Below are 114,658 nucleotides of genomic sequence, written 5' to 3'. Positions count from 1 at the left end.
GCACCGCTGGCAGGGTATTTGATTGAGAGAGCCCATGCTGGCCTGCTGGGCGCAATTGGCCTGATTGTGATGGCCTGTGGTCTGTTCGGTCTCGCTTTACTGCCCTCTTCCCCTTCGGACCTGGATATCATCTGGCGAATGGCGCTCTGTGGCGCAGGTTTTGGTCTGTTCCAGTCACCAAACAACCATACGATTGTGTCGTCAGCCCCTGCCCATCGCAGCGGTGGCGCGAGTGGGATGTTAGGTACTGCACGCCTGCTGGGGCAGAGCACCGGCGCGGCGCTGGTCGCATTGCTGTTTAACCTGCTGGGGAATAGCGGAACCCACACCGCACTTCTGCTGGCCGGCACGCTTGCCGTTGTTGCTGCCGCCGTCAGCGGCCTTCGCGTCACGCAGCCCCGCGCCAGACTGTAAGCCGCAACCAAAACCAGGCATAAAAAAATCCGCAGCCCGAAGGTTGCGGATTTTTTATTTTTATTACCGAAAGCAGATAATTACTTCAGATATTCCCCACTACGCAGGGCTTCAATACGTTTATCCAGCGGCGGGTGCGTCATAAACAGCTCGCTCATGGATTTTGCTTTGCCGTTGATACAGAAAGCCATCATGCTGCTGGCTTCCTGCGGCTCATAGCTGGTTTTCAAACGTTGCAGGGCAGCAATCATTTTCTCACGCCCAACCAGTTTTGCCGAACCGGCATCCGCATGGAACTCACGATAACGGGAGAACCACATGGTAATGATGCTGGCCAGAATACCAAATACCAGCTCCAGTACGGTTGCGACGGCAAAGTAGATCAATGGGTTGCCGTTGCTGTTATCTCCCTCATCGCGGTTGCCGCCGAGGAAACCGGCTGCAATTTGTGCGATAACACGAGAGATGAAAATGACGAAGGTGTTCACAACCCCCTGAATCAGCGTCATGGTGACCATATCACCGTTGGCGATGTGGCTGATCTCGTGGGCAATAACCGCTTCTGCTTCATCACGGCTCATGTTTTGCAGTAGCCCGGTGCTGACAGCAACCAGCGAAGCATCACGACGAGCCCCCGTTGCAAAAGCGTTAATATCCGGCGCATGGTAGATTGCCACCTGCGGCATTCCAATACCGGCCTGGCGCGCCTGCTGTGCGACGGTGTTGACTAGCCAGCGTTCCGTCTCATTACGCGGTTGCTCAATGACTTCCCCACCCACTGATTTCAGCGCCATCCATTTCGACATCAACAGCGAAATGATAGAACCACCAAAACCAAACAACAGCGCCATGATCAGCAGCCCGGTCATACTGCTTGACTGAATTCCCGTCAGGCTTAGCACGAGCCCGAATACCACCATCACTGCCAGGTTGGTCAGCAGGAAAAGCGCGATTCGCATCATAATTTTCTTTTAACCTCGACTTAACAAAACGCACTATGCGATTACCCACATGGTGTGGGTAGAACGCCAATTTTCAACCATCATGCCCCGCTAAGTCACGAAAAAAACACAACTTTACATTTTGTAGCACCTTGCTGACGCCCAGTAAAAACGTTGACATTTTGTTGGATTCAGGCAAAAAAAGCTGGCGGGCGGCAGAAATGAAAACGGGCACAATAACTTGTGCCCGTTGGGTGCTTATTTGCTAGCTGGCGGTTCTACCGCTGGCCTGTCTTTTTCCAGATGGGCCAGGTCGAGCGCGATATGAACCGTTTCATCAAGATACGGGTCCGGCTCCTGGTAATCCTTCGGCAGATCTTCCAGTTTCTTCAGCAGCGGTTTGCCTTCGCGTTTCAGGCGATCGTTCACACGAGACAGGCGAATCGCATCATCTTCCTCGTTCTCTTTCTCACGCTGTGCGTAGTTCAGGGAAACGATGTTGCGTTTGTCTTTCATCGCGTTGTAACGGGCAATATCCTTCATGATGTACTGGAATTCGGGATCTTTAACGATACGCTCATCGTGACGTTTCAGAATTTCCGCTTCGAATGGCGTCAAATCACCATATTTCACGAAGGTCGCGGCGTTAACGCTATCCCACGGCAGCGCGTTATCTTCATACTGCTCGCCGGTTTCACGCTCTTCGGTACCGGTCGGCATCATGATTTCCGGCGTGACACCTTTACGCTGAGTACTACCGCCGTTAATACGATAGAACTTCTGGATGGTGTACTGCACGGAACCCAGCGCTGGCCAGTCCGGACGCAGCATCTGATCGTAAATGCGGTTCAGCGAACGATACTGCTGGACGGTGCCTTTACCGAAGGTCGGTTCACCAACAATCAGTGCACGACCGTAATCCTGCATGGCGGCAGCGAAAATTTCAGACGCCGAGGCACTGAAACGATCGACCAGCACTACCAGCGGGCCTTTGTAATACACCACGCCATCGGTATCGCTGTCTTCACGTACTTTGCCGTTGTTATCACGTACCTGAACAACCGGGCCGGATGGGATAAACAGGCCAGAAAGCGAAACAGCTTCGGTTAACGCCCCGCCACCGTTAGTGCGCAGGTCGATAATAATGCTGCTGACGTTCTGTTTTTCCAGTTTCTGCAGCTGTACCTTAACGTCATCCGTCAGGCCAACATAGAAGCCAGGAATATCCAGCACGCCGATTTTTTCTTTGCCGACGGTTTTCACTGACATTTTAACCGCGCGGTCTTCAAGACGAATACGCTCGCGAGTCAGAGTAACAATGCGCGTTTTCGCACCTTTGCCAGCAGGTAGAACTTCCAGGCGAACTTTACTGCCCTTCGGCCCTTTAATCAGCGCCACCACATCATCAAGACGCCAGCCAATCACATCGACCATGCCTTTACCCGGTTGACCAACGCCAACAATGCGGTCGCCGACGCTGATGGCTTTGCTCTTCGCCGCAGGACCACCCGCGACCAGTGAATTAATCACCGTATAGTCGTCATCCATCTGCAGTACCGCGCCAATACCTTCCAGAGACAGACTCATTTCGGTATTAAACTGTTCGGTATTTCGCGGGGAGAGGTAGTTGGTATGCGGGTCGATCTCGCGCGCAAAAGAGGTCATCGCCAGCGAGAAAACGTCTTCGCTGTTAGTTTGTGCCAGACGACGAATCGCAAATTTGTAGCGACGCGTTAATGTCTCGCGGATCTCTTTGTCATCTTTACCCGTCAGCTTCAGGCTGAGCTGGTCAAATTTCACCTTGGCATCCCACAGCGCGTTCAACTCGGCCTCATCTTTCGGCCAGGGGGATTTGCTGCGATCAAGGTTGAAGTTGTCATTGCCGGTAAAGTCCATCGGACGATCAAGCACTTTCAACGCATATTGATAGCGTTCGAAACGACGTTTCTGCGCCAGGTTATACAGGTCGTAAAAAACGTCCAGTTTCCCACTGCGTAGCTCATCGCCAATTTGATTCTTTTTACTAGCAAACTGCGCCACATCGCTGGCCAGTAGCACGTTGTGGCTATAGTCCAGCAGATTCAGATAGCGGTCGAAAATTTTTGCCGAAAAGGCGTTGTCGAGATCAAACTGACGATAATGAGAGCGGGTAAAGCGCGATGTCACTCGCTCGCTCACCGTTGCGTGCTGCGGCTCTTCTTTCAGCACGGGGATTTGATCAATCCGGGTAATATCGTCCACAGCAAAGGCCTGGCCAGCTATTGCTAGCAGGCCCGCAAGCGCGGTGAGCTTAAAGAATTTGTTCATGCCTGGCCCGGCCTCCGTTTCAGAACACCAGGTGTTCTGCGCGTACAATCATTGACATACCAGAAGTCAGCTGTACACGAACGCCATCTTTGGTGATTTCCAGGACGGTGGCGTCCATTGCATTATTGCCCGCTTTCACCTTCAGTGCCTGGCCAACGCTCAGTACAGACACATCCGAAACAGGGGTATGACGCTCTTCACGCGGCGCTTTGGCAACTGCTGCCGGACGCGGTTTACGCTGCTCAGTGCCTTCTTTACGACGCACCTGAGGACGCGGCTTACGCTCGCGACGAACCTCCCCTTCCGGCTGACCCGCTGCGGCAGCGGCTTCGCGTTTCTTCGCTTGCTGGGCTGCACGCTGTACCTGAACGCGCGCTTTTGCTTCTTCAAGCTGCTGGCGGGCATGAGTGACGTGCTGTTCTTCCAGTTCACCGCACGGGTTACCGTCGAGGTCAACGCGGATAGCGCCAGGCTTAACGCCATACAGATAACGCCAGCTCGAAGTATAAAGACGTAGAGCGGCTCGAAGTTGGGTTTTGCTGAGATTCATCTCTCCACCAACACGCTCAACAAGATCCTGAAAAATACCAATTTTCAGGGGGCGCGCTTCGCCTTCAGCGCTAAAACACTGAGGGAAACGTTCGGCCAGAAACGCGATTACTTCTTTACTGCTATTCAACTTAGGTTGATTTTCCATGAAATTTCCTGATTACAACGGACGTAGCCAACAAGCCGCAGGCATGAACAGGCGTCATTATAATGACGTCATCGCTAAATGCTACGTTATCCGTTGATTATCCTGCGACGCGGGTGAATATTTTTTGATAATCAGTCGCAGCAATGAGTTTTTCCAAATGCACGACCAGCTCAGTCAACCCTTTCTCATCTTCAATAGTGAAGCGAGAATATGCCGTACTGTCGATGTCCAGAACGCCGATAACCTGATTGTTCACCCGCAATGGAAAGACGATTTCCGAATTGCTGGCGGCATCACAGGCAATGTGTCCGTCAAACGCGTGGACATCTTCCACTCGCTGTAGGCGAGTCTCTGCAACAGCAGTACCACATACGCCACGTCCAACCGGAATACGCACGCAGGCCAGCTTGCCCTGGAACGGGCCAAGGACCAGCGTATCGCCTTCCAGCAAATAGAAGCCAGCCCAATTCACTTCAGCCAGGCGCTCAAATAGCAACGCGCTGGTATTAGAGATCATGGCCAGAAAACTGGTTTCGCCTGCCATTAACGCCTGAAAATCGCGGTTCAGATCCGCGTAGAATTCTTGTTTGTTCATTTTATAATCACTTGGTTGTCTTACTACCTTACACTTACAGCCTACTAAAATAAGCTTTAAATGCATTCATGCTCAAGATGAATTCATTCCTGGGTTAAGATAGAGAGATACATTCATTTCCGTACGCTATCAATGCCACTAAAAACACCCCGGATTACGCCAGCGAAAAAAATGATCGTACATTCGGTCAGCGCCCCTATTGCGCACGTCCACTATCAACGCTGCCCGCAGTGCGACCTGCTATTCCGCTTACCGGTCCTCAAAAAGAGCCAAAGTGCCTGGTGCCCTCGCTGCAACGCTAAAGTGCGCGATGGTCGCGATTGGTCTCTTACCCGACTGGGGAGTATGGCTATTACCATGCTGCTACTGATGCCTTTTGCCTGGACTGAACCACTTCTTCGTTTGCACCTGTTGGGCGTGCGTATCGACGCGAACGTCCTCCAGGGTATCTGGCAAATGACCGGTCAGGGCGATCCGTTGACCGCGGCAATGGTGTTATTTTGCGCCGTTGGCGCGCCGACCCTGCTGGTGATATCTATCGCCTATCTGTGGCTCGGCAACGTGCTGGGGATGAATCTGCGGCCGGTTCTTCTGATGCTGGAGCGGCTCAAAGAGTGGGTGATGCTGGATATTTACCTGGTCGGCATCGGCGTCGCCTCTATCAAAGTGCAGGATTATGCGTTCCTGCAACCCGGCATTGGGTTGATTGCGTTTATCGCGCTTACCCTGCTCAGCATCCTGACGCTTATCCATTTGAATGTTGAGGAGTTATGGGAGCGTTTTTATCCCGAGCGCCCGGCGCTGAGACCGGATAACAATTTACAGGTTTGCCTGGGCTGCCACTATACCGGACACCGAGATTCACGCGGGCGCTGCCGCCGCTGCCATACTCCCCTGCGCCACCGACGTCGTCAAAGTTTGCAAAAAAGCTGGGCGGCGCTGATTGCGTCGATGATTTTTTTGATTCCCGCGAATCTGTTGCCAATATCAATTATTTACGTCAACGGCGCGCGTCAGGATGACACCATCCTTTCTGGCATTATGTCGCTGGCCAACAGCAACGTTGCCATTGCCGGGGTGGTTTTCATCGCCAGTATTCTGGTTCCATTCACCAAAGTTATTGTGTTATTTACGCTACTGGTCAGCATACAATTCAAGTGTGAACAGGGGCTACGTACCCGCATCCTGTTACTGCGGCTGATTACCTGGATTGGTCGCTGGTCTATGTTGGATCTTTTTGTCATCGCATTAACCATGTCGCTGATCAACCGCGATCAGCTCCTCGCGTTTACGATGGGGCCCGCCGCGGTCTATTTTGGTGCCGCGGTAATATTAACTATCCTTGCTGTTGAATGGCTGGACAGCCGCTTACTTTGGGACGCACATGAGTCAGGAAACGCCCGCTTCGCCGACTGAGGCCAAAATTAAAACCAAACGCCGCATCTCGCCATTCTGGCTGCTGCCGGTCATTGCGCTGATGATTGCCAGCTGGCTGATTTGGACCAGCTATCAGGATCGCGGTACGACGATTACCATCGATTTCCAGTCGGCCAATGGTATCGTGCCGGGGCGCACGCCTATCCGCTATCAAGGGGTAGAAGTCGGCACCGTAGAAAATATCTCGCTAAGCAAAGACCTGAGTAAGATCGAGGTTTCAGCCAGCGTCAAAGGCGATATGAAAGATGCGCTGCGCAAGGATACGCAGTTCTGGCTGGTGACGCCGAAGGCTTCTCTGGCCGGCGTTTCCGGCCTTGATGCGCTGGTTGGTGGTAACTATATCGGCATGATGCCCGGCCAGGGCGAGCCAGAGGATCACTTTGTCGCCCTCGATACTCAGCCGAAGTACCACATTAATAATGGTGAGCTGATGATTCACCTCCAGTCAGCGGATTTAGGTTCGTTAACCAGCGGCTCATTGGTCTATTTCCGTAAGATTCCGGTCGGCCGGGTTTATGACTTCGCGCTTAATCCGAACAATCAGGGCGTCACTATCGATGTACTGATCGAGCGACGATTCACTAATCTGGTCAAAAAAGAGAGCCGCTTCTGGAATGTTTCCGGCATGAAAGCAGACGTCAGCTTAAGCGGAGCAAAAGTCCAGCTCGATAGCCTCTCGGCGCTGGTGAACGGTGCAATTGCCTTTGACTCTCCGGAAAACTCGCCCGAAGCTCAGCAAAACACCGATTATCATCTGTATGAAGATCTGGCCCACAGCCAGCGCGGCGTGATAGTTAAACTGGATCTTCCCGACGGTGCTGGTTTAAAAGCAGGCTCCACACCGCTGATGTATCAGGGGCTGGAGGTTGGTCAGCTCAGCAAATTGAATCTTAATCCCGATGGTAAAGTGACCGGTGAGATGACCGTCGACCCAAGCGTCGTCAGCCTGCTGCGCGAGAAAACGCTGATCCAGATGAAGAAACCCAGGATTTCTCTGGATAACCCCAGCGTCAGCACCCTGCTGACCGGTACAACCTTTGAACTGGTGCCCGGAGAAGGCGAACCGCGCAACCAGTTTGCGGTGCTGCCTGCTGATAAATCGCTGCTCGAAGAACCAGATGTCGCCACGGTGACGCTGAGTGCACCGGAAAGCTACGGTGTCGATGCAGGACAGCCGCTGATCCTGCACGGCGTCCAGATTGGCCAGGTCCTGGAGCGCAAGCTGGATGCCGATGGCGTCACCTTCCAGGTGGCGGTCATGCCCGAGTACCGTTCACTGGTTCATGGTGATAGCAAATTCGTGGTCAATAGTCGTATCGATGTCAAAGTCGGCCTCGACGGCGTGCAGTTTCTCGGGGCCAGCGCCAGCGAGTGGGTTAACGGCGGGATCCGCATTATTCCAGGCGAAAAAGGGGCGATGCAAAGCCGCTACCCACTGTACGCTAACCTGGAAAAGGCGCTGGAAAACAGCATGAGCGACTTGCCAACCACTACGCTCAGCCTCTCCGCCGAGACGCTGCCGGACGTACAAGCCGGTTCCGTGGTGTTGTATCGTAAATTTGCGGTGGGTGAAATCATCACCGTTCAGCCACGCAAAAACGCCTTTGAGATCAACATCCACATCAAACCGGAATATCGCCATTTGCTAACCAGCAACAGCGTGTTCTGGGCCGAAGGCGGTGCGAAAGTACAGCTTAACGGCAGCGGTTTGACGGTCCAGGCCTCTCCGCTGTCCCGGGCGCTGAAAGGCGCCATCAGCTTCGATAACCTGAGCGGGGCCAGCGCCAGCGCACGTATCGACAACAAACGCGTGCTGTATGCGTCCGAAACCACCGCCCGCGCGGTGGGCGGGCAGATAACCCTACATGCGTTTGATGCGGGGAAAATGGCCGAAGGGATGCCAATTCGCTATCTGGGTATCGACATTGGTCAGATTCAGTCACTGAATTTGATTACCGCCAATAACGAAGTGCAGGCAAAAGCGGTGCTGTATCCGGAATACGTCAATACGTTCGCCCGTGCCGGGACGCGTTTCTCGGTGATCACGCCGCAGATTTCCGCAGCCGGCGTCGAACACCTGGATACCCTCTTCCAGGCCTACATCAACGTAGAACCGGGCCGCGGCTCGCCGCGTCGTGATTTCGAAATTCAGGAAACCACGATTAGCGATTCTCGTTATATCGATGGCTTGAGCATTATCGTCGAAGTACCGGAGGCCGGTTCACTGGGTATTGGTACGCCGGTGCTGTTCCGCGGACTCGAAGTGGGTACGGTAACGGGTCTGATGCTCGGCTCAATGTCAGACCGCGTGATGGTGCAGCTGCGCATCAGTAAGCGTTATCAATATCTGGTGCGTAATAATTCCGTGTTCTGGCTAGCTTCCGGCTATAGCCTCGATTTTGGTCTGATTGGCGGTCTGGTGAAAACCGGTACCTTTAATCAGTTCATTCGCGGCGGTATCGCCTTCGCCACGCCGCCGGGCACGCCGCTGGCGCCGAAAGCGCAGGATGGTAAACACTTCCTGCTGCTGGAAAGCGAACCGAAAGAGTGGCGTGAATGGGGCACTGCCCTGCCGCGTTAAGCGTAAAAACGCTCCGGTGTCCGACGCCGGAGCGTTTATGGTAAACTGCGCACCCTTTTTTGTTGTGGTGCGCTCCCCGTGGCTCAAAACGCTGTCTATCTCCCTGAAGAATTCCTCGCTCAAATGCGTGCGGCCATGCCGATGCATCTCTCTTTCGATGACTTTATCGCTGCCTGCCAACGTCCGCTGCGCCGAAGTATCCGCGTCAATACGCTGAAAATCACCGTGGCTGACTTTTTACAGCTGGTGGCCCCCTACGGCTGGCAGCTGACGCCTATTCCGTGGTGCGAGGAAGGTTTTTGGATCGAGCGTGAAGATGAAGACGCCCTGCCGCTGGGCAGCACTGCTGAACATCTCAGCGGGCTGTTTTATATCCAGGAAGCCAGCTCCATGCTGCCGGTTGCCGCACTGTTTGCCGACGGAGAGATGCCGCAGCGGGTGATGGATGTCGCCGCCGCACCGGGTTCAAAAACCACCCAAATCGCCGCTCGCATGGGTAACGAGGGGGGGATCCTGGCGAATGAATACTCCGCCAGCCGGGTCAAAGTCCTGCACGCCAACATCAGCCGCTGCGGGATAAGCAACGTCGCCCTGACCCATTTTGATGGTCGAGTCTTCGGTGCCGCGCTACCAGAGTGTTTTGACGCTATCCTGCTCGACGCCCCCTGCTCTGGCGAAGGGGTGGTGCGTAAAGACCCCGATGCGCTGAAAAACTGGTCGCCTGAAAGTAACCAGGAGATCGCCGTCACTCAACGTGAGCTTATCGACAGCGCCTTCCACGCCCTTCGCCCCGGCGGCACGCTGGTGTACTCCACCTGCACCCTGAATCGCCAGGAAAACGAAGAGGTCGTCAACGGGCTGTTAGCGCGCTATCCGCAGGCAGTAGAGGTGTTACCACTCGGTTCGCTGTTCCCGCAAGCCGGTGAGGCGTTAACCGAAGAGGGATTCCTGCACGTCTTCCCACAGATTTTTGACTGCGAAGGCTTCTTCGTCGCCCGGCTGCGTAAAACCGCGGCCATTGAGTCTTTACCGGCACCGGGTTATAAAGTCGGCAAATTCCCCTTTATGCCGCTGAAAACCCGTGAATCCGCCGCCATCATTGCCGCCGCGACCGCCGTTGGCCTGCACTGGGATACAAGCCATACCCTGTGGCAGCGTGATAAAGAGATCTGGCTGTTTCCCCAGGCACTCGAAGGTTTATTCGGTAAAGTTCGCTTTTCCCGGATCGGAGTTCGTCTGGCTGAAACCTACAACAAAGGGTACCGCTGGCAGCACGAGGCGGTTATTGCTCTGGCCGCGCCAGCCAAGCCTTTCGAACTGACCCCGGCCGAAGCGGAAGAGTGGTATCGCGGGCGCGATGTTTATCCTGAAACGCTCCCGCAACAGGATGATGCCATCATCACTTTCCAGGGCGCGCCGTTAGGTCTGGTGAAAAAAATCGGATCGCGTTTAAAAAACAGCTATCCCCGCGAACTGGTGCGTGACGGAAAGCTTTTTGCCGGCAAGTCGTGACGGAGTGCAAAAAAACAGCATTTTTTAACTGGCGGTTTACGCCCTGTTGTCTACGCTGAAAAATGTCGGCCTTAACTGGTCGTACCACAACTCAGAAGACAAACGGGGTGAATTTATGAGTAAAACCAATGTACGTATTGGCGCGTTTGAAATAGACGACGCCGTGCTGCACGGCGAACAGCAGGGAGAGCGAACGTTAAGCATTCCCTGTAAATCCGATCCGGATTTATGTATGCAACTTGACGCGTGGGATGCTGACACCAGCGTGCCAGCCATTCTTGATGGTGAACATTCCGTCCTCTACCGTAAGCACTACGACCGCCAATCCGATGCCTGGGTCATGCGCCTCGCCTGACTCAAATGAACCCGTCGCCTGAGACGGGTTATTTATTCCCCCCCACGCCCCTGACATCTCCTACACTTATCAATATGTTTTTCCAGACATGAGGCCAGGATGTTTGCCTTAGTGCTATTTATTTGTTACCTGGATGGGGGTTGCGAGGATATCGTAGTGGATATTTACGATAACGAGCGACAGTGCACGAGAGCGATGGACGACCAGCGGATACGCCATGGGGGCTGCTTTCCGGTAGAAGATTTTATAGATAGCTTCTGGCTTCCTGCCCGCGAATACAGCGACTTTTAATGGGTTAGCTGTAGCGCCACCAGCGTTAGCTCCCCGCCAAACACCGCGCCGGTATCAATATAGTGCTGGTTATCGCTGTCATAACACCGTTTGAGCGGCGTATGGCCAAACCAGAAATGATCCGCCCCATCGATAGCACCATGATGGCCAGCAAAGTGTTCGGTGAGGCGCTGTCGACTCCATAGCACCTGATGTTCATCCACCGACTGCTGCCAACGATAGACCCTGGCGGGATAATCAGCATGAGCAATCACATGTATCTGCTCTGCGCTGTGGAGTTCAATAATAAGCGGCAGGTATCGGCAGCGGGCAATAAGTTCCGCGAGGCGTCGCCGCTGATTCACTGAGCTTTGCGTATACCAGTTGCCGCCGTTCATCCCCCACAACATCATGTCGTTACCCTCGAGTACCTCCAGCGCCATCTGTTCATGATTTCCACGCACCGCGTAAAACCACCGACAGCGCAGTAAATCCAGACACTCCGCGCTTTGCGGCCCACGATCGATCAGGTCGCCCACCGAAAGGAGCAGATCCTGATAAGGGTCAAATTTGCGCTCCCGAAGCGCTGCCATTAGCCGCGCAAAGCAGCCGTGCAGGTCGCCAACTAGCCAGATATTACGCCAGGCGGAACCCTCAATACGCTGATACATAATATCGTCCTCCTGACACAATTATAGGAAAATTCCGCCACTGTTGCGTTCATGAATTTATACCTCAATCAATTTTAAACGAAAGCCAAATATAGTCCGCGGGGGCATTAAGCTCTCTACGATATATCCATAGAATAGAGGCCAGATAATAACGAGGTATTCATCGTGACGGATAACAGCCTGCATTCAGTCAGCGTACTTGAGCAACGTTCAAATCTTATTGCCGATCTGGTGATGGGCCGAATCACTCCTGCGCCAATTTGGCAAAAACGCAATTACCGGCTTAAGTTTTTACTGCGCACGGCCCTATTTTATACACCAACGCGCGACATGCTGGAGAACCTTTCAGCGCGTGCGGATTTCAATCAGCTACTGGCCGCGCAGGTAACGCTGCCGGGTAAAGTCCATCGTCAGTATCTGACGCGCGGCTTGAACGCCAGCCAGCGTGCGCAGGCGATTATCAACCATTATCAATTTATCGACTCGCTGCCCGGATCGCGCCTTGCCGCCGCTATGACTTCAGCAAAAGAGATCCCGCTGCTGGCGCTTACAGGCAAAGACGATGCCCTGTTTACGCTTTTCGCTTCCTCTGCGGGCAAAGCCGAGCGTGAAGGCGAAACGACCCTATGGTTACGTGACAGCGATAATAACGTGCTTGCCAGCGCGACCTTTAGCGTCACCCGGCAGCAGGAGCAATGGCAGCTAACCATCGGCGGTCTGCAAGGGCCGCGCAGCAATATCTCTCATGAGGTGATCAAACGCGCGACTCGCGCCTGCTATGGCTTGTTTCCCAAACGCCTGTTGCTGGAGTTTATTTGGCTGCTGGCGGCACGTTGTCATATTCACGACATATATGGCGTGAGCGATAACGGCCACGTATTCCGTGCACTGCGCTATCGCCTAAGCAAAGGACGCCACTTTCACGCCAGCTATGATGAGTTCTGGCAGTCCATTGAGGGCGTCGCCGACGGAGCCTGGCGCTGGCGCTTGCCGCTTCAACTGGAAAGAAAGACGCTGGAGAACATTGCCAGCAAGAAGCGCGCTGAATACCGTCGCCGCTTCCAACTATTGGATGATATGGCAGCTCAGGTCGTGATGCTGACGAACTAATATCTCAGATTAATCGCTTTCAGCCCGCAGAATAAACGCCGTTTCGCGTAACGGCGTTTGCATCTTCTACTGTGCTTTCGTTACTATCATGGCTTCCTCGCACTCTTCCAGGCAGCTATTGAAGTTATGAGTAAAACAGAAATTTTCCTGCTGGCTATGCTGTTGATTATTTTATCCGTTGCCGTTTGGTTTATTTTCAGCGATGAAATCTGGGTTTTAGTAAGCACTATCGAGACCTGGCTGTACCCTTCCTTTGTGGCACCAGAATAAATATTTTATTGTTATTTTTGGACTGAAAATCTTCTTCTCCCCCCTTCAATCAATAAGCAGACACAATCCATAACAAATAAAAGCAAATAATTTTTTGCTCATTATTCAATTTGTCATACAAATGTATATACTTAACCACTTCCGATGTAGGCCCGTAAACTTCACCTGCACCATGGGCCTGATTTCGTGCAGGTGTCTTCTCTCTTACCTACGCAAAAGCGGTGCGTTCATTGTCTATCCCTGCCTTTTTGTCCATATTTTTTGTTTCAAAATTTGCGCCTGATAGAGATTTTAGAAAAAATTTTTATTCCCTCCTCCAGCATCACCACACAAAGAAAAAAACAAAATACCAACAATAAATTAACATGAGGTATTTACGTCCAACGCGTTAAAATTAAACAGACTTAAAAACCATAAAAATAAAAAAATCCAGCTGATAATACAACATTACACTTATCTCGCAGAAGTAGTTATATGTTAATCAACTAAACCGGAGCGCATGTTCGGTGATAAAAGCATAAAGCTCCATCGTTGTTTTTCTTCCGCGGCTTTCCATCAAGAGGTTCTCCATGAACGTCAAAACGATATCGCGCAGTGTCTTAGGCGGCTTATTAAGCGCAATCGTCATCATTCAGCCATCTTTTGCCGCGGGCACGCTAAGCGGTCAGATTGGCGTTCAGCTTACACTTGGTAGCGGATGCCGGGTGTCGAATGGTTCCAGAGAGGGGGAACTTAACAAATGGGGGAACATCAGTTTTGGCGCCTACGGCGATTTAGCCAACTCCATTGATGCCGGAATGGTCGGCAGCGGTGGAGCCACCGCAGTCTCCATCGCCTGTACTGCGGATCTGCAATCAACTCTGACGCTGGATGGCGGCCAGCAAGGGTCCGGAGATCTTCGTTATATGAAAAATACAACGGGTCCTGCGCTAATTGCCTATCACCTGTACTCCGATGTGGGTCGTAATAACGAAATCCTGCCAGATGGTAGTATCGCTATCACCGGAACCGGCAGCCCGCAAGAAATTCCTATTTTTGCGCGTATCCGCCCTGAAGACCAGGATGCCCCTACCGCTGGCGACTACAGCGACATCGTCACCGCGACGTTAACCTGGTAACGACATAAGGGAAATGGGCGTCATGCTTCGACCAACGTGGCTTACATTGTTTCTGCTTTTTGCCTCGGGCGCCCATGCAGCTACTGCCCAGAAGACGTTTAAAGTCTCCGCACAGATAACCGCAGGCTGTGCGCTTGGCGCCGGAGACGGCTCCCAAACGACGGATTTCGGCACGTTGAGTTTCGGCACCATGTCATCGCTCTACAGCAATGTTGATGTCGCCAGTACGCCAGGCGCGGGGTCGATTATCGTGACCTGCACGCCAGGCACCGCTATTTCAATCGCTCTCGACTATGGTGTTAACGGTGGCTCAGCAGCCCAGCGTTATATGTCGAACGGCGGTGGTAATACCCTGGCGTATCAGCTTTATCAGGATAGCAACCGTGCCACCGTATGGGGTAACAGCACGCAGACCTTGAGCATCGCATCATTTCCGAGCACCACGCAAACCTACACGGTTTATGGCCGCCTTTTTGCCACGAATGGCTTCCCGGCGGTGGGCTCTTATACCGACACGGTCACCGTCACGCTGACCTATTAGATAACGCACAGGTTACTATGACTCGCTGTAGATTTGCGCTGTTTTTATTCGCTTTATCCGCCCCAGCTTCCGTTCTGGCCGCCAGTTCCGTACTGGTCTGGCCGATATTTCAAACTATCGAAAGCCACGAAAAAGGTTCTGAGCTGTGGCTGGAGAATCGCGGCAACACGCCGGTAAATTTACAGCTGCGCGTTTTTTCCTGGGATCAAAGAGCGTCATCCGATGCCTATGCCGATCAAAACGATGTGGTCGCCAGTCCACCCTTCACCACAGTCGCGCCGGGACAGCGCCAGTTGGTACGACTGATGCGCGTTACTCCCGTCGCGAATGGAAAAGAAAAATCCTACCGTATCGTTATTGATGAGATCCCTCCCGCGCAACCGGCAGTGCAAACGGATAAAAACTCCGCAGGACTGAGAATGCGCATGCGCTACGTTCTGCCGCTGTTTACCTATGGGCAAGGCATCACGCCGCTAAAGAACGATGGCTCAGTCGAAGCGGTCAGGACAACGCTGCGCTGGTCACTTTCCCAGCAGAATAGCCGTCAGGCGCTTTGCATCGACAATACCGGCAATCAACACGCCCGACTTAGTTCGGTTTACTGGGCAAACGCCAGCGGTAAGAGTCAAATTTCTCAGGCTAACGGCCTTCTTGGCTACGTACTGGCGCAGAAAAAAAACTGTTTTCCGACCGTAGGCAAATCTGCTGTTCCTTCAGGGATGCATCTGTTTGCTAAATTAACCGATAATGGTCAGGCGGTGGAAATTCCGGCGAACCGTTAACCATGAGAGACCTGAAAAGGGCGACCTATGGGGGGCTGCTGGCGATTGCGTCGGTAACAGCTTACGCCGCGACCTACGATTCGTTGCCTGCGCCAGCGGCATCGTACAGCGAAAAGCAGGAATATGAGCTGTACCTCGGTTTATCGGTCAACGGCAATACCCCTGCGGGTACAGTTCCGGTCAAGGTCATCAATGGTCATTATTGGGTCTCAGCCAGCGTTTTGCAGCAGTCGCATATCCCATTGAAGACCAGCGACACGCTGGTGGATATCACCACTCTCCCTTCAGTGAAGGTGGAATATGACCAGGCCGGGCAAATGCTCAAACTGCAGGTCCCGGACAACTGGCTTCCTGAGCAGAAAATCGGCGAGGCATCAGGGCAAAATTACCAAGGCGCGATTAGCAGTCCAGGGATTCTATTTAACTACGATGCCTACAACCTTTTCTCATCAGACGACACGCAAACCACCAGCACCTACAGCGAAACGCGTCTTTTTGGCCCGGCAGGTATCCTCTCCAATAATGCGGTGTTCCGACAAAACTGGTCTTCAACAGGCTATGAGCAGCAGGGCTATATGCGCTACGACACCCTGTGGAAGTACAGCGATAGCGAGCGGATGATAAGCTACCAGGCAGGTGATGTTGTGAGCAACGCGCTCACCTGGAGCAGCTCCGTGCGTATGGGTGGATTACGCGTAAGCCGCAACTTCAGCGTTCGCCCGGATCTGGTGACTTATCCGCTGCTCAACTTATCCGGCAGTGCGGCGGTCCCCTCAAGTGTCGACCTGTTTATCAATGGTTTTAAAACCAGCTCTTCGCAGATTAATGGCGGCCCCTATACGCTGACCAATGTGCCCTATATCAGCGGCGCGGGTGAAGCTACCGTGGTAACGACCGACGCCCTTGGCCGCCAGGTTTCCACCAATATTCCCTTTTACGTCTCAAATACCCTCCTGCGGGAGGGTCTAAGCGATTTTGATTTCACCGTCGGCGCCCTGCGCAACAATTACGGTATCAAAAATGCCGATTATGGCACCGGCGCGGTAAGCGCGATTTACCGCTATGGGTTAAACAACTGGCTAACCCTCTCAGCGCATAGCGAAGACCGCAAAGGATTAACAAATGCCGGGGTTGGCGGCGATATCGGCGTGGGTAATCTGGGGACCCTCAGCCTGTCGACCAGCGCCAGCCGCAGCGAAGGAAATGGCAACCAGCTCACTGCAGGTTACTCTTACTATGGCAATAGCTGGGGGATTAATTACCAGCATATTCAGCGCAGCGCTAACTATGACAACCTCAGCACCTATGGCTCGACCAGCATGCTAAGCCGCCAGTCAGACCAGGCCACGCTGAGCCTGAGTCCATGGGGACGCGTATTGGGTTCTTTTAGCATTGGCTACTTCGATATCAAGGCCGAGGATAATTCACGAACGCGCCTGATGAACCTCTCCTGGAGCCGCAGCCTGTGGAAAAGCAGCAGCTTCAGCCTGAGCGTAAACCGCGATCTGCAAGAAAATAGCTACGCCAGCATGCTGCAGGTCATCATCCCCTTTGATTCGCAAAGTTCAGTGCAGTTAAGCGGCCAGCGCTCCAGCTCCGGTCAATGGGGAGAAAATATCAGTGTGAGTCGCTCTGCACCGGCAGAAGGCGGATTGGGCTGGAATCTCGCCCACTCGGTTGGCGGCGATAATTATAGCCAGGCGGATCTCACCTGGATCAACCGCGTGTCAACGCTGAGCGGAGGCTACTACGGCTCACGTGACGATCATCACAGCTGGTTTGAAGCCACTGGTTCGGTGGTGCTGATGGATAACAGTCTGTTCTTCGCCCGGCAAATTAACGACGCCTTTATCGTTGTTTCCACCGACAACTACCCGAATATTGCGGTTAATTATGAAAACCGTAAGGTCGGCGTGACGGATAAGAACGGCCATCTACTGATCCCCTGGGCTGCGGCCTGGTACCCGGGAAAAGTCACCCTTGATACGCTCCCTCTGCCGACGGATACCGAAGCCGCCACGGTGGAGAAGCGTATTGCAGTCCGTGAAGGCAGCGGCGCGCTGGTTGATTTCCCGGTAAACCGCGTGCGCTCGGCGACGATTGTTTTCGTCGATGCCCAAGGGCAGCCGCTGCCGGTCGGTACGCCGGTTGAGGAGAAAAACAGTAAACAGCAAGGTCTGGTGGGCTACGACGGGGTGGTTTGGTTCTCGCATCTCACACGCAAAAATGACGTCACGATAAACGCCGGGGGGGTGCGATGCCACGTGGAGTTCGAACTCCCGGAATCAACGCCTGTCCCGCAGCGGATCGGCCCGGTTAGCTGCAACTGATGACAACGGAGACAACGTTGAAACACCTTCTATTTTTATGTGTTGCGCTATTTTTGCTGACACAATCGGTCAGCGCACTGGCTGCCTGTAACATCATAGCCAGTTCGCCCAAAATCGGCCCGGTCGATTCATTTACGCTCAACAGCGCGCCGCAGGGCGTCCTGGCGGGCGCAGGCTTTTACTGCTCTCCAGAAGTAGCATCACTTAATTCGACCAATACCTTAACCGCCACCCTGTCTTCAACAAATCAGAGCAACAAAATTCCACTACTGCTCAATGGCGCTGGCGATGCGGTCCCATATAGCATCTGCGTTGACTCTTCATGCTCGCCAGCCTATCAGGATGGCGGCGTGATTAGCTGGAGCAGAACAACGCTGCTCGATTTATTGGGGTTATTTAACACCAGCGACGGGACCATGCCGCTCTACTTCAGAACCACCCCCGGAGCAAATATCCCTGCCGGTACCTATACCGATACATTAAAAATTACCTGGGTGTATAGATTCTGCTACGTCGGGCTCGACCTGTTGGGCATTAAGATATGTATTCCAAACAACGGAACCCTGGTATCCACGGTGAATGTGTCGTTGCAGGTGACCAATTTTTGCTATATCGACAGCGCGCCGGAAGTCATATTTACCTCTGCCGCCCTGCCGTCCAGTTTTAGCGACTACAGCGGCCAACTCACCATTCGCTGTACTAAGAATGCAGCTTATACCGTAAACCTCACCAGCACTACCAACACCAGCGTCGGCGACTGGCGGAGGATGAGCCTGCCGCAACAGACGGCCTGGTTGCAGTATCAGTTTTACCAGGCTAACGGCAGCGCATGGACGGAGAGCAATAATCTCAGCGTCACCGGTTCCGGCACGGCGCAATCTGCGAGCTACACGGTAAAGATTAACCCAACGCAGAGTAACCAGCCTGCAGGTACCTATAGCGACACTATTCTGGTGACCGTCACTTATTGAAGCCCGGCAGACATTTTTTTGTAAAAGAAATGTTTGGGAAATTATTGTTGTGGTATAAGAAAAAAGTCCCGAAAAAACCATCCGGGATTTTGCAAGGGAATCTGCGGCGTTCTGAATAATATACCCAAAATAATTCGAGGTGCAGGACAAAACGGTTAACCGTTTTGAACAGCGCTTGCGCTGGCCCTGGAAGGGTGAGTCCCGTAGGGGCGAATCACGCGGCGACGCAGTGAATCCCCAGGAGCTTACAGAAGTAAGTGACTGGGGTGAGCGAGGAAAGCCAACGCACATACAGCTTGAAGTATGACGGGTATAGATAAAAAGAGACCGAACACGATTCCTGTATTCGGTCCAGGGAAATGGCTCTTGGGAGAGAGCCGTGCGCTAAAAGTTGGCATTAATGCAGGCTAAGTCGCCTTGCCTTATAAGAATAGTTTACCGTGTCAGGTTTTCCAGTCCGCGACAAAAGTGGACGAATAATTCCTGTCAAAATTGCGAATGCCAACAAAAAACCGCCACTCCCGGCAAGGGACGATGGCGGTTTTTTTCATGCAAATACAGTTGGATACTAGTACCGATCAGCAGAGTTTCTGTGCACGCTCAATAAATGGCGTCAGGCTCATTTTTTGTCCTGGCTGCTGCGGATCATCGACCTGGATCACAGAAATCGGCTGGGCGTTGGTCTTGCCGTCTTTCATCTGCTGCTCGGCGACTTCATTTAGCGGGTACTGCACCAGGGTGCTGGGGTTAATGGCAAACAGCGCATTGCCGGAACGGCAGGTCAGCATCACCTCTTCACGATTAAACGCCCAGCTCTCCTTACCCACTTCAAAGCGGCTCACGGTAATCACCTTTGGTGCCGCCAGCGCAGCGCCAGAACTTGCCAATAACAACAGTGTCAAAACGATTTTTTTCATGATTTAACCAGTTAATTCAGTAAGGTTCCCAGGTCGCAAACAGGCTGACGGCAAACAGTGCCAGCGCGCCCAATACTATTTCCATCTGCGTGGTTCGCACGATGAGCTGTTCCGTCCTCGTTCCGCTTGCCGAGATGCGTGGCACCAAAACATACCGGTTCACCAGCGCAATTGCCACCATTGCGGCCACCAGGGCACATTTGAACAACAGCATCCGCCCCCAGGGCGAGTCGCTGATGAGTCCTCCCTGGATAAACAGCGCATTCACTATGCCGCTGGCGATGGCTCCGGCCACCGCCAGATGCCCGTAACGCGAAAAACGCATCATGGTGTAAATAGCGGCCTGCCGCCAGCGCCCATGCGCCAGGCGTAAACAGTAGATAAACGGCAACAAACCGCCAAACCAGCTGGCGACACAAAACAGATGCACTGCATGGTTTGTCCGTTGCAGTATCCCCTGCCAGCCTTCATTCATCGCGGCATGACCAACACCTGCCAGCAGCAGTAATTGTGCGCAAAGGAGGATCAGCAGCAAGCGGGCCGGACGCCGTGGTTTCAGCCATACCACCACCAGCGCGACCAGGGCCAACAAAATTTGCCACACCCACACGCTGCCGAACTGTGTCCCGGCAACCGCCTGCCAGACGGCGGGCTGCCAGACATCCGGCCAACCGTTGCCCATTAACCCACCCTGCGCTATCAACATCAACAGCGCCGACAGCGCGCTCGCCAACAATAAATGGCGCATCAGCGGATAGAAGCGCTGCATCAGCAAACGACGCAAGGTCACCGGCGCCCACCACGCGCCGTAAAGCACGCAGCCGAAGGCGATCATCAGCGAGATAAAATGGATAAAACGTAAGCTGACATAGACTCCGCTAAGCATCAGCTTACTTCACAGTAAAGGTGTATTGTCCTTTGGTCTTATGGCCATCTACGGAGACCACATGCCAGTCAACGGTATATTCACCCGGCGTTAACGCCTGCTCGACGGGCACCGTCAGTTGGGATTTGTTGTCCTCATCATGGATGAGTTTGCCGAGGGCAACAGTTTTCTGCTGCGGCCCGGTCAGGGTCACGCCGCTAAATTGCGTTTCGATCCCTTCGGAGAAGCTCAGCGTCAGCGCCTGCGGCGACGCATTCACCTCAGCGTTAGCTGCCGGAAGCTGCTGTTGCAGGTGCGCGTGGGCAAATGCGCCTGCTGCAGTCAGGCTGCAGGCGAGAAATAGAGACAGACGCAGCGCGCGTCCGGCGATGATTGGCATAGTCGTCATTCCTTTTTGTTATGTATGTAGCACAGAGAATAACCCTGTATAATGACACAGTCGAGCTAAGCGTCTGAGACTTGCCTTTTTGCCGCATGCTTAGTACTTTTTGCGGCATTATTAAAGGAGAAACCAATGGAAAAGAACCTGGCTAAAATTTCCCAGGAGGAGATGGACAAAGTGAATGTCGATCTTGCTGCGGCCGGCGTCGCCTTTAAAGAGCGCTACAATATGCCGGTAGTCGCCGATTTAGTCGAAAGAGAGCAGCCAGCGCACCTGCGTGACTGGTTTCGCGAGCGACTGATTGCCCATCGTCTGGCATCAGTTTCTCTTTCCCGCCTACCGTATGAGCCGAAACAGAAATAATTCCCGTCCCCTGTGGACATCTGAGTTGGCAAGACCTGCGCATTCTATTACGCTGGTTTCTTTGGCCTGGAGCAAGCCATGCTGCGCGTAATCGATACAGAAACCTGCGGATTGCAGGGGGGCATTGTTGAAATTGCCTCGGTGGATATAGTGGACGGACAAATTACCAATCCGATGAGCCATCTGGTTCGCCCCGACCGCCCCATCAGCCCGCAGGCGATGGCAATTCATCATATTACCGAAGAGATGGTCGCCGATAAGCCGTGGATTGAGGAGATTGTGCCGCTGTACATGGGCAGCCCGTGGTACGTCGCGCACAACGCCAGCTTTGACCGTCGGGTGCTGCCGGAAATGCAGGGCGAGTGGATTTGCACCATGAAGCTGGCGCGCCGCCTGTGGCCGGGAATTAAGTACAGCAACATGGGGTTGTATAAATCGCGCAAGCTCAACGTTACCACACCACCGGGGCTGCATCATCATCGGGCTCTGTACGATTGCTATATCACTGCGGCCCTGCTGCTCGACATTATCAAAACTTCCGGCTGGTCGCCGGATGATATGGCCACGATTACCGGCCGCCCGGCGCTGCTATCTACCTTCACCTTCGGCAAATATCGCGGCCAGGCGGTCTCTGAAATCGCGGAAAACGACCCCGGCTATTTGCGCTGGTTATTCAATAACCTGGATCGTATGAGCCCCGAGCTGCGCTTGACGCTTAAGCACTATCTCGGGGAGTAACCAGCCCTACGCTTGTGCCCGGCCTGGCAGCGTCCCCTGCGCCAGGCCAATCAGAAACGCGAACTCCAGCGCCACGCCCTCGTAGCTTTTAAAGCGCCCGGATTTACCACCGTGACCGGAATCCATATCGGTACACAGCAACAGCAGGTTGTCGTCGGTTTTCAGCTCGCGCAGTTTTGCCACCCATTTTGCCGGCTCCCAGTATTGCACCTGCGAGTCATGCAAACCCGTAGTCACCAGCATGTGCGGATACGCCTGCGCCAGGATGCCGTCGTAAGGACTGTAGCTCTTCATATAGTGGTAATACTCTGCATCCTGCGGGTTACCCCACTCTTCAAACTCACCGGTGGTCAGCGGGATCGACTCATCAAGCATCGTCGTCACAACATCAACAAAAGGAACCTGAGCGACCACGCCGTGAAACAGTTCCGGTCGCTGGTTAATCGCCACGCCCATCAGCATGCCGCCCGCGCTGCCGCCCATGCCGTAGCATAAATGGGGCGCGCCGTAGCCCTGCGCCAGCAGCGCATCGCAGACGTCGAGGTAATCGTTGAAGGTATTTTTCTTGCATAGAAACTTGCCGTCTTCATACCACTGCTGGCCCAGTTCGCCGCCGCCGCGAATATGAGCGATAGCAAAAACAAAACCGCGGTCGAGCAGGCTCAGGCGGCTGGCGCTGAAATCCGCATCCATGCTGGCGCCATAGGAACCATAGCCGTATACCAGCAGCGGGCTGGCTCCTTTGCGGAAATGTTCATGCCGGTAGACCAGAGACACCGGAACCTCAACGCCATCACGAACTTTGATCCACAGGTGCTCGCTGCGGTAATGGCTGGCATCAAAACCTTTTACTTCCTGTTGTTTGAGCACCCGCCGCTCGCCGGTATTCATGTCCAGTTCAAATAGCGTATCCGGCGTGGTCATGGAGGAGTAGCCGTAACGCAGACGGGAAGTTTCTGGCTCCGGGTTATAAGAGAGCCAGGTCACATAGGCCGGATCGTCAAACGCAATGCCCTGTGACTCCCGCGTTTTGCGATTGATCTGCCGCAGACTGGTCAGCCCATGCTGACGTTCTTCGACCACCAACCAGTCGGTAAACAGGGTAAAGCCTTCCAGCATCACCTCGTGGCGGGCAGGAATTAAGGTTTCCCACTGCTGCTCATCGCGCAGTGTGCTGCGATAAAGGCCAAAGTTCTTACCTTCACGGTTAGATCGCAGATAAAAGGCATGCTGATAGTGATCGAGACTGTATTCATGATCTTTGCGCCGCGGCAGAAAGCAGATCGGCTCAGCATCGGTCATCTCTGCATTCAGCAGCAGTACTTCGCTGGTGGTCGCGCTGGCCAGATAAATCACCACAAACTGTTGGGAGGTAGTTTTGTGAACGCTGACGTAGAAAGTATCGTCCTGCTCTTCATATACCAGGATATCTGAACTGGCTGGGGTACCAAGACGATGGCGCCAGACCTGATACGGGAGCAGCGTGGTCGGATGTTTACGCACATACCACAGGGTCTGTGAATCGTTACTCCAGGCAAAATCAGGCGAGACGTTTTCCAGCACCTCAGGGTATTCGTTATCGTTGTGCAGAGAGTACAAGCGCAAGCTATATTGCCGCCGTGAAAGATAATCTTCCGCGACCGCCATGATGTGGTTGTCCGGTGAGATCCCTAAGCCGCCGAGGGTATAGAACTCGCTACCGGCCGCCCGTTTGTTACCGTCGAGCAGAACGTCCCACTCATCCCACTCTTCTTTTAGCACCGACTGGCGTTGATAAATAGCGTATTCGCAGCCCGGCTCATAGACCTGCCGGTAACGATAGCCATTTTTGCTGTAAGGTGCCGATACTTCGCGCGGTGGAATACGATCAATAATTTCCTTCAGTACCCTGTCCTGCAGGCTACTTTGCGAAGACATGACTTTTTTCCCGTACTCGTTTTCCCGGCGCAGATAATCAAGCACTTCCGGCTGAGAGCGCTCGTCATCACGCAGCCAGTAGTAATTATCAATTCGGGTATCGCCATGTAAGGTCATGGCATGAGGGATTCGTTTTGCTTTTGGTGGCATCTACTTCGTCTTCTGCGGCTTATATTATTTATCCTTCAGTATGCCCCAAAGCGTACTGAAGGATGACAGGTATATAAGGGTGGCAAAAGTCGCCAGCGATGCAAGCGAAACGTGAGGATTTAAGGCGCTATTGCCTGTTTTTGCGCCTGAATATCCTGTTCGATATCTTTGCGAACGTCCTGCGGCAGGTTTAGCGCTTCGCCGAGCGCATTCAGATAGCTGCGCTCCATAAAGTGGTCAATATCAATGACCGCACAGCTGATGTAATACACTTCGAGCGCCTCTTGCTCGTTGCTGATACCCTGCGCCAGGCGCTGAGGGTCGAGAGGCTGAGACAGCGCCCTGTCAATTAACACCCGCCCCTGCACGTCAATGTTTGCTGCGCGTAGCTGCTCTTCAATGCTGGCCCGTTCGCGTTCGTCAATATGCCCATCGCTTTTGGCGGCGAAAACCAGCGCCATAATCAGCCGTTCACTGCGGGCGTCGAGCTCGACTTGCGTTGAAGATTGCGCCTGAAGGGGCGCGGAGGCTGAAGGTGAGTAAGCCGGTTCCTGTGGCGAGCCGGCACGCATTCTTTGCTGATATTTATTCCACAACACGCTGCCTGCTATCGCACCACCGCCGACCAGTAGCGCACCAGTGCCGTATTTGGCCAACAGTTTACGCGACGATTTGCTGGCAACCAGTAGCCCTGCCAGCCCGCCAAGCGCACCCGGCAACAGCAGATTTTTGTCGCTTGATTGATCGTCAGATGAAGAAGACCGCCCCTGCTGGCCCAGCAGAGACTGCAGTTGATTAAGCCAGTTAGCCATACTTTCCCTCGTTGCGCGATAAGCGATACCACCAGCCTAAACTACGCGATGTCAGGAAATGTTATGGACTGCTAAAGAAGCGCAAATTTAGCCTCAGAAAGGGGCTTAAGCGGATTTTTGCCGCCAGGGAACCCGGCGGCAGAGAGCACACTCAGGCGGCTTTTACTTTACGCGGTTTAGCCGGAACTTCAGCTGCTGCTTCAGAGACGGCGTCGGCATTATCCTCAACCACCTCCTCCTGGACGTGTTGTTCATCAGCGCTGCTCTCGGCTTCCGGTAGTTTCCCGGACCGCAGAATATGATTTAAGGTCTCTTTGCGCTCAGCCAGCCACATTGACATGCTATCGCGCTGGGTTTCATCAAGCGTCAGCGGACAGTCAACTAGCCAGTCGTTGAGCACTTCCGCCAGATCGAGCATTTTGTCGTAAGCATCGGCCTCTTTTTTGCTGGCAAAAGACATTTTTTCCTCACCTTCGCGAATCACCACATATTTAATTTCAACCGCCATGATGCAGCCTCTTTGCACTGTATTTTTATACAGTATAACAAATTTTCACGCTGAACTCAAATTACGCATATAAAGACAGACGCAAACGTTTTCGTTTATAATGCGGCGCATGTTTTTTTACTGCGGAAGAGAGTTATGACTGTATTAGGCACGGCGCTGCGCCCTGCGGCAACAAAGGTAATGCTGTTGGGGTCCGGCGAACTGGGTAAAGAAGTGGCTATCGAATGCCAGCGCCTGGGGATTGAAACCATCGCCGTCGACCGTTACCCGGACGCGCCAGCGATGCAGGTAGCGCACCGTTCATATGTCATCAATATGCTGCACGGCGAAACCTTGCAGGCGCTAATCGAACAGGAAAAACCTGACTTCATCGTACCGGAAATTGAAGCTATCGCCACCGATACCCTGGTGGCGCTGGAGCAAGCTGGGCAGAAGGTCGTCCCTACCGCGCGGGCGGCGAAGCTCACCATGAACCGCGAGGGAATCCGTCGCCTGGCTGCCGAAGAGCTGAAACTACCGACCTCAGCCTATCGTTTTGCCGATAGCGAAGCGGCGTTTCGTGAAGCTGTCGCAGGGATCGGCCTGCCGTGCATCGTCAAGCCGGTGATGAGTTCTTCCGGCAAAGGTCAGAGCTTTATTCGCTCCAGTGAACAGCTGGCTGAAGCCTGGCAGTATGCACAGCAAGGCGGGCGCGCCGGAGCCGGTCGCGTTATTGTTGAAGGCGTGGTGAATTTTGATTTTGAAATTACCCTGCTGACCGTGAGCGCCGTGGATGGCGTACATTTCTGCGCGCCGGTCGGTCATCGTCAGGAAGATGGCGACTATCGTGAATCCTGGCAGCCACAGCAGATGAGCGATTTGGCGCTGGAGCGTGCGCAGGAAATAGCCCGCGAAGTGGTGCTGGCTCTGGGCGGTCACGGCCTGTTCGGCGTCGAGCTATTTGTCTGCGGGGATGATGTGATTTTTAGCGAAGTCTCACCACGCCCGCACGACACCGGCATGGTCACGCTGATTTCGCAGGATTTATCAGAGTTCGCCCTGCACGTTCGCGCCTTCCTCGGCCTACCGATTGGCGCAATCCGCCAGTACGGCCCGGCGGCCTCGGCAGTGATCCTGCCGCAGTTAAGTAGCCAGAACGTTACCTTCAGTAATATCCAGGCGGCGGTTGGCGCAGGTCTGCAACTGCGTCTGTTTGGCAAGCCGGAAATTGACGGTTCGCGTCGACTGGGCGTGACTCTGGCGGTAGCAGATAGCGTTGATGAAGCGGTTGCGCGCGCCAAAACGGCGGCAGCGGCGGTCGTGGTGACAGGATAAAATATAAAAGCCCGGTAGCTTTGTGCTGACCGGGCCTCAGTTTAAAGCGCGAAGATTACTTCGCGCCTTCTACCGCTTCACGAGCCAGTTTGGTGATACGGTCGTAATCACCAGCTTCCAGCGCATCCGCTGGCACCAGCCATGAACCACCGATGCACAGCACGCTGTTCAGCGCCAGATAATCGCGATAGTTAGCCGGAGAAATGCCGCCAGTCGGGCAGAAACGAATGTGCGCGAACGGGCCGCCAATTGCCTGCAGCGCTTTCACGCCACCGTTAGCTTCAGCCGGGAAGAATTTGAACTCTTTCAGGCCATACTGCATACCCAGCATCAGCTCGGATACGGTGCTGATCCCCGGGATCAGCGGAATGGTGCCTTCGCCGGTCGCCGCTTTCAGCAGGGATTCGGTCAGGCCCGGGCTGATGGCAAACTGCGCGCCAGCTTCGGTGACTTCTTTCAGTTGCTCAACGTTAGTGACGGTACCCGCACCAACAATCGCTTCCGGGACTTCTTTAGCGATCGCACGGATAGCGTCCATTGCGCAGTCGGTACGCAGAGTCACTTCCAGTACGCGTACGCCACCTGCAACCAGCGCTTTCGCCATCGGCACAGCGTGTTCCAGCTTTTTCACCACGATTACCGGTACAACCGGGCCGGAGGTGAGGATTGCTTCTGCAGTTGTTTTCCAGTTTTTCATCAGATTTTCTCTCGCCAGATCTATAAATCGAATCGTCTTAAAAATTGATGCAGGTTGCGCCCTGTTCCGCTCCGGAGAGTTTCTCACGCAGCGCAGCAAACATTTCCCGGCCGGTTCCCACACGCGAACCGCTCAGGTCAGGAATATGCGGCTGACGCGCAGCCAGTTCAGCCTCATCCACCAGCAGCGTAAGTTCGCCGGTCTGGCCATTGACGCGGATGATATCGCCATCACGCACCTTCGCCAGCAGACCACCATCGTAAGCTTCAGGCGTCACGTGGATTGCTGATGGAACTTTACCTGATGCGCCGGATAGTCGACCATCGGTCACCAGCGCAATTTTGAAACGGCGGTCCAATAATACACCAAGTGGCGGCATAAGTTTATGTAATTCTGGCATGCCGTTCGCTTTTGGCCCTTGATGACGAACCACTACCACGCAATCTTTGTCCAGCAGCCCAGCTTCAAAGGCTGGTAGCACGTCGTGCTGACTCTCAAACACAATCGCCGGCGCTTCAATAATCTGGTTTTCTGCCGGTACAGCGGAAGTTTTCATCACCGCGCGACCAAGATTGCCGCTCAGCACTTTAGTGCCACCATGGCGAGAGAACGGTTTGTCAAAGGTGGCAATAACCTGGTCGTCCAGCGGCGCGGTCGCCCCTTCGCGCCAGTCAAGCTCGCCATTATTCAGCCACGGTTCCATGGTGTAGCGAGAGAGACCAAAACCGGCCACGGTGTTAACGTCTTCGTGCAACAGGCCACCTTTCATCAGCTCGCGTACCAATACCGGTACGCCGCCCGCCGCCTGGAAGTGGTTGATATCCGCCGGGCCGTTCGGGTAAAGACGCGCCAGCAGCGGTACCACGTCTGAGAGGTCAGAAAAATCATCCCAGTTGATGATGATCCCCGCCGCACGCGCCATCGCCACCAGGTGCATGGTATGGTTGGTGGAGCCACCGGTCGCCAGTAGCGCCACAATCCCATTAACCACCACTTTTTCGTCAAACATTTTGCCCAGCGGCATCCACTCATTACCGTTACCGGTCAGGCGGGTTACCTGACGGGCAGCAGCAGCGGTTAATACTTCACGCAGCGGCGCATCCGGATGTACGAATGATGATCCCGGCAATTGCATCCCCATAAACTCAACCACCATCTGGTTGGTATTGGCGGTGCCGTAGAAGGTGCAAGTGCCCGGCGCATGGTAAGAGGCGGCTTCAGACTCCAGCAGCGCCATGCGGTCGACTTTCCCTTCCGCGTACAGCTGACGGATGCGTACTTTCTCTTTGTTCGCCAGACCGCTGGCCATCGGACCGGACGGAATAAAGATGGACGGCAAATGACCAAATGCAAGCGCTGCCATGGTCAGGCCAGGAACAATTTTGTCGCAAACCCCCAGGTACAGTGCGCCGTCAAACATATTATGCGACAGGCCGATCGCGGCAGACATGGCGATAACTTCGCGGCTTAGCAGCGACAGCTCCATCCCGTCCTGCCCCTGCGTCACGCCATCGCACATCGCCGGAACGCCACCCGCCACCTGGCCAACCGCATTAGCTGAGTGCAACGCTTTACGGATGATATCCGGATAATATTCATAGGGTTGGTGGGCGGACAGCATGTCGTTATAAGAGGTGATGATGGCGATGTTATTGCGCAGCATGCTTTTCAGTGAAGCTTTATCATCCGCCTGACAGGCGGCGAAGCCGTGTGCCAGGTTACCGCAGGCCAGTTGGGCACGATGGACGGTGTCGGTTTTGGCCTGGTTAATCCGTGCGAGGTAGGCGCTGCGGGTGTCGCGTGACCGTTCAATAATGCGATTTGTTACCCGTAACATTTCAGAATTCATAAAGGCTCCTCAAATTTCATCTGTCCGGCCACAGCGTTCTGACGATGTCTCTTGATGCTTAAGGCACCAGTACCGGGGCTCAGGGGCAAAATACTGAGTGCAGTGTAATAAAAAAAGCTCCGGGGGTGAATCCTCCCGGAGCTTAAAAGATTAAAAATTACGCGACTTTCTGCGTCAGATCATGTTACCGGTAAAATAACTCAACCGGATTAGTCTTTCGGTTACTCAAACTCGTTCCATGAACGGCCATCGCGGGTGATCATCGCCACGGAGGCAACCGGCCCCCAGGTACCCGCCTGGTAAGGCTTCGGCGCATCACGATCGGCAGCCCAGGCTTCGGTAATGGAGTCAACCCACTTCCACGCCTCTTCCACTTCATCGCGACGCACGAACAACGCCTGAATACCGCGCATGGTTTCCAGCAACAAACGCTCATAAGCATCCGCCAGATGCGTCTGATTAAAGGTTTCTGAGTAGCTCAGATCCAGCTTGGTGATCTGTAGGTTGTGCTTGTGATCAAGCCCAGGAACCTTGTTCAGTACCTGAATATCGACTCCTTCGTCAGGCTGCAGACGAATGGTCAATTTGTTCTGCGGCAGTTCTTGCCATGTCTCTTTAAACAGGTTCAGTTCTGGTGTTTTAAAGTAAACCACGACTTCAGAACACTTGGTCGGCAGACGTTTACCAGTACGTAGGTAGAACGGCACGCCCGCCCACCGCCAGTTGTCGATATCCACGCGGATAGCCACAAAGGTCTCGGTATGGCTGGCTTTATTCGCGCCTTCTTCTTCAAGGTAGCCCGGCACTTTTTTGCCTTGCGCAAAGCCGGCAGAGTACTGGCCGCGTACCGTTTTTTCACGCACATTGGTGCGGTCGATACGGCGCAGAGACTTCAGCACTTTTACTTTCTCATCGCGGATGCTGTCAGCGCTCAGGTCCGACGGCGGCGACATCGCAATCATGCACAGAATTTGCAACAGGTGGTTCTGGATCATATCGCGCATCTGCCCAGCCTGATCGAAGTAGCCCCAACGGCCTTCAATACCCACCTCTTCCGCTACCGTGATCTCAACGTGATCGATAGTGCGACTATCCCAGTTATTCACAAACAGCGAGTTAGCAAAGCGCAGCGCCAGCAGGTTCAGCACCGTCTCTTTACCCAGATAGTGGTCGATACGGTAGACCTGGCACTCTTCGAAAAACTCACCGACCTGATCGTTGATCTCGCGGGAGGTTTCAAGGGAGGTACCCAACGGTTTTTCCATCACTACCCGCGCCGGTTTGGCGTTCAGTTTCGCTTCGCCCAGTCCTTTGCAAATCGCGCCAAACGTACTTGGCGGCATGGCGAAGTAGTTGATGGTGACCCGCTCTTTCTGGTCGAGCATTTTACCCAGGCGGGTAAACGCTTTGGTGTCGTTGACATCAAGGTTACAAAAGTTCAGACGCCCGCTCAGGGTATCCCACAAACCTTCATCAATTTTTTCCTTCATGAAGGTTTCCATCGCTTCACGTACTACCTTGGTGTAAGCGTCTTTATCCCAGTCGGCACGCCCAACACCGATGATGCGAGTGTCAGGGTGAAGCTGGCCAGCTTTCTCAAGCTGATACAGGGAAGGCAGCAATTTACGTCGCGCCAGGTCACCCTTCGCGCCGAAAATGACCAGATCGCATGCCTGGGCCGTTTGCGTTACCGCCATGTCATTCTCCTTAGTTGATAGACTGGTGCTTGTGCCAGGCTATATTTGTAATTTTCTTTCACTGCATCGTACTGTGTTTACGAATTTCCCGAAACCCTCAGCCCCGGTTCCCGCGGCTAAATCGCACAGGGGGAAAAATACAGGGCCACATTTTGGGCATCCGGCTAATATTGTTCGTTGTTTCGACCGATTCTCAGTTACTAAAATACGACTCTGATCATGTAATGAAAAAAAACAACATTTTTTAAGGTCATTCCTCACCGTTTCCAACTACGGAGAGGTATATTCTTGCTAAAACGCCTGATGATTTCACCCATTAATGAAATCGTTTCCATTGATGAGCGCCTTGTTAATAATGAACATGCTGGAAAAAATCCAGTCCCGACTGGAACACCTTAGCAAATCTGAACGCAAAGTGGCGGAAGTCATCCTTGCAACCCCCGCGCAGGCCATTCATTCGAGCATCGCGGCCCTGGCCCTTGAAGCTGGCGTTAGTGAGCCGACCGTTAACCGTTTTTGCCGCAGTCTGGAGACCCGTGGTTTCCCGGATTTCAAACTGCATCTGGCCCAAAGCCTGGCACACGGGACACTCTATGTTAACCGCAACGTCGATGAAGACGACAGCGTAGAGGCCTACACGGGGAAGATTTTTGAATCGGCAATGGCCAGTTTAGATCAGGTCCACCATTCTCTCGACATGTCGGCCATCAATCGTGCGGTCGATCTGTTAACACAGGCCAAAAAAATCGCCTTTTTTGGCCTCGGCTCTTCAGCCGCCGTCGCTCACGATGCGATGAACAAATTTTTCCGCTTCAACGTACCGGTCATTTACTCCGACGACATTGTTCTGCAACGCATGAGTTGTATGAACTGTAATGACGACGACGTCGTGGTGATTATCTCGCACACAGGTCGGACCAAAAGCCTGGTGGAGCTGGCGCAGCTAGCCCGTGAAAACGATGCTATGGTGATCGCTATTACCTCACCTGGCACGCCGCTCTCTCGCGAGTCAACGTTAGCCATTACGCTTGATGTCCCGGAAGATACCGATATCTATATGCCGATGGTCTCCCGGCTGGCGCAGTTGACGGTGATTGACGTGCTGGCAACCGGCTTTACCCTGCGTCGTGGCGCAAAATTCAGAGATAACTTGAAGAGGGTCAAGGAAGCGCTCAAGGAATCGCGCTTTGATAAAGAGCTCAGTGTACACAGCAATGACCAATAAAAGTAGAAACGAAGCAGTAACCTATTACACCGTCGGTAATGTTCTGGCATAGCAACTTTGCTCGCTGGCGCTACCGAATCCATGTTCACGCAACACCAAAGTTGTTTCAGTCAACGGAGTATTACATGTCCAGAAGGCTTCGCAGAACCAAAATCGTTACCACCTTAGGCCCGGCAACCGATCGCGACAACAACCTTGAGAAGGTTATCGCCGCTGGCGCTAACGTGGTACGTATGAACTTCTCTCACGGTACCGCGGAAGATCACCAAATCCGTGCGGATAAGGTTCGTGAGATTGCGGCAAAACTGGGTCGTCATGTTGCGATTCTCGGAGACCTACAGGGTCCGAAAATCCGCGTATCTACCTTCAAAGAAGGCAAAATCTTCCTCAATATCGGCGATAAATTCCTGCTTGACGCTAACCTGGGTAAAGGTGAAGGCGACAAAGAGAAAGTCGGTATCGATTATAAAGGCCTGCCGGCTGATGTGGTTCCGGGCGATATCTTGCTGCTGGATGATGGGCGCGTACAGCTGAAAGTGCTTGAAGTGCAGGGTCTGAAAGTGTTCACAGAAGTCACCGTTGGCGGGCCGTTGTCCAACAACAAAGGCATCAACAAACTCGGCGGCGGCCTCTCAGCAGAAGCGCTGACGGATAAAGACAAAGCCGATATTATTACCGCCGCAAAAATTGGCGTTGATTACCTGGCCGTCTCCTTCCCGCGCTGCGGCGAAGACCTGAACTACGCCCGTCGCCTGGCGCGCGATGCCGGCTGCGACGCAAAAATCGTTGCCAAAGTAGAACGTGCGGAAGCGGTTTGCAGCCAGGACGCAATGGATGATGTGATTCTGGCATCCGATGTCGTGATGGTCGCCCGTGGCGATCTCGGCGTAGAAATTGGCGATCCGGAGCTGGTCGGCATTCAGAAAGCATTGATCCGCCGTGCTCGTCAGTTGAACCGCTCAGTCATTACCGCGACTCAGATGATGGAGTCAATGATCACCAACCCGATGCCAACCCGCGCTGAAGTTATGGACGTGGCGAACGCCGTGCTGGATGGGACCGACGCCGTAATGCTGTCAGCAGAAACTGCCGCAGGCCAGTACCCGTCAGAGACCGTTGCCGCGATGGCCCGCGTCTGCGTCGGTGCGGAAAAAATCCCTAGCCTCAACGTTTCTAAACACCGTCTGGACATCCAGTTCGACAATGTGGAAGAAGCCATTGCGATGTCAGCAATGTATGCGGCCAACCACCTGAAAGGCGTCACCGCCATTATCACCATGACCGAATCTGGCCGTACCGCACTGATGACCTCGCGCATCAGTTCCGGCCTGCCGATTTTTGCGCTGTCTCGTCATGAACGCACGTTGAACCTGACGGCACTGTACCGCGGCGTGACCCCGGTTCATTTCGACAGCGAAAGTGATGGCGTCGCCGCAGCCCATGACGCAGTGAATCTGCTGCGCGATAAAGGCTATCTGGTCACTGGCGACCTGGTTATCGTGACCCAGGGTGATGTAATGAGCACCATCGGTACCACCAACACCACCCGTATTCTGACCGTCGAGTAATTTTCTCTGCCATAAAAAAACCTGCCAGCGTTCGCTGGCAGGTTTTTTTTCGTCCGTGGCGCGTAAACGCGGATTACTTCTTTTTCGGGTACAGCTCTTTGCGCTTATATGGCTCAATTTCGCCCGGCTTACGGGTTTTCAGCAGCTTAAGGATCCAGGTGTACTGCTCGGTATTGGGCTTGACGAAAATTTCGACTTCTTCGTTCATCCGCCGGGCGATAGTGTTGTCGTCCGCCTCCAGCAGGTCGTCCATTGGCGGGCGCACCAGTACCGTTAGACGATGCGTTTTACCATCATAAACCGGGAACAGCGGCACAACGCGGGCGCGGCACACTTTCATTAAACGACCAATCGCCGGTAGCGTCGCTTTATAAGTGGCAAAGAAATCGACAAACTCGCTGTGCTCAGCACCGTGGTCCTGATCCGGCAAGTAGTAGCCCCAGTAGCCCTGACGGACCGACTGAATAAACGGCTTAATGCCATCATTACGCGCATGCATTCGTCCACCAAAACGACGGCGTACGGTGTTCCAGACGTAATCAAATACCGGGTTGCCCTGATTATGGAACATCGCCGCCATTTTTTGCCCACCGGAAGCCATCAGCATCGCTGGAATATCGACACCCCAGGCATGAGGTACCAGAAAGATCACTTTCTCGTTATTGCGCTGCATCTCGTCGATGATCTCTTTGCCCTGCCAGTCGACGCGGGAAAGAATACGCTGCGGGTCACGCAGACCCAGTTCAGCCATCATCACCATCGCCTGCGGCGCAGACGCATACATCTGATCAATAATTTCTTCGCGTTCCTGCTCGCTCTTTTCCGGGAAACAGTACAGCAGATTGATCTGTGCCCGGCGGCGAGAACTCTTTGCGAGTCGACCGACAAAACGGCCCAGCTTGCCCAGAATAGGGTCGCGGAACGAGGCGGGCGTCAGGGCAATACCGGCGAATGCGAAAACCCCCAGCCAGGCGCCCCAATAGCGCGGCAGTAAAAAGGATTTTTCAAACGTTGGAATAAACTCACTATTATTTTTTTTCGTTTCCATGCCCAATCCGCAGAAGTTCCGCTCAATAAAGATAATGGCTTAGTTTAGCGATACGTTGGGTAACGTACAAAAGAAAAAGCCGGCGCGCTATGGGCACCGGCTTCAACTGGTGGGTTGTTAGTCAAAGCGAAGCTGTGGGATAACCTCTTTTGCCTGCGCCAGATAATCCTTACGGTCGGAACCGCTAAGCCCTTCTGTACGCGGCAGTTTCGCTGTCAACGGGTTAACCGCTTGCTGGTTAATCCACACTTCATAGTGCAGATGCGGGCCGGTAGAACGCCCGGTATTGCCCGACAGCGCAATGCGGTCGCCGCGTTTCACCTTCTGGCCTGGTTTCACCAGCAGCTTCCGCAAGTGCATATAGCGCGTGGTATAGGTCCGCCCGTGACGAACGGCAACGTAGTAACCTGCTGCGCCGCTGCGTTTAGCCACCACCACTTCACCATCACCCACCGACAGCACCGGCGTCCCCTGCGGCATAGCAAAATCAACACCGCGATGTGGGGCGACACGACCGGTAACCGGGTTAAGACGACGCGGATTAAAGTTCGATGAAACGCGGAACTGGCGTGTGGTCGGGAAGCGCATAAAGCCTTTTGCCAGCCCAGTGCCGTTGCGGTCATAGAATTTGCCATCTTCGGCGCGAATCGCGAAGTAATCTTTGCCATCGGAACGCAAACGTACGCCAAGCAGTTGGCTCTGCTCGCGTTTGCCATCAAGCATTTCACGCGACATCAGGACCGAAAATTCATCACCCTTTTTCAGCTTACGGAAATCCATTTGCCACTGCATGGCTTTGATGACCGCGCTAATTTCGGTGCTGGTGAGGCCAGCATCGCGGGCGCTGGAGACGAAGCTGCCGCCAACGGTACCTTTCAGTACATTGTTGACCCAATCGCCTTTTTGCAGCTCGCTGCTCATTTTGAAACCGTTGGCCACCCGGTCGTAGGTTCGGGTTTCACGGCGCGACATCTCCCACGTCAGGCTTTGCAAATCGCCATCCGCCGTCAGAGTCCAGGAGAGTTGCTGGCCGATTTTCAGATTACGCAGTTCCTTATCTGCCGAGGAAAGCCGCGCGATATCGCCCATATCAATGCCGTACTGGTTAAGAATGCTGCTGAGCGTGTCGCCTGTTGATACCACGTACTCGTGACCGCCAGAATCGCTATCCGCTTTATCATCCAGTTCATCTTGTGGGATGGCTTCTTCTTCCTGCGCCGCCTGATCAATGGGTTCTGAGGCTTCCGGCAGCAATGAGCGAATCTCGCTCTTCTCCAGCTCGATAGTTCGGACAATAGGCGAGGATTCTGGATGGTGATAGATATAGGGTCGCCAGACGGCGACCGCTAAGGTAAGAACGCTAAGTGACCCCAGCATAACGCGATGAGGTCGGGGCAGATTGTTAAATGCCTGAGTGACAGCGCGGGCTATCTGTTGCACGTATTCACTTCCTCGTTATTCTCCTTTCAGGCAGCTTGAATACTGATTCGCCATTTGGCTCAGGAATTGCGGATAACTTTCTTTACCCAGCTTAATTCCGATTCCAAGTGGATCCAGGGTTCCCATGCGCACGGATGTTCCCCTGGAGACAGCTTCTATAACCGCTGGCCTGAACTGTGGCTCAGCAAAAACGCAAGTTGCTTTTTGCTCAACCAACTGTGTTCTGATTTCGTGTAAACGCTGCGCACCAGGCTGTATTTCAGGGTTGACGGTAAAGTGGCCCAATGAGGTCAAACCGTAGTGTTTTTCAAAGTAGCCATAAGCATCATGAAAAACGAAATATCCCTTCCCTTTCAGCGGTGCGAGCTCGGTCCCCACCTGTTTGTCGGTTGCGGCTAATTTTGCCTCAAAATCCTTCAGGTTGGCGTCAAGTTTGGCTCGACTCTGCGGCATAAGTTCCAATAATTTATCGTGGATTGCAACCGCCGACAGCCGCGCTATCTCTGGGGAAAGCCATAGATGCATGTTATAGATGCCATGATGGTGATCATCGTCACTATTTTCCCCGGCACCATGATCGTGGCCATGGTGGTCATCATCATCGTCGGCCCCTTTCATGAGTAACGGTTTCACGCCGTCAAGCTCGGCAATCGTCACCTTTTTGTTCGACGCAATGCTTTGCGTTGACTTATCCATAAACGCTTCCATCTCAGGACCAATCCAGACAACTAAGTCTGCGTTCTGTAAGCGTTTTGCATCTGATGGACGCAGTGAATAATCATGCTCTGAGGCCCCATCGGGCAGCAAAACCTGGGTATCCGTTACGCCATCGGCGATGGCTGAAGCGATAAAGCCCAGCGGTTTAAGCGAGGTGACAACTGCGGCATTTACCAACGGTGAATGAGCGAACAAAAAAGCGGCGCTAAGTCCAGCGCAAAGAAGCGTATTTTTATGTAACATAATGAGTCTAATCATCGTAATGAATGAGAAAGATGTGATATTATAACATTCACTCGCTTGTGCAACCCTTAATTTGACATGACAAATCTAATCACTCTGGAAAACGTCTCGGTGGTCTTCGGCCAAAGGCGCGTGCTGTCTGACATTTCACTTACCTTAAAGCCAGGCAAAATTTTAACCTTGCTGGGCCCTAATGGTGCTGGCAAATCCACCCTTGTGCGAGTTGTTCTTGGTCTGGTAGCACCAACTGACGGTGTTATCAAACAGGATGGTCATCTGCGTATCGGCTATGTCCCGCAAAAGCTGCACCTTGATGCCACCATGCCGCTGACCGTCAACCGTTTTATGCGCCTGCGTCCGGGTACCCATAAACGGGACATTCTGCCCGCGCTAAAACGCGTTCAGGCAGGCCATCTGATTGACGCTCCAATGCAAAAACTCTCCGGCGGAGAAACGCAGCGCGTCTTGTTGGCTCGCTCTTTACTCAATCAACCGCAACTGTTGGTGCTCGACGAGCCGACCCAGGGCGTCGACGTCAACGGCCAGGTGGCGCTCTATGATCTGATTAACCAACTGCGCCAGGAGCTTAACTGCGCCGTGCTGATGGTTTCCCACGACCTGCATCTGGTAATGGCGAAAACCGATGAAGTACTGTGTCTAAACCAACATATCTGCTGCTCCGGCGCGCCAGAAGTGGTCTCCATGCATCCAGAATTTATCTCAATGTTCGGCCAGCGCGGCGCGGAACAGCTGGGAATTTATCGTCATAATCATAATCACCGCCACGACCTGCAGGGGCGGATTGTACTGCGTCGGGGAAATGACCGCTGATGATTGAATTACTCTTACCCGGCTGGCTGGCCGGCGTTATGCTCGCCTGTGCGGCAGGCCCGCTCGGTTCGTTCGTCGTGTGGCGCCGCATGTCCTACTTCGGCGATACCCTTGCTCACGCCTCTCTGCTCGGGGTCGCTTTTGGTTTACTGCTGAACGTCAACCCTTTCTATGCGGTTATCGTTGTGACGTTACTGCTGGCGGGCGGCCTGGTATGGCTAGAGAAACGCCCTCACCTGGCAATAGATACTCTATTGGGGATTATGGCGCACAGCGCGCTGTCGCTGGGTCTGGTGGTTGTCAGCCTGATGTCGAACGTGCGCGTTGACCTGATGGCCTACCTGTTTGGCGATCTGCTGGCAGTGACGCCTGAAGATTTGATTTCAATCGCTATCGGCGTCGTTATCGTGCTGGCGATTCTGCTCTGGCAATGGCGCAACCTGCTGTCGATGACTATTAGCCCGGATCTGGCTTTTGTTGATGGCGTTAAGCTACAGCGGGTGAAGTTGCTTTTAATGCTGGTCACCGCACTGACCATTGGCGTCGCGATGAAGTTTGTTGGGGCGCTGATTATCACTTCGCTGTTGATTATCCCCGCAGCGACGGCTCGTCGCTTTGCCCACACGCCGGAGCAAATGGCAGGCGTGGCGGTTGGTGTAGGGATCATTGCAGTAACGGGTGGATTGACCTTCTCGGCTTTCTACGATACCCCGGCAGGGCCTTCGGTGGTGCTGTGCGCTGCGCTATTGTTTATTATCAGTATGAGCAAAAAATCCGCAACCTGACCTGCAAGCATAGCCGCAAACCCGTTGTCCGGGCATCGCCCGGGCAACGATTACGGCATTTCCGGCGGCGTGATACCAAAGTGATTCCAGGCCCGCACCGTCGCCATCCGCCCGCGCGGTGTACGCTGTAAAAAGCCCTGCTGGATCAGATACGGCTCCAGCACATCTTCAATGGTTTCCCGCTCTTCCCCTATCGCCGCAGCCAGGTTATCCAGCCCAACCGGCCCGCCGAAGAATTTGTCGATTACCGCCAACAGCAGCTTACGGTCCATATAATCGAAGCCTTCGGCATCCACGTTAAGCATATCCAGCGCCTTCGCGGCAATCTCTACCGAAATGGTACCGTCATGCTTCACTTCGGCATAATCGCGTACGCGCCTGAGCAGGCGGTTGGCAATACGCGGCGTACCGCGCGCGCGGCGCGCGACTTCCAGCGCCCCCTCCTCGCTCATCTCCAGCCCCATAAAGCGAGCGCTGCGCCCGACGATATATTGCAGGTCAGGCACCTGATAAAACTCCAGGCGTTGCACAATACCAAAACGGTCACGTAACGGAGAAGTCAATGAACCGGCGCGGGTGGTAGCACCAATCAGAGTAAACGGTGGCAGATCGATTTTTATTGAACGAGCCGCCGGTCCTTCGCCAATCATGATATCCAACTGATAATCTTCCATTGCCGGATATAACACTTCTTCAACGACCGGCGAAAGGCGGTGGATCTCATCGATAAACAAGACATCGTGCGGTTCAAGGTTGGTCAGCATCGCCGCCAGATCGCCCGCCTTTTCCAGTACCGGGCCGGAAGTGGTGCGCAGATTTACGCCCATTTCGTTGGCAACAATGTTCGCCAGCGTGGTTTTCCCAAGCCCTGGAGGACCAAAAATCAGCAGGTGATCGAGCGCATCACCGCGCAGTTTCGCCGCCTGGATAAAAATCTCCATTTGCGAGCGGACGTGTGGCTGGCCCACATATTCGGCCAGCATTTTAGGACGGATTGCACGGTCAGCCGCTTCTTCAAAACCGGTGCTGTCCGCCGATACCAGCCTGTCAGCTTCAATCATCCCTTACCTCACAGCGCAGCGCGTAGCGCTTCGCGAATTAGCGTTTCACTATTAGTATCCGGACGAACGATTTTGCTTATCATTCGGCTGGCCTCTTGAGGTTTATAGCCCAGCGCCACCAGCGCAGCAACCGCTTCCTGTTCTGCATCATCGTCAGCCGGACCTGCGGGCGATGTCAGTACCAGATCGGCCGCCGGAGTGAACAGATCGCCATGTAACCCTTTAAAGCGGTCCTTCATTTCGACGATCAGTCGTTCTGCGGTTTTCTTACCGATTCCCGGCAGTTTCACCAGCGCGGCCAGCTCTTCGCGTTCAACGGCATTAACAAACTGCTGTGCCGACATGCCAGAGAGGATTGCCAGCGCTAGTTTCGGACCAACGCCGTTGGTCTTAATCAGCTCTTTAAACAGCGTGCGCTCCTGTTTGTTATTGAAACCAAACAGCAGTTGAGCATCTTCACGGACGATAAAATGGGTAAAAATTATCGCCTCGTTGCCCACATCCGGCAGCTCATAAAAGCAGGTCATCGGCATGTGAACCTCATAGCCTACGCCTCCCGTTTCGAGTAAAACCAGCGGGGGTTGTTTTTCGAGAATGATGCCTCTGAGTCTGCCTATCACATGGAGCTCCTGGATTAAGGGCTGAAAGTCTAATGCAGTATCATAAAAAAAGGCTGGATAGATATCCAGATGAAAAACGCGTTATCTCCTAACATCTGCGATCCGAAAACCGCTTTACCTGAACACAGCTAGCCCTGTAACGCTTTTTTAACCTCATGCAAAATAATCCTTCCGTCATTTGTGATTCTCTTACATTCCGAATATTTTTCATTCCAAAAAGACTCTGGATTTATATCGATAACAGTCAAGAGACGGTATTTATTATTTTCAACGCATTTCTTTTTATGCATCACGAGAAAAATGGTGTTCGCGACTCCACCTTTTACGGAGGTTAATTAACCTAAGCCATGACATTTTACTTATCAAATCTTTACTAATACTTTTCCATCAATGACGAAAGGTCAGGATATGATAGTGGATACCTTGCTCATTATATAAACCCAAAGGAATGACAAAATGCTTATTGATTCCTCCGTTAAATATGAAACCGGAGATATTGTTTTCACCTGTATTGGCACGGCATTATTTGGCCAAATATCAACGGCCTCTCAGTGCTGGTGTAACCATGTGGGTATTATCATTGGTCATAATGGTGATGATTACCTGGTGGCGGAAAGTCGGGTCCCACTTTCGGGAGTAACCACCCTAACGCAGTTTATTCACCGCTCAACCAACCATAGTTACGCTGTTCGCCGTCTGCGCGGCGGTTTAACCACTGAGCAAAAACTCTCGCTCATGGAACAAGTGCCCTCACGTCTGCATAAGCTTTATCACACCGGGTTTAAATACGATTCATCGCGTCAGTTCTGTTCAAAATTTGTGTTTGATATTTATAAAGATGCGTTATGTATTCCGGTGGGCAATGTCGAAACGTTTGAACAACTGCTGCGCAGTAACCCGGAAGCAAAATTACGATTCTGGAAGTTTTGGTTTTTAGGTTCTATTCCGTGGGAACGAAAAACGGTCACTCCGGCCAGCCTCTGGCTGCATCCAAATTTAGAGTTAATTTCAGCGAATGGAGTAGAAACGCCTCAGCCAGCAGTCGCCGAGGCGGTATAGATTAGCGTAACCGTCCACGCGCCAGATTCAGACGGCTTTCGCCTATCTGGGCGACGTTCTGGCTGACGTGGCAGTGGGTAATAGCAATAGCCAAAGCATCTGCCGCATCGGCCTGCGGATTAGCCGGAAGCTTGAGCAGCGTGCGCACCATGTGCTGCACCTGGCTTTTTTCCGCGCTGCCAATGCCGACAACGGTCTGCTTCACCTGCCTGGCTGCGTACTCAAACACTGGCAGGTCCTGATTTGTCGCGGCGACAATCGCCACCCCACGGGCCTGACCGAGCTTTAGCGCCGAGTCGGCGTTCTTCGCCATAAAGACTTGTTCGATGGCGAAATAGTCCGGCTGGAACTGGGTGATAATTTCAGTGACGCCCGCATAGATAAGCTTCAGGCGGGACGGTAAATCATCCACTTTCGTGCGAATGCAGCCACTGCCCAGATAGCTCAGTTGGCGCCCAACCTGACGGATGACGCCGTAACCAGTGACGCGCGACCCCGGGTCAATACCGAGAATAATAGCCATCACGCGCCTCCAGTCATAACTAACCCGTGAGACCCTAAATATTTCAGTTCACAGCTAGGCGGCCACGCAGCGCATCCCCGGGAGCGTAGATTGACTACGTGACCGGGGTAAGCGAGGAGAGCCAACACCGCTGTGGGCTGAAAGATTACGGGTATCACAGCGTTGCGGCGACCTCATCAGAGATCTCACCGTTATGATAAACTTCCTGCACATCGTCACAATCTTCCAGCATATCGATCAGACGCAGCAGTTTCGGTGCGGTTTCTGCATCCATGTCCGCTTTGGTTGACGGGATCATAGAAACTTCAGCAGCATCTGCTTTCAGGCCCGCAGCTTCCAGCGCATCGCGTACCGCACCCATCTCTTCCCAGGCAGTGTAAACGTCAATCGCACCGTCATCATAGGTCACCACGTCTTCTGCGCCTGCTTCCAGGGCAGCTTCCATGATCGCATCTTCGTCACCTTTCTCGAAGGAGATAACGCCTTTTTTGCTGAACAGATAAGAGACCGAACCGTCAGTTCCGAGGTTGCCACCGGTTTTGGTGAACGCATGACGCACTTCAGCAACGGTACGGTTGCGGTTGTCGCTCAGGCATTCCACCATAACCGCGGTGCCGCCAGGGCCGTAACCTTCATAAATGATGGTTTCCATGTTCGCGTCATCATCACCGCCAACGCCGCGTGCGATAGCACGGTTCAGCGTGTCGCGCGTCATGTTGTTAGCCAGCGCTTTATCGATTGCCGCACGCAGACGTGGGTTAGAACCCGCATCGCCGCCGCCCAGACGCGCTGCGGTAACCAGCTCGCGAATGATTTTAGTAAAGATCTTACCGCGCTTGGCATCCTGTGCCGCTTTGCGGTGTTTGGTGTTGGCCCATTTACTATGACCTGCCATAAAATAATATCTCCAAAAAAGCCTTTTTCCGTCGCCTTTTAGCCCTCAGGCGCGTTGGCTACATTGGCCCTCACCCATCACTTACTCAAGTAAGCTCAGGGTGAAGTCCCAACTTGCCGCCTTCCTGATAACTAAAATTCTGGGGAAAATTAGTTGGCGTTAATTACAAATTCTTCAATCGCCTGCCGGTTGCTCCAGGACTTGGTCAACGTGGCGGCTTCCGACGCATCAACCCAGCGGTAATCCAGATGTTCCGTAAAGACAATCTGGCGTTCATGGGGGAGCGCAAGACGGAACCAAAATTCCGTATTACGCTCGACGCCCGGCGCATAGCGATGACGTAAATGAGAAAATATCTCGAATTCTACCGTGCGCTGACAGTCAACCAGAGCTAATTGCTCGCAAGCAACGTCAATGGCGACCTCTTCCATTACTTCACGCGCGGCAGCCTGCGACGCGTTTTCACCCTCTTCCAGGCTGCCGGTGACCGACTGCCAGAACGCAGGATCGTCGCGACGCTGCAACATCAGCACCCGCTTCGTATCTTCGGCATAAATCACCACCAGAACGGAAATGGGCAGCTTGAATGACATCTTACTTATTCTCCAGAGACTCTTTTGTCTCTTTCGCCACAACCTGAATACCCAGTTCACCCAAGGACGCCGGATTCGCGAAACTTGGTGCTTCGGTCATCAGGCAGGCAGCTGCGGTAGTTTTCGGGAAAGCGATAACGTCACGGATATTATCGGTACCCGTCAGCAGCATGGTCAAACGGTCAAGACCAAATGCCAGACCGGCGTGCGGCGGGGTACCGTATTTCAACGCGTCCAGCAGGAAGCCAAACTTCTCGCGCTGCTCTTGTTCGTTAATGCCCAGAATACCGAACACGGTCTGCTGCATTTCACCGCTGTGGATACGCACGGAACCACCGCCAACTTCATAGCCGTTAATGACCATATCGTAGGCGTTAGCAACAGCGTCTTCCGGTGCTGCTTTCAGCTCGGCGGCAGACATATCTTTCGGCGAGGTGAACGGATGGTGCATCGCGGTCAGGCCGCCTTCACCGTCGTCTTCAAACATCGGAAAGTCGATAACCCACAGCGGGGCCCACTTAGCTTCGTCAGTCAGATTCAGGTCTTTACCCAGCTTCAGACGCAGCGCACCCAGCGCATCGGCAACGACTTTTTTGTTATCCGCGCCGAAGAAGATCATGTCGCCATCCTGCGCGCCTGTACGCTCAAGGATCGCTTCAACGATGTCTGCGGTCAGGAATTTCGCCACCGGGCTGTTGATGCCTTCCATGCCTTTCGCACGTTCGGTCACTTTGATGTAAGCCAGGCCTTTCGCGCCATAGATTTTCACAAAGTTGCCGTATTCATCGATTAGCTTACGGGTCAACGCAGCACCGCCAGGCACGCGCAGCGCCGCAACGCGGCCTTTCGGATCGTTTGCCGGATCGGAGAATACCGCGAACTCAACGGACTTCAGCAGGTCTGCAACGTCCACCAGCTCCATCGGGTTACGCAGGTCTGGTTTGTCTGAACCATAACGGCGTTCGGCTTCAGCGAAAGTCATGATTGGGAAGTCACCCAGCTCCACGCCTTTCACGTCGTTCCACAGACTGCGCACCAGCGCTTCCATCACTTCACGCACCTGCTCGGCGGTCATGAAAGAGGTTTCGACGTCGATCTGGGTGAATTCCGGCTGGCGGTCAGCGCGCAGGTCTTCGTCACGGAAGCATTTAACAATCTGATAGTAGCGGTCGAATCCTGACATCATCAGCAGCTGTTTGAACAGCTGTGGAGACTGCGGCAGCGCGTAGAATTTGCCTTTATGAACGCGAGAAGGCACCAGATAGTCACGCGCACCTTCCGGCGTGGCTTTGGTCAGCATCGGCGTTTCGATATCAAGGAAGCCGTGGTCGTCCATAAAGCGGCGTACGAGGCTGGTGATTTTGGCACGTGTTTTCAGGCGCTGAGCCATTTCCGGGCGACGCAGGTCCAGATAGCGGTATTTCAGACGCGCTTCTTCGGTGTTGACGTGGTTGGAATCCAGCGGCAGCGCTTCGGAGCGGTTGATAATTGTCAGATCGGACGCCAGCACTTCGATTGCGCCAGTTGGCATATCGTTGTTGACGTTTCTTTCGTCACGCGCACGCACGGTGCCGGTTATCTGGATGCAGAACTCATTACGCAGTTCGGAGGCCAGCTTTAATGCATCCGCACGATCCGGATCGAAAAACACCTGCACGATGCCTTCGCGGTCACGCATATCGATAAAGATAAGGCTACCAAGATCACGACGACGGTTGACCCAACCACACAGAGTCACTTGCTGCCCTACGTGGGACAGACGGAGCTGTCCGCAATATTCTGTACGCATGAGATATCCCTTAACTTAGCCGCAGGCGGATTGTTGCCTGCTTTGCAGGCGACGAGGTCGCAGCTTTAGCTGATGTCACAACTGAATGAAAAAAGGCGGCTATTATACTGGAAATTATGCCGTACGATAAGCCCGGCGCAGCGTGTACGTTGCTTTGCCGTGCGCTTATTGCCTGTGCTCACAAAAATTAACAAAATTTGTTACCCTTGAGCAGGATCGGCAACGGTATTGTAGCGGCCAGACAACAAAAGAAGATACGGGGATATCATGTTAGAACTCAATGCAAAAAATACCGCGCTGGTGATCATCGACCTGCAAGAAGGTATTTTACCCTTTGCTGGTGGTCCGCACCGCGCCGATGAAGTGGTTGCCCAGGCGGCACGTCTGGCGCAAAAGTGCCGCCAGCAGGGTTCCCCGGTGGTTATGGTACGCGTTGGCTGGTCGGCTGATTTCGCTGAAGCATTGAAGCAGCCTGTTGACGCCCAGGCTGGCGCGCACGCATTGCCAGAAAACTGGTGGACCTATCCGCTCGCGCTGGGTAAGCAGGATAGCGATATTGAAGTCACTAAACGCCAGTGGGGCGCATTTTACGGCACCGACCTTGAATTACAGCTCCGCCGTCGCGGTATCGATACCATTATTCTGTGCGGTATTTCGACCAATATCGGCGTCGAATCTACAGCGCGTAACGCCTGGGAACTGGGCTTTAATCTGATTATTGTCGAAGACGCCTGCAGCGCAGCCTCCGCTGACCAGCACCAGGGCAGCATGACGAATATTTTCCCGCGTATCGCCCGCGTGCGCAGCACCAAGGAAGTCCTTTCAGCTTTATGATTTATATTGGGCTTCCCCAATGGGCGCATCCGAAATGGGTGCGCCTGGGTATCACCAGCCTTGAAGAGTATGCTCGCCACTTTAACTGCGTGGAGGGCAACACCACCCTGTACGCCTTACCGAAAGCCGAGATTGTCAGCCGCTGGTATGAACAAACTCACGATGACTTTCGCTTTTGCTTTAAGTTCCCGGCCACCATTTCGCACCAGGCGGCGCTGCGCAACTGCGACGACTTAAGCCATGAATTTTTCACCCGGCTGGCCCCGCTGGCATCGCGCATCGGTCAATACTGGCTACAGCTGCCCGCCACCTTCGGCCCACGGGATCTTCCCGCCCTCTGGCATTTTCTTGATAGCCTGCCACAGACGTTCACTTACGGCGTTGAGGTACGGCATCCAGAGTTTTTCGCTAAAGGCGAAGCGGAACAGCAATTAAATCGCGGACTACATCAGCGTAGCGTCAATCGCGTGATCCTCGATAGTCGCCCGGTTCATAGCGCCATCGCCCGAAGCCCGGCGATGATCGATGCGCAAAAGAAGAAACCCAAAGTTCCCGTCCACGCGCTGGTGACAGCCCATCATCCGCTGGTGCGTTTTATCGGCAGCGACGATATGGCTCAAAATCGCGATCTCTTTGGCGTCTGGTTGCAAAAATTACCGCAGTGGACGCAAACAACAACGCCGTATTTATTCCTCCACACCCCAGACATTACCCAGGCGCCAGAGCTGGTCGATACCCTGTGGAGCGATCTGCGCGCCGCCCTACCGGAAATAGGTGATGCGCCGTCAATTCCGCAGCAAAGCACTCTTTTCTGATATCCTGCTATCCTGAATGGAGCCACCGGACGGAATGAAAGGGAGTTTTTAATATGGTCAGCGCGCTGTATGCCGTTTTAGGTGCGTTATTGCTTATTAAGTTTTCTTACGACGTTGTTCGCCTGCGAACACAATATCGCGTCGGCTACGGCGACGGCGGTTTCAGCGAGCTGCAGGTTGCTATCCGCGTACATGGGAACGCAGTCGAATATGTTCCCATCGGACTGATTTTGCTACTGTTTATGGAAATGAACGGTGCACAGATCTGGATGATTCACGTTTGCGGAATTTTACTGATTGCCGGACGCCTGATGCACTCTTACGGTTTTCATCACCGCCTGTACCGCTGGCGTCGTTCCGGGATGAGCGCAACGTGGTGTTCATTGTTGCTGATGGTGCTGGCGAACTTCTGGTATATGCCCTGGGAGTTGGTTTTCTCCGTCCGTTAGCGCACAATACGCCGTTTTCGATTTTTCGGGTTTAACGTTATGTCTCACCGCGATACGCTTTTTTCCGCGCCGATTGCCAGCCTCGGCGACTGGACCTTTGATGAACGGGTTGCTGAAGTCTTCCCGGATATGATCCAGCGTTCTGTTCCCGGCTATTCCAATATTATTTCGATGATCGGCATGCTGGCTGAGCGCTTCGTTCAGCCAGACACCCAGGTCTACGACCTTGGCTGCTCGCTCGGTGCGGCGACGCTGTCTATACGCCGCAACATTGCACATTCTGGATGTAAAATTGTTGCTATCGATAACTCCCCGGCAATGGTCGAGCGCTGCCGTCGTCATATAGATGCCTATAAAGCACCGACGCCAGTCGACGTTATTGAAGGCGATATCCGCCACGTCACTATTGAGAACGCCTCAATGGTGGTGCTAAATTTCACGATTCAGTTTCTGGAGCCAGGCGAACGCCAGGCCATTCTGGATAAGGTCTATCAGGGGTTGAATCCGGGCGGCGCATTGGTGCTGTCGGAGAAATTCAGCTTCGAAGATGACAATGTCGGCGAGCTGCTGTTTAACATGCATCACGACTTTAAACGCGCTAACGGTTATAGCGAGCTGGAAATCAGCCAAAAGCGCAGCATGCTGGAAAACGTGATGCTCACCGATTCCGTGGAAACCCACAAGGCACGCCTGCGTAAAGCCGGTTTCGAACATGCTGAACTGTGGTTCCAGTGCTTTAACTTTGGATCGCTGATCGCCGTAAAATCCGGGGAACAGGCATGATTGATTTCAGCAACTTTTATCAATTGATTGCCAAAAGCCCGCTGTCGCACTGGCTGGAGACGCTGCCCGCTCAGGTTGCCGCCTGGCAACGTGAATCATTGCACGGTAAATATCGTGAATGGGAACGGGCCGTCGAATTTCTGCCTGAATTTGCCCCCTACCGTCTGGATCTGTTGCACAGCGTGACCGCTGAGAGCGAAACGCCCCTCGGCGAGGGGCAGCGGCTGCGCATTGAAAACCTGCTTAAAAACCTGATGCCGTGGCGTAAAGGGCCTTATTCGCTTTACGGGGTGGATATCGATACCGAATGGCGGTCCGACTGGAAATGGGAGCGCGTGCTGCCGCATCTTTCGGACCTGACCGGACGCACTATTCTCGATGTTGGCTGCGGCAGTGGCTACCATATGTGGCGTATGATTGGCGCAGGGGCGCATCTGGCGGTCGGTATCGACCCAACGCAGCTGTTCCTTTGCCAGTTTGAAGCAGTACGCAAGCTGCTGGGCAACGACCAGCGTGCGCATCTGCTGCCGCTGGGCATTGAGCAACTTCCGGCGCTGAACGCCTTTGATACCGTCTTTTCAATGGGCGTACTTTACCATCGCCGCTCGCCGCTCGATCATCTGTGGCAGCTTAAAGATCAGCTGGTTCCCGGCGGTGAGCTGGTGCTTGAAACGTTGGTGGTTGAAGGTGATGAAAACACCGTTCTGGTGCCTGGCGATCGATATGCGCAAATGCGTAACGTCTACTTTATCCCATCTGCCGCCGCGCTGAAGATGTGGCTGGAGAAGTGCGGGTTTATCGACGTGCGCATTGTTGATGCATGCGTGACCTCAACTGACGAGCAGCGCCGCACCGAGTGGATGACAACCGAATCGCTGGCCGAATTCCTCGACCCGAACGACAGCAGCAAAACACTTGAAGGCTACCCCGCCCCGCTACGCGCGGTGATTATTGCGACCAAGCCTGAAACAGAACAGTCTCTGGCGGCGAAAAAGAAGCGCGCCGATAAACAGCCAGGGTAAGGCATTCTCAGGATAAAAAAAGGCCCCTGTTTAATGGGCAGGGGCCTGGTACGGGCAATCATCATATTGGGCGACATGATGTGCAGCTAAAAACAGTTTATCCCCGTCATACTTCAAGTTGCATGCGCGTTGGCTTTCCTGCAACTCGAATTATTTAGGGTTTTAATCTCTCTGGGCGGAAATAATTTTCTTCATTTCCGCTACCGCTTCGCCATTCACGGCGTAGCGTAAGTATTCATCAGCGTCAGCATCCGTAGACATCGACAATCCGGCGTTGCGAAAGCGCATCGGCGACGGTAGCCACTGACCTGCCGAGCTGTGCACTTCTTTTATTCCGGCCTGCAAAAACACCGCTAAATTGGCGGCGCGGACTCCCGCACCAGCCATAATGATTGGAGTGTCGCTTCGGGAAATAAGTTCCCTGATTAATGAAATTCCTTTTTCGGCGGACGCCTGTTGGCCTGATGTCAGGATACGCTGAACGCCGAGTTCTGACAGCTCAGAGCAGGCCTGGCGCGGGTCGGCGCACATATCAAAGGCGCGGTGAAAAGTGACTGCAAGGGTTCCCGCTGCCGCCATAATTTTTTCCATTCGCGCCGTATCAATCTGGCCGTCGGCATCCAGAATGCCGATCACCAGTCCGGGAAACCCTAATTCTCGTACCGTGATGACGTCATCAAGCATCGCCGCAAACTCGCCAGCGGTGTAGCAAAAATCCCCGCCGCGCGGACGAATAATCGGATGAACGGGGATGGTCACCGTATCACGAACCGATTTAAGTACGCCCAGCGAAGGCGTCAGGCCGCCTTCCAGCGGCGCGGCGCAAAGCTCAATGCGATCGGCACCGCTACGCTGCGCTTCTTGCGCGCACTCCATGCTGTAACAGCATACTTCCAGTAAAGTCATTCTTCTCTCCGTTGACATCGCAGGCACGACAGAATGTCACGATTTTTTGCTGTAGACACCGCGTCACTTCACACTGTCACCGTTCAGATTGTTCGCTGGCGACAATTTGCTCAATCGACCACGGATGGAATTTTATAGTGACCTTACCATCCGTCACTGCCAGCGTCGGGTTCGGCAGTCGCTCGCGTGCCCCTTTCGGTGAGCTGGTTTTCACAAAAATCCCCGGCTGGCTGAGCCCTTCATCAGAAAGCAGCGCCAGCGCACGGGAATTCAGCGATTCAGGCTCACCTGGCAGGACGATTTCGACATGTTCCCAGCCCTCATGCGGATAGCGCTTTTCACCCGGCCACGGCAGCTCAACGACGCTAAAACGCCAGTGCGCCACGCAAATCGGTTCGTCCAATTTGAATAAACAGATAGGACGACCGTTGATAACGTTTTCCGACAGCAGAGTGCCGCATTGCTCAAACCCGCGACGCCAGCGCTCCGCCGTGGTGTTCTGGTGACAGCGCAGGGAAATATGGTCAGCATCATGCGGCGTAATATCAAGACCAAGCCGGCTAGCAAGCGCATTTAGCGCCTCGGTGAAACGCGGTAGGTCCGCGGAAATATCGTTCAGTTCATCTATTTGTTGCCAGTTCGCCATGATAAGCCCCGGTACTCACTCAAAAGCGCTAATCTATCGCGTTTCCCCGGGCTGACCAACCAGCAATACTCTGTGAACGATTATTCGTTGAGCGCGCGACTGAGCAAGCTATGCGCGGTGCTGACGCATAGATGCAAATGCAGTATACTCCTGCCCTAATTTGTCCACATTCCAGCGCCGCCCCGTCAGGGTGACGGCGTGTTAAACGTAAGGTATTCCGGTGAATATTCAGGCTCTTCTCTCAGAAAAAGTCAGCCACGCTCTGATCGCGGCAGGCGCGCCTGCCGATTGCGAACCTCAGGTCCGCCAGTCAGCAAAAGTCCAGTTCGGTGACTATCAGGCCAACGGCGTCATGGCCGTTGCCAAAAAACTGGGTATGGCGCCGCGACAACTTGCAGAGCAGGTACTGTCTCATCTCGACCTGAACGGGATTGCTAACAAAGTTGAAATCGCCGGTCCGGGTTTTATCAATATTTTCCTCGACCCGGCATTCCTGGCGGAAAACGTCAGCAGCGCGCTGAAATCAGAACGTCTGGGTGTTGCTCAGCCGCAGGCGCAGACCGTTGTTATCGATTACTCCGCGCCTAACGTGGCGAAAGAGATGCACGTCGGCCATCTGCGCTCGACCATTATTGGCGATGCCGCAGTGCGCACGCTGGAATTTCTCGGCCATAACGTGATCCGCGCTAACCACGTGGGCGACTGGGGCACCCAGTTCGGTATGCTGATCGCTTATCTGGAAAAACAGCAGCAGGAAAACGCCGGTGAAATGGCGCTGGCGGACCTCGAAGGTTTCTATCGCGAAGCGAAAAAACACTACGACGAAGATGAAGCCTTCGCCGAACGCGCACGTAGCTACGTGGTTAAGCTACAGGGCGGCGATGAGTATTTCCGCGAAATGTGGCGCAAGCTCGTTGACATAACTATGTCGCAAAACCAGCTAACCTATAACCGCCTGAACGTGACGCTGACCCGTGACGACGTGATGGGTGAAAGCCTGTATAACCCGATGCTGCCGGGTATCGTTGCTGACCTGAAAGCCAAAGGTCTGGCAGTGGAGAGCGAAGGCGCAACCGTGGTGTTCCTTGATGAGTATAAAAACAAGGAAGGTGAACCGATGGGCGTTATCATCCAGAAGAAGGATGGCGGCTATCTCTACACCACTACCGATATTGCCTGTGCAAAATACCGCTACGAAAATCTGCATGCCGATCGCGTGCTGTATTACATCGATTCACGCCAGCACCAGCACCTGATGCAGGCGTGGACTATCGTGCGTAAAGCAGGCTATGTGCCAGATTCTGTGCCGCTGGAGCACCACATGTTCGGCATGATGCTCGGCAAAGACGGTAAACCGTTTAAAACTCGCGCCGGTGGTACTGTGAAACTGGCCGACTTACTGGATGAAGCGCTGGAACGCGCCCGCCGTCTGGTGGCCGAGAAAAACCCGGATATGCCTGCCGAAGAGCTGGAAAAACTGGCGAACGCCGTCGGGATTGGCGCGGTGAAATACGCCGATCTGTCGAAAAACCGGACCACCGACTATATCTTCGACTGGGACAACATGCTGGCATTTGAGGGCAACACCGCGCCTTACATGCAGTATGCTTATACCCGCGTGCTCTCGGTATTCCGTAAAGCGGATATTGATGAAAGCGTGCTGGCGGCGGCTCCGGTTATTATCACCGAAGACCGTGAAGCCCAGCTGGCTGCACGTCTGCTGCAGTTCGAAGAGACCCTGACCGTTGTCGCTCGTGAAGGTACTCCGCATGTGATGTGTTCTTATCTGTACGATCTGGCGGGCCTGTTCTCGGGTTTCTACGAACACTGCCCGATCCTGAGCGCCGAAAGCGAAGAGACGCGCAACAGCCGCCTGAAGCTGGCACAGCTGACCGCGAAAACGCTGAAGCTGGGTCTGGATACGCTGGGTATTGAGACCGTAGAGCGTATGTAATTTGCAGGAAAAACCCGGCAAGCGCCGGGTTTGAAACTGATAACACCACTATTTGAAATATTGTGTTCGTTTTATGCCGGGTGGCGGCTAACGCCTTACCCGGCCTACGTAACCCTTTCTCTCAATCCCTATCAGAAATACTTCCGCAGATACTCAGTCAGGCACAGAATTGCCATCGCCTGACCATACGGCATCGACGTCAACGGAATTTCACGATAAAAATCGAGATTCGAGCCCATTCCGGTACCGAATGAGGTTTGCAGCAACTCCCCTTCAGGAGAGATATTCTGCACGATACCGCGAATCGCTTTCTCCGCCACTTCTGCATATTCCTGGCTCACATAGCGCTTACGCACCGCTTTTAAGATCCCGTAAGCAAAACCAGCGGTGGCCGACGCTTCCAGATAGGAGTTTGGATCATCAAGCAGCGTATGCCACAGGCCGCTGTCGTCCTGGCAACGGGCCAGTGCTGCAATCTGCGCATTCAGTACCTGCACCAGATAACGGCGAACGGCGCTGCTTTCAGGTAAATCCACCAGCTCAAGGAAATCCGGGATTACAATCGTCAGCCAGCTATTGCCGCGTGCCCAGCGAGCCCTGGCAAAATTATGCTGCCCCTCGTAGTTCCAGCCGTGGAACCACAGTCCGGTCTCGCGGTCCATCAAGTTCTGCACATGCAGCAAGAACTGATAGACCGCTTCTTCTACATATTCCGGGCGGTTGAGCAGCTTGCCAATTTTGGCCAGCGGCAGGACGGTCATCATCAACGTGTCGTCCCACATCTGCTGATTATTCTCTTCCGCCAGGGTGATGTGCTGCATGCCGCCAAACTCGGTACGCGGCATGTCGCGCATCGCCCACTCAGCCCAGCTATCGAGCCAGGGTAGATACACCGTGTTGCCCGTCTCTTCATAACGATAAGCCAGGGTCAAAAACGGCGCCATGGTATTGACGTTTTTAGTGGTTGCGCCTTCGGCAAATCGCTCAGTGAACCAGCTATCGATAATCTCGCGCATCGCGGTATCACCAGTCTGCTGGTAATACTGATAAATACCGTACAGGCCAACCCCGTGGGTCCACTCCCAGCCGTTCCAGCCTTTAGTGTCAATGATGCGTCCGTCGTCCAGCCGCAGTAAAAATTGCCCGCTTTCATCCTTAATATTGACCAGGTTGCACGTTACCTTCTGGATCAGCGCTTGCAGCTCATTACGGGCGATAAAACGCTCTGGCTGACGCAGTAATGGGCTATGTTTGACAGGCCAAACCTTCATATCCTTAACCTCTGTTATATGTCGAATTCAATTCTGAACGTTGCTTCAACGGCGCCGCTGCAGGTTTATTGCGGTTCAGGTAACCGATATTGTTGTTGCCCCACAGGGATTCGTACGGCATCCCGGCCAGCATCTCCACCACTTCACGATCCTCAGCGGTCACCGTTTCCGGCTGTGCTCGACCAGACTCGCGCATTTTGAGCGTTTCAGTACGCAGAACGCTGTGGGTTTGCAGGTTGAGCTTAAAGCGCAGAGAGACAAGAAAACCGCAGGCCAGCACCACTAATGTCCCCACGCTGAGGATCAGCAGGATTGTGTGGCTGACTTCATAAGGCTGGGTTTTCTGTCCGGAGACAAAGCCGGAAAACTGCATAATGATCCCCACCAGCATCACCGCGCCCGCCTGGGAGGCTTTACGGGTCAGAGTCATGATCCCGGCAAAGATCCCTTCACGGCGCTGTCCGGTGATCACCTCATCCACGTCGGCAATATAGGTGTAGGTATTCCACGGCACATAGTTGATACCGCCGCGCCCCAGGCCTGCAACTGCGGAAATCAGCAGCAGCAGCGAGTAAACATCGCTGAGTCCGGCGTAATACAACACCGCGTAGGAGAGCGAGCTCAGACCAAACAGCACTACAACCATCCGGTAGGATGGGGCCGGTCCGAAGCGGATACACAACGGGATCATGGCGATAACCGCGATAAACTGGAAGATAGCCATGGTGCCGAGCAGGTTAGAGGCCATAGAGGCTTCCTGCATCAGCACAAACACCACATAGTAGGTAAAGACCGCGTTGAACACGTCCTGAGCGATATAGCCTCCCAGATACATACCCAGATGCTGGCGGAAAATTTTAATCCGCAAGGTGGAGCTTAACTCAATAAACAGGCGATTAAGGCTCTGGGACAGGGTCAGGTTTTGTTTCTCCTCTTCTGCCCGTAGCGCCGCTTCCGTCCACTCTTCTCGCGGGCGCTCCCAGGTAAAGAACCAGACAAAGGTTAGCATCATTGCGCACAGTACCGAGAACACCAGACTCGCATAGAAGAAAGAGACCGCATTATCCTTACCGAAGATAGTCAGCAGGACACCCGGCAGGAAGGAAGCCAGAATTGCCGACATCTGCGCCATCGAAATACGCGCGCCGGAGAATTTGGTTTTCTGTTTAAAGTCATCGGTCATCTCCGGCACCAACGTTTCATACGGTACCAGAATCATGGTATAGACAATATCGAACAGCAGATAAGTCAGCAGGTAGTACCAGAAGCCCATGTCCCCTACCCACATAATGGAGTAGCTAAAGACGAGCGGGATACCCAGCAGGATAAAGAACTTACGTCTGCCAAAACGTTTACCCAGCCAGGTCGAACCGAAGTTATCCGTCAGGAAGCCCATCAGCGGACTGATCACCGCATCCAGAACCCTGGCAGTGGCAAAGATAAGCGTCGCCTCAATAGGGGAAAGGCCGCAAAAGGTGGTGTAGAAGTAGAGCAGCCATGCTGCAGTCAGTGCTGTGGTCCCCGCACCGAGGAAATCGCCCGATCCGTAAGCAAGGTAGTTAACCAAACCGATTTTACGTGTTTTCATCGCCGTAAATCCTGTGTCTTTTTTTAGAGAACTCCGACAATCCTTTTGGCGACTTCAGCCAAAATGGAGTTGATATAGGACTACAGTAAGGGCATGGAAACGGCGTTACCTTTTCATTTTTGCCATCTAAAAGCGTTCGATGGCAAAAATACAAAGAGTATCGGAACACGCTTCACTTATTTATAAAACAACGTTTCTTTTAATGCAAAAGATGGGACCATTAATGAGAAATAGCTCTTTTGCAGATGAAACATAGCTCTTTTTTCCGCTGCTGATAAACCTTGCGAAAGCTAAGGAATCGGAGTAAAGACAATATACCCGTCATACTTCAAGTTGCATGGGCGTTGGCTGCTTTCGTTCACCCCAGTCACTTACCTGAGTAAGCTCCTGGGGATTCGCTCACTTGCCGCCTTCCTGCAACTCGAATTATTTAGGGTATAGAAAAGGGTTATTTTGCGTATCTCAAGGAGGCTTGATGCCCTACTCACATCTGTTAGTCGCCGTTGCGCCGACCCCGGAAAGCCGGGTGCTGATTCAAAAAGCCGTTTCTATCGCCCGTCCGATCAATGCCAAAGTTAGCCTGATCACGCTGGCGACGGACCCGGAGCTGTATAACCAGTTTGCTGCGCCGATGATGGAAAACTTACGGGAAATAATGCAGGAAGAGACGCGCGGTTTTCTGGCCGAACTTGTCCACCACGCCGATTATCCTATCGAGAAGACGATTATCGCCAGCGGCGGGTTAGGTCATCACGTGAAGGATTTTTGCCAGCAGCATCGCGTTGACCTGGTGATTTGCGGTAACCATAACCAGAGCCTATTTTCGCGCGCTACCTGCTCAGCGAAGAATATCGTCGGCAGCAGCGGCGTTGACGTGCTGCTGGTTTGTCTTGAAAAGGGCTAGCGCCGGGGAGGCACCAGCCGCTCAGCCTCTAGGCGAGTTTGGGGAAGGTCGCCACCTTGCGTTCTAAGTGACTCTCCTCGCTCCTTGGCTCAATCTGCTTTAGATCGGCAATAAACCGCGCCTGCCAGTGGTGAATGTCGTTCTCTTTAATCACCGCTAACATAGCCGAATGGCGCGTGATGCGTTCTGCCAGCGGCATGGTTAACGCCCGGTCCAGCGCAGCAGCGACCTCATCACGATCGTAAGGATTGACGATTAACGCTGTAGGCAGTTCATTCGCCGCGCCGGCAAACTGCGACAACACCAGCACGCCCGGGTTTTGTGGATCCTGGGCGGCCACATACTCTTTCGCCACCAGATTCATGCCATCGCGTAGCGGCGTGACCAGCCCAACGTCCGAATAGCGGAAGATTTTCATCAACAGCTTACGTTCAAAGTGCTGGTTCAGGTAATAGAGCGGCGTCCAGCCCAACTGACCATACTGACCGTTAATCCGTCCGGCTGCGGTTTCCAACTGATGACGAATATCCTGATAGGCCTGAACATCACCGCGCGAAGTCGGCGCAATTTGGGTATAGCGAATCTTGCCGTGATGCTGCGGATAGTTTTCCAGCAGCGCCTCATAGGCCAGAAAACGTTCCGGTAACCCTTTCGAATAGTCCAGCCGTTCAACGGAAAAGATATTTTGTACGCCCTTAAGTTCGCTTTTCAGTTGCGCCAGTTTTGGCGGTAACGGTCCTTTAGCGCTGCGCGCAATTTCATCGGCATCGATGCCTATCGGATAAACTTGTGTGTGGAAAGACTTGCCCCACGCAAGATGCTTTTTCCCACCGCGCGTCGTCACGCGGGTCTGCATTGATACGCTGTCGAGAAACGCCAGCCGATCACTCTCTGTCTGGAATCCCAGCAGGTCGTAATCGCTAAGTCCCTCAAGCAGTTCAGCATGCGGCGGCAACGCATTAAAAATTTCGGGCGTCGGAAACGGGATATGTAAAAAGAAGCCAATGCGATTATTTACCCCGCGCTGGCGCAGTTCACTGGCCAGTGGCAGTAAGTGATAATCGTGGATCCAGACAAGGTCGTCAGGTTCAATTAGCGGCAGCAGTTTATCAGCCAGCGTGGAATTTACCCGCTGATACCCTTCCCAGGCCTCGCGCTGAAAATTAACTAAATCAAGGCGATAGTGAAACGCAGGCCACAATACGGCATTGGAAAAACGATTGTAATATTCGTCGTGATCCTGCTCGCTAAGGTTGAAAGAGGCCCAGGTAATATTCCCCTGAGTCACCTTTTTCAGCGGCTGCTGGTCATCGCCAATTTCCCCGCTCCAGCCGAACCACAATCCTCCCGCTGCTTTTAACGCCCCCATAATCCCCACGGCCAGGCCACCGGCACTGGCCTTTTTATCATCCGGCGGGGCAATACGATTAGATACTACGACTAAGCGACCCATAGCCATCTCTCCTGTCGGTTAGCGTGTCTGGTTGTTGCCCATTATTCGCGATGTTATTTATCCAACGATGGACTGCGGCCACGTCCGGCAAGCGCCAGCGCGCCTGCGTTTCGCCACCCGCCACTTTGACCGATACGCCATCCAATTGATTGACGACGCCAAAACCCGCTTCATCGGTTAAGTCATCACCGACGAATACCGGTTTACGTCCCTTGAATGGCGTTTCCTGCATAAAAGCGGCAATCGCCTCACCCTTATTCACTCCGCGCGGTTTGATCTCCACCACGCATTTACCTGGCTGCAGCGCCAAAATAGGATGGCGCTGCACGATTTCTTGTGCCAGCGCTAGCACCGCGCTTTGCTGCTGCGGCGCCTGGCGATAGTGCAACGCGAAAGCCATCCCCTTACTTTCCAGCTCGCAACCCGGTAGTGCACCCATCGCCGTTGTCAGCTGTGTTGAAAGGGTCTTGAGGAGTGAGACAGGCAGTGTGACGATATGTGTTTCACCATTGATGTCACGGCGCTCAGCCCCGTGGACGCCGGCAAGCGGCAGTCGGAAAGGATGGGTAAGCTCATCGAGCTCAGCCATTGAGCGCCCTGAAATCAATGCCACCGCTCCATTTTGCTGCTGCACAAGCTGGCGCAACGTTTGTAGAACATCAGCAGGAATAACCACCTGGTCAGGATGGGGTTTGATACCGGCAAGCGTGCCGTCGAGGTCAAAGAAAAAAGCGTAGTTTCCGGTTAACGCAGGCGGTACGGAAATCTGGTCAGCCACCCTGGTTCCTCCTTATCATGGCCAGCACAATGCTGGGTGTTAACTAAATGTTAGCCATGTAAGTATAGACAGTGTGACCAGCCTCGCCATTTTTGATAGTCATTGCCAGCGCAGCGGGCGCTGGCAATGGTTTAGGATTAGACTGAAAGGTTGGGGATAATCAAACCGTACGTTTCGCTTTTTGTTTGTAGCGGTCAAAGATTACCGCCGCCAGCAGAATCACGCCGCGCACCACATACTGCGAGAACGGCGAGATGTTCAGCAAGTTCATGGCATTTTCCACAGTCCCGAGGATCAGGATCCCGGCAACCACGTAGGAAATCTTACCAATCCCGCCTTTTAACGACACGCCGCCCAGCACGCAGGCCGAAATCACAATCAGCTCATAGCCAATCGAGGTCATCGGCTGACCGCTGGTCATACGCGAGGCCAGAATAATCCCTGCCGCTGCGGAAACCAGGCCAGAGAGGACAAAAATGATAATCTTGGTCCGCACCACCGGGACGCCTGCCAGACGCGCGGCTTCTTCGTTGCCGCCAATCGCCAGGGTATTACGGCCAAAGGTGGTTTTATTCAACAGCAGGCCAAAGATAATCAGGCAGCCAACCGTCAGCCAGATTGGCGCAGGCAGACCAAACCAGTTGGCATAGCCCAGGGTAAAGAAACGCTCATCCTCAATCCCGACCGCTTTACCGTCAGAAATAATATAGGCCAGACCGCGGACGATCTGCATCGTCGCAAGCGTGGTGATCAGGGCGTTGATCTTTAAGCGGGCAATGACAAAACCGTTCACCAGGCCGCTCAGTGCACCCAGCAGCAGGCCAGCCGTAATGCCAATCCACATGCTTTCGGTCAGGTTAATCACCACCGCCGTGGTGACCCCCGCACAGGCGATAACCGAAGCAACCGACAGGTCAAAGTCACCGGATGCCAGGCAAAATAGCATCCCACAGGCCACCATCCCGGACATCGAGATAGCCAGCCCCAGACCTTTCATATTGATAAATGAGGCAAAATTGGGCACAAAAATCACGCAGCCGATAAACAGCACGGCGAAAACAACCAGCATGCCAAACTGATCCCAGATTCGGGAGAAGCTGAAAGCCGACCGGGAAGTACCTGAAGAGGTAACTGATGACATCATAAACTCCTTACTCAGGCGACTGCCTGGCTCACTTTGGGCATCGCAAGGCTCAATGCCTGCTGTTCATTCGCATGTTCATGCAATAATTCACCGGCGATTTCGCCCTCGCGCATCACCACAATACGGTCCGCAACGCCGAGAACTTCGGGTAAATCGCTGGAGGCAAAGACCACCGCGACGCCTGATGCCGCTAAAGCGTAAATAACGTTGTAAATTTCATGCTTAGCGCCGACATCAATGCCGCGCGTCGGCTCATCGAGCAGGATCACTTTCATCTCTTCCGATAACCAACGGCCAAGAATGGCTTTCTGCTGATTGCCGCCAGAGAGATTCATAATCAGCTGCTCCGGGCCCGGCGTTTTGATGTTGAGCGATTTGATATGCTGGTCAGCGTTTTCCGCTTCCCAGGCGTTGTTAATCACGCATCCTGCAAGAATATGTTTACGACGTGCGCTGATATTGATGTTGTCGCGCACCGAGTGAACCGGAATGATCCCTTCGGCTTTGCGGTCTTCCGGACAGAGCATCATTCCGGCCTGAATCGCCTGAGCGGGTTTGCGGATGTCGATAGCCTGGCCGTCAATGTAGACCTGGCCACTGGTTATCCTGCTGCCGCCAAATAAGCCTTTCATCAGCTCGCTGCGTCCGGCCCCAACCAACCCGAACAGACCGACGATTTCACCACTGCGCACCGACAGGCTGATCGGCTGACGCACGCCCGGTGCTTTCACCTGCTCCAGACACAAGCGTTCGTTGCCGTATTCACGCGGTTGCCAGCCGTAGATATCGCCCAGTTCACGGCCCACCATCGCCTGCACCAGGGCGTCGTGGTTAACCTCTTGCATATTGTCAAAGGTGCGCACGTAGCGACCATCTTTGAAGACGGTGATGGCATCGCTTAATGCAAAAATCTCTTCCATGCGGTGAGAGACGTAAATAATGACCCTCCCCTCCTCGCGCAGTTCGCGAATAACCCGGAACAGATTTTCGATTTCCCGCGCAGACAGGGAGCTGGTTGGCTCATCAAAGGCGATAATTTTGGCGTTACGCGCCAGCGCTTTAGCAATCTCCACCATTTGCCATTGGCCGATAGAGAGATATTTGAGCGGTGTTTCCGGGTCGATATCCAGCCCCAGATGTTTAAGCTGCAAGCCAGCTTCATAATTCAGCAGCGACCGGTTGACGATCCCACCTTTGTGCGGGAGTTGTCCGAGGTAGATATTTTCCGCTACGGTCATTTCCGGGATCAGGTGCAATTCCTGATAGATAATCGCCACCCCCGCGTTCAACGCCTCGGTGGTATGGTTAAATGTCATCTGCTGGCCGCTGATATGCAGGCTACCGGCGGTCGGTATGTAGTTGCCGCTGAGTACTTTCAGCAGAGTAGATTTCCCGGCGCCATTTTCTCCCATCAGGGCGTGAACCTGTCCGGCATAGCAGTCAAAACTAATATCGGACAGCGCTTTAACGCCCGGGAAAGTCATGGTAATACCGCGAAATGAGAGATAGGGGGTAGACTGTTGCATAACGACTCCGCTTTTCTGGACTGAGCCTCCCGCTTAATACGGGAAGCCCGGTCAACCAGGCCTTACAGCCCTTTTTTCGCCAGCTCTTCTTTAAAGTTGTCGCGGGTAATCAGCACCACATCGGTAACTGCAGTGAATTTCGGCGGTTCAACGTCCTTCGTTACCCAGTTGTAGAGCATTTCGCTGGTTTTATAACCGTGAATGTCCGGGCTCGGCAGCAGAGAACCATAGAAACCGGTGGCCTGCGCTTTGGAGAGTTCATTGACTGCATCCACGCCGTTAATGCCGATACCGATGACGTCAGCGGCTTTAAAACTCTGGCCTTCGGTCGCACGCACGCCACCCAGTACGGTGTTGTCGTTCATGCCGACAATTAACCAATGTTTAACCTGCGGATGTTGGACCAACATGGAGTTACCAGCATCGAACGCGCCGGGGATATCGTTAGATTTGGTTGGCACACGATAGATCTGATTTTCCGGGAAGCCAGCGGCTTTCAGCGCATCCATCGAGCCGGTGGTGCGACGGCGGGCAGTATCCAGTTCGTCAGAAGTAATCGCCATAACCGCGGTATCTTTTACATCCCAACCGCGTTTTTGCATCTCTTTATACAGCTCCTGGCCTTGACGCGCGCCGATTTCGCTGGCCGCCATCATTACCAGCGGTACGCTATCCATCGGTTTACCTTTCGCGTTGACGAACTGGTCATCAACGGTAATCACTTTCATATCATAGCCGCGCGCTTTGGCGACAATGGCAGCCCCTAGTTTCGGGTCCGGGGTGCAGATAACGAAACCTTTAGCTCCGCTGGCTGCCAGGCTATCAATAGCATTCAGGGTTTTCTCGCCGTCAGGTACGGCAATTTTAATCACATCAAAACCTAAATCTTTACCGGCCTTATCGGCAAATTTCCACTCAGTTTGAAACCACGGTTCTTCGGGCTGTTTCACCAGAAAGCCAAGCTTAAGCGTCTCAGCCATAGCTGATTGTGACATAACTGCGGCGAGACCAATCGCCGCCAGCGCTTTAGTAAATTTGTGCATGGTAAACTCCAGCTTTAATTCGTTTTTATGTAGGGAAAAATAAGACTTAAATTTTTAATCGGACGTAAAACAAGGCATTAGGAAAACCTGATTCATTGCTGCCGTTGTTAAAATAGTATTAACCGGAAATTATTTCTCCATACGAGAGCGCTATCACATCGCGGAATTACAGTAATTGCGTGCATAAAAACAGCGAAAAAAGACATAAAAAAAACGCTAATTGTCAGACAATTAGCGCTCGTATTAGCAATATTATCTATATCACCAGCAGACTTATCCTTGTTTAGGGTATAGATTCAGATTTTCCATCACCAGCGGCAATAAATATGCTCGGCATGATTGCGCACTGGTGCTTCATCGCCCAACAAGCGTGCCGCAACGGTGAAAGAGAAATCAAAAACGTAACCAAAACCTTTGCCGCTGATCAGGTTGCCATCTTCCACTACCGGCGCATCAACGTATTCTCCCCCGCTCACGTTCTGCCAGAGATCCCCGGAGCAAACATAGCGACGCCCCTTCAGCAGACCATTGCCGCCCAATACCCGCGCCGCCGCCGAGCAAATAGGGCAGATAAGTTTTCCGGCTGTATCGTGAACCGCGATAAACGCCACCACTTCCTGGCTGGCGGCAAGATTCACGCTTCCTTGTGGGCCGCCAGGCAGAACCACCGCGTCATAAAGCATCTGCGCTCGTTCTGTTAACATGCTGTCCGCGACCATAGGAATATCGTGATAGCTCACTACCGCGCGCGATTCGGCGCAGGACAGCAGTTCTACATTGATGTGCAAGCGACGAAGAATATCAATAATCACAATCGCTTCACCTTCCTCGAAACCAGGTGCCAACAGCACCGCTACTTTTTTCATTTCTGACTCCTTCAGATAGCCAAATAACAATCGCGTGTTTACAAAAGCAATATTTTTTTAAATTATCGTTATACCTTGTTTCTAAAATCACAAAAAACATGATCTAACGCAATTTAAACCTTTTACTAAGAACAGATTAACACAAAAACAAAACTACGACCCAATACAAATGAAACGAAGTTTCATTAAAATAACAAGAACTATCACAAACCAACAGCAAAAACAACAAATACCAATTAAAATCATATAGATAAAAACATTAATGACTTACTAAAAATAGTTACCATTACATAAACATGCTTAAATAAAGTTAATTGCGGATGGTGTAACGAAACGTAAATAATACTATATGAGAGTTTCCTTAATCACCAAGTGTCGCTATTCTATATTCATCGGTAATCGCAATTTAATTACCCATCATACATTTGAAGTACAGGTAATTATTATTCTGGTACTTTATCTGCACGTCATGTGTCCCGAATTCAGACTCTCTAAGGAAGATGATTCAGGATGTACCCAGGACTCCTTTACAGGTTAATAAGGATATTTTTATGATCGTCCCAGGAATGGTTAAGAAACTGAATAACCAAATGAATCTTGAATTCCATGCTTCAAATTTATATCTACATTTAAGTGAGTGGTGTACTCAGCAGCGGTTAAACGGTACCGCAACGTTTTTGCGTAGTAAGGCACAATCCAGGGTAACCCAGATGATGCGAGTCTTTGATTTTATGAAAAAAACCGGTGCCGTGCCGGTGGTGAAATCTGAAGGTTCCAGCCAACCAGAGTGTGCTTCCCTCGAAGATCTTTTTGCTACCACCGTTGCTGATTATCAGCAACGCAGCAGCATATTGATCGACCTGACGGAAGAAGCTAAAGCGCAAAGCGACGATGCCACCTGGCGTTTTTTAACGCTGCTGGAAAAAGAACAGCGCCAGGACGGTATTCTGCTGGAAACCATTCTCGATGAAGTGCGCAATGCGGATAAGGATGGAACGTGCGTGCAGCAAACCGACCTTCGTTTGTTAGATCTGGTCAGCAACCAACATAATTAACGCTCACAGCGAATGTGTATCGCTGATAAATGCCCAAAAACCATATATTAATGTCATCAATGTCCTTATAGACAATTCTCACCAACCCATCTTTTTCGGCGCTTCGGCGCCGTTTTTATTCCTAAAAAGCATTAAAAACTTTTAACTGGATCTCATTAATGCTCAGGAATGGGGTTTAGCCGGTTTTTAGTGATGTAGATCACGTTCAAAACCATTACTTAAGAATATAAAAACAGTGTTTCAAAAATTTAAAACACGGAGTTTACTTTAATGGCAAGATACGCGGCTTCAGCCCCTCAAGGGCTGCAGGGAAGACCGATTTTGTTACGCCATCAGTTAGCCTACGGCGGCGGGAATTTACTGGGAAGCGGCGCGCTGGCAATCAGTGGCGCATGGCTGCTTTATTTTTATACAACCTTTTGTGGGCTGACGCTGATCGAGGCTTCGCTCATTTTCTCCGTCGCCAGTATTATCGACGCGATCAGTAATCCTCTTATGGGTTATCTCACCGATAATTTTGGTAAAACGCGTCTCGGCAAACGCTTCGGGCGCCGCCGCTTCTTTTTATTAATCGGTATTCCGCTCATGATGTTCTACCCGCTCCTTTGGGTAGAAGGTCTTGGGTTCTGGTACTACCTATGCACTTATGTAGTCTTTGAAATCATTTATACCTCGATCATGGTCCCCTATGAAACATTGGCGACCGAAATGACCGACGATTTTTCACTACGCTCAAAGCTTACCGGCTACAAAGCGATCTTCGGTAAACTGGCTAACTTTCTGGCTGCATTTATTCCAGGTCAGTTCATCCTGCTTTACGGCAAAGAATCCGCGACCCCATTTTTCCTGACCGGCCTGACCTATGGGGTCATTCTCATCGTTGCGATCTCCAGCTTGTGGTACTGCAGCTGGGAACGCCCGCGCGAAGAGGAAGTCAGCAATAGTGAGAAAAAAGGCTTACTCAATACTCTGCTTATGCTGGCGAAGGATATGCGTTCTACCTTCTATCTGCGCGTGTTCCGTAAACATCTGGGCATGTACCTCTGTGGTTTCGGCGCAGAATGGCTGTTTGCGTCTATCTTTACCTACTTTGTTATTTTCGTCCTGCAGCACGATCCGGCGATGGTCGCCGGGCTAAATAGCCTGAACTCCATCCTGCAACTGGTCTCTACGGCCCTGTTTATCGGCCTGTGTGTGAAGAAAGGGTTTAGTAAGCCCTACATTCTGGCGCTAAGCGTGGTTATTTTTGCCGTACTGCTTTATACCTCGCTGTGGTTCTTCCATTTGCCTGCACATCTGGCAACCATCCTGATGTTCGGTATCACTGTCCTGTTCGGACTGGGCACCGGCGGCGTGTACTACATCCCCTGGACCGTATATACCTTTTTAGCCGACGTTGACGAAATCTATACTGGCCGTCGCCGTGAAGGTATCTATGCTGGCGCAATGACCTTTTCCGGGAAAATCCTACGCTCTATCATCGTCTTCACAATGGGCGCTATCCTCAGCTTCTACGGCTTCCAGTCAAAAGCGCATACGCAACCTGAAAGCGCGGTAACCGCTATTGCGGTCGTGTTCTGTGCGGGCGTGGTCCTGCTGGCTTTGGCGGCGATCATCTTCAGTAAGCAGATGAAGCTGGATCGCAAAGCGCATATGGTGGTCTTGCAGGAAGTCGCGCGGATCAAAGCTGGCGGCAAAATTGCCGACATCACACCGGATGTGCGCGTCATCGTTGAAGATTTAGTGGGGCACCGTTACGAAGAGTGCTGGGGCAACAGCAAGTTATTTAACAATACTCAGGAGACACCGGCCCGTACCGCCGTTTCCCACTAACCACATAACGACGCCCCGCCATCACGTGATGGTGGGGCTATGTATTTAGTGCGCCTCGCCTTGCGGGGTGAACTTCAGTTCAATTAAGGCAATGGCTTTTTGTACCGCCCGCAGCGTAACCGGATCGGCCGATGCAGGATGACTGGCAAAATCGATGGCTTTTAACTGAGTGGTCATTTTCTCGCGCACTTCGACAGGGGCGATGATATCAATAACGTCGAGAATCTGTTTGATGACCAGTTGGCAGGCAACCACGTCGGAAACCAGCTCGTCATTTTCGGTGAGATGTTGGGACATTTTTTACTCCTTTTTTCAGGAGCGTAATAGTAACCTAAATCTTAAGAGATAAAAAAACCTGCCGCAGCAGGTTTTTTTATCAGAACATACCGCCAGGGGGTACGTCTTTGAAGGTTTTGCAGTAGTTTTCAAACATGCTTTTGAGGATTTTGCGCAGCTTCATGGATTGACTCCGATTTTGTTATGCAGGTGTTAATGTCTACTGGGCTATAATATGACTTACATCACAAAAATCAATATGAACATGCGTCAAATCACACTATTTTTACAAAAGTAATTTAAACATTAAACAAAAATGAGCTAAATCGGACTGTTAGAGCAACATGCTCTGCGTCGAGTTTGGCCCCTCTTTGCTATGGCAGCGACACGACAATGAGCACAAACATCTCTTCCAGGGACGATCGTTCTTTTTCAGCACCCGCACTGCTGGTGGCTGGCGCTTTTTTTATGGAGTTCCTCGACGGTACGGTGATCGCCACAGCCCTGCCGGACATGGCGAAAGACTTTGGCGTCACAGCGGTCGATCTCAATATCGGTATCAGCGCCTATCTCATTACGCTGGCCGTGCTGATACCGGCCAGCGGCTGGATAGCCGATCGCTTCGGCGCACGCAAAATCTTCACTCTCGCGCTGGCGATTTTCACGCTGGCTTCTGTTTTTTGCGGACTATCAACCAACGTCGACATCTTCGTGGCGATGCGAATTATACAAGGAATAGGCGGTGCGCTGATGGTCCCAGTAGGCCGACTGGCAGTTTTGCGAACGACACCGAAGCATCAGCTCATTAAGGCGATTGCCACTCTGACCTGGCCCGCATTAGTGGCTCCCATTATCGGCCCGCCGCTGGGCGGATTTATCACCAGCTATGCCAGTTGGCACTGGATTTTCTTTATTAACGTGCCCCTTGGGCTCATCGCTATGGCCCTGTCTTTGCGCATCATCCCAAACATTCGTGAAGATGAACCACGGCCTTTTGACCTTCCCGGCTTCCTTGCCACGTCAATCGCCATGATTAGCCTGGTCATCGCCATGGAATTTCTCGGCGATCGTCAGCCTTTGAGTTGGCAAACCCCGGCGCTGCTGGTATTAGGCCTCGGCAGCATGTTGTTTTCACTACGCCATTTCCGTCACGCAGCCTGGCCGATGGTGCGTCTCGATGCGCTACAAATACCGACCTTCAAGGTCACTATGTACGGCGGCTCGCTGTTCCGTGCCTCAATTAGCGCCGTCCCTTTCCTGCTGCCGCTGCTGTTTCAGGTCGGGTTTGGTATGGACCCATTCCACTCAGGGTTGCTGGTGCTGGCCGTTTTCGTTGGTAATTTAACCATCAAGCCCGCGACAACGCCGTTAATTCGCTGGCTGGGTTTTCGCCGCCTGCTGCTGATCAACGGCGCGCTGAATGTGTTCTCGCTGCTGGCCTGCGCTTTTTTAACACCACAAACGCCAGTCTGGCTGATTTTCGTGATTCTCTATCTCGGCGGGGTATTCCGTTCTATTCAATTTACCGGCGTCAGCACCCTTGCTTTTGCCGATGTGCCTTCAGCGCAAATGAGCTATGCCAATACGTTGTTCAGCACCGCTTCGCAGCTGGCCGTTGGGCTTGGGATTACGCTCGGGGCGATCGGTATTCGTATTGGGGAGAAGTTCAGTGAATGGTTTAATCTCACAAGTCTGCCGGGGATCAGCTTCCGTCTGTCGTTTATTTTTATTGCGTTGATTTGTCTGGTGGGAATGATTGATAGCCTGCACCTGGCAAAAGATGCCGGTAGCAGCGTGTCCAACAAAAAGAAATAGCCCAAAAGAAAAGGCCAGCAGCGCTGGCCCTGGATATTTGCAGGAGATTAACCGACGATCTGGCGAACGAACGCTTCGATCTCTTTATCCTGACAATTTTCGAAGAAGCACTGCTGGAAGCGCGGGCCAGACACGGCAGTTTTCACCAGCTCCGGGTCGATAGCACGCAGCGTATCCAGATAGTTATCTTTCACTACTGCGGCTTTAACGGTGTTCAGGATGCCAGCGTTACGTACCTGAGGCTCTTTACGCTCCGGCGGATAACCTTCGCCGTTACGCCCTGTGAACGCTTTCTCGAAAATAAAGCGTACGTTCAGCTCTGCACCCCAGCCAAAACCTTTCGCGAATGGCAGAGAAAGCGCGTTACCGTTGTTGATCTGCGCAAACAGGAACGCATCAGCAGGATCGATACAGTAGCCACAAACTACGCCCGGATGGATGTTCAGAGACATCATTGCACCCTGGCCGGTACCGCAGCCGGTGATCACGAAGTCTACCGCTTTAGAGTTCAGCAGGATGCTAGCCATGATACCCAGATGGATATAGGTCAGGTGGTGATCGTTTTCATCGCTCATGCCGACGTTGTAAACCGGAAAACCTTTCTCGTCTGCAACAGCGTTTAACTCGTTGAGGATGATGGCGTTTTTGTTCGCCTGGCTGTTTTCCATCATCAGTGCGATTTTCATGCTTTACTCTCCTGAATGCTGTGCGGGTTTTCCCGCGATAGTTCGTTAACGTTGTGAAGAACAATACTACCTTACGAACATACTTTCAAATTTTATGAAAAGTTGTTTTATAAATTGCATATCGCCTCACACTTTCACCACCCACAGCATCCGGGCGTTGCTTTCTTCCCCCCCCTTTTCTCACCAGGCTAACCCAAGCGCTCATAACCACTCAAAGTTGCGCGTCCCTCTTCAAGAATAAGTCGGACCCACAATTAATATTGATAATATTAAATTAAAACCATTCTCATTATTTATTAAATTGCCAATGCGTGTTATTCCCATTTGCATTAGTAATAAATGAATTTATTAATTTACTTTTTGCAAATAAATTAATAACAAATTATAGTGACGGCACAATCACCTTTGACTTTATTTGCGGAGCAAGCCAGATGCTGAAAACTGAAATGATCGACAAGCTTAATGCACAGATGAACCTTGAACTTTATTCTTCTCTGCTTTATCAGCAAATGAGCGCATGGTGCAGCTACCACAGCTTTGAAGGCGCCGCCGCGTTTCTGCGCCGCCACGCGCAAGAAGAGATGACCCATATGCAGCGTCTGTTCGACTACCTGACCGATACCGGTAGCCTGCCGTGCATCAATGCCATCGCCTCACCGTTTGCCGAATATACTTCACTGGACGACCTGTTCCGCGTCACCTACGAACACGAACAACTCATTACGCAGAAAATTAACGAACTGGCTCATGCGGCAATGTCCAGCCAGGATTATCCAACCTTTAATTTCCTGCAATGGTATGTTGCTGAGCAGCACGAAGAAGAGAAACTGTTTAAATCCGTTATTGATAAACTGACCCTCGCAGGCAAAAGCGGTGAAGGCCTGTACTTTATTGATAAAGAGCTGGCAACGCTCGATACGCAAAATTAATGAAGATGGCGGCGATGTTCAACAATCGCCGCCCTATTAATGACGACAAATTTTACTTTCGTGCGTATTAAACCCTTCCTCTGCGGCAATAAATTTGCCCTTTTTCTGCAAGAATGCCACTAACTCCGCCGCACTCAGGTTTTCCGCCGAACAGGTATGGAATCGTGCATCCGTCCCGAAACGACTGGTAATCGCCGCTTCCAGACTGGCCACGGTGTAAGGCTCGCCTGAAGCGATCATCATCTGTAGAACTTCATGACCATGAATTGATTGCATAATATCCCCCATAAAACACACAGGATAACCCCACTTATTATTCCGATTCTTGCGCCAGCGCAGGCTTAGCGTAAACGTTCAATATCGTAAACTTATTATTACACCCACTGTAACCTGCATTTGACGAAATCACTGATTTCACATACTCTGCGCGACATAATTCATTGTGTAATCCGTCATGGATAGAGAAAAGCGTGAAGAACCGCACTCTTGGTAGTATTTTAATCGTAGCTGGCACCACCATCGGCGCAGGGATGTTGGCGATGCCTTTGGCATCAGCAGGCGTAGGTTTCGGCGTAACGTTAGTTTTGCTTATCGCCCTGTGGGCGCTGATGTGTTACACCGCGTTATTGTTGCTTGAAGTTTATCAGCACGTCCCGGCTGACACGGGGCTGGGCTCCCTGGCAGCGCGCTATCTGGGGCGTTACGGGCAGTGGGCTACCGGTGTTTGCATGCTGTTCTTACTGTACGCACTTACCGCGGCCTATATTAGCGGCGCCGGTGAATTGCTGGCTTCAAGTCTCAATCAATGGCTGGGCTGGACACTACCACCTGCGGTTGGAGTACTGCTGTTTACAGGCATCGGCGGGACGGTGGTTTGTATCGGTACGTCACTGGTTGATCTCTTTAACCGTTTTCTGTTCAGCGCCAAAATCATTTTCCTCGCTATTATGCTGGCGCTTCTGCTTCCGCATATTCATCAGATAAACTTGTTGACCCTGCCGCTACAGCAAGGGCTGGCGCTATCGGCGATTCCAGTAATTTTTACCTCGTTTGGTTTTCACGGCAGCATACCCAGCGTCGTCAGCTATCTGAACGGAGATATACGCAAGCTGCGTCGGGTATTTGTCATCGGAAGCTTTATTCCACTGGTTGCCTATATTTTCTGGCAACTGGCAACCCTGGGCAGTATTGATTCTCCAACTTTTACCGCTCTGCTGGCACAAAATGCCGGACTCAACGGGCTGTTAGAAGCGATCCGTGAAGTCGTTGCCTCGTCGCACGTTGAGCTGGCGGTTCATCTCTTTGCAGACCTGGCGCTGGCGACTTCATTTCTCGGCGTCGCGCTTGGCCTGTTTGACTACCTGGCCGATTTGTTTCAACGTAAAAATGGTCCGGCCGGGCGTATACAGAGTGGTGTAATCACCTTTTTCCCCCCTCTGGCGTTCGCCCTATTCTATCCACGCGGTTTCGTGATGGCCTTAGGTTATGCAGGGGTCGCGCTGGCGGTATTGGCGCTAATGCTACCTTCGTTATTGGTGATGAAAAGCCGTAAACAGCATCCTGACGCCGCCTGGCGAGTCGCTGGGGGGGCACCCGCGCTGTGGTTGGTTCTGCTGTGCGGAATCGGAATTGTGGCCATTCAGTTTGCTATCGTCGCAGGATTGCTGCCTGCGGTGGGATAAAAAATCAGGGGCCAGATTGGCCCCTTTACTTATTTTGCTAAGCAGCACTGCTTATATTTCTTACCACTACCGCATGGGCAAGGATCGTTACGCCCAATTTTCGCCTCATTTCGTATTGGCTGCTGAACGTCAGCTGGCTGAGCATGCTCAGTCCAGTAGTTGTAAAGCGCCAGGGCCGCCGGACGAATACGCTCTACGCTGGCAATAAACTCTTCAGCTGATAATTCATCAAGCGCTTCAAATCGCTCCTCGGTGCCGTGCAGAGCGATGGCATCCAGTTCAGCTTGTAGCTCAGTTGGTAAAGCAGTCCAGTCACTGAGGCCGACGCCGCGCATATAACCGAAGCACCATTCTTCTACGATGGTTAACTCCTGCCCTTCCTCTTCACGGCAGCCAAACATGGGTTCGAACTGCTCAGGATAATCGCTTAAGCGCTCGGCAGTATCACTCATATGTTGCAGCGTCAGGTTCACAAAGCGATCGCGTTCGCGATCGTTGGCCCAACGCGGCACTTTATCCGCCCCGCCCCAGATAGCCAACAGCCACTGCGCAGGTTCAACTTCCGTCGGCCCGGAGAGAATTGCCGTCAGCAATCCATCAAGTTCGGCAACATCCATGATGGTGCCTTCTTCTGCATATTTCGACAGGATCTCATCCAGCCATTCAACTTCGCTTTCGTTCAGGGGTCCGGTTTTCATAAACAGTCTCGTGGTCGTAGAAAAATGGCGCTTACAGTAGCGGAAATAGCGAGAGAAAACCACCTGACATCACCCATTCAGGAGAGTTAATCTTTTTAATAATAGACAGGGGACAAAAACAAAAAAACCACCCGGAGGTGGTTTCACGACACTGCTTATTGCTTTGATTATTCTGCTATATCCCAATGGTACCCGGAGCGGGACTTGAACCCGCACAGCGCGAACGCCGAGGGATTTTAAATCCCTTGTGTCTACCGATTCCACCACCCGGGCTCGGGATAGTAATTGGAGGCGCGTTCCGGAGTCGAACCGGACTAGACGGATTTGCAATCCGCTACATAACCGCTTTGCTAACGCGCCTTAATACTGCAACACCCGCAATTGCCGATGTTTTTATACTGGAGCGGGAAACGAGACTCGAACTCGCGACCCCGACCTTGGCAAGGTCGTGCTCTACCAACTGAGCTATTCCCGCATTACCAAGCTAAATTGCTAATCGCTTGATTTTGTTATCGTCTGGCAGACTGTGCTGCCGTTCGATGCGTTGCATTCTACTTACCTGGCGCAATGAGTCAACGTTATTTTTTAAAACCTTGTGTTGTTTGCTGAAAATTGCGCCGAAACGATCACTGATCAAGCAAATCGCCGCGTGCAGCATTCAAATATTGCAGCATTGACCACAACGTCAGCACCGCCGCTACGAGGAACAGGCCAATACCCGCCCATTCAACCCAGATATTTGGCCGCCACAGCATCCACACTAGTGCCGCCATCTGTGCCGTTGTTTTCACTTTACCGATCCACGAAACCGCTACGCTGCTGCGTTTACCCAGCTCAGCCATCCACTCACGCAAGGCGGAGATAATAATTTCACGGGCAATCATTGTTGCGGCCGGTAACGTCACCCACCAGGTGTGATAATGCTCAGCGACCAGCACCATCGCGATCGCAACCATGACTTTATCCGCAACCGGATCCAGGAAGGCACCAAAGCGCGTGCTCTGATTCCAGCGACGCGCCAGATAGCCATCAAACCAGTCGGTTACGGCAGCGACAAAGAAAATCAGCGCGCAAGCAAAGGGAGCCCAAACAAACGGCAGGTAAAATGCCAGTACAAAGAAAGGGATAAGAATGACGCGAAACAGAGTAAGCAACGTAGGGATATTAAATCGCATAGTAACGGGTAACTATCTGTTGTAAGTAAAAATTAGCCCTATGTTGCTACAGAGCCCCTAATGTTTCAACGAGTAGAAGATCTTTTCTGCCAGACCGTGAGATATACCCGGCACTTTAGCAATTTCTTCAACGCTGGCTTTCTGTAGCCCCTGCAGGCCGCCCATATATTTCAACAACATTTGTCGGCGCTTTGGCCCCACCCCTTCGATGGTTTCCAGCGTACTGGTACTTTTCACTTTCGCCCGTTTTTTACGGTGACCGGTGATGGCATGATCGTGTGATTCATCGCGAATATGCTGGATAACATGCAACGCCGGTGAATCCGGCGGAAGGCTAAACCCCTCCCCTTCAGGTTCGAAGAATAGCGTCTCCAGTCCTGCTTTACGATCGCTGCCTTTTGCTACACCCAATAGCAGAGGGTGGTTTTTATCCCACGGAACATCCAACTCGGCAAAGACCGTTTTCGCCTGTCCGAGCTGCCCTTTACCACCATCGATCAGGATAACATCGGGAATTTTACTCTCTTCGATTGCCTTGCCGTAGCGACGGCGCAGAACCTGGTTCATCGCGGCATAATCATCACCCGGAGTGATACCGGTAATATTATAGCGTCGATATTCCGCCCGCAGCGGCCCATTGCTGTCAAAAACGACGCACGACGCGATCGTTTGTTCCCCCATCGTGTGGCTGATATCAAAGCACTCCATTCGATTGATGGCGGGAAGCTTAAGCAACGTCGTCAGTGCCTGTAGGCGTTGGGTGATAGTCGAATGCTGAGAGAGTTTGGTCGTCAACGCCGTAGCGGCATTGGTTCGCGCCAGTTTCAAATAGCGTGCGCGATCGCCACGAGGCTTCGTTTGTACGTTAACACGGCGTCCGGCCAGTTCTGAGAGCGAATCTGCCAGTAGGGTTTTGTCGCCCAGGTTGAAATCCAGCAGGATCTCACCCGGTAGCGTTCGCATCTGGCTACCCTGCAAATAGAACTGACCGACAAAAGTTTCCACCACTTCCCCAAGCTCGGTTCCACTGGGTACCTTCGGGAAATAGCTGCGGCTGCCCAGCACCTTACCCTGACGAATAAACAGCACGTGCACACAGGCCATACCGGCATCAAAAGCTACACCGATGACATCAAGATCGTCACCGTTGTTAGAAACAAACTGCTTCTCCGTAACCCGGCGTACCGCCTGAATCTGGTCACGGATCCGCGCAGCTTCTTCAAACTCTAGCGACTGACTGGCTTTCTCCATACGAGCGATCAACTGCGTTAACACCTGATCGTCCTTACCCGCAAGGAACAAGCGCACGTAATCAACCTGCTGAGCGTACTCTTCCTCGCTAACCAACCCGGCGACGCACGGCCCCAGACAGCGACCAATCTGGTACTGCAGGCATGGACGCGAGCGATTGCGGTACACGCTGTTCTCACATTGACGGATTGGGAAAATCTTTTGCAGCAGAGCTAAAGTTTCACGAACCGCATAGCCGTTCGGAAATGGGCCAAAATACTCGCCTTTAGCGTGCTTTGCACCGCGATGCGTGGCCAGCCGGGGATGGGTATCACCGCTAAGAAAAATGAAAGGATAGGATTTATCATCTCGCAGCAGCACGTTATAACGCGGCTGATACAGCTTGATGTAATTATGCTCGAGCAGCAGCGCTTCCGTTTCAGTGTGCGTGACGGTGACGTCGATTTGCGCAATAAGCGCTACCAACGCTTCGGTTTTACGCGAAGCCAGGTTGCTGCGAAAATAGCTACTGAGCCGCTTTTTCAGATCTTTTGCTTTACCCACATAGATGACAGTACCGCCAGCATCATACATACGATAGACGCCCGGCTGGCTGGTCACTGTCTTCAGGAAAGCTTTTGCGTCAAAAACATCACTCACTGACTTGCTAACGACTCCGCATTACACAGGCCATGGCGGATTGCCAGGTGCGTCAGCTCCACATCGCCATGAATATTCAGTTTGCTGAACATTCGGTAACGGTAGCTGTTCACCGTCTTAGGACTCAGATTTAACTGCTCTGAGATCTCATTGACCTTCTGACCTTTAGTGATCATCAGCATAATCTGCAATTCACGCTCAGACAAACTGGCAAACGGCGATTCTGCCTTTTCGGGCTCAATCTGGCTGAGCGCCATCTGCTGGGCGATATCTGAAGCGATATATCGCTGCCCTGATGCCACACAGCGAATCGCATTCACGACCTCTTGCGGTGCAGCACCTTTACTAAGGTAACCAGCCGCACCAGCCTGCATCACTTTTGCCGGAAGAGGGTTTTCGGTATGAACCGTGAGCATAATCACTTTGGCATCAGCGACGGAACGGGCAATTTTGCGGGTAGCCTCAAGCCCCCCGATACCCGGCATATTCATATCCATCAGGACGACATCGACGGGATTAGCGCGACACCATTTCACAGCGTCCTCACCACAGCACGCTTCACCGACAACTTTAATTCCTTTTATATCTTCCAGAATGCGTCGTATCCCTGCGCGCACTAGTTCGTGGTCATCAACAAGAAGGACGTTGATCAAAGGAATAATCTCCAGAATTAGGGATAACGCTACTGATAGCTTATCGCATACATATTACCGGGTTTTATCGTAACTTTAAAAGCCAAAAAAATGTCCTATGAAAGATTTCTTACTGACTTATGGAAATCTGCCTGCACACTAAGTGGAAAGCCATACATAACAGTGAGTTGTATTATGCAAATTTTTTAACATTCATCATACAGATTACGCAAGAACACAACACATCTCGCAGATGATAAATACGAAACAAGATATGTAACAATTATTAACGATAGAGTACTGGTGCAGAAAATTAACGCGCTTAGATCTCATGAATACGTATTATTCAGTGAATTAAATCATTCACAGCTTAGATGAAAGAACAGAAACCAAGCACTCCTTTTTTTCCCTTTGCTTGTGCTATACTTCGCCGCCTTCACTTTTAGTAATGCGCATTTGCGCAGAGAGCAAACGAGGATATCGATGAGCACACCAGATTTTTCCACTGCAGAAAATAATCAGGAACTGGCGCAGGAAGTTTCCTGTCTGAAAGCACTGTTAACGCTGATGCTTCAAGCCATGGGCCAGGCGGATGCAGGTCGCGTGATGATTAAAATGGAAAGGCAAATTGCGCAGATGGAAGATGAGGCTCAGGCCGCCGTATTCTCCAGTACCGTCAAGCAAATTAAGCAGGCATATCGTCAGTAACTATTCACCGGCTGAAAGTTTTACTGACAGCCGGTATCACGTCTGGCACGCAGAACCATGGATTAGCTCAAATTAAACCCGTTGCCACGGCATAGCAGGCAATCTGCGTTTTGTTTGGCGCATTGAATTTTCGTTGCATGTTCTTCTGATGGAAATTGACGGTATTTTCTGAGATAGACAGAATCATAGCGACCTCAGCCGAGGTTTTTCCTTCCGCTGTCCATTTCAAAATCTCCAGTTCGCGTCGGCTAAATTTCATTTCCGGCGGCATGACCATCTCATCTTCCAGCCGTAATAGCGTCAATAAACTCAACTCAATCAGCGTTCTTAAGCGCATCTCCAGTTCATCTTCCGCCAAGGGACCCGGGCTGCGACTTTCGCCCGAAACGGATAAGAATCCTTGGGCATGGTTCGGTAGCGTCAGACACTGCGTCACGCCTTTTCGTAACCCATGATCGCGGGCACCGTTCCATAATTCAGGCGTATCATGGAATAATTTGTCGTCCCACGGCAGATGCCCACGAAGGAAATTTTCGCTTCGTAGTACCGGGTCAATAGCAAAGTAATTCTCGGCTTGATAGTGCGACATCCAGGCCTGTGGATAAGTCGAGTTCAGGGTCACCCGGGGGCGAGTAAAGGGTACGGGATGCCGTACGCAGAGCGCGAAGTAGTCATATTCCAGTTCTTCTGATTGCTGTTGAAGAAGATTATAAACCCCCTCTCCCGCAGCAACGGACTGGAATTGTTGCAGCATTTCCCGCCGCCAGCTGAAAAAATCATTGTCCCTCATAACTGACCAAATAACTCCTGATTGATAATCATTATTATAAATACATAAAGCTAACACATAAATCTTATTTATATGTATAAAATATCGTAGCCATCGCACTTATTAGATTGCAGTTGTCGCGACGGGAGGATTCTGTCGGAAAGTATGCCGATTGATACCACTGGAATCTTTGATGTGCATAACAGGTCTGACTTCTGAGCGATGCGAAGGCATTCAACTTTCTGATGAAAAGAAAAATGGGCAGAAGCGTCGATAATCTGTCAGCGTCCGACCGTTTTTTTCCAGTCGTAACGCTGCCAGCGGATTAGGGGCTACTGCATCAGGAATTTTTCAAGAAACTGACGGGTACGTGATTGTTGAGGGTTGGAAAATAGCGATTTTGCCTCACCCTGTTCAACGATACGCCCCTGATCCATAAAGATGGCTCGATCAGCCACATCGCGGGCGAAGCTCATCTCATGGGTCACGATAACCATGGTACGTTTCTCCTGCGCTAGTTGACGAATGGTACTCAACACCTCCCCCACCAGCTCGGGATCTAACGCCGATGTCGGCTCATCAAACAAAATCACATCAGGCCGCATCGCCAGCGCTCTGGCAATCGCCACACGCTGCTGCTGGCCACCGGACAAACGACGCGGATAGCTGTTTTCCTTCCCCGTCAGGCCTACTTTCGCCAGCAATTCACGCGCGCGGGTGATGGATTCATTTTTATCCTCCCCTTTCACGATAACCGGCCCTTCAATAATGTTTTCCATCACCGTGCGATGCGGAAACAGATTAAAGCTCTGGAACACAAAGCCAACATGCTGGCGCAGGCGGCGAATGGCCGTTTTTTGCTGACTGATGCTGCGCGCAGTATCAATAGTTACATCGCCAACACGAATCGTCCCGCTCTCCGGCTGTTCCAGCAGATTAATGCTGCGCAGCAACGTGGTTTTACCCGAGCCGCTGGGACCGATGATCGCCACGACTTCACCTTCCTGTACTTCAAGATCGATACCGTGAAGCACGGTTTGACCATGGAACTGTTTCACCAGGTTTTTAACTTCGATGGCACTCATTTCGGATCACGCTCCTGGCGGTTCAGCTGGTTTTCAAAATAGTTCTGTAGCGTCGACAGCACCGTCGCCATCACCCAGTAGATCAGCGAAGCAGCCAGGTACATAGTGAAAACTTCCAGCGTACGCGAGGTAATCAGCTGGGCCTGACGGAATAGCTCAGGGACCTGGATGGTCGCCGCCAGCGAGGTATCTTTCACCAGGCTGATAAAACTATTAGAGAGCGGCGGCAGCGCCACGCGTGCAGCCTGCGGAAGAATAGCGCGGCGCATGGCCTGCCATCGCGTCATGCCAATACTCGCCGCCGCCTCCCACTGCCCTTTATCAATGGAGGCAATGGCTGCGCGCAGCGTTTCCGCCGCGTAGGCCGCAGTATTCAGCGACAGACCAATCATCGCCGCGGGAATAGGATCCAGCTCAATACCAAACTGCGGTAGGCCATAGTAGATCATGAACAGCTGGGCTATCAGCGGCGTACCGCGAAAAATAGAGATGTACATCCGCGCCAGCCATTTGATTGGCCAGACGGGTGACATGCGCATAAGCGCCAGAATAAACCCCAGTACCAGGCCGAAAAACATCCCGCCAAGACTGAGTTGTAGCGTAAATACCGCACCTTTCAGCAGAAAAGGCGCGGAATCAATAACCAGTTGGATACTCTCTTGCATTCTATTTGTTCTGCATTAGATATGAGGATGATAAGCGAACAGTGCGGGCGCACCGCCAGTATGAATAAACAAAATCGGCCCATCATCCTTAAAGCGGTTTTGGTTGATACCATCAATCAGCCCGGCCATCGCCTTTCCGGTATATACCGGGTCCAGCAGAATACCTTCAAGCTGCGCCAGCAATCTTACCGCGTCCATCCCTTCATCGTTTGGCGTGCCGTAGCCAGGTGCAAAATAATCATCCCACAGCTGGATCCCTGCCCTGGCTTCCAGCTCCAGGCTGTTTGCCACCGCTTGCTGCAACGCAATCACTTTTGGCAGTTGGTCAGCAACTTTGCGCGAGACGGTCACACCGATCAATTCAGCATTCGGCATCAGTTGTTCAAGACCCACGGCCAGGCCGGCATGAGTGCCTGCGCTACCGGATGCAACAACCACAGAAGACAGCTCAACCGCCCCTTCACACTGCTGAGCAATTTCCAGCGCGCTTTCGACATAACCCAGAGCGCCAAGGGCGTTAGAACCACCAACTGGGATCACATACGGGCGATAGCCCTGGGCTTCAATTCGGGTCGCCAGCTCTTCCAACTGGGCATTAGGATCGGTCAACGCATCACACATCTCAACCTGCGTATTAAACAGATCAAGCAGCAGGCGATTGCCGTTTGTCAGATAGTTTTCGGCGCGGGTCCCAATCGGATTTTCCAGCAACGCTACGCAGTGCAGGCCTAGTTTGGCCGCTACCGCCGCCGTCTGGCGAACATGGTTTGACTGAATTGCCCCTGCGGTAATCAGCGTATCCGCGCCCTCTCGCAGCGCGTCTGCCGCCAGAAACTCAAGCTTACGCAGCTTATTGCCGCCCATAGCCAGTGGCGTAACATCATCGCGCTTGATAAAGATTTCACGCCCAAGGTGATCGGACAAACGCGGCAGGTATTCCAGCGGCGTTGGCGCGCCAATCAGTTCCAGACGCGGAAAAAGGGTTAAATTTTGCAGTGACATAAGACCTCCAGACTGAGTTATCCCTAATTATGCACGCAGTTACGCGCGAAATAAAAAAAGGCGCTATCAAGAGCGCCTTTTTTCACCACTGGTCGTTATTTCGTCACGTCAGCGCCAAACCATTTTTCCGACAAAGCTTTGAGGCTACCGTCTTTTTGCATATCCGCAATGGCACTATCAATCGCTTTCAGCAGGTCTTCGTTACCTTTACGCAACGCAACGCCAGACTCCTGCCGGGAGAAAGCTTCACCGGTGACCGCCAGCGTATTGTTGGTTTTCTTCACCAGATCGAGCGCCGCCAGACGGTCAACCAGGATGGCGTCGATACGACCTACGCGCAGATCCTGGTATTTCGTCGGGTCATCATCATAAGTACGGATATCGACACCCTGTACATTCTGGCGCAGCCACTCTTCATAGTTGGTGCCCAGGCCAACGCCAACTTTCTTACCTTTCAGGTCGGCTGCGGTTTTAATCACGCCTTCGTTACCCTTTTTCACCAGCGCCTGAATACCGGACACAGTGTAGGGGGTAGAGAAGTCATATTTTTTCTTGCGCTGATCGGAAATGGTGACCTGATTAATCACCACATCAATACGTTTGGAATCCAGCGATGCCAGCATGCCGTCCCATTTTGTTGGCTTGAGATCGGCCTTCACGCCAAGATGCTTCGCCAGCTCATTCGCAAAATCCACTTCGAAACCGGTAAGTTTCCCGTCATCACCCTGATAGCTGAATGGCGGATAAGTGCCTTCCAGGCCTACACGTAGGGTGCCACGCTCTTTAACCTGATTGAGCAAATTTTCAGCAGCAAACGTTTTTGTGCTGACGCCAGCCATTAAAACGACGGCCATCGCGCCCATCAGCGCCTGGCGACCCAGAAGTGCTAATTTCATAGAGACTCCTAACAGAGTGATATTTTGCTCTAGTGTAAGGCGTTTAGCCTCAGCGACCAACATCGATAAGCTACATCTTATTCCAAATAATTATATATGATGCCTTTTAGTACATAGTGAAAACGAAGCGTAAATTCCTCCATTTTGCTGGATATCTCTCATACTGCAATGGTCAGCTTGATGACGTCTGGAGCATGGAAGATGAAAAACCCCACGTTATTGCAGTGTTTTCACTGGTACTACCCAACCGGCGGTGAACTATGGCGTGAAGTCGAAGCCCTGGCGCCAAACCTGAACGAAATCGGCATAAATATGATTTGGTTGCCTCCTGCCTACAAAGGAGCTTCCGGCGGCTACTCTGTCGGATATGACAGCTACGACCTTTTTGATCTCGGCGAATTTGATCAAAAAGGCTCTGTTGCGACCAAGTATGGCGATAAATCCCAACTGCTGGCCGCCATTGCTGCGCTACGCCAGCACGATATCGCCATCCTGCTTGATGTGGTGGTCAATCACAAAATGGGGGCAGATGAAAAAGAGGCCGTGCATATTCAACGTGTCGATGAGCAAGACCGCACGCAAATCTCGGAGGAGATTGTGGCGTGCGAAGCCTGGACGCGATACACCTTCCCCGTTCGCGCAGGGCAATACTCCAAGTTTATTTGGGATTACAAATGCTTTAGCGGAATCGACCATATTGAAAATCCGGATGAAGACGGTGTGTTTAAAATCGTCAACGACTACACCGGCGAAGGCTGGAACGATCAGGTCGATGATGAAATGGGTAATTTCGACTACCTGATGGGCGAAAATATCGATTATCGCAATCGGGCAGTAACCGAGGAGATTAAGTACTGGGCGCGCTGGGTCATGGAGCAGACCGGGTGTGATGGTTTCCGCCTTGACGCAGTTAAACACATTCCAGCCTGGTTTTATAAAGAGTGGATCGACCACGTCCAGGAAGTGGCGACAAAACCGCTGTTTATCGTTGCAGAATACTGGTCCCACGAGGTGGATAAGCTTCAGCAATATATCGCGCTGGTCGACGGTAAAACATTGCTGTTTGATGCGCCCCTGCAGATGAAATTCCACGAAGCATCGCGCCAGGGTCGTGACTATGACATGAGCCAGATTTTTAGCGGTACGCTGGTCGAAGCTGATCCTTTCCATGCCGTAACGCTGGTGACTAATCATGATACGCAGCCGCTTCAGGCGCTTGAAGCGCCGGTAGAACCGTGGTTTAAACCATTGGCGTACGCGTTGATTCTGCTACGCGAAAATGGGGTGCCATCGGTTTTTTATGCCGACCTCTTCGGTGCCAGCTATGAAGATACCGGAGGTGACGGCCAAACCTACGCCATTGAAATGCCGGTTATTGAGCAGTTACACGAACTGATCGATGCCCGTCAGCAATTTGCTCACGGTGTTCAGACGCTATGGTTCGATCATCCAAACTGTATCGCCTTCAGCCGCAGCGGCACCGATGAAGATCCGGGCTGCGTAGTCGTACTTTCAAATGGCGATGATGGAGAGAAATCACTCCCTCTCGGCGCAAACTATGGCAATAAGCGCTGGCGAGATTTTCTCAACAACCGCGAGGAAGTGATTGAAACCGATGATGAAGGCAACGGAGTTTTCACCTGTAACGGCGGCAGCGTTAGCGTTTGGGTAATTGAAGAAGTGCTCTAGCAGAAAGGAAAATTGCGGGCTGAAAATGGAATCAGCCCGCTAATCAGCTATTGTGCGTTTTTATCCGTCACGGCCTTTTTCCATGCCACTTCGCACTCTGAAGTGAGACGATCAACCCGCTTTAGCGTCATACGATCGTAACGTAACGTATTGCCTTCGCGTTCGACAGGATAAACATCCAAAGCAGAGGTCACATTGTAGACCGCGTCATCGCGTTTCATTAATTTACCCGGCACGGTAATCACCCGCTGCCATTGTCGGCAGTCCAGGGTATCGCCGTCTTTGGTCACAATCAGGCTAGCAATTGCATCCGGGCTCATCATTTCACTCTGCGGCCCCGCCGATTGCCAGTATCCTTCCAGCCCTGCGGGCGCTGGCGCCTTAACGACATCGCTATAGTTATCAACCTGAACGCATCCGGTCAGAGCCAACAACGCGCCAGCAAACACAATCTTTTTCATCATTCATCCCACAAACCGATAAAAAAGCATTGTGGCATTAAAGCGTTAAGCCCGCCACTCTTCCTGGGGAGGAGGTGAATGAAGCAAGATCATCGTACATAACAAGCAAGTGGCATCAACATTCCATAGGCTTATGTTAAATTATTCTTACCCATCAATTTCAACCCATCATTTACAAGGTGATAATTTAAGCACTCAATATAAGGATAATCCTATTTTAAAATAAGCCAAAAATGGCAACCTTATATGTCACGGGTATTTATTGTTTTTAAATCTTCCACATAGCGATTCACAGCCTTTACTTTGAGAATATTCCTGGCAAATTATAGGTATTATTTCGAAATAGTTCAGACTGCTTAATGGTTCCAGCATAGCAGCTGTTTTTTATGACTAACTAAAATGGACTTCATCGCTTCTTGTCGCCGAGGGATAAATTATCGTTACGTGTTGATTGAGGATGGGTCATGTCAACGATTATCATGGATTTGTGCAGTTTTACCCGGTTGGGATTAACCGGGTACCTGACAAGCCGGGGGATAAAGAAGCGCGATATCACTGAGGTATATAACGCCGAAAGCCTGAGAGCTGCCTGCGAGGCATGCCGCCCGACAGTAGTATTTATCAATGAAGATTGCTTTATTCACCAGCAAGAGAGTAACCAGCTTATCCGGCAAATCATAAATCAGAATCCAGGTACGCTCTTTTTTATCTTTATGTCGCTGGCGAATATTCATTTCGAACACTATCTTCTGGTACGCAAAAACTTGCTTATTAGCTCAAAATCGCTGACCGCAAAAGACCTTGATGATATTCTGGCTAATCGCCTGAAGTATGAGAATTATCGCACTGCACGGATTACTATCCCAACGCTGACCTTAAGCCAGACTGAATCAAATATGTTACAGATGTGGATGGCCGGATATGGAACCACCCACATCTCCGCACAGATGAACATTAAGGCTAAAACCGTTTCTTCGCACAAAGGCAATATTAAAAAGAAAATCCAGACTCACAACAAGCAGGTGATTTATCACATTGTGCGACTGGCCGAGAACATCACTTCCGGGATCCACGTCAATATACGTTGAAGAGTACTGGCGGCAGATGCCGCCAGTGTGCCTGATTGAGCGTTAATCTTCTTTTTCAACAAAAACGCCGTCCGAATGCCCTATCTCGTTGAAAAACCAGATCCCCAGGGGATAGTCTTCCAGCGATACCAGATACATTACCCCTTCGCTAAACGACTCTATTGCCAGCACAACTCCCGACCGACGTGGGCCACCATCGGTCTTCACCGTGACACGATCGTTTACCTGCATAACTCATCTCCTCTATTTTTGAGCCAGTGTAGAACAAAACTGACGATCGCGCAGCGTTCCCCCCTATAACTGATGTTTTTGTAAACCATCTATACTTAGACAGCGTATCCGGGTTAAGCGAGGTAGCCAGAATGAATACCGCCAAACAGAGCAAAGGCGGGGAAAGTGTCGATGTTGACGCCCTGCTGGCAGCGATTAATGAAATCAGTGAAAGTGAGGTACAGCGAGCGCGGGACGATCCGCATCATGTAAGCATAGATGGTCGTGATTATCACACCTGGCGCGAGCTGGCTGAAGCCTTTGAACTTGATGTTCATGACTTCAGCGTGACTGAAATCAATCGCTAATTCCAGGCGAAAAAAATCCCGACTCGCAGGAGTCGGGATGAAACTTGCTAATGCAAGAAGCACTTGAAAATTCGTTACACCAGGAAATCCGATGCGTTGCAAACATTACCCTCAATTATTTTGCATGACAACAGCCATTCATGGAGTAAATTATTGAGAAATATCCCTAATATCACGATCACCGCTGGCAAGGCTGACCAGGCAAGGGCTTGTGCGGTTCGTTCTTCTACGAACGGCGGTTCATAAGAAAATATTTTTTAAGATAAATCTCACCAAAGTCACTATCACTGATGGCTTAACAAGCATTCATCCACCACGCAAATGTAACCTTATCCTTCAGCACAGACCTGATTACGCCCATTTTGCTTAGCCAGGTACAACCGATGATCGGCAATCGACTGCAAGCTTTCAAAGTTGAACTCATTTGAATTGTCACTACTGCTTACGCCAAAGGAGGCACTAACACGCAGACTCGTCCTGTTTCGCAGTAAAATCTCGCGGCCATTGATGCGAACTCGAATCCGTTCTGCAATGGCCGTTGCTTCATGTAGCGTCGTATTCGGCATCACAATACAAAACTCTTCCCCGCCAACCCGACCAGCAAGGTCACCCTCGCGGATATGACTCGCGATAGTACTGCTCACCAGCGACAATACGCGATCGCCGGCCTGATGCCCGTGTTGATCGTTAACGCCTTTGAAATAGTCCAGATCGAGCTGAATCACCGCGATAGGGCGTTTCAGACGCTCACTTAAGGTGGTCGCCTCGCTAGCGCGTTCGAACAGCGCACCGCGGTTTAACAAACGCGTCAGCGCATCATGCCAGGCTCGCCATTCAAGAGACGTTTGCAACACGCTCATATTGCGCACCATTCGGCGAATAACCAGCCAGGAGATCATCAGCATCAGGGTGAACATTAGCCACATCAGCATCAAAGCAATGGTGATGCGACCAAAATCATCGCGAACACCGTCTTTAAGCGAGTGAATACGTAGCAGCACTCCGTCAAAGTTACGTAGCTTTTCCCAGCTGATATAGCGGGTTAATAAACGAATTCCCCCCTGATTGCCATGGGAAAAAGCACTTCGCAGCTGTTCTTGTTCCTGCGGTGATAACAGGGTTAACACGTTATCAGATGCGGAAGACGCAATTAAATTGAGGCGATTATCATAAAGTTGATATTCACTTTCCTGGCCATTCTTTACTGCGTTAACCAGAAAGTTCCTCATTTCGCGAACGGAGAAATCCATCGCCAGTACGCCTAACCAGTAGCGTTGATAATCAAGAGGGATAGAGGCCGTCACCACCTGAGCTTCGCGCTGCGGTTCATCACCAGAAAAAGTTTGCCAGACAATACCGCGAGCCGGGTTATTACGCTGCGTTTGCTGAATAAACCACGAAGCGCTAATTGCCCGTGAATATAGCCCCAGCGCCTGAGTCGAATTCTTCGGCGGTTTCGTAGTGATAAAAAAACCACTGCGCGAAACATACAGCATACGCTCGGTAAGGCCCTGGTTGTTATTGGCCAGGCGCAACAAATACCCGAGCTCAAGGCTCGCCATCAGCTCATTACCGGAAAAAGGAATATCGCGAGAAAGAAGATCGTCACTATCGACAAAAGCATCGGCTACACCATACACGGGCAGCGTCCGCCGGTTATGTATCTCGACGGACCATATTGGCTCATGCCGCTTTTCTAAATAATCCTGCTCGGCCTTTCGCAGCACCGCAAAATCTAACGGTGTTCCCAGCGCCGACTGCATGCCGTTGCGAAAAAAGATCATTCTGTCGATATTGAACTGCAGCAGACCATCCAGTTCATGGGTGACGTTTTCAAGATTGTTACGCTGATTTGCAACGTACGCTTCTTCAAGGATCTTGACCTCACGCCATATCAACAGCGTGGAAAAGCAGAAAACGATAAAAAAGCAGAGATTAACCACATATCCGGGGCTTAACACACGGCGTAGTTTTTTCATCCACATCGGCTTATCCATCGTTCTCTCGCAGCACGGTCAAAGAAGCAAAGGTCATCAACGTCCCATATTAGTCAGGTACTCAATCATATAAAAAACGCCCGACTCATGCCGGGCGCTTATCAGGTTCAGGAATGATTCGGCTTCCCTCCCCCTCCGCGGATTAATTCATCCTCGCGAAATGCTTCGCGCTTAACACCATGACCGTCATACCAACGACACTCAACCATACCGCTGGCGAACCCGGTAACGACCATGCGTGGGCCACCATTTTTCCGCCTTACTTCATCACTGACCAACAAGACCATTTTTGCCTCCGGTATCAGGAAGAAACAAACTTACCTTAGACGAAGCTGAACCACTTTGCCTGGGCGGGAGCACATTTACTCAACCGGACGACGAAGACTGCCAATGGCTTTCACTCCGGCCAGCACAATGGCGCCAATAATAAATCCCAGCACCAGATTCGCCACCGTTGGCAGCAGCGAGGCAATCATACTATTCTGCCCATGGGCAAACTCTTCAATAGCATGATGCAACGGCGCAATGCCGTGAACGACAATACCGCCGCCAACCAGAAACATTGCCAGCGTCCCTACTACAGAAAGGGTTTTCATCAGGCGCGGTGCAATAGCCAGCAGGGCTTTACCCAACCACTGTGCCAACGTACTGGTTTTCTCCACCAGCCAGTAACCCATATCATCGAGCTTAACAATAACCCCCACCAGTCCATACACGCCCACGGTTACCAACAGAGCGATACCAGACAAGATGAGAATCTGATTTAACAACGGCGCTTCGGCAACGATCCCGAGCGTGATGGCGACAATTTCAGCGGACAAAATAAAGTCGGTGCGGATCGCCCCTTTCACTTTATCCCGCTCAAAGGCCATTGGATCCTGGTTTGCCAGAGCCTCAAGCCGCTGTTGGCGAACCTGCGGATCTTCTTTATGTTTACGGGCCTGCAAGGTATGCAGCACTTTCTCAACGCCTTCAAAGCATAGAAACGCGCCGCCCAACATGAGTAACGGCGTAATGGCCCAAGGAATAAATGCGCTGATTAATAACGCCAGCGGTACCAGAATCACTTTATTAATAAATGAACCTTTGGCAACTCCCCAAACTACTGGCAGTTCACGATTAGCCCGCACGCCAGTAACCTGCTGAGCATTAAGCGATAAATCGTCACCCAGCACGCCCGCCGTCTTTTTCGCCGCCAGTTTGCCCATGACCGAAATATCGTCAAGGAGAGTGGCAATATCATCCAATAAGGTTAAAAGACTACTTCCCGCCAAAATTGCATTCCTTCATTTATGGTTATTCCTCCTGAAGTATGAAGCAAAAGCGCTTTTTCGCCCACAGGTGTCTAGAGTCAACAAAAATTTAACCATAGCAGGTGAATTAAAGCGCTCGCCAGCACGATAGTTTTCACGTTTACTATGTGTCCCCTTTCTATCTCTGCACCATCGTGAGGAAGTATGTCTACCCGTCAGCTGTTACCGCTCATCGGGGCGTTGTTTGCGCTGTATATCATTTGGGGTTCCACCTACTTTGCCATTGCTATTGGCGTGGCCAGTTGGCCTCCGCTGATGATGGCTGGTGTGCGCTTTCTTTCCGCAGGCGCGGTGCTGACCGCCTGGCTGCTGGCAACCGGGCATAAGCTCCCTGCGCGAAAACCGCTGCTCAACGCAGCGCTGATTGGTATTTTATTGCTGGCTGTCGGTAACGGTTTTGTCACCCTCGCCGAGCACCAGCACGTACCATCCGGGATTGCAGCGGTGATGGTGGCGACGGTACCGCTATTTACGCTGTGTTTTAGCCGCTTTTTTGGGATTGCGACTCGCAAGCTGGAGTGGTTAGGTATCGCTATTGGCCTCGCGGGGATTGTGCTGCTCAACAGCGGTGGCAACCTTAACGGCAACCCATGGGGTGCGCTGCTGATTCTTATCGGTTCGATGAGCTGGGCCTTTGGTTCCGTCTACGGTTCGCGAGTTGAGCTGCCGACGGGGATGATGGCGGGTGCTATTGAGATGCTGGCGGCAGGAATTGTTCTAATGGTCGCCTCCGTGTTGACTGGCGAAAAATTAACCCAGATGCCATCCTGGTCCGGTATTTTTGCCGTCGCCTATCTGGCTATCTTCGGTTCACTTATCGCCATCAATGCCTATATGTATTTGATTCGCAACGTCACTCCTGCTGTTGCGACCAGCTATGCTTACGTGAACCCGGTTGTCGCCGTACTGCTCGGCACCGGTTTTGCCGGAGAAAGTTTATCCCCCGTAGAGTGGCTGGCGCTGGGGATTATCATCTTTGCGGTCGTTCTGGTAACGCTCGGGAAGTACCTGTTCCCTGCACGCAGCGAAATTACATCTTGTAAGGCAGAGAAGTAATCTTCAGCAAGCCAATACCTTGAGTGTCGATCTGCGCGCTGTCGCCACCGCCGCAGATCCACTCTTCCAGACGCTCACCAAGCGCTTCATCACTTAACTTCTGCCGCCCGCGTAGCGCACACTCCCAAACCACCAGCACCCGCCATCCCAGCTCTGACAGCAGCCCGATATCCCGGCAATCGCGCGCGACGTTTTTAGCTATCTTATCCAGCCAGAATTCAGTTCTCGTACCGGGGACTTTAAACAGATAGCAGTCATGATGATGCCAGAAGCAACCGTGGGTAAAGATAACGCACTGATAGTCCGCCACCACAAAGTCCGGGCGTCCGGGCAGCGTGGCATCCTGTACGGTAAAGGTAAACCCAGAGTGGGCCAGCAGCCCCGCCAGCCGTTTTTCAATTGCCGTATCGCGGGTGCCGATCGCGCGCATATTTTTGCTGCGGGTAGCTTTATCGTGGACGTCGGCCATGGTTATCCTCGCATTTTAATCAGCGGCTTAGAGACTTATAGGTAAACTCAGTGAAGTAATCGTTAACGTTTTTCGACGCGCTGGCCGCCAGCTCTTCATCACCATGGCAGATGTTACGCAGCATAGTGGCATTCAGCTGTGAGGCTTTAACCAGCTCTGGCTGATTACTCGCGCTAAGCTGTGCAAACCAAAAACGGCTGGAAAGGCCCTGTAACGGTGAAAGACATGGCTGTAGATATTCATTTTCTGCCGCAAGACCAATCAGGGCATAGGTTTGTTTTAATAGCGCGCCAAACTGACGCATATGCGAAATATCGCTAATCGCTTCAAAAGATTCTGCCAGCAACAGCATCTCTTTCTTCTGCTGGTGCGTGCCGCGCCGGGTCGCAAGACGCACAGCGAACTCTCCAACACAGCGGCGTAGCTCCAGAACCTTAAGCTGTACCTCAACGGAGATCGTCGGAATAAACACGCCCTTATAGGGGTAGATCTCCACAAGCCTGTCATTAGCCAGACGTTGTAACGCTTCCCTTACCGGACTACGGCCAAAGCCGGTCAGCTCCATGAGCTGCGCTTCAGACACCATCGAACCCGGCGCAAGATCCTGAAAAATAATCATGCTTTCAATGGCTTCATAAGCCTGATTCATTTTATTGACGGGTGGATTCATTAGCGTTCTCCCTGCTGAATTGCAGCATTATCCGCCCAACGCAGCAAAAATGAAAATCAAAAATTCTCAGTTAATTAAACAGTTACGACAAAATTTGTGATCGGCATCGTATTTAACCCAACAGATGATGGATGTTTTTTTCATGAAGTGCAAATCTAATAAGCAACTAATATATCAGTTGTTGATTAAGTGACTAAGATATCGTCAATGCAGGATGCTGCTCATCATGTGTTGCACACTAAAAGGAGAAAGTCGTGAGTCTACATAACCAGGTCGCACTGGTGACGGGTGCGGGAAACATGAAAGGGATCGGCAAAGGCATTGCCTGCGCGCTTGCTGAAGCTGGCGCGGATATCGTCATTAACTACGTTGTCAATCCAGAGGAAGCAGAACAGGTTGCCGGTATTATCCGCGGACTCGGAAGGCGCGCCCTGCTGGTCCAGGCCGATATCTCCCATCCTGAACAAGTTCGCCAGATGTTTAGTGATATAGATACCTACTTTGGACGCCTCGATATTCTGGTTAACAACGCCGGCGTATGCGTCTGGGAACCGTTCCTCGAAATCAGCAAACCGGCCTTTGACCATGCGGTGAACATCAATATAAAAGGAACCTATGACTGCGCTCGCCACGCCGCCCGCATGATGGTGAAAAAAGGGATCCATGGACGCATCATCAACGTCGCCTCAGGTCACGCGCGCCGCCCAATGGCGCTGATGGGGGTCTACGCTGCCACCAAAGCCGCTATCGATCAGATGAGCCAGTCGATGGCCTTCGAACTCGCGCGCTACGGCATTACCGTAAACCAGCTCTGGCCGGGGTTTGTCGATACCAATATCAACGATCCTAAACCCGAACTGGCTACGGATGAAGGGCGGAAGAAGCTGCTGGCGACCATTCCTATTGGTCAGCCGGCAACCATTGAAGAGCTTGGCGCTGCTGCCGTGTATTTAGCCGGGGACAAAGGCGCAGTTATTACCGGTGATTTTATTAAAATTGATGGCGGCCAGCATATCCGCTGTATTTAATCAGGAGAATGACGATGGAACACAAAAATACGATTCTGATTGCCGGCGGCCAGGCCGAACCCAAACTGCTGTCCACGCTGGAAAATCAGTATTTACAGCAGGGCTGGGAAGTTTATTTTAGCCAGCAAACCGAATATGAAAAAATAAATCAGGTTATCGACGCCCTTATTGTTGGCGAGCGAAAGCTAAACGCTTTTATTTATATATCACCGCCACCGCTTCGTGGCTCAATGCTGGACGACGATGATAATATTATTGCGACCACCATGAATAACGATCTGGAGTGTGGGCTATGGTGGGTACAAAGCGCCTGTAAAAAAATGGTACAACAGGGGGTTCAGGGGCGCGTCGTTACGCTAGCGCACATCGCCGCGCTGGTGCCAACAGAATATTACTCTTACGGTGCTGCCAGCCAGCTGGCGTTGATGAATACCTGCCGATCCGGCATTCAGGAACTGGTGCCTTATGGCATAAAAATCAACACCCTATTTCGCGGTTTCAGCGAAGAAGATCCGCAGCAAAAAGCGTTCGTGGAACAGCTCAGGCAGTTGCATAAAGATGATGGTATTCCGCTGCTGGAATATACCGATGCAGCAGAGATCGCCAAAACCTGTACCCTATTAACCGACCCGCAAATCCACAGCTTTAATGGTGCGATGTTAACGCTTGACGGCGGTTTTTATGTTACCCGAAAAATACGTTATCTGGATCCTGTCAGGGAGTGACAAACCAAAACAATAATAATCAGAAAAATAATTATTACGAAAATTGTGCATTATTTTTACCGCTAACCCTATATTAGTGAAAGGTATCTCTATGAATACGCAATTCCGTCGTGTCATTTTAGTTATGCTGACGCTGGCGATGGTTATTAACTACCTCGACCGTTCCGCGCTGGCCTACGCAATGCCCTTTATTACCCAGGATTTTCATCTAACGCCTGAGGAAAAAGGCATTATTTTTGGTAGTTTCTCAATCGGCTATGCGTTATTTAATTTTATCGGCGGCGTGCTGGCCGATAAATTTGGCCCCAAACGCGTCTTTAGCTGGTCGATGTCCGTCTGGTCGATTATCTGCGGCCTGACCGCAGGCTGCTTTAACTTCTGGACCATGTTCATTGCCCGCGCCTTTTTCGGTGCCGGGGAAGGCCCCATCTCCACCACGGCCAATAAAGTGGTTAATAACTGGTTTCCGCTTAATGAGCGCGCCCGCGCGGTAGGCATTAACCAGGCCGGAGGCCCGCTGGGCGGAGCAATTTCCGGCCCGGTAGTGGGCTTTCTGTGCCTGACGTTTAACTGGCGGATCTCATTTATCATTATCGCGTTTATTGGGATTACCTGGGCCATCATCTGGGCGCTCATCGCTACCGACAAGCCACGTGATAACAAACGCGTTTCTGCGGCAGAAGCGCAGCTTATTGAAGGCGAAGAAGAGGAAGTCGCTCCACAGACCGCACCGGGAGCGCCTGCTCCTTCCATGTGGAGCGCGATCCTCCAGCCCTCGATTTTGGCTACCGCCCTGTCGCTATTTTGCTTCAACTATGTGCTGTTTTTCTTTATGAACTGGTTCCCGACCTTTCTCGTTGATACGACCGGGATCAGCCTGAAGGACATGAGCCTGGTCGGCGTGCTGCCCTGGGTTGCCGGAACGCTCGGCTACGTATCCGGCGGTTTCATTATCGACTTTATCTACCGTAAAACCGGCAAGCAGCTTTTCTCTCGTAAAGTAGTGCTGGTGACCTGCTTCGGCATCTGTTCCATCTGCGTGGGGCTGATCAGCCAGACGCAGACCGCCATGGGTGCCGTCACATTAATGACTATCGCCTTCGGCTTTATGCAAATCGCCGCCCCGGCCTACTGGACGCTGATTCAGGACGCTGCGCCGAAAGAGTACGTCGGCAGCGCTGGCGGGCTGATGCACGGTCTGGCGAATATCTCCGGCATTGTTGCGCCAACCGTCACCGGCTTTATCGTTGGCTCCGGCTCCTATTCCGCCGCCTTTATTCTTGCGGGCTGCCTCGGGGTACTCGGTGCAACCGTGGTTGCGTTGTTCGTCAAAAAAGCCGCACAGCGCGACGGGCACAATGCCCTGGCCTGACTCCGTAGGAGAAGAGCATGAAAATTATCGATTTTGAATCCGGGCTGTACCGCGTGCCGCTTACCGAGAACTGGGGGTCGTCGAACTACGCGTTCTCCAGCCTGGAATTTGTCGTGCTGTGGCTAAAAACCGATACCGGGCATACCGGTACCGGCTGGACGTTCAGCACGGGCAACGGCGGCAGCGCGTTTAAGAACCTGATTGACCATTATCTTGCCGCCAAAGTGATGGGCGAAGATCCGCTGAACGTCGAGCGGCTGTGGAGCCGCATGTGGCTGGAGAGCCACGATATCGGCTCGGCGGGCGTCACGACACACGCAATCGCTGCAGTCGATATCGCGCTATGGGATCTGATTGGTCAGCAGCTCAATCAGCCGTTGTATCGTCTGCTTGGCGGCTATCGGGAGTCGCTCTCCGGTTACGGCAGCGGCGTCAACCTGCATCTTTCCATCGATGCTCTGCTCGCACAGATGGAGGGTTTTTTAAGCGTGGGCTACCGCACGGTCAAAATGAAAATCGGCAGTGAAGACGTGGAAGACGATCTAATGCGTCTGCTGGCGGTACGTAAATTTGTGGGGCCGGCGATCAACATCGCCGTGGATGCCAACAAGAAGTGGTCTTCTGGCGATGCTGCGCGCCGTATGGCGGTACTCAAAAACGCCGGAGTGTACTGGCTGGAAGAGCCGCTGCTGAGCGATGATATCAACGGCCACCGTTTGCTGCGTCAAAAATGTCCGGTCCCTATTGCCGTGGGAGAAAGCCTGTACACCAAATACCAGTTCGCCCACTGGATCGGACAAGAGGCCTGCGACTACATCCAACCGGATATTTACCGCGTGGGCGGAATTACCGAATTTGTGAAGATCGCAAAATTAGCTGAAAGCCACAATATTCCCGTGATCCCGCATTTTGGCATGGAGCTGATCGCGCATCTGGGCTGCGGTTTGCCCAATATCCAGCTGTTTGAGGGGCTAAAAGGCGCGAGCCTGAGCGAAATGGGCATTATCACGAGTCCTTGCCCGGTGATAAACGGCGCCATTCGCCCGGGTGAAAAACCAGGACACGGCATCAAGTTCGACGGCCCGGCGCTGGCGCGCTATGCCGTAAACGATATGCAGCTTCGGCAGCAAAATATTACGACTCGCACGGATGTCTGAACCAATGAGCCTGATTAAGCAACTGTTTTCCTTGCCGGTACTGGAGACATTAAGCCCCGGTATTACCCGGCGAAAAATGGATGAACTGGAGGTTCTGGTCATTCAGACGCCCTTCTGCAAGGCCGTTATTGCGCTTCAGGGTGCGCATTTACTGACCTGGAAGCCCTCCAGGCAGACAACCCCTGTACTGTGGTTGAGTGACTGCACGCCGTTTAAAACCGGCGTACCCATTCGCGGCGGCGTGCCGGTCTGCTGGCCGTGGTTTACCGATCTCGGCGGCGAACCGTTTCACGGTTTTGCCCGCATTTTACCGTGGCGGCTGACGGCGCTTGAGAATAGCAAAACGTCGCTCGCGATGACGTTAACGCTCAATGACACCCCGCAAACGCGGCAGCTGTGGGATCACGCTTTTCAACTGGAAATGACGCTGACATTCACTGCCGAGGTTTGCGAGTTACTGCTCACCGCCCACGGTAGCTTCAGCGCCACCGCGGCTCTACACAGCTACCTCTCAACGCCGGATATTCGAGCGACGCTGATTCACGGCGTAGGTACGCAAGGCTACGACACGGTCGTCGGGGAATCCGTGCAGAACTTGCCGTCTCCCCTTTCGCTCTACAGGGAATTTGGCGCGATCTTCCCTCAGGTAGAAAAACAAACGGAGCTTGTCACGCCCGCCAGAATCCTGACGCTGACCCACGTAAATAACAGCAACGTGGTGGTATGGAATCCCTGGCAGCAGCGAGCAGAGCAAATAAGCGACATACCGGACGATGGCTGGCAGAACTTTGTTTGTCTCGAAACGGCGGCTATCGACAGGCCCCTTGTCAGCACGCCTCAACATCCGGCGTCAATGGGCGTGCAGTTCGCGCTATCTCATCATTAAGGACATTTAATGCGTATTACGAACATAGAAAGCTTTCTGGTCCGTTTGCCTTATACGCCCGCACTGACGCGCACCACCGACAAAGAGGGGCGCTTTAACGCCGCGCGGGCGCTCCACCCTACGCTGGATGCGCTGTTAGTGAAAGTCGAAACCGACACGGGCCTGACGGGCTGGGGAGAAGCGTTTGGCCACGCCTGTAACCCGGCCAGCATGGCATTGCTCAGCGGCCTGCTCGCCCCCTTCTTTACGGGTGAGGAATGCAATGACCCGGCGGCGTTAATGCAAAGAGCGCATTACGCCTTTCACAGCTACGGTCGCGGCGGGGTAATGATGTATGCGCTATCCGCGCTGGATATCGCTCTGTGGGATCTGCGCGCTAAAGCAGAAAATTTACCGCTGTGGCGATTGCTCGGCGGTACCCGCGCGCAGGTGGAATTGTATCCCAGCCTGTCCAGCTTCGATGGTGATGTCGCTAAATTAATGGCTTGCATTAACCCATTAATTAACAAGGGCTATCGACATATAAAACTGCACGAACGGGATCCCCTGGCGATTGCGGAAGTCGCCAGGGCGCTACCGGATAATGTCACTCTGATGGTTGATACCAACTGCGCATGGGATGTCCCACAGGCGGAGCAGATCCTGCCACAGCTGCAGGCAGCTGGCGTCGCGTTTGTGGAGGAGCCCACCTTCCCACCGGAAAATTTAAGCCAGCTCCGCTATCTGCGCCAGACGACGGGCGCACGCATTGCCGCGGGCGAAAACTTCAATAATAGCGAGGAGTTCGCGCTCAGTATGGCCTTAGACGCGGTGGATGTATTGCAGCCGAGCGTAGCCAAAATCGGCGGTATCTCCGCCGTACTGGAGATTATCAAACACGCGCGCGAGCATGAAAACGTCAGCCTGCTGCCGCACTGTTTTTACTACGGCCCAGGCCTGCTCGCCAGCGCTCACCTCCTCAGCGTGATGCCAGAATCGGTTCCGCTGGAAGTACCGTGGCTGACGTTCGAACAGACGCTGCATCCGTTTATGCGCTTCCAGCCGGTGATGGATCTACCGCACGCGCCGGGTCTCGGTTTCAATCCGGATTTCGATGTGCTGGAACGCCATTTGATTGCCAGGGGATAATCGATGGACATCGTTATTTCAGATTGCCTGCTGGCGAAAACGCCCGTGCTTTGGTTCCGGCCAGCTACTGGCGCAGCCAGTAACAGGCCGCTTATCGTTTTATTTCATCGCTTTATGGCATCCAGAGAGCTGGATGCCAATTTGGGATATATGCTGGCGCAGGCCGGCTACAGCGTGGTGTGCCCACAGGCGGCGATGCATAGCGCCAGGGACGATGCGACGCTACGCGCCGCCTCTTTCTGGCCAATTTTACAGCATACGCTGGAGACATTTCCCGCTTTGCTGGCCGCCTGCCAGCAGGAAAAGCTGGGTGATATTTCACGACTGGGCGTGATGGGCACTTCAATGGGCGGCTTCGCTGTACTGGGGGCGATGGCGCAGTATCCGGCAATTCAGGCCGGGGCCGCCTATATGGCAAGCGGCTATTTTGCCGATGCAATAAGCAAAATCCATCCTCCAACGACCAATACGCTTGCAGCCTGCCTGCGCGGGATCGCGCCTTACGACATTGCCGGAAAAGAATCGACGCTAGCGCAGCGTCCGCTGTTTGTCTGGCACGGCCAGCAGGATACCATTGTTGATATCAAGTATGCTGAGCGCCTCAGCGAAAGCATCGGCAGCGGCAATCTCACCTGCCTTATCGATCCGCTGTCGGGGCATAAAATCACCCAGCAATCGGTGGAAGCGGGCATCGATTTTTTCCTTCGAGCTTTGCCGGTTTAACCGCATTTGCTCAATATTATTCCCGGAGGCGGCGCGTTGCGCCTGTCCGGGATACCTGACCGGATGAACCGGTAGCCCGGACAGGTGCGCAGCACCGCCTCCGGGGAAATCGCCAGACCGCACGAATAAGCGCAGCGCGAGCCGGGAAAAAAACCACGTACAGCGGCCTGCTTAGTCAATCTCTTTATCTACATGCTGCACAATCAGGTCCGCCACCCGCTGCGAGTTTTTCGCCGCCAGCGCATCCAGAATACCTAAGTGCTCTTCATGCAGCACCTGAGTCTGTTCGGGAGTAAAACCATACTGTTTCCAGGCCAGTACCCAAAGATGGTGGAGCTGCTCCTGCATGTTAATCAGAATGGGGTTGCCACCGAGCTGCGCCACTTTTTTCTCGAAGCTCAGATCCAGCGCGCTATCATCGTCATCGCAATCCTGACGTGAAAATTTTTCCCGGTTAAACTCGATAAGTTCTCGCAGTTGATTAATCCCCGATTTGTTGGCCCGCCATGCGTAGTCTTCAAAGATGGCGCGTTCAATCGAGGTCCGCGCCACAATCAGATTGCGCAAAAACTCTTTCGTTACCCCGCCTTCAATCAGCTTTGACAGGCTATGCGTGTCGCTAAGCGACACCGCCGGCGGCTCGGTCAAAAAAGTTCCGCTGCCAACGCGAGTTTCAATACGCCCGGAGGATTCAAGCACCTTCAGCGCCTGGCGCACTGACGTGCGGCTAACGTTGAGCATTTCGGCAAGCTCGCGCTCGGAAGGCAGCCTTTCACCGGGTTTGATCTGCTTGCTGTCGAGCAGATTAGTAATGTGTTGAATGATGGTCTGAAAAACGTCCGTGCGCTTAATAGGGATCATCGTAAATTTATTCTTGTCCGGCATACCGTTACCTCTTCCCAACGACGTTTCGCGCTTACGACCGGTTATTTTCCCTGCGCGGCGTCGCCATCAATTTCTGCAATCATAAATTGGATGGACCACTGTACCATTATTGGCTTTCCCGCGCGCTATTTTTCCCTCGCTATGGGCAAAAACGTTTAAAAACCCTCCATTATGTGATCTCAATTACACTTCCCTTAAAAATTGGTTGGACAACCAACCCAAACGGAGGATATTTCGGATCGTAAAACCACAACCCGATAAAGGAATTCAAGATGTACAGAAGCAATTTCAAGCCGGGATCCACCCGCTGGGCAGTACGTCGTGCACAATGGCGCAGTATGGGGATCCGCGAAGAAGACATGCATAAACCGAAGATCGCGATCATCAACACCTCTAACAAGCTCTCCTGCTGCTATGTCCATCTGGATGAACTGTGCCGGATCGTCGAGCAGGCGATCCGCGACGCGGGTGGTCTGCCGTTTGAAGTACGCACCGTCGCCCCCAGCGACTTCGTCACCAGCGCCGGGAAAAAAGCACGTTATCTGATGCCGACTCGTGACCTGATGGTCAATGAAGTGGAATGCATGATGGAAGGCGCGGTGCTGGACGGCATGATCTGCCTCTCTTCTTGCGATAAAACTACGCCAGCGCACTTGATGTCAGCAGCTCGGCTGAATGTCCCTTCCCTGCTGCTGACCTGCGGTTACCAGGTGGGCGGCAAGTGCTCAAACGAAAAATTCGACGATCAGTTCTTCGATATTGATGATGTTTACGAACAGGTTGGCGCACTGGCAACCGGCGCAATCAGTGAAAAAGACCTGACGGACATGACCGATGTCGCAATCCAGTCGCCTGGCGTCTGCGCCGGTTTGGGCACCGCTAATTCCATGCATATCGTCGCCGAAGCATTAGGTATGACGCTGCCGGGCAACTCACCCATCTGGGCCAACGGTCGTAAGGTAAAAGAATACGCTCAGGCTGCCGGGAAGCGGATCGTCGAGCTTACCCAGCAACAGGTTTTGCCGCGTGACATTCTTACCGAAAAAGCGATCCAGAACGCGGTGATGACCGTGCTGGCCGTCGGCGGTTCGGTCAATACCGTTCGCCACCTTTCAGCGGTTGCCACCGAGGCCGAGCTCCCCATTGATGTGGTCAGCTTGTATGAAAAATACGGTAAAAACATCAAGTTACTGACCTCTGTTCGCCCTAACGGCCCGTTCCGCACTGAAGATCTGGAAGCGGCGGGCGGCACTACGGCGGTGATGAATCAGCTGCGCGATTTCCTTAACCTGGATGCACTAACGGTTACGCAAAAAACCGTCGGCGAGAACATCAAAGATGCGGTAGTAAAAAACCACGAGGTGATCCGCACGCTGGATAATCCCGTCAGCCAGCGCCCTGGCGTCGCTATCCTGCGCGGCAACCTCGCTCCGGACGGCGCGATCGTCAAGCTCTCCGCCGTCCCGGGCGAACTGGAGCAGTTTACCGGTCCAGCCAATATCTACGAAGGTGAAGACGAAGCTATTGAAGCGCTGGGCGAAGGAAAAATCCAGAAAGGCGACGTGATTGTTCTGCGCAATATGGGCCCGGCTGGCGGCCCCGGAACGGTGTTTGCTTGTAGCTTTGTCGCGGCTCTCAACGGCGCGGGGATCGCGGCGCACGTTGCGGTGATCACCGATGGTGAACTCTCGGGCCTGAATCGCGGCATTATCGTCGGCCAACTGATGCCGGAAGCCGCCGCTGGCGGGCCGCTGGCGGTTATTGAGCAAGGTGAAACCGTACATATCAACTTTGTCGATCTCAGCATCAATATAGATGTTCCGCAGGAAGTGATTGATGCCCGTCTGGCCCAGTGGCAACCCAAACCTCTGCCGCTGGGCGGTGGGAGCGGAACCTATCTGTCGCAATATGCCCAACTGGTACAGCCGATTGCCCAGGGCGCGGTGCTGGGGAAACGACGCATCCACGCGAAAAACATCGATTAATCATCACATTATGGGGGTGAATCGTCACCCTCATAGTAAAGGAGGCACATCATGCAAACCAGGCACGAAGCCGCCAACCAGATCCCCGCCACGTACGATGTTGATGCCCTGGTAGTGGGTGGTGGTCCAACCGGTGTTGCGGCAGCGACCGCCGCGGCGAGAGCTGGGGAAAATACCCTGCTGATTGAACGCTACGGTTTTTGCGGAGGTATGGCGACAGCGGGCATGTCGGGCGCGATTTGCGGCCTGTTTACCTCAGGTAAAGGCCCCCATGAGCAATTGGTGCACGGCTTTGCCGGTGAATTTTACCAGCATCTGAAACACCGCGGCGCCGTCAGCGAGCCGTTCCCGTTTGGCGAAACGCGGCTGGTCGTCCATGAGCCGCACACCTGGAAAGAGGTGGCCGACGATTTACTCGCCGACAGCGGCGCACGGGTGCTGTTCCATACCCTTGCCACTGACGTAGTGATGGATGGCAATGAGCTGCGCGGTGTGGTTATTGAGAACAAAAGCGGACGCCAGTTAATTACCGCCCGCCGCTTTATCGATGCCACCGGTGATGGCGATCTCTGCGTCAAAGCTGGCGTCCCGTACACCTGCGGGCGCAACGGTATGGTCCAGTATCCGACCATGGTGTTCCGTATGGGCAACGTCGATATCAAACGCGGCATTGGCCACCCGGTCGCCCAACTGGAAACCTGGGTCGAAGCCGCGCAGGCTCAGGGATATCACCTACCGCGCAAGCATATCTATCTGCTGCCCTCACCCCGCCCCGGTGAAGTGATGTGCAACGTCACCAGCATTTTACGCGATGATGGCAGACCGATTGATGCCACTCGCACTGAGGATCTGACGTTTGCCGAACTCAAGGGACGTAAGCAGGTACGCGAATACGAGCGTTTCCTGCGGGCATGGGTCCCGGGGTTCGAGCAGGCGTATCTGAACGATGTCGCGGCGCAAATTGGCATCCGCCAGAGTCGGACCATTGCAGGCCGCTACCGGCTGACTAACGACGATGTTTTCCAGGCGCGCAAAAGCGAACGCAAGGTCGCCAGCAGCGCCTGGTGCATCGAAGCGCACGGTCAGGACGGCATCTTTATGTTCTACCTCGACAACGACTGGTACGACATTCCGTACGACACGCTCGTGCCGGAAAACGTACCAAACCTGATTACAGCTGGCCGTACGTTGTGCGCCGAGCATGAAGCGCTGGCTTCGGCTCGCGTCACCGCCCAATGCTTTTTGACGGGCTTCGCTGCCGGAACCGCCGCCTGGTTAAGCCATCGCGAAGGGTGCGCATTCTCGGATATTGATGTTGCGGAACTGCGCAGCATTATCGAATACCAAACTTATTAAGGATCATACGCATGAAACCAGTTTTAGGCTTTATTGGTCTGGGCATTATGGGCAAACCGATGGTGCGCAATCTGCTAAAAGCAGGCTATAGCGTCCATGCCTACAGCATAGTGGCACAGGACGTAGAAGAGATTGCCCGCGATGGCGCTACCGGCCAGACATCGGCTCGTGCAGTCGCAGAAGCCGCGGAAATTACCATCACGATGGTACCCAATACGCCGCAGGTCGAAGATGTCCTGTTCGGCGAGAATGGCCTGGCTCCTGCGCTGTGCGAAGGTAAAGTCATTATTGATATGAGCACTATCTCCTCGCTGGCGACAAAGCAATTTGCTGACGCCATCAAATCGCTGGGCGCGCGAATGCTCGATGCCCCGGTGAGCGGTGGGGATAAAGGCGCGAAAGGCGGCACGCTGTCGATTATGGTGGGCGGTGAAGCTGAAGTCTTTGAACGCTGCAAACCGATCCTCGAAGTGCTTGGCTGCCGCGTCACTCATGTCGGCGACAACGGCGCAGGCCAGGTCGTGAAATCCTGCAACCAGGTTCTGGCCGCCGCCACCATGGCCGCGCTGGGGGAATCGCTGGTGATGGGGGCAAAAGCAGGCGTCGATCCGGCCAAAATCGTCGAGGTGCTCTCAGCAGGATACGCCCGCTGCGGCGCGCTGGATATTCGCGGCAGCCTGCTGCTGGAGCGCAATTTTGATCCCGGCTTTATGACCCGTCTGCAGTACAAAGACCTCAACCTGGCCATGGAACTCAGCCAGGGTATTGACTCACCCATGCCGATCGCCAGCTTGGTGCGCGAACTGTACAAAACCTGCATGGCCCAGGGGGTTGGCAACGAAGATCACTCCAACATTATAAAAGTGTTTGAGCAGCTCTCCGGTATCGAAGTCAAAGCAAGGAGCTAACATGCGTTTTCCCGATTTAAAACAACGGCTCCACGAGGGGCCGCTACACGGCTGCTTTGTCACCTTCCCTTCCGCGGCGATAACCGAATTTACCGCCGCCATCGGATTTGATTTTGTGCTTATCGACAACGAGCACGGCAATATGAATCCGGAGACGGTAGAGGATATGGTACGCGCCTCGCACAGTCAGCAAGTGCCCTGCCTAGTGCGGGTTCCTTACAACCGCGCCGAATATATGCGCAAAGCGCTGGATTTCGGTGCCGATGGCGTGCAGGTCCCGCTGGTCAATACCGTAGAGGATGCCCGCGCCGCCGCCCTGCCTACACTGTTTCCACCGCAGGGCGAACGCGGAGTCGCCTTCCTGCCGCGCGCAGCCAACTACGGTATGTGCGCCGATAAAGCGCGCTATCTGGCCGAAGCCAACGCCTCGCGGGTGCTATCGGTACATATTGAAACAACAGAAGCAGTAGAGAATCTGGATGAGATCCTCGCCGCAGGGCTGGCCGATGTCTATTTCATCGGGCCGGGGGATTTGGCCGTTTCGATGGGCTACGGTCACGATCTCAACCATCCCGATGTACTGGCAACCATAGAGCGCTGTATTCGCAAAATCGCCGCCAGCGGCAATATTGCCGGGACCTACGTGGGAACCCCGGAGCGCGCAGCAGAAGTGATAGGTTGGGGTGCACACTACCTGGTGACGGCGATCACCCCACATATGGTGAGCGGCGCAAATCACTACTTACAAATAAAAAACCAATAATCACTCTCTACCCTACAAACTTTTCCGGCGTTAGCTGCCGGAACGGGAGAATGCACAATGAGCATTGCAGGCAAGAAAACGCACGCCCGATATTACATCTTATTTATGATAACCCTCGTCTTAACCCTGGCGACCGGAGATCGCGCCACGCTCTCCGTTGCCGGGCCGGAGATGCAAAAAGAGCTGGGCATCACCGCCGTTGAAATTGGTTATCTCTTTTCCGCGTTCAGCTGGGCGTACGTCATCAGTATGACGCCTGCGGGCTGGGTGGCCGATAAAGTTGGCTCCAAGCGGGCCATGTTTCTCGGGATTCTGCTGTGGTCAGTGATGACGGTATTTATGGGTCTGGTCAGCTACGTCACCTTTGTCGTTCCTGCCTTGCTGATCCTGCGTTTCCTGCTTGGCGTGTGCGAATCACCGGTTGGCCCCTCAGCCGGTCGCATCATCGCCGCCTGGTTTCCCTCGCAAGAACGCGGCGTTGCAGGCGCCATCTTCAACAGCGCACAGTACGCATCGCTGGCGATATTCACTCCGCTGATGGCCTGGCTATGCCACGCCTTCGGCTGGGACCACGTATTTATCGTCATGGGAGTCATCGGCATTATCATCGCCTTCTGCTGGTCGAAATTCTTTTACGTCCCGACTAAGCATCCGGGTATCAATAACGAAGAGATGGAATACCTGAAGGAAGGCGGCGCGCTGGTGGAGCTGGACACCGTTGCCAGCGTAAAAGGCGAACGCAAGCGCACGGGGTGGCAGGAGATCGGCCAGTTGTTCAAAAGTCGGATGCTGATCGGCATCTTCATTGGCCAGTACTGTATCTCGGCGATTACCTGGTTCTTTATGACCTGGTTCCCGATTTATCTGGTCAAAGAGCGCGGAATGTCAATTCTGCAGGCCGGTTTTATGGCCTCGGTGCCCGCGATTTGTGGCCTGGTAGGCGGCATTATGAGCGGTTTTTTCTCCGACTGGCTGCTGCGTAAAACCAACAACCTGAGCCTGGCGCGTAAGGTCCCGATCACCATCGGTCTGACCATGAGCGCCAGCATGATCCTCTGCAACTACGTCGGCTCAGAAGCACTGGTGATGTTCCTGATGAGCGCCGCGTTCTTCGGTAAAGGTTTCGGCTCTTTGGGGTGGGCGGTCGTTGCGGATACCGCGCCGAAAGAGATTATCGGTACCACCGGCGGGCTGTTCAACTCGCTGGGCAATATCGCTGGGATCGTCACTCCCGTGGTGATCGGCTACATCCTGCAAGAAACAGGCTCTTTCGCCAACGCGTTGGTCTTCGTTGGGACCCACGGCATCATCGCCGTCTGCAGCTACTGGTTCATCGTCGGCAAGATTGAGCGCCTGAAAATTGCTCCGCGCGATGACGACGCCGTCCCTATGCAAAAACGTGAAGCCTGAGCCCTAAATTCTGCTCGCCGGTAGGCGGGCAGAAACAAAAAAATAAGGAAGCAATGTTATGACAAAATCTCCGGTCATTCGTCTTGACGAAAAAGACAACGTCGTGGTCGCCCGGGTCGCTATCATCGCCGGTACCCCGATTGCTGATGAGAACATCACCACGCTGCAGGATGTTCCGCTGGGCCACAAAGTGGCGACAAGACTCATTAAAAAAGACGAACCGATTCTCAAGTACAACACGGTCATCGGCTTCGCGCCTGAAGACCTCCCGCCTGGTACCTGGCTGCATAGCCACAACATCGTGTTTGAAGATTTTCAGCGCGACTACGCCTTTAGTCGCGACTATCGCCCGGTACAAACCGTGCCGCCTGAACAGCGGCGGACCTTCAACGGCTACGTACGGGAAGATGGTCGAGTCGCGACACGTAATATTCTCGGCGTGTTCGTGGTCGGAAACTGCGGCGCGACGGTGGCGCGTAAAATCGCCGCTCATTTTACCGAAGAACGCCTGCAAGCATGGCCTAACGTTGACAACGTAGTGCCCTATGTTCACGAACTGGGCTGCGGTATGGAGATGAGCGGTGAGCCGATGGATCTACTGCGCCGCACCTTAGCAGGCTATATCAATAACCCCAACACTGCGGGCGCGCTGGTTGTGGCGCTGGGCTGCGAGCGTAACAACATCCACGGTTTCTTTGAACAAATGGGTCTGGAAGAGACTCCGATGCTGCGCAAACTGGTGATTCAGGATACCGGCGGAACGCGAAAAACCATCGATGAAGGCATCGCTATTATCGAATCCATGCTGCCGCAGGCTAATGCCGTCAAGCGCCAGCCAGTCTCCGTTGAGCATCTGACCGTGGGGCTGCAGTGCGGTGGGTCCGACGGTTTTTCGGGGCTTTCCGCCAACCCGGCGCTGGGCGTCGCGATGGATCTGCTGGTCGAACAAGGCGGAACCGCAATTCTCTCGGAAACCACCGAAATCTTCGGCGTAGAGCACACCCTCACCGCGCGAGCTGTCACCCCTGAAGTGGGGCAAAAGCTGGTCGACTGCATCAACTGGTGGCTGGAGTATAATAAAGGACGCGATTGTCAGATTAACGGTCGGGTTAGCCCTGGCAACAACGCGGGCGGGCTGGCAAACGTACTAGAGAAATCACTGGGCGGGGCCAAAAAAGGCGGTAACTCTCCGCTAATGGAGGTTTACCGCTATGCATACCCGGTTACGCAAAAAGGGTTGGTCTTTATGGACACCCCAGGGTATGACCCGGTTTCAGCAACCGGCCAGGTCGCTGGCGGCGCCAATATAATTGCCTTCACCACCGGGCGCGGCTCCTGCTTTGGCTCAATGCCCGCGCCGACGGTGAAGCTTGCCAGCAACACTCCGATGTATCAGCGCATGACGGAAGATATGGATCTCAATTGCGGTGTGGTCATCGATGGCGACGCTACGCTGCGTCAAATGGGGGAAGCGATTTTTGAAAAAATCATCGCTATTGCCTCCGGTGAGCAAAGCAAGAGTGAAGCGCTGGGATTGGGGGAAAACGAGTTTGTTCCCTGGCCAATCGGCGTACTGGCGTAAGTTTTTAACATCTATACCCTAAATAATTCGAGTTGCAGGACAAAACGGTTAACCGTTTTGAACAGCGCTTGCGCTGGCCCTGGAAGGGTGAGTCCCGTAGGGGCGAATCACGCGGCAACGCAGAGAATCCCCTGGAGCTTACTAAAATAAGTGACTGGGGTGAGCGAGGACAAATTCGTCAGGAACGAATTTGAACGCTGTCCACAGCGCCCGTGAGGGCGAGGCCCAGGGATGGGCCGAGTATTGCCAACGCACATGCAACTTGAAGTATGACGGGTATATATACGGCATGGTGAGCCCATGCCGTACGACTATCATTGGCTTTCGCTTAACTCGGCAGATTCACGCATGGCCACCGCCATCGCAATACGCGACTCCAGAAGCTTCGCCACTGCTGCAAATACCGGCACCACGACCGAGTTGCCAAACTGGCGATAGGCCTGGGTATCCGATACCGGAATGCGAAAATGGTACCCCTGTGGCGATTCAAACCCCATCAGACGCGCGCACTCGCGGGGCGTCAGCCTGCGCGGACGACGAAGCTGGTTTTCAGGGTCATCAAAATGCTTTTCACCCAGAGGACGATCCCAGCCGCGATCAATGAGGATCTCCGCACCATCTTTGTAGTAGCGCGCCGACAGCGTACGCGCCACGCTGTGCGGATTCATAGGGTCAACTAATCCGTAACCAAAGCCGTTACCCCGCTCCTGGTGCTTACGCGCATAGCGATAGAGATACTTCCACAGCACCTGGGTGAGAATAAATTTAGCATCCACCGCGGGCTCCAGCAGCTCGCCAAATGTCGGGCGCTTAGCCGGATAGAGCGTGGAGATATCACGTAGAGTAAACCCTTCATGCAGTTGCAAATCGCGACGGAAGCCAACCAGCACAATACGCTCGCGGTGCTGAGGTAAAAAATGGCGTCCGTCGATGACCTTCGGATCGTCCGCTCCGGTATTATCGGCATCGGCGACTTCATAGCCCAGCTCGTCCAGCGTTTGCATAATGATGCGAAACGTCCGCCCTTTGTCGTGACTCTTTAGGTTTTTGACGTTTTCCAGCACAAAAATAGCGGGTTGCCTGGCGGCAATAATCCTGACGACGTCAAAAAACAGCGTCCCTTGCGTTTCGCAGGCAAAACCATGCGCCCGACCAAGAGCATTCTTCTTTGATACACCCGCTAAAGAAAAAGGTTGGCAAGGGAAACCAGCCAGCAGAACATCATGCTGCGGGATAGTCTCGCGAATATGCTGCGCGGCTTCCTCATCGCTCACATCCTGACGATGGCTAAGGGTAATATCGCGAATATCCTCATTAAAACGATGCAGCTCGGGGTCACAGTACCAGTTGGCTTTATAGGTACGCACCGCATGCTTATTCCACTCGCTGGTGAAAACGCATTGCCCGCCAATCGCCTCGAAACCATTACGAATACCGCCGATACCGGCAAACAGATCGATAAAGCGGAATCCATAGTGCGGATGATGCGCTGGCGGCTGCGGCAGGAGCGTCAACAGATGGGCTCTCTCCAGTGCGTTTAAACGGTTTGCCGCGTGAGGCACCGTCGCTACGCGCTTCAGGATGGCCGGGCTCCAGTGCTGCTCGCCAACAGCGATTAACTGTGCCACCAGCGTTTTTACATCGTATATCGCCATCATCTGACGCAACAACGCCTGGGCATCCTCTCCGCTATGCCCGGCCTTCAAAGATGGGGGACTTTCCTTGGATAAATTTTGCGACATAACCTCAACCAGCCCGACTATTTTTGCAGAGGTTACCATAAATAGCGCAAGCCGTTTTATGCCAGTGGATCAAAGCGCTGTAAAACCGACTCATCAAGGGCCAAAGGGTCTCCGCAAAGCTCCGCACTTAACTTAGCCATAAACTGCACCAGAAAACGCGCATTGTGCACCGCCATTGCCCTGCCCTTTTCGGTTTGCATGGTTTCAGGTAAGCGCAACAACTTGCACTGGAAATGATCCAGCGCGTACTTCTTGTCATTTAATTCACGTCTGTCGGCAAAGGGATCGTCGGCATCAAACAAAATATTATTGAGCGCTCCGGATACGGCAAAAACGCGCGCCAGGCCAATCGCCCCCAATGCTTCGAGTCGGTCGGCATCCTGGACAATCTTTGCTTCTTCACTCTGCGGGGGAATTGCAGCGCTAAAACTGTGCGCTTCTATAGCATGCAAGACCGCCGGATAGCGGTCTGCGGGGAAGTCAGGAAAAGATGACTGCAGGATGGCCAGCGTTTTTTCCGCCGCCATCGCCGAGGAGCGACTTCGCTCAGGATGATTTTTCGCCAGGCTGATGATGTCATGAAAGTAGCAGGCGGTCAGGATCACCAGCCGATCAACATCAGTATCTTTGGCCAGCTGCTGAGCCGTTGCCCAAACCCGGCGAAAGTGTGAAATATCGTGAGCGGAATCCTCTTGCGAGTGATGTCCGATTAACCAGGATTCAAACCGCTGCTGCCAGTCAACAAGTTCCATGCGCGTTCCTTTGTGATAAAGCCAGAAACGAGCATAGCAACTTTAATCGTGATGTTCATACATCTGTGGATTAGGTCGCGTGTACCAGGCGATCGCACCGAGAACGATGCCAACGATACCCAACACCAAAAAACCCAGCAGCGCACCGATCCATTTCCCTGCCGTTGAACCTAACTCGCCGTCAATCGTCACGCCAGGCACGCTCTGGATCTGCCCAACAACCCACCAGTAGCGCGCCATCGCCCAGAGGAAGTAACCGCAAAAAACATAAAATGCCCACAGAGCAAGTTTACCTCCAGGACTCCGTTTCGCTTTATCTTCCATTAGCTTACTCTCCATTTCCTCAACAACAGATACCGCCGACGGCAGTCAAAAATAGTGACATCCGTCACATTATATAATAAAAGTGCTTTCCAGACAGCAGATCTCTCTATCCTTTTTGAGCCTGGGTCTCGCTCCATTCGGCCTCCTGCCAGCCGCCATATATTGTCAATGAATTCTATCTTATTTTAAATAATGCAAATTGATGAAAGCAGGTGAGAGCTTGCTTGTACTTTCTGCTGATTTTACCTAAACAATATTAATGCCCTAAATTTATTCCCCGTAAAGTCTCATCACCCCATCCTTTTGAAATAGCGCCTACAAAAACGAATTTATCCGTTGACATTACTCAAAAAAATATAAATCACAAAAACATTTAAATTGTAAATTTCATAAATATTACAAATTATTCATAAAAACACATAACCACATGTTATTTAAAAACATACACATAAAAAATAAATCAAATCAAATTAATACATTTTAAATATAAAGAATCATTCAGAAACATTTTGTAATATTAGATATAACTTGCTTACATATTTCATTTAAAGAAATATGAACTTAATCGCTAGTATCAAATAGTCTCCCCGGAGGGAATGACAACATTCATATTAATTATGATTAAAAGGGAATATATATAATGAAAAGAAAAGTACTGGCAATTCTGGTTCCAGCTTTATTATCCGCTGGTGCCGCTAACGCAGCAGAAATCTATAATAAGAACGGCAACAAACTGGATTTCTACGGTAAAATGGTTGGCGAGCACATCATGACTCATGATGGCGACAACAACAATTCCGACGATACTTCTTATGCGCGTTTCGGTGTTAAAGGCGAAACCCAGATCAACAGCGAACTGACCGGCTATGGCCAGTTTGAATACAACATGAAAGCGGATAAACCAGAAGGTGCGCAGGGTAGCGCAACTCGTCTGGCGTTCGCTGGTCTGAAATACAGCGATTACGGTTCATTTGACTACGGCCGTAACTATGGCGTGGTTTATGACGCAGCCGGTTACACCGATATGCTGGTTGAGTGGGGCGGCGACGGCCTGATCGCTACAGACAACTTTATGACTCAGCGTACCAACGGTGTTGCAACCTATCGCAACAACGATTTCTTTGGCATGGTTGATGGCCTGAACTTTGCCCTGCAGTATCAGGGTAAAAACAACGATGCAACTCCGAAAAAATCAAACGGTGATGGTTTCGGTTTCTCTGTTAACTATAACATCGACGGCTTCGGCTTCGTTGGCGCATACAGCAATTCCGACCGTACTGACGAGCAAGCTGCGGACCGTAAAGGTGAAAACGCTGAAGTCTGGAGCCTCGCAACTAAGTATGATGCAAACAATCTGTATGCATCTGTAATGTACGGTGAGTCTCAAAACATGACTCATATGGAACTTGGCGGTTTTGCTAACAAAACTCAGAACATTGAAGCCGTTGTTCAGTACCAGTTCGACTTCGGTCTGCGTCCGTCTCTGGGTTATGTCTATGCTAAAGGCAAAGACCTGCAGAACGGCAAACGTGATGCCGATATCATGAACTACGTTGAACTGGGTACCTGGTACTACTTCAACAAAAACTTCAACGTTTACACCGCATACAAATTCAACCTGGTGGATGACGAAGATTCTGCTATCACTGGCGCATCTACCGACGACCAGTTCGCTGTAGGTATCACCTACCAGTTCTAAGATTTCTCAGCTAGCCTCAAGCCCGCCTCGTGCGGGCTTTTTATTTTTGGCAACTCTGGAAGAGATACAGGAAAAACTCTCTGCTGTCACTGAAGATTGTCGTGAGGAAGAAAGTACCGTCCGTAAAGAACAAGAAGAACCTCAGGCTAAATTACAAGCCTTCCGCCAGAAACTGTTAGAAGATGGTATTGATCCTGCTGAACTATTCGCAGCAGTTGGTTCATCTCATCCCAAAGCCAAATCGGCACGCACTCCACGCACTGCTAAATACAAATATACAGATGAATTGGTGCTTTAGCATACCCGTTTGCATATTACGCTTTAGAAGAGTCAGTACAGAGGATAATGTCAAAAAAAATCCTGGGACAGACATTTTGGTGATTTAGGTTCATCAAGGAGTTTATTCTTGTTCGTTTATATATTTTGTATATTATTTATCACCCCTCTCTTTATATTATTTTTTCCACACCAAACAAACACCAGAATAGATTATAAGTTAAAATTAATTCAAATCACAACAACATAGCTTACGGTTTTAAGCGCTTTAAATTATCTTCATAACGATCGTAACCTTCCTTATTCCCATTTTTACATGCTAATCCAAACCATGTTCTTGATTGATCTGTGTAGATATTTTCTCCTTCACCCCGTTCATCCATCACACAACTATCGAACTGTGCCTGTGTATCGTATTGCACCTACCGCCCTTTTCATACCAAGCATTTACCTGTAGATAATCCTGGCTTAACCTCCGGCCATTTTTATATCTTACATCAAGGCTATATTGGGCACTGGCACTTAGAGGTTTGCAGGTTATAGGCGCATAAAATATGATAACCATCACATTCATGATAAAGGTGCCGATTTTTGATATAGATGGTTTTTACTTTTTGCTACAGATAATAATGCACCCTAAAAAAGGAATTAACCATGAAAATGACAATAATATACGCGCTGATATCTGTAATTTTTGGAGTATATGGAACAACAGCCATTGCCGGTAACACAAATCGTGTATCTCAAAATTTAGCAACCGCAGTTTCCCAAGAAAAGCAATCAGTTATCGGCAATTGGGACGAGTTCAACTCGAGAAAAATTGATAGACTAATTCAAGAAGCAAAGCAGAAGCCTGCACACTCTTTATATGCTGTTTTTGATTTTGACAACACGACAGCTTTTCTAGATATCGAAGAGGCAACTCTTATATATCAACTGGAAAACCTTAGATTTGCTATGAAACCTGAGATATTGAAAGAGATAATTTACAAAGATATACCGACCTCTAGCTTTAACTCTGATTATAATAATAAAAACAATCAAGCGGTTAATATAAATCTCATTGGTCAAGATATTGTTGATAGCTACACATGGCTATACAATAATTACAATGGATTTGAGGGTGATAAAACTATTGATGAAATCAAAGAAAATTCTAATTATATGAATTTTATAGTAAAAATGAGATATTTATATGATGCAATAGGTGGGTCATTCGACCATGAGGTATCTTATCCATGGGTGACGTATCTTTTTTCTGGTATGTCCAAAAAAGAAATATCTGATTTAGTGGACGATACTATCGAGTGGCAAAATAAACAGCCTATCACAAAGGTAACATGGGTAAGCCCAGCAGATATGGCAGGCCGAGCTGGTATCGTATCAGTAACATGGAAAAATGGATTTAGGCTGCTCCCAGAAATGCAGACATTATACAAAAACCTACAGGAGGCAGGGGTTGATGTTTATGTAATTTCCGCTTCTGCTTTAGATGTTATAAAAAGTATCGTTACTATAGATAGATATGGCTTTTCTGTTCCTGAATCTCATGTCTATGCAATGCATCCCTTATACGATAAAGAAGGTAAATTGACTCATAGCCTCGATCCGTACTACCCTCAAACGCAAGGAAAAGGTAAAACCGAAACCATAAAGAAATTTATACAACAACGTTACAAAAATACAGGGCCAATATTCGTAGCTGGCGATAGTGAAGGAGATCAAAACATGATGTCCGACTTTAATGACACAAAGTTAGTTCTCATTATTAACCGGCTACGCTCATCTGACACCATTATTGGTAAATTATCAGCTAAAGCTGTTCGTGACTATAATAAAGATGATGCAAAAATACTATTGCAGGGAAGAGATGAAAATAAAGGAGAGTTTTTACCATCACAGAGTAGCATACTAATGGGTACTAATAACGAAATATCTTTGCCATAGTTGTCGATTTACAGCAATGCCTCTATTTCAATTGAGAGGCATTGCTACCGAAAGGATATTAAATATTATATTTATAATAACACCTCACTCCGATATTCCTTTACTTTTCAACAAATATTCCTGACGTTTACAACCTTCCTTGTGCCCATTCTTACATGCTAGTCCAAACCAAGTTATCGCTTGCCCTGTGTTGATATTTCCCCCTTCACCACGTTCATTCATCACACCAAGATCGAACTGTGCCTGAGCATCATTTTGTGCAGCTGCCTTTTCATACCAAATCTTTGCCTGCTGATAATCAACATCCAGTATTTCTCCATATAAATACATAAGGCCTAGGGCATACTGAGCTTCTACATCTCCATTTTCACCTGCCGCTTTTAACTTAGAAAGTTGAGAGTCCCTATCACTGGTCGTACTGTAACAATCGCAAGAAGTATAATAAACCCTGCTATTAGCCAATATTTTATTTTCCTCATTTCACACCCAGTCCATTTAAAGGCTATATAGATCTTTACTCCAGACTGTCCCAGTCTGGCAGATTGTTAACTACCTTTCGCCACCAATGATACACAGCCATAAGAACACCAAAGCAAATACCCGCGACTATGCTTGAGACAAATGCTGCGCCCGGTTGCACCCCAGTATCCTTCCAAGTAAAAAACCACATACAGATCCCCCATGCCGGACCAAACCATCCTCCCATCAACAAAGTGACTTTCCCAAATGAGGCAAAAGGTAATGGTGGAATCTTGAGGCCAGCTTTCCATGCGAGGCGTAGTAAAGGAGGGACATAGTTGCTACGCCACATCTTCTTGCTTTCCATGATGGCAATTGCGTGTTCCTTTTTAGCTTCAAAGCTCATGCAGTTCCTTCCAGATTTACCTTCACTCAACTATCTATCGAAAATCATCACAATAAACAATAACGATTATCATTTCCATGTATATATCTCAAATAATCATTCCCTTAGATCCTCTGGTGAAATCCGGTCACACGTCATTTTCTCAAGCATTCTTCGGTAGATGCCACTTCCAGATGAATCCGGTAATCATCTAACAAAAGTCTGTTCAGGGTAGGTATTGTATTCCGGCTCAACAACATCCTGTAAGCCAAGATACGCCGCTCAATCTCAACGTAAAACTGTTGCAGGCTTAGCTTCTCTATCCCCTCTTAGCGTTCAACATCAACCATGTTTCCAGCGCTTTCCTGATTTCACTTCTTTTCATCCATACTCCAACAAACCATTCCCTTTAGACACCCTTACAGGTATCCGTATGAAACACATGCAGTTCAACAATTTTGTTATCCGAGATGCGGGATGGGCTTGTAAGTATCCCAGCTTTAGTTCCACGCACTTTTTGAGAGTTCCGATTTTTCAG

112 protein-coding genes, 3 tRNA genes and 3 pseudogenes (1 of these 118 cut by a window edge) are annotated in these 114,658 nt (G+C 52.1%); 54 read left to right on the top strand and 64 right to left on the bottom strand.

Annotated features, from left to right (window positions below):
- Positions 1-414 carry the 3' portion of an MFS transporter gene (locus QVF11_RS11360; RefSeq protein WP_287856979.1) on the top strand. Its footprint begins 960 nt before the window's first position, so only the last 414 of its 1,374 coding nucleotides appear in the window; its start codon lies off the left edge, out of view; the stop codon is at positions 412-414.
- An 80-nt stretch (positions 415-494) separates the two neighbouring features.
- Here QVF11_RS11360 and htpX read toward each other — a convergent pair whose 3' ends face one another.
- The 4 genes and pseudogenes from htpX to QVF11_RS11340 all read right to left on the bottom strand — a co-directional run bounded on the left by htpX (position 495) and on the right by QVF11_RS11340 (position 4,954).
- Positions 495-1,376, bottom strand: a complete 882-nt coding sequence (gene htpX, locus QVF11_RS11355; RefSeq protein WP_287856977.1) for a protease HtpX — start codon at positions 1,374-1,376, stop codon at positions 495-497.
- Between the two features lie 237 nt (positions 1,377-1,613).
- Positions 1,614-3,662 (bottom strand): carboxy terminal-processing peptidase, encoded by a 2,049-nt coding sequence (gene prc, locus QVF11_RS11350; RefSeq protein WP_112213305.1) that lies wholly within the window; start codon positions 3,660-3,662, stop codon positions 1,614-1,616.
- Between the two features lie 19 nt (positions 3,663-3,681).
- A complete protein-coding gene (gene proQ / locus QVF11_RS11345; RefSeq protein ID WP_110274277.1) occupies positions 3,682-4,359 on the bottom strand; it encodes an RNA chaperone ProQ in 678 nt (225 codons plus the stop codon).
- A gap of 81 nt (positions 4,360-4,440) precedes the next feature.
- Positions 4,441-4,954: pseudogene (locus tag QVF11_RS11340) on the bottom strand (GAF domain-containing protein).
- 132 nt (positions 4,955-5,086) lie between these two features.
- On the opposite strand from QVF11_RS11340, the gene yebS reads away from it, so the two are divergent.
- The 5 genes from yebS (at position 5,087) to QVF11_RS11315 (ending at position 11,130) form a co-directional block, all read left to right on the top strand.
- Entirely contained in the window at positions 5,087-6,370 is a 1,284-nt protein-coding gene (gene yebS, locus QVF11_RS11335) for a membrane integrity lipid transport subunit YebS (protein WP_112213303.1), read from the top strand.
- Positions 6,339-8,972 carry a PqiB family protein gene (locus QVF11_RS11330; RefSeq protein ID WP_287856975.1) on the top strand — a complete coding sequence of 878 codons (2,634 nt, stop codon included), beginning with the start codon at positions 6,339-6,341 and terminating at the stop codon, positions 8,970-8,972. The genes yebS and QVF11_RS11330 overlap by 32 nt, the downstream gene beginning before the upstream one ends.
- A gap of 78 nt (positions 8,973-9,050) precedes the next feature.
- The gene (rsmF, locus tag QVF11_RS11325; protein ID WP_287856973.1) at positions 9,051-10,484 is read left to right on the top strand and encodes a 16S rRNA (cytosine(1407)-C(5))-methyltransferase RsmF; all 1,434 of its coding nucleotides are present in this window, start codon (positions 9,051-9,053) and stop codon (positions 10,482-10,484) included.
- A gap of 115 nt (positions 10,485-10,599) precedes the next feature.
- On the top strand, positions 10,600-10,839 hold the full coding sequence (locus QVF11_RS11320) for a YebV family protein (RefSeq protein WP_110274282.1): 240 nt from the start codon (positions 10,600-10,602) through the stop codon (positions 10,837-10,839).
- A 99-nt stretch (positions 10,840-10,938) separates the two neighbouring features.
- Entirely contained in the window at positions 10,939-11,130 is a 192-nt protein-coding gene (locus tag QVF11_RS11315) for a YdfD/YebW family protein (RefSeq protein WP_110274283.1), read from the top strand.
- On the opposite strand, the gene pphA is transcribed toward QVF11_RS11315, so the two are convergent.
- Positions 11,127-11,780 (bottom strand): protein-serine/threonine phosphatase, encoded by a 654-nt coding sequence (pphA, locus tag QVF11_RS11310; RefSeq protein ID WP_287856970.1) that lies wholly within the window; start codon positions 11,778-11,780, stop codon positions 11,127-11,129. The genes QVF11_RS11315 and pphA overlap by 4 nt on opposite strands.
- A gap of 165 nt (positions 11,781-11,945) precedes the next feature.
- On the opposite strand from pphA, the gene QVF11_RS11305 reads away from it, so the two are divergent.
- The 7 genes from QVF11_RS11305 to QVF11_RS11275 all read left to right on the top strand — a co-directional run bounded on the left by QVF11_RS11305 (position 11,946) and on the right by QVF11_RS11275 (position 18,902).
- Positions 11,946-12,890: a VirK/YbjX family protein gene (locus QVF11_RS11305; protein WP_112213299.1), complete on the top strand. Its 945-nt coding sequence runs from the start codon at positions 11,946-11,948 to the stop codon at positions 12,888-12,890.
- Between the two features lie 126 nt (positions 12,891-13,016).
- Positions 13,017-13,160, top strand: coding sequence for an Ecr family regulatory small membrane protein (locus QVF11_RS11300; RefSeq protein ID WP_287856969.1), 144 nt, complete (start codon positions 13,017-13,019; stop codon positions 13,158-13,160).
- Between the two features lie 569 nt (positions 13,161-13,729).
- Positions 13,730-14,278 carry a Csu type fimbrial protein gene (locus QVF11_RS11295; RefSeq protein WP_112213298.1) on the top strand — a complete coding sequence of 183 codons (549 nt, stop codon included), beginning with the start codon at positions 13,730-13,732 and terminating at the stop codon, positions 14,276-14,278.
- A 22-nt stretch (positions 14,279-14,300) separates the two neighbouring features.
- Positions 14,301-14,819, top strand: a complete 519-nt coding sequence (locus QVF11_RS11290) for a Csu type fimbrial protein (RefSeq protein ID WP_112213495.1) — start codon at positions 14,301-14,303, stop codon at positions 14,817-14,819.
- A gap of 17 nt (positions 14,820-14,836) precedes the next feature.
- The gene (locus QVF11_RS11285) at positions 14,837-15,601 is read left to right on the top strand and encodes a fimbrial biogenesis chaperone (protein WP_287856966.1); all 765 of its coding nucleotides are present in this window, start codon (positions 14,837-14,839) and stop codon (positions 15,599-15,601) included.
- Between the two features lie 2 nt (positions 15,602-15,603).
- Positions 15,604-17,931: a fimbria/pilus outer membrane usher protein gene (locus QVF11_RS11280; RefSeq protein WP_287856964.1), complete on the top strand. Its 2,328-nt coding sequence runs from the start codon at positions 15,604-15,606 to the stop codon at positions 17,929-17,931.
- 17 nt (positions 17,932-17,948) lie between these two features.
- Positions 17,949-18,902, top strand: a complete 954-nt coding sequence (locus QVF11_RS11275; protein WP_287856962.1) for a Csu type fimbrial protein — start codon at positions 17,949-17,951, stop codon at positions 18,900-18,902.
- Positions 18,903-19,480: 578 nt separating this feature from the next.
- Here QVF11_RS11275 and QVF11_RS11270 read toward each other — a convergent pair.
- From QVF11_RS11270 to yobA, 3 genes are read right to left on the bottom strand one after another with little or no spacing between them, the layout of a single operon-like run.
- Positions 19,481-19,819, bottom strand: coding sequence for a YebY family protein (locus tag QVF11_RS11270; protein ID WP_287856960.1), 339 nt, complete (start codon positions 19,817-19,819; stop codon positions 19,481-19,483).
- A gap of 16 nt (positions 19,820-19,835) precedes the next feature.
- Complete coding sequence (copD, locus tag QVF11_RS11265; protein ID WP_287856958.1) at positions 19,836-20,705, bottom strand: copper homeostasis membrane protein CopD; 870 nt, start codon at positions 20,703-20,705, stop codon at positions 19,836-19,838.
- Positions 20,706-20,709: 4 nt separating this feature from the next.
- Entirely contained in the window at positions 20,710-21,084 is a 375-nt protein-coding gene (gene yobA / locus QVF11_RS11260; RefSeq protein ID WP_287856957.1) for a CopC domain-containing protein YobA, read from the bottom strand.
- A gap of 135 nt (positions 21,085-21,219) precedes the next feature.
- On the opposite strand from yobA, the gene QVF11_RS11255 reads away from it, so the two are divergent.
- Both QVF11_RS11255 and exoX read left to right on the top strand, forming a co-directional pair.
- The gene (locus QVF11_RS11255) at positions 21,220-21,450 is read left to right on the top strand and encodes a DNA polymerase III subunit theta (protein ID WP_110274295.1); all 231 of its coding nucleotides are present in this window, start codon (positions 21,220-21,222) and stop codon (positions 21,448-21,450) included.
- A gap of 78 nt (positions 21,451-21,528) precedes the next feature.
- Positions 21,529-22,188, top strand: coding sequence for an exodeoxyribonuclease X (exoX, locus tag QVF11_RS11250; RefSeq protein WP_112213292.1), 660 nt, complete (start codon positions 21,529-21,531; stop codon positions 22,186-22,188).
- 6 nt (positions 22,189-22,194) lie between these two features.
- On the opposite strand, the gene ptrB is transcribed toward exoX, so the two are convergent.
- The 3 genes from ptrB to QVF11_RS11235 all read right to left on the bottom strand — a co-directional run bounded on the left by ptrB (position 22,195) and on the right by QVF11_RS11235 (position 25,575).
- Positions 22,195-24,255: an oligopeptidase B gene (gene ptrB, locus QVF11_RS11245; RefSeq protein WP_287856955.1), complete on the bottom strand. Its 2,061-nt coding sequence runs from the start codon at positions 24,253-24,255 to the stop codon at positions 22,195-22,197.
- 119 nt (positions 24,256-24,374) lie between these two features.
- Positions 24,375-25,067: a tellurite resistance TerB family protein gene (locus QVF11_RS11240; RefSeq protein WP_287856953.1), complete on the bottom strand. Its 693-nt coding sequence runs from the start codon at positions 25,065-25,067 to the stop codon at positions 24,375-24,377.
- Positions 25,068-25,218: 151 nt separating this feature from the next.
- On the bottom strand, positions 25,219-25,575 hold the full coding sequence (locus tag QVF11_RS11235; RefSeq protein WP_112213289.1) for a YebG family protein: 357 nt from the start codon (positions 25,573-25,575) through the stop codon (positions 25,219-25,221).
- 135 nt (positions 25,576-25,710) lie between these two features.
- Between QVF11_RS11235 and purT the strand changes: the two genes are divergently transcribed.
- A complete protein-coding gene (gene purT, locus QVF11_RS11230) occupies positions 25,711-26,889 on the top strand; it encodes a formate-dependent phosphoribosylglycinamide formyltransferase (protein ID WP_112213288.1) in 1,179 nt (392 codons plus the stop codon).
- A gap of 55 nt (positions 26,890-26,944) precedes the next feature.
- On the opposite strand, the gene QVF11_RS11225 is transcribed toward purT, so the two are convergent.
- From QVF11_RS11225 to zwf, 3 genes are all read right to left on the bottom strand, one after another.
- On the bottom strand, positions 26,945-27,586 hold the full coding sequence (locus QVF11_RS11225) for a bifunctional 4-hydroxy-2-oxoglutarate aldolase/2-dehydro-3-deoxy-phosphogluconate aldolase (RefSeq protein ID WP_110274301.1): 642 nt from the start codon (positions 27,584-27,586) through the stop codon (positions 26,945-26,947).
- A gap of 37 nt (positions 27,587-27,623) precedes the next feature.
- Positions 27,624-29,435 (bottom strand): phosphogluconate dehydratase, encoded by a 1,812-nt coding sequence (gene edd / locus QVF11_RS11220; protein WP_287856948.1) that lies wholly within the window; start codon positions 29,433-29,435, stop codon positions 27,624-27,626.
- A gap of 221 nt (positions 29,436-29,656) precedes the next feature.
- A complete protein-coding gene (gene zwf, locus QVF11_RS11215) occupies positions 29,657-31,132 on the bottom strand; it encodes a glucose-6-phosphate dehydrogenase (protein ID WP_112213286.1) in 1,476 nt (491 codons plus the stop codon).
- 319 nt (positions 31,133-31,451) lie between these two features.
- Here zwf and QVF11_RS11210 point away from each other — a divergent pair, with 319 nt between their 5' ends.
- Entirely contained in the window at positions 31,452-32,357 is a 906-nt protein-coding gene (locus QVF11_RS11210; RefSeq protein WP_167492752.1) for a MurR/RpiR family transcriptional regulator, read from the top strand.
- A 125-nt stretch (positions 32,358-32,482) separates the two neighbouring features.
- Positions 32,483-33,925, top strand: coding sequence for a pyruvate kinase (gene pyk, locus QVF11_RS11205; protein WP_110274305.1), 1,443 nt, complete (start codon positions 32,483-32,485; stop codon positions 33,923-33,925).
- A gap of 73 nt (positions 33,926-33,998) precedes the next feature.
- On the opposite strand, the gene lpxM is transcribed toward pyk, so the two are convergent.
- The 3 genes from lpxM to znuA form a co-directional block, all read right to left on the bottom strand.
- Positions 33,999-34,973 (bottom strand): lauroyl-Kdo(2)-lipid IV(A) myristoyltransferase, encoded by a 975-nt coding sequence (lpxM, locus tag QVF11_RS11200; RefSeq protein ID WP_142514107.1) that lies wholly within the window; start codon positions 34,971-34,973, stop codon positions 33,999-34,001.
- 117 nt (positions 34,974-35,090) lie between these two features.
- Complete coding sequence (gene mepM / locus QVF11_RS11195) at positions 35,091-36,413, bottom strand: murein DD-endopeptidase MepM (RefSeq protein ID WP_287856945.1); 1,323 nt, start codon at positions 36,411-36,413, stop codon at positions 35,091-35,093.
- A 15-nt stretch (positions 36,414-36,428) separates the two neighbouring features.
- Entirely contained in the window at positions 36,429-37,373 is a 945-nt protein-coding gene (gene znuA, locus QVF11_RS11190) for a zinc ABC transporter substrate-binding protein ZnuA (protein WP_112213282.1), read from the bottom strand.
- Between the two features lie 78 nt (positions 37,374-37,451).
- Here znuA and znuC point away from each other — a divergent pair, with 78 nt between their 5' ends.
- The gene (gene znuC, locus QVF11_RS11185; RefSeq protein ID WP_112213281.1) at positions 37,452-38,204 is read left to right on the top strand and encodes a zinc ABC transporter ATP-binding protein ZnuC; all 753 of its coding nucleotides are present in this window, start codon (positions 37,452-37,454) and stop codon (positions 38,202-38,204) included.
- The gene (znuB, locus tag QVF11_RS11180; protein ID WP_287856943.1) at positions 38,204-38,989 is read left to right on the top strand and encodes a zinc ABC transporter permease subunit ZnuB; all 786 of its coding nucleotides are present in this window, start codon (positions 38,204-38,206) and stop codon (positions 38,987-38,989) included. Before znuC ends, znuB begins: the two co-directional genes overlap by 1 nt.
- A gap of 50 nt (positions 38,990-39,039) precedes the next feature.
- Here the strand turns inward: znuB and ruvB are convergent, their stop codons facing one another.
- Together ruvB and ruvA are read right to left on the bottom strand one after the other, a co-directional pair.
- Entirely contained in the window at positions 39,040-40,050 is a 1,011-nt protein-coding gene (ruvB, locus tag QVF11_RS11175) for a Holliday junction branch migration DNA helicase RuvB (RefSeq protein WP_112213280.1), read from the bottom strand.
- A gap of 8 nt (positions 40,051-40,058) precedes the next feature.
- Positions 40,059-40,670, bottom strand: coding sequence for a Holliday junction branch migration protein RuvA (gene ruvA, locus QVF11_RS11170; protein ID WP_142514110.1), 612 nt, complete (start codon positions 40,668-40,670; stop codon positions 40,059-40,061).
- A 456-nt stretch (positions 40,671-41,126) separates the two neighbouring features.
- Here ruvA and QVF11_RS11165 point away from each other — a divergent pair, with 456 nt between their 5' ends.
- Positions 41,127-41,729: a YebB family permuted papain-like enzyme gene (locus tag QVF11_RS11165; protein ID WP_287856939.1), complete on the top strand. Its 603-nt coding sequence runs from the start codon at positions 41,127-41,129 to the stop codon at positions 41,727-41,729.
- Between the two features lies 1 nt (position 41,730).
- Here the strand turns inward: QVF11_RS11165 and ruvC are convergent, their stop codons facing one another.
- The 4 genes from ruvC to aspS form a co-directional block, all read right to left on the bottom strand.
- Positions 41,731-42,252 (bottom strand): crossover junction endodeoxyribonuclease RuvC, encoded by a 522-nt coding sequence (ruvC, locus tag QVF11_RS11160; protein WP_110274314.1) that lies wholly within the window; start codon positions 42,250-42,252, stop codon positions 41,731-41,733.
- Positions 42,253-42,406: 154 nt separating this feature from the next.
- Positions 42,407-43,147, bottom strand: coding sequence for a YebC/PmpR family DNA-binding transcriptional regulator (locus QVF11_RS11155; RefSeq protein WP_110274315.1), 741 nt, complete (start codon positions 43,145-43,147; stop codon positions 42,407-42,409).
- 149 nt (positions 43,148-43,296) lie between these two features.
- Entirely contained in the window at positions 43,297-43,740 is a 444-nt protein-coding gene (nudB, locus tag QVF11_RS11150) for a dihydroneopterin triphosphate diphosphatase (RefSeq protein ID WP_110274316.1), read from the bottom strand.
- Position 43,741: 1 nt separating this feature from the next.
- Positions 43,742-45,529: an aspartate--tRNA ligase gene (aspS, locus tag QVF11_RS11145; RefSeq protein WP_287856935.1), complete on the bottom strand. Its 1,788-nt coding sequence runs from the start codon at positions 45,527-45,529 to the stop codon at positions 43,742-43,744.
- Between the two features lie 267 nt (positions 45,530-45,796).
- On the opposite strand from aspS, the gene QVF11_RS11140 reads away from it, so the two are divergent.
- Genes QVF11_RS11140 through cmoB form a run of 5 tightly spaced genes read left to right on the top strand, consistent with a single transcriptional unit; the run spans position 45,797 to position 49,432 of the window.
- Positions 45,797-46,363 carry a hydrolase gene (locus QVF11_RS11140; RefSeq protein WP_112213275.1) on the top strand — a complete coding sequence of 189 codons (567 nt, stop codon included), beginning with the start codon at positions 45,797-45,799 and terminating at the stop codon, positions 46,361-46,363.
- Entirely contained in the window at positions 46,360-47,178 is an 819-nt protein-coding gene (locus QVF11_RS11135; RefSeq protein ID WP_287856933.1) for a DUF72 domain-containing protein, read from the top strand. Before QVF11_RS11140 ends, QVF11_RS11135 begins: the two co-directional genes overlap by 4 nt.
- Before the next feature lie 53 nt (positions 47,179-47,231).
- Entirely contained in the window at positions 47,232-47,627 is a 396-nt protein-coding gene (locus tag QVF11_RS11130; RefSeq protein ID WP_110274320.1) for an MAPEG family protein, read from the top strand.
- 39 nt (positions 47,628-47,666) lie between these two features.
- Positions 47,667-48,410 carry a carboxy-S-adenosyl-L-methionine synthase CmoA gene (gene cmoA, locus QVF11_RS11125; RefSeq protein WP_142513146.1) on the top strand — a complete coding sequence of 248 codons (744 nt, stop codon included), beginning with the start codon at positions 47,667-47,669 and terminating at the stop codon, positions 48,408-48,410.
- A complete protein-coding gene (gene cmoB, locus QVF11_RS11120) occupies positions 48,407-49,432 on the top strand; it encodes a tRNA 5-methoxyuridine(34)/uridine 5-oxyacetic acid(34) synthase CmoB (RefSeq protein ID WP_287856930.1) in 1,026 nt (341 codons plus the stop codon). Before cmoA ends, cmoB begins: the two co-directional genes overlap by 4 nt.
- Positions 49,433-49,594: 162 nt before the next feature.
- Here cmoB and cutC read toward each other — a convergent pair whose 3' ends face one another.
- Together cutC and QVF11_RS11110 are read right to left on the bottom strand one after the other, a co-directional pair.
- Positions 49,595-50,338: a copper homeostasis protein CutC gene (gene cutC, locus QVF11_RS11115; RefSeq protein ID WP_287856928.1), complete on the bottom strand. Its 744-nt coding sequence runs from the start codon at positions 50,336-50,338 to the stop codon at positions 49,595-49,597.
- A 76-nt stretch (positions 50,339-50,414) separates the two neighbouring features.
- Positions 50,415-50,984, bottom strand: coding sequence for a VOC family protein (locus tag QVF11_RS11110; protein WP_112213270.1), 570 nt, complete (start codon positions 50,982-50,984; stop codon positions 50,415-50,417).
- A gap of 220 nt (positions 50,985-51,204) precedes the next feature.
- Here QVF11_RS11110 and argS point away from each other — a divergent pair, with 220 nt between their 5' ends.
- On the top strand, positions 51,205-52,938 hold the full coding sequence (gene argS, locus QVF11_RS11105; RefSeq protein ID WP_112213269.1) for an arginine--tRNA ligase: 1,734 nt from the start codon (positions 51,205-51,207) through the stop codon (positions 52,936-52,938).
- Positions 52,939-53,069: 131 nt separating this feature from the next.
- Here the strand turns inward: argS and bglB are convergent, their stop codons facing one another.
- Positions 53,070-54,209: a beta-galactosidase BglB gene (gene bglB / locus QVF11_RS11100; protein ID WP_287856926.1), complete on the bottom strand. Its 1,140-nt coding sequence runs from the start codon at positions 54,207-54,209 to the stop codon at positions 53,070-53,072.
- Positions 54,210-54,213: 4 nt separating this feature from the next.
- On the bottom strand, positions 54,214-55,797 hold the full coding sequence (locus QVF11_RS11095; RefSeq protein ID WP_287856924.1) for an MFS transporter: 1,584 nt from the start codon (positions 55,795-55,797) through the stop codon (positions 54,214-54,216).
- Between the two features lie 475 nt (positions 55,798-56,272).
- On the opposite strand from QVF11_RS11095, the gene uspC reads away from it, so the two are divergent.
- Entirely contained in the window at positions 56,273-56,701 is a 429-nt protein-coding gene (gene uspC / locus QVF11_RS11090; protein ID WP_287856922.1) for a universal stress protein UspC, read from the top strand.
- Between the two features lie 28 nt (positions 56,702-56,729).
- Here uspC and otsA read toward each other — a convergent pair whose 3' ends face one another.
- The 6 genes from otsA to QVF11_RS11060 all read right to left on the bottom strand — a co-directional run bounded on the left by otsA (position 56,730) and on the right by QVF11_RS11060 (position 63,511).
- A complete protein-coding gene (gene otsA / locus QVF11_RS11085) occupies positions 56,730-58,154 on the bottom strand; it encodes an alpha,alpha-trehalose-phosphate synthase (protein ID WP_287856920.1) in 1,425 nt (474 codons plus the stop codon).
- Complete coding sequence (gene otsB, locus QVF11_RS11080; RefSeq protein ID WP_287856918.1) at positions 58,129-58,932, bottom strand: trehalose-phosphatase; 804 nt, start codon at positions 58,930-58,932, stop codon at positions 58,129-58,131. The genes otsA and otsB overlap by 26 nt, the downstream gene beginning before the upstream one ends.
- 160 nt (positions 58,933-59,092) lie before the next feature.
- Positions 59,093-60,073: an L-arabinose ABC transporter permease AraH gene (gene araH, locus QVF11_RS11075; RefSeq protein ID WP_110274331.1), complete on the bottom strand. Its 981-nt coding sequence runs from the start codon at positions 60,071-60,073 to the stop codon at positions 59,093-59,095.
- A 14-nt stretch (positions 60,074-60,087) separates the two neighbouring features.
- A complete protein-coding gene (araG, locus tag QVF11_RS11070; RefSeq protein WP_287856916.1) occupies positions 60,088-61,602 on the bottom strand; it encodes an L-arabinose ABC transporter ATP-binding protein AraG in 1,515 nt (504 codons plus the stop codon).
- A 62-nt stretch (positions 61,603-61,664) separates the two neighbouring features.
- On the bottom strand, positions 61,665-62,645 hold the full coding sequence (locus QVF11_RS11065; RefSeq protein ID WP_112213261.1) for an arabinose ABC transporter substrate-binding protein: 981 nt from the start codon (positions 62,643-62,645) through the stop codon (positions 61,665-61,667).
- A 308-nt stretch (positions 62,646-62,953) separates the two neighbouring features.
- Entirely contained in the window at positions 62,954-63,511 is a 558-nt protein-coding gene (locus QVF11_RS11060) for a DJ-1/PfpI family protein (RefSeq protein WP_287856913.1), read from the bottom strand.
- A gap of 551 nt (positions 63,512-64,062) precedes the next feature.
- Here QVF11_RS11060 and QVF11_RS11055 point away from each other — a divergent pair.
- Together QVF11_RS11055 and QVF11_RS11050 are read left to right on the top strand one after the other, a co-directional pair.
- On the top strand, positions 64,063-64,566 hold the full coding sequence (locus QVF11_RS11055; RefSeq protein ID WP_112213259.1) for a non-heme ferritin-like protein: 504 nt from the start codon (positions 64,063-64,065) through the stop codon (positions 64,564-64,566).
- A 321-nt stretch (positions 64,567-64,887) separates the two neighbouring features.
- Positions 64,888-66,399 (top strand): MFS transporter, encoded by a 1,512-nt coding sequence (locus QVF11_RS11050; RefSeq protein WP_287857078.1) that lies wholly within the window; start codon positions 64,888-64,890, stop codon positions 66,397-66,399.
- 45 nt (positions 66,400-66,444) lie between these two features.
- Here the strand turns inward: QVF11_RS11050 and QVF11_RS11045 are convergent, their stop codons facing one another.
- Both QVF11_RS11045 and azuC read right to left on the bottom strand, forming a co-directional pair.
- Complete coding sequence (locus tag QVF11_RS11045) at positions 66,445-66,696, bottom strand: DUF2766 family protein (protein WP_110274338.1); 252 nt, start codon at positions 66,694-66,696, stop codon at positions 66,445-66,447.
- 79 nt (positions 66,697-66,775) lie between these two features.
- Positions 66,776-66,859 (bottom strand): stress response protein AzuC, encoded by an 84-nt coding sequence (gene azuC / locus QVF11_RS11040; RefSeq protein ID WP_004136622.1) that lies wholly within the window; start codon positions 66,857-66,859, stop codon positions 66,776-66,778.
- A gap of 209 nt (positions 66,860-67,068) precedes the next feature.
- On the opposite strand from azuC, the gene QVF11_RS11035 reads away from it, so the two are divergent.
- On the top strand, positions 67,069-68,490 hold the full coding sequence (locus QVF11_RS11035) for an MFS transporter (protein ID WP_287856911.1): 1,422 nt from the start codon (positions 67,069-67,071) through the stop codon (positions 68,488-68,490).
- Positions 68,491-68,537: 47 nt separating this feature from the next.
- Here QVF11_RS11035 and QVF11_RS11030 read toward each other — a convergent pair whose 3' ends face one another.
- Complete coding sequence (locus QVF11_RS11030; RefSeq protein ID WP_110274340.1) at positions 68,538-69,176, bottom strand: RpiB/LacA/LacB family sugar-phosphate isomerase; 639 nt, start codon at positions 69,174-69,176, stop codon at positions 68,538-68,540.
- 431 nt (positions 69,177-69,607) lie between these two features.
- Between QVF11_RS11030 and ftnA the strand changes: the two genes are divergently transcribed.
- Positions 69,608-70,105, top strand: a complete 498-nt coding sequence (ftnA, locus tag QVF11_RS11025) for a non-heme ferritin (RefSeq protein WP_110274389.1) — start codon at positions 69,608-69,610, stop codon at positions 70,103-70,105.
- A 36-nt stretch (positions 70,106-70,141) separates the two neighbouring features.
- Here the strand turns inward: ftnA and QVF11_RS11020 are convergent, their stop codons facing one another.
- Positions 70,142-70,381 (bottom strand): YecH family metal-binding protein, encoded by a 240-nt coding sequence (locus QVF11_RS11020; RefSeq protein WP_110274341.1) that lies wholly within the window; start codon positions 70,379-70,381, stop codon positions 70,142-70,144.
- 194 nt (positions 70,382-70,575) lie between these two features.
- On the opposite strand from QVF11_RS11020, the gene tyrP reads away from it, so the two are divergent.
- Entirely contained in the window at positions 70,576-71,787 is a 1,212-nt protein-coding gene (gene tyrP / locus QVF11_RS11015; protein ID WP_112213256.1) for a tyrosine transporter TyrP, read from the top strand.
- Positions 71,788-71,816: 29 nt separating this feature from the next.
- On the opposite strand, the gene QVF11_RS11010 is transcribed toward tyrP, so the two are convergent.
- The 7 genes from QVF11_RS11010 to uvrY form a co-directional block, all read right to left on the bottom strand.
- A complete protein-coding gene (locus tag QVF11_RS11010; RefSeq protein ID WP_287856907.1) occupies positions 71,817-72,485 on the bottom strand; it encodes a YecA/YgfB family protein in 669 nt (222 codons plus the stop codon).
- A 186-nt stretch (positions 72,486-72,671) separates the two neighbouring features.
- Positions 72,672-72,758: transfer RNA gene (locus QVF11_RS11005), tRNA-Leu, on the bottom strand.
- A gap of 13 nt (positions 72,759-72,771) precedes the next feature.
- Positions 72,772-72,845: transfer RNA gene (locus QVF11_RS11000), tRNA-Cys, on the bottom strand.
- A gap of 39 nt (positions 72,846-72,884) precedes the next feature.
- A tRNA-Gly gene (locus QVF11_RS10995) sits at positions 72,885-72,960 on the bottom strand.
- A gap of 151 nt (positions 72,961-73,111) precedes the next feature.
- Positions 73,112-73,660, bottom strand: a complete 549-nt coding sequence (pgsA, locus tag QVF11_RS10990; protein WP_112213254.1) for a CDP-diacylglycerol--glycerol-3-phosphate 3-phosphatidyltransferase — start codon at positions 73,658-73,660, stop codon at positions 73,112-73,114.
- Between the two features lie 57 nt (positions 73,661-73,717).
- Positions 73,718-75,550: an excinuclease ABC subunit UvrC gene (gene uvrC / locus QVF11_RS10985; protein ID WP_112213253.1), complete on the bottom strand. Its 1,833-nt coding sequence runs from the start codon at positions 75,548-75,550 to the stop codon at positions 73,718-73,720.
- Positions 75,547-76,203 (bottom strand): UvrY/SirA/GacA family response regulator transcription factor, encoded by a 657-nt coding sequence (uvrY, locus tag QVF11_RS10980; protein WP_110274346.1) that lies wholly within the window; start codon positions 76,201-76,203, stop codon positions 75,547-75,549. Before uvrY ends, uvrC begins: the two co-directional genes overlap by 4 nt.
- 462 nt (positions 76,204-76,665) lie before the next feature.
- On the opposite strand from uvrY, the gene QVF11_RS10975 reads away from it, so the two are divergent.
- Positions 76,666-76,890 carry a DUF2594 family protein gene (locus tag QVF11_RS10975; RefSeq protein WP_110274347.1) on the top strand — a complete coding sequence of 75 codons (225 nt, stop codon included), beginning with the start codon at positions 76,666-76,668 and terminating at the stop codon, positions 76,888-76,890.
- A 67-nt stretch (positions 76,891-76,957) separates the two neighbouring features.
- On the opposite strand, the gene sdiA is transcribed toward QVF11_RS10975, so the two are convergent.
- The 5 genes from sdiA to tcyJ form a co-directional block, all read right to left on the bottom strand.
- Positions 76,958-77,680 (bottom strand): transcriptional regulator SdiA, encoded by a 723-nt coding sequence (sdiA, locus tag QVF11_RS10970; RefSeq protein ID WP_287857075.1) that lies wholly within the window; start codon positions 77,678-77,680, stop codon positions 76,958-76,960.
- A 311-nt stretch (positions 77,681-77,991) separates the two neighbouring features.
- Positions 77,992-78,744 (bottom strand): L-cystine ABC transporter ATP-binding protein TcyN, encoded by a 753-nt coding sequence (tcyN, locus tag QVF11_RS10965; RefSeq protein ID WP_110274349.1) that lies wholly within the window; start codon positions 78,742-78,744, stop codon positions 77,992-77,994.
- On the bottom strand, positions 78,741-79,409 hold the full coding sequence (tcyL, locus tag QVF11_RS10960) for a cystine ABC transporter permease (protein WP_112213251.1): 669 nt from the start codon (positions 79,407-79,409) through the stop codon (positions 78,741-78,743). The genes tcyN and tcyL overlap by 4 nt, the downstream gene beginning before the upstream one ends.
- A gap of 15 nt (positions 79,410-79,424) precedes the next feature.
- Positions 79,425-80,411 (bottom strand): D-cysteine desulfhydrase, encoded by a 987-nt coding sequence (dcyD, locus tag QVF11_RS10955; RefSeq protein ID WP_112213250.1) that lies wholly within the window; start codon positions 80,409-80,411, stop codon positions 79,425-79,427.
- A 95-nt stretch (positions 80,412-80,506) separates the two neighbouring features.
- Positions 80,507-81,307, bottom strand: coding sequence for a cystine ABC transporter substrate-binding protein (gene tcyJ / locus QVF11_RS10950; RefSeq protein ID WP_287856901.1), 801 nt, complete (start codon positions 81,305-81,307; stop codon positions 80,507-80,509).
- A gap of 201 nt (positions 81,308-81,508) precedes the next feature.
- Between tcyJ and amyA the strand changes: the two genes are divergently transcribed.
- A complete protein-coding gene (gene amyA / locus QVF11_RS10945; RefSeq protein WP_142513134.1) occupies positions 81,509-82,996 on the top strand; it encodes an alpha-amylase in 1,488 nt (495 codons plus the stop codon).
- Positions 82,997-83,043: 47 nt separating this feature from the next.
- On the opposite strand, the gene yedD is transcribed toward amyA, so the two are convergent.
- Positions 83,044-83,460, bottom strand: coding sequence for a lipoprotein YedD (gene yedD / locus QVF11_RS10940; RefSeq protein WP_167492751.1), 417 nt, complete (start codon positions 83,458-83,460; stop codon positions 83,044-83,046).
- A 461-nt stretch (positions 83,461-83,921) separates the two neighbouring features.
- Between yedD and rcsA the strand changes: the two genes are divergently transcribed.
- Positions 83,922-84,545 (top strand): transcriptional regulator RcsA, encoded by a 624-nt coding sequence (rcsA, locus tag QVF11_RS10935; RefSeq protein ID WP_112213246.1) that lies wholly within the window; start codon positions 83,922-83,924, stop codon positions 84,543-84,545.
- Positions 84,546-84,587: 42 nt separating this feature from the next.
- Here the strand turns inward: rcsA and dsrB are convergent, their stop codons facing one another.
- Positions 84,588-84,776, bottom strand: coding sequence for a protein DsrB (gene dsrB / locus QVF11_RS10930; RefSeq protein ID WP_112213245.1), 189 nt, complete (start codon positions 84,774-84,776; stop codon positions 84,588-84,590).
- A gap of 131 nt (positions 84,777-84,907) precedes the next feature.
- Between dsrB and yodD the strand changes: the two genes are divergently transcribed.
- Positions 84,908-85,123: a YodD family peroxide/acid resistance protein gene (yodD, locus tag QVF11_RS10925; protein WP_112213244.1), complete on the top strand. Its 216-nt coding sequence runs from the start codon at positions 84,908-84,910 to the stop codon at positions 85,121-85,123.
- Positions 85,124-85,452: 329 nt separating this feature from the next.
- Here yodD and dgcQ read toward each other — a convergent pair whose 3' ends face one another.
- The 3 genes from dgcQ to QVF11_RS10910 form a co-directional block, all read right to left on the bottom strand.
- Positions 85,453-87,120, bottom strand: coding sequence for a cellulose biosynthesis regulator diguanylate cyclase DgcQ (gene dgcQ / locus QVF11_RS10920; RefSeq protein WP_287856897.1), 1,668 nt, complete (start codon positions 87,118-87,120; stop codon positions 85,453-85,455).
- Positions 87,121-87,227: 107 nt separating this feature from the next.
- Positions 87,228-87,407: a YodC family protein gene (locus QVF11_RS10915; RefSeq protein ID WP_110274359.1), complete on the bottom strand. Its 180-nt coding sequence runs from the start codon at positions 87,405-87,407 to the stop codon at positions 87,228-87,230.
- Positions 87,408-87,482: 75 nt separating this feature from the next.
- On the bottom strand, positions 87,483-88,394 hold the full coding sequence (locus tag QVF11_RS10910) for a DUF808 domain-containing protein (protein ID WP_287856894.1): 912 nt from the start codon (positions 88,392-88,394) through the stop codon (positions 87,483-87,485).
- A gap of 183 nt (positions 88,395-88,577) precedes the next feature.
- Here QVF11_RS10910 and yedA point away from each other — a divergent pair, with 183 nt between their 5' ends.
- The gene (gene yedA / locus QVF11_RS10905) at positions 88,578-89,489 is read left to right on the top strand and encodes a drug/metabolite exporter YedA (protein ID WP_142515093.1); all 912 of its coding nucleotides are present in this window, start codon (positions 88,578-88,580) and stop codon (positions 89,487-89,489) included.
- Here the strand turns inward: yedA and QVF11_RS10900 are convergent.
- Both QVF11_RS10900 and QVF11_RS10895 read right to left on the bottom strand, forming a co-directional pair.
- Positions 89,464-89,958: a very short patch repair endonuclease gene (locus QVF11_RS10900; RefSeq protein ID WP_287856891.1), complete on the bottom strand. Its 495-nt coding sequence runs from the start codon at positions 89,956-89,958 to the stop codon at positions 89,464-89,466. The two genes, yedA and QVF11_RS10900, sit on opposite strands and share 26 nt — an antisense overlap.
- Positions 89,959-89,977: 19 nt before the next feature.
- Positions 89,978-90,628: a GntR family transcriptional regulator gene (locus tag QVF11_RS10895; protein ID WP_287856889.1), complete on the bottom strand. Its 651-nt coding sequence runs from the start codon at positions 90,626-90,628 to the stop codon at positions 89,978-89,980.
- Positions 90,629-90,882: 254 nt separating this feature from the next.
- On the opposite strand from QVF11_RS10895, the gene QVF11_RS10890 reads away from it, so the two are divergent.
- The 7 genes from QVF11_RS10890 to QVF11_RS10860 all read left to right on the top strand — a co-directional run bounded on the left by QVF11_RS10890 (position 90,883) and on the right by QVF11_RS10860 (position 97,647).
- Complete coding sequence (locus QVF11_RS10890) at positions 90,883-91,656, top strand: SDR family NAD(P)-dependent oxidoreductase (protein WP_287856887.1); 774 nt, start codon at positions 90,883-90,885, stop codon at positions 91,654-91,656.
- 14 nt (positions 91,657-91,670) lie between these two features.
- Positions 91,671-92,381: an SDR family oxidoreductase gene (locus QVF11_RS10885; protein ID WP_287856885.1), complete on the top strand. Its 711-nt coding sequence runs from the start codon at positions 91,671-91,673 to the stop codon at positions 92,379-92,381.
- A 91-nt stretch (positions 92,382-92,472) separates the two neighbouring features.
- A complete protein-coding gene (locus QVF11_RS10880) occupies positions 92,473-93,753 on the top strand; it encodes an MFS transporter (RefSeq protein ID WP_110274366.1) in 1,281 nt (426 codons plus the stop codon).
- A 17-nt stretch (positions 93,754-93,770) separates the two neighbouring features.
- Complete coding sequence (locus QVF11_RS10875) at positions 93,771-94,910, top strand: mandelate racemase/muconate lactonizing enzyme family protein (RefSeq protein ID WP_287856883.1); 1,140 nt, start codon at positions 93,771-93,773, stop codon at positions 94,908-94,910.
- 4 nt (positions 94,911-94,914) lie between these two features.
- Positions 94,915-95,796, top strand: coding sequence for a D-hexose-6-phosphate mutarotase (locus QVF11_RS10870; RefSeq protein ID WP_287856881.1), 882 nt, complete (start codon positions 94,915-94,917; stop codon positions 95,794-95,796).
- A 9-nt stretch (positions 95,797-95,805) separates the two neighbouring features.
- The gene (locus QVF11_RS10865) at positions 95,806-96,924 is read left to right on the top strand and encodes a mandelate racemase/muconate lactonizing enzyme family protein (protein ID WP_267985749.1); all 1,119 of its coding nucleotides are present in this window, start codon (positions 95,806-95,808) and stop codon (positions 96,922-96,924) included.
- Positions 96,925-96,927: 3 nt separating this feature from the next.
- Positions 96,928-97,647 (top strand): serine aminopeptidase domain-containing protein, encoded by a 720-nt coding sequence (locus QVF11_RS10860; RefSeq protein WP_112213235.1) that lies wholly within the window; start codon positions 96,928-96,930, stop codon positions 97,645-97,647.
- Between the two features lie 171 nt (positions 97,648-97,818).
- On the opposite strand, the gene QVF11_RS10855 is transcribed toward QVF11_RS10860, so the two are convergent.
- The gene (locus QVF11_RS10855) at positions 97,819-98,532 is read right to left on the bottom strand and encodes a FadR/GntR family transcriptional regulator (protein WP_110274371.1); all 714 of its coding nucleotides are present in this window, start codon (positions 98,530-98,532) and stop codon (positions 97,819-97,821) included.
- Between the two features lie 272 nt (positions 98,533-98,804).
- On the opposite strand from QVF11_RS10855, the gene ilvD reads away from it, so the two are divergent.
- The 6 genes from ilvD to QVF11_RS10825 are packed head-to-tail and all read left to right on the top strand — an operon-like array spanning position 98,805 to position 106,536.
- A complete protein-coding gene (gene ilvD / locus QVF11_RS10850; protein WP_287856876.1) occupies positions 98,805-100,517 on the top strand; it encodes a dihydroxy-acid dehydratase in 1,713 nt (570 codons plus the stop codon).
- 51 nt (positions 100,518-100,568) lie between these two features.
- Complete coding sequence (locus tag QVF11_RS10845; RefSeq protein WP_287856874.1) at positions 100,569-101,873, top strand: FAD-dependent oxidoreductase; 1,305 nt, start codon at positions 100,569-100,571, stop codon at positions 101,871-101,873.
- A gap of 11 nt (positions 101,874-101,884) precedes the next feature.
- Positions 101,885-102,781, top strand: a complete 897-nt coding sequence (locus QVF11_RS10840; protein ID WP_110274374.1) for an NAD(P)-dependent oxidoreductase — start codon at positions 101,885-101,887, stop codon at positions 102,779-102,781.
- Between the two features lies 1 nt (position 102,782).
- Complete coding sequence (locus QVF11_RS10835) at positions 102,783-103,544, top strand: HpcH/HpaI aldolase family protein (RefSeq protein WP_112213232.1); 762 nt, start codon at positions 102,783-102,785, stop codon at positions 103,542-103,544.
- A 57-nt stretch (positions 103,545-103,601) separates the two neighbouring features.
- Positions 103,602-104,954, top strand: a complete 1,353-nt coding sequence (locus QVF11_RS10830; RefSeq protein WP_112213231.1) for an MFS transporter — start codon at positions 103,602-103,604, stop codon at positions 104,952-104,954.
- Positions 104,955-105,012: 58 nt separating this feature from the next.
- Complete coding sequence (locus QVF11_RS10825) at positions 105,013-106,536, top strand: UxaA family hydrolase (RefSeq protein ID WP_287856872.1); 1,524 nt, start codon at positions 105,013-105,015, stop codon at positions 106,534-106,536.
- Between the two features lie 314 nt (positions 106,537-106,850).
- On the opposite strand, the gene QVF11_RS10820 is transcribed toward QVF11_RS10825, so the two are convergent.
- Genes QVF11_RS10820 through drpB form a run of 3 tightly spaced genes read right to left on the bottom strand, consistent with a single transcriptional unit; the run spans position 106,851 to position 109,354 of the window.
- Entirely contained in the window at positions 106,851-108,278 is a 1,428-nt protein-coding gene (locus tag QVF11_RS10820) for a DNA cytosine methyltransferase (protein ID WP_287856870.1), read from the bottom strand.
- Between the two features lie 56 nt (positions 108,279-108,334).
- Entirely contained in the window at positions 108,335-109,030 is a 696-nt protein-coding gene (locus QVF11_RS10815; protein ID WP_112213229.1) for a phosphohydrolase, read from the bottom strand.
- A gap of 42 nt (positions 109,031-109,072) precedes the next feature.
- The gene (drpB, locus tag QVF11_RS10810) at positions 109,073-109,354 is read right to left on the bottom strand and encodes a cell division protein DrpB (RefSeq protein ID WP_110274379.1); all 282 of its coding nucleotides are present in this window, start codon (positions 109,352-109,354) and stop codon (positions 109,073-109,075) included.
- Positions 109,355-109,994: 640 nt separating this feature from the next.
- On the opposite strand from drpB, the gene QVF11_RS10805 reads away from it, so the two are divergent.
- Complete coding sequence (locus QVF11_RS10805) at positions 109,995-111,053, top strand: porin (protein ID WP_287856865.1); 1,059 nt, start codon at positions 109,995-109,997, stop codon at positions 111,051-111,053.
- A 46-nt stretch (positions 111,054-111,099) separates the two neighbouring features.
- Positions 111,100-111,339: pseudogene (locus QVF11_RS10800) on the top strand (H-NS family histone-like protein); the annotation flags it as partial.
- 241 nt (positions 111,340-111,580) lie between these two features.
- Here the strand turns inward: QVF11_RS10800 and QVF11_RS10795 are convergent.
- Positions 111,581-111,751 carry a hypothetical protein gene (locus QVF11_RS10795; protein WP_287856863.1) on the bottom strand — a complete coding sequence of 57 codons (171 nt, stop codon included), beginning with the start codon at positions 111,749-111,751 and terminating at the stop codon, positions 111,581-111,583.
- A 232-nt stretch (positions 111,752-111,983) separates the two neighbouring features.
- Between QVF11_RS10795 and QVF11_RS10790 the strand changes: the two genes are divergently transcribed.
- Entirely contained in the window at positions 111,984-113,276 is a 1,293-nt protein-coding gene (locus QVF11_RS10790; RefSeq protein WP_287856861.1) for an HAD family hydrolase, read from the top strand.
- A gap of 84 nt (positions 113,277-113,360) precedes the next feature.
- Here the strand turns inward: QVF11_RS10790 and QVF11_RS10785 are convergent, their stop codons facing one another.
- The 3 genes and pseudogenes from QVF11_RS10785 to QVF11_RS10775 form a co-directional block, all read right to left on the bottom strand.
- Positions 113,361-113,738, bottom strand: a complete 378-nt coding sequence (locus QVF11_RS10785) for a tetratricopeptide repeat protein (protein ID WP_287856859.1) — start codon at positions 113,736-113,738, stop codon at positions 113,361-113,363.
- Positions 113,739-113,790: 52 nt separating this feature from the next.
- Positions 113,791-114,141 (bottom strand): DUF6404 family protein, encoded by a 351-nt coding sequence (locus tag QVF11_RS10780; protein ID WP_287856857.1) that lies wholly within the window; start codon positions 114,139-114,141, stop codon positions 113,791-113,793.
- A gap of 179 nt (positions 114,142-114,320) precedes the next feature.
- Positions 114,321-114,505: pseudogene (locus QVF11_RS10775) on the bottom strand (DUF6387 family protein); the annotation flags it as partial.
- Positions 114,506-114,658 lie beyond the last annotated feature (153 nt).

It is taken from the genome of Klebsiella sp. (assembly GCF_027492335.1).
Classification (GTDB): Bacteria; Pseudomonadota; Gammaproteobacteria; order Enterobacterales; family Enterobacteriaceae; genus Klebsiella; species Klebsiella huaxiensis.
This window is presented reverse-complemented; position numbering and strand designations above follow the sequence as displayed.

What these genes read in the sequence shown, in the direction of transcription:
- edd (WP_287856948.1), bottom strand. Translation starts at nt 29,435, where the DNA reads ATGAATTCTGAAATGTTACGGGTAACAAATCGCATTATTGAACGGTCA.
- QVF11_RS11210 (WP_167492752.1), top strand. Translation starts at nt 31,452, where the DNA reads ATGAAATCGTTTCCATTGATGAGCGCCTTGTTAATAATGAACATGCTG.
- yodD (WP_112213244.1), top strand. Translation starts at nt 84,908, where the DNA reads ATGAATACCGCCAAACAGAGCAAAGGCGGGGAAAGTGTCGATGTTGAC.
- bglB (WP_287856926.1), bottom strand. Translation starts at nt 54,209, where the DNA reads ATGAAGGTTTGGCCTGTCAAACATAGCCCATTACTGCGTCAGCCAGAG.
- yedD (WP_167492751.1), bottom strand. Translation starts at nt 83,460, where the DNA reads ATGATGAAAAAGATTGTGTTTGCTGGCGCGTTGTTGGCTCTGACCGGA.
- copD (WP_287856958.1), bottom strand. Translation starts at nt 20,705, where the DNA reads ATGCTTAGCGGAGTCTATGTCAGCTTACGTTTTATCCATTTTATCTCG.
- nudB (WP_110274316.1), bottom strand. Translation starts at nt 43,740, where the DNA reads ATGTCATTCAAGCTGCCCATTTCCGTTCTGGTGGTGATTTATGCCGAA.
- yobA (WP_287856957.1), bottom strand. Translation starts at nt 21,084, where the DNA reads ATGCCAATCATCGCCGGACGCGCGCTGCGTCTGTCTCTATTTCTCGCC.
- QVF11_RS10855 (WP_110274371.1), bottom strand. Translation starts at nt 98,532, where the DNA reads ATGCCGGACAAGAATAAATTTACGATGATCCCTATTAAGCGCACGGAC.
- tcyL (WP_112213251.1), bottom strand. Translation starts at nt 79,409, where the DNA reads ATGCAAGAGAGTATCCAACTGGTTATTGATTCCGCGCCTTTTCTGCTG.
- ftnA (WP_110274389.1), top strand. Translation starts at nt 69,608, where the DNA reads ATGCTGAAAACTGAAATGATCGACAAGCTTAATGCACAGATGAACCTT.
- dsrB (WP_112213245.1), bottom strand. Translation starts at nt 84,776, where the DNA reads ATGCAGGTAAACGATCGTGTCACGGTGAAGACCGATGGTGGCCCACGT.
- QVF11_RS11130 (WP_110274320.1), top strand. Translation starts at nt 47,232, where the DNA reads ATGGTCAGCGCGCTGTATGCCGTTTTAGGTGCGTTATTGCTTATTAAG.
- QVF11_RS11165 (WP_287856939.1), top strand. Translation starts at nt 41,127, where the DNA reads ATGCTTATTGATTCCTCCGTTAAATATGAAACCGGAGATATTGTTTTC.
- QVF11_RS11140 (WP_112213275.1), top strand. Translation starts at nt 45,797, where the DNA reads ATGTTAGAACTCAATGCAAAAAATACCGCGCTGGTGATCATCGACCTG.
- lpxM (WP_142514107.1), bottom strand. Translation starts at nt 34,973, where the DNA reads ATGGAAACGAAAAAAAATAATAGTGAGTTTATTCCAACGTTTGAAAAA.
- htpX (WP_287856977.1), bottom strand. Translation starts at nt 1,376, where the DNA reads ATGATGCGAATCGCGCTTTTCCTGCTGACCAACCTGGCAGTGATGGTG.
- QVF11_RS10860 (WP_112213235.1), top strand. Translation starts at nt 96,928, where the DNA reads ATGGACATCGTTATTTCAGATTGCCTGCTGGCGAAAACGCCCGTGCTT.
- pphA (WP_287856970.1), bottom strand. Translation starts at nt 11,780, where the DNA reads ATGTATCAGCGTATTGAGGGTTCCGCCTGGCGTAATATCTGGCTAGTT.
- QVF11_RS11255 (WP_110274295.1), top strand. Translation starts at nt 21,220, where the DNA reads ATGGAAAAGAACCTGGCTAAAATTTCCCAGGAGGAGATGGACAAAGTG.
- yedA (WP_142515093.1), top strand. Translation starts at nt 88,578, where the DNA reads ATGTCTACCCGTCAGCTGTTACCGCTCATCGGGGCGTTGTTTGCGCTG.
- QVF11_RS10975 (WP_110274347.1), top strand. Translation starts at nt 76,666, where the DNA reads ATGAGCACACCAGATTTTTCCACTGCAGAAAATAATCAGGAACTGGCG.
- QVF11_RS11280 (WP_287856964.1), top strand. Translation starts at nt 15,604, where the DNA reads ATGAGAGACCTGAAAAGGGCGACCTATGGGGGGCTGCTGGCGATTGCG.
- QVF11_RS11020 (WP_110274341.1), bottom strand. Translation starts at nt 70,381, where the DNA reads ATGCAATCAATTCATGGTCATGAAGTTCTACAGATGATGATCGCTTCA.
- QVF11_RS10820 (WP_287856870.1), bottom strand. Translation starts at nt 108,278, where the DNA reads ATGTCGCAAAATTTATCCAAGGAAAGTCCCCCATCTTTGAAGGCCGGG.
- QVF11_RS11235 (WP_112213289.1), bottom strand. Translation starts at nt 25,575, where the DNA reads ATGGCGGTTGAAATTAAATATGTGGTGATTCGCGAAGGTGAGGAAAAA.
- QVF11_RS11330 (WP_287856975.1), top strand. Translation starts at nt 6,339, where the DNA reads ATGAGTCAGGAAACGCCCGCTTCGCCGACTGAGGCCAAAATTAAAACC.
- tcyN (WP_110274349.1), bottom strand. Translation starts at nt 78,744, where the DNA reads ATGAGTGCCATCGAAGTTAAAAACCTGGTGAAACAGTTCCATGGTCAA.
- QVF11_RS10845 (WP_287856874.1), top strand. Translation starts at nt 100,569, where the DNA reads ATGCAAACCAGGCACGAAGCCGCCAACCAGATCCCCGCCACGTACGAT.
- sdiA (WP_287857075.1), bottom strand. Translation starts at nt 77,680, where the DNA reads ATGAGGGACAATGATTTTTTCAGCTGGCGGCGGGAAATGCTGCAACAA.
- amyA (WP_142513134.1), top strand. Translation starts at nt 81,509, where the DNA reads ATGAAAAACCCCACGTTATTGCAGTGTTTTCACTGGTACTACCCAACC.
- QVF11_RS11110 (WP_112213270.1), bottom strand. Translation starts at nt 50,984, where the DNA reads ATGGCGAACTGGCAACAAATAGATGAACTGAACGATATTTCCGCGGAC.
- QVF11_RS11155 (WP_110274315.1), bottom strand. Translation starts at nt 43,147, where the DNA reads ATGGCAGGTCATAGTAAATGGGCCAACACCAAACACCGCAAAGCGGCA.
- cutC (WP_287856928.1), bottom strand. Translation starts at nt 50,338, where the DNA reads ATGACTTTACTGGAAGTATGCTGTTACAGCATGGAGTGCGCGCAAGAA.
- znuB (WP_287856943.1), top strand. Translation starts at nt 38,204, where the DNA reads ATGATTGAATTACTCTTACCCGGCTGGCTGGCCGGCGTTATGCTCGCC.
- QVF11_RS10830 (WP_112213231.1), top strand. Translation starts at nt 103,602, where the DNA reads ATGAGCATTGCAGGCAAGAAAACGCACGCCCGATATTACATCTTATTT.
- tcyJ (WP_287856901.1), bottom strand. Translation starts at nt 81,307, where the DNA reads ATGAAATTAGCACTTCTGGGTCGCCAGGCGCTGATGGGCGCGATGGCC.
- cmoA (WP_142513146.1), top strand. Translation starts at nt 47,667, where the DNA reads ATGTCTCACCGCGATACGCTTTTTTCCGCGCCGATTGCCAGCCTCGGC.
- araG (WP_287856916.1), bottom strand. Translation starts at nt 61,602, where the DNA reads ATGCAACAGTCTACCCCCTATCTCTCATTTCGCGGTATTACCATGACT.
- pgsA (WP_112213254.1), bottom strand. Translation starts at nt 73,660, where the DNA reads ATGCGATTTAATATCCCTACGTTGCTTACTCTGTTTCGCGTCATTCTT.
- rcsA (WP_112213246.1), top strand. Translation starts at nt 83,922, where the DNA reads ATGTCAACGATTATCATGGATTTGTGCAGTTTTACCCGGTTGGGATTA.
- QVF11_RS10825 (WP_287856872.1), top strand. Translation starts at nt 105,013, where the DNA reads ATGACAAAATCTCCGGTCATTCGTCTTGACGAAAAAGACAACGTCGTG.
- pyk (WP_110274305.1), top strand. Translation starts at nt 32,483, where the DNA reads ATGTCCAGAAGGCTTCGCAGAACCAAAATCGTTACCACCTTAGGCCCG.
- QVF11_RS11030 (WP_110274340.1), bottom strand. Translation starts at nt 69,176, where the DNA reads ATGAAAATCGCACTGATGATGGAAAACAGCCAGGCGAACAAAAACGCC.
- ilvD (WP_287856876.1), top strand. Translation starts at nt 98,805, where the DNA reads ATGTACAGAAGCAATTTCAAGCCGGGATCCACCCGCTGGGCAGTACGT.
- QVF11_RS11225 (WP_110274301.1), bottom strand. Translation starts at nt 27,586, where the DNA reads ATGAAAAACTGGAAAACAACTGCAGAAGCAATCCTCACCTCCGGCCCG.
- dcyD (WP_112213250.1), bottom strand. Translation starts at nt 80,411, where the DNA reads ATGTCACTGCAAAATTTAACCCTTTTTCCGCGTCTGGAACTGATTGGC.
- QVF11_RS10885 (WP_287856885.1), top strand. Translation starts at nt 91,671, where the DNA reads ATGGAACACAAAAATACGATTCTGATTGCCGGCGGCCAGGCCGAACCC.
- QVF11_RS11240 (WP_287856953.1), bottom strand. Translation starts at nt 25,067, where the DNA reads ATGGCTAACTGGCTTAATCAACTGCAGTCTCTGCTGGGCCAGCAGGGG.
- drpB (WP_110274379.1), bottom strand. Translation starts at nt 109,354, where the DNA reads ATGGAAGATAAAGCGAAACGGAGTCCTGGAGGTAAACTTGCTCTGTGG.
- QVF11_RS10875 (WP_287856883.1), top strand. Translation starts at nt 93,771, where the DNA reads ATGAAAATTATCGATTTTGAATCCGGGCTGTACCGCGTGCCGCTTACC.
- QVF11_RS11065 (WP_112213261.1), bottom strand. Translation starts at nt 62,645, where the DNA reads ATGCACAAATTTACTAAAGCGCTGGCGGCGATTGGTCTCGCCGCAGTT.
- araH (WP_110274331.1), bottom strand. Translation starts at nt 60,073, where the DNA reads ATGTCATCAGTTACCTCTTCAGGTACTTCCCGGTCGGCTTTCAGCTTC.
- cmoB (WP_287856930.1), top strand. Translation starts at nt 48,407, where the DNA reads ATGATTGATTTCAGCAACTTTTATCAATTGATTGCCAAAAGCCCGCTG.
- otsA (WP_287856920.1), bottom strand. Translation starts at nt 58,154, where the DNA reads ATGGGTCGCTTAGTCGTAGTATCTAATCGTATTGCCCCGCCGGATGAT.
- QVF11_RS10880 (WP_110274366.1), top strand. Translation starts at nt 92,473, where the DNA reads ATGAATACGCAATTCCGTCGTGTCATTTTAGTTATGCTGACGCTGGCG.
- QVF11_RS11270 (WP_287856960.1), bottom strand. Translation starts at nt 19,819, where the DNA reads ATGAAAAAAATCGTTTTGACACTGTTGTTATTGGCAAGTTCTGGCGCT.
- azuC (WP_004136622.1), bottom strand. Translation starts at nt 66,859, where the DNA reads ATGAAGCTGCGCAAAATCCTCAAAAGCATGTTTGAAAACTACTGCAAA.
- aspS (WP_287856935.1), bottom strand. Translation starts at nt 45,529, where the DNA reads ATGCGTACAGAATATTGCGGACAGCTCCGTCTGTCCCACGTAGGGCAG.
- QVF11_RS10805 (WP_287856865.1), top strand. Translation starts at nt 109,995, where the DNA reads ATGAAAAGAAAAGTACTGGCAATTCTGGTTCCAGCTTTATTATCCGCT.
- purT (WP_112213288.1), top strand. Translation starts at nt 25,711, where the DNA reads ATGACTGTATTAGGCACGGCGCTGCGCCCTGCGGCAACAAAGGTAATG.
- QVF11_RS10915 (WP_110274359.1), bottom strand. Translation starts at nt 87,407, where the DNA reads ATGGTCTTGTTGGTCAGTGATGAAGTAAGGCGGAAAAATGGTGGCCCA.
- exoX (WP_112213292.1), top strand. Translation starts at nt 21,529, where the DNA reads ATGCTGCGCGTAATCGATACAGAAACCTGCGGATTGCAGGGGGGCATT.
- uspC (WP_287856922.1), top strand. Translation starts at nt 56,273, where the DNA reads ATGCCCTACTCACATCTGTTAGTCGCCGTTGCGCCGACCCCGGAAAGC.
- QVF11_RS11300 (WP_287856969.1), top strand. Translation starts at nt 13,017, where the DNA reads ATGAGTAAAACAGAAATTTTCCTGCTGGCTATGCTGTTGATTATTTTA.
- QVF11_RS10865 (WP_267985749.1), top strand. Translation starts at nt 95,806, where the DNA reads ATGCGTATTACGAACATAGAAAGCTTTCTGGTCCGTTTGCCTTATACG.
- QVF11_RS11290 (WP_112213495.1), top strand. Translation starts at nt 14,301, where the DNA reads ATGCTTCGACCAACGTGGCTTACATTGTTTCTGCTTTTTGCCTCGGGC.
- dgcQ (WP_287856897.1), bottom strand. Translation starts at nt 87,120, where the DNA reads ATGGATAAGCCGATGTGGATGAAAAAACTACGCCGTGTGTTAAGCCCC.
- QVF11_RS10835 (WP_112213232.1), top strand. Translation starts at nt 102,783, where the DNA reads ATGCGTTTTCCCGATTTAAAACAACGGCTCCACGAGGGGCCGCTACAC.
- QVF11_RS11045 (WP_110274338.1), bottom strand. Translation starts at nt 66,696, where the DNA reads ATGTCCCAACATCTCACCGAAAATGACGAGCTGGTTTCCGACGTGGTT.
- znuA (WP_112213282.1), bottom strand. Translation starts at nt 37,373, where the DNA reads ATGTTACATAAAAATACGCTTCTTTGCGCTGGACTTAGCGCCGCTTTT.
- QVF11_RS10895 (WP_287856889.1), bottom strand. Translation starts at nt 90,628, where the DNA reads ATGAATCCACCCGTCAATAAAATGAATCAGGCTTATGAAGCCATTGAA.
- QVF11_RS10790 (WP_287856861.1), top strand. Translation starts at nt 111,984, where the DNA reads ATGAAAATGACAATAATATACGCGCTGATATCTGTAATTTTTGGAGTA.
- QVF11_RS11035 (WP_287856911.1), top strand. Translation starts at nt 67,069, where the DNA reads ATGAGCACAAACATCTCTTCCAGGGACGATCGTTCTTTTTCAGCACCC.
- QVF11_RS11060 (WP_287856913.1), bottom strand. Translation starts at nt 63,511, where the DNA reads ATGAAAAAAGTAGCGGTGCTGTTGGCACCTGGTTTCGAGGAAGGTGAA.
- QVF11_RS11010 (WP_287856907.1), bottom strand. Translation starts at nt 72,485, where the DNA reads ATGAAAACCGGACCCCTGAACGAAAGCGAAGTTGAATGGCTGGATGAG.
- proQ (WP_110274277.1), bottom strand. Translation starts at nt 4,359, where the DNA reads ATGGAAAATCAACCTAAGTTGAATAGCAGTAAAGAAGTAATCGCGTTT.
- QVF11_RS11285 (WP_287856966.1), top strand. Translation starts at nt 14,837, where the DNA reads ATGACTCGCTGTAGATTTGCGCTGTTTTTATTCGCTTTATCCGCCCCA.
- QVF11_RS10900 (WP_287856891.1), bottom strand. Translation starts at nt 89,958, where the DNA reads ATGGCCGACGTCCACGATAAAGCTACCCGCAGCAAAAATATGCGCGCG.
- QVF11_RS11295 (WP_112213298.1), top strand. Translation starts at nt 13,730, where the DNA reads ATGAACGTCAAAACGATATCGCGCAGTGTCTTAGGCGGCTTATTAAGC.
- ruvC (WP_110274314.1), bottom strand. Translation starts at nt 42,252, where the DNA reads ATGGCTATTATTCTCGGTATTGACCCGGGGTCGCGCGTCACTGGTTAC.
- QVF11_RS10815 (WP_112213229.1), bottom strand. Translation starts at nt 109,030, where the DNA reads ATGGAACTTGTTGACTGGCAGCAGCGGTTTGAATCCTGGTTAATCGGA.
- QVF11_RS11055 (WP_112213259.1), top strand. Translation starts at nt 64,063, where the DNA reads ATGATCGTCCCAGGAATGGTTAAGAAACTGAATAACCAAATGAATCTT.
- QVF11_RS10780 (WP_287856857.1), bottom strand. Translation starts at nt 114,141, where the DNA reads ATGAGCTTTGAAGCTAAAAAGGAACACGCAATTGCCATCATGGAAAGC.
- QVF11_RS10870 (WP_287856881.1), top strand. Translation starts at nt 94,915, where the DNA reads ATGAGCCTGATTAAGCAACTGTTTTCCTTGCCGGTACTGGAGACATTA.
- QVF11_RS11095 (WP_287856924.1), bottom strand. Translation starts at nt 55,797, where the DNA reads ATGAAAACACGTAAAATCGGTTTGGTTAACTACCTTGCTTACGGATCG.
- QVF11_RS11135 (WP_287856933.1), top strand. Translation starts at nt 46,360, where the DNA reads ATGATTTATATTGGGCTTCCCCAATGGGCGCATCCGAAATGGGTGCGC.
- ptrB (WP_287856955.1), bottom strand. Translation starts at nt 24,255, where the DNA reads ATGCCACCAAAAGCAAAACGAATCCCTCATGCCATGACCTTACATGGC.
- zwf (WP_112213286.1), bottom strand. Translation starts at nt 31,132, where the DNA reads ATGGCGGTAACGCAAACGGCCCAGGCATGCGATCTGGTCATTTTCGGC.
- ruvB (WP_112213280.1), bottom strand. Translation starts at nt 40,050, where the DNA reads ATGATTGAAGCTGACAGGCTGGTATCGGCGGACAGCACCGGTTTTGAA.
- yebS (WP_112213303.1), top strand. Translation starts at nt 5,087, where the DNA reads ATGCCACTAAAAACACCCCGGATTACGCCAGCGAAAAAAATGATCGTA.
- prc (WP_112213305.1), bottom strand. Translation starts at nt 3,662, where the DNA reads ATGAACAAATTCTTTAAGCTCACCGCGCTTGCGGGCCTGCTAGCAATA.
- QVF11_RS10840 (WP_110274374.1), top strand. Translation starts at nt 101,885, where the DNA reads ATGAAACCAGTTTTAGGCTTTATTGGTCTGGGCATTATGGGCAAACCG.
- QVF11_RS11315 (WP_110274283.1), top strand. Translation starts at nt 10,939, where the DNA reads ATGTTTGCCTTAGTGCTATTTATTTGTTACCTGGATGGGGGTTGCGAG.
- znuC (WP_112213281.1), top strand. Translation starts at nt 37,452, where the DNA reads ATGACAAATCTAATCACTCTGGAAAACGTCTCGGTGGTCTTCGGCCAA.
- QVF11_RS11320 (WP_110274282.1), top strand. Translation starts at nt 10,600, where the DNA reads ATGAGTAAAACCAATGTACGTATTGGCGCGTTTGAAATAGACGACGCC.